At 71.6% G+C, this 112,100-nt stretch carries 110 protein-coding genes, 1 tRNA gene and 2 riboswitches (2 of these 113 only partly in view); of the genes, 41 read left to right on the forward strand and 70 right to left on the reverse strand.

From position 1 onward, the window contains the following. The 3 genes from O9K63_RS07950 to O9K63_RS07960 form a co-directional block, all read right to left on the reverse strand. Positions 1-538, reverse strand: the 5' portion of a protein-coding gene (locus O9K63_RS07950; protein ID WP_277242164.1) for a BMP family lipoprotein. The gene continues 485 nt to the left of window position 1, outside the view; only the first 538 of its 1,023 coding nucleotides appear in the window; its start codon is at positions 536-538; its stop codon lies beyond the left edge, outside the window. A 158-nt stretch (positions 539-696) separates the two neighbouring features. Beyond that, on the reverse strand, positions 697-1,896 hold the full coding sequence (locus tag O9K63_RS07955) for an amidohydrolase (protein WP_277242166.1): 1,200 nt from the start codon (positions 1,894-1,896) through the stop codon (positions 697-699). Positions 1,897-1,917: 21 nt separating this feature from the next. Further along, complete coding sequence (locus O9K63_RS07960; RefSeq protein WP_277242168.1) at positions 1,918-3,006, reverse strand: mannose-1-phosphate guanylyltransferase; 1,089 nt, start codon at positions 3,004-3,006, stop codon at positions 1,918-1,920. A 114-nt stretch (positions 3,007-3,120) separates the two neighbouring features. Between O9K63_RS07960 and O9K63_RS07965 the strand changes: the two genes are divergently transcribed. After that, a complete protein-coding gene (locus tag O9K63_RS07965) occupies positions 3,121-4,275 on the forward strand; it encodes a glycosyltransferase family 4 protein (RefSeq protein WP_277242170.1) in 1,155 nt (384 codons plus the stop codon). 63 nt (positions 4,276-4,338) lie between these two features. Further along, complete coding sequence (locus O9K63_RS07970) at positions 4,339-4,830, forward strand: MarR family winged helix-turn-helix transcriptional regulator (protein WP_277242172.1); 492 nt, start codon at positions 4,339-4,341, stop codon at positions 4,828-4,830. On the opposite strand, the gene O9K63_RS07975 is transcribed toward O9K63_RS07970, so the two are convergent. The 4 genes from O9K63_RS07975 to O9K63_RS07990 form a co-directional block, all read right to left on the reverse strand. Next, a complete protein-coding gene (locus O9K63_RS07975; RefSeq protein ID WP_277242174.1) occupies positions 4,799-5,317 on the reverse strand; it encodes a 2'-5' RNA ligase family protein in 519 nt (172 codons plus the stop codon). The two genes, O9K63_RS07970 and O9K63_RS07975, sit on opposite strands and share 32 nt — an antisense overlap. 17 nt (positions 5,318-5,334) lie before the next feature. Continuing rightward, positions 5,335-6,363 (reverse strand): tryptophan--tRNA ligase, encoded by a 1,029-nt coding sequence (gene trpS, locus O9K63_RS07980; RefSeq protein WP_277242177.1) that lies wholly within the window; start codon positions 6,361-6,363, stop codon positions 5,335-5,337. Positions 6,364-6,441: 78 nt separating this feature from the next. After that, positions 6,442-7,368, reverse strand: a complete 927-nt coding sequence (locus tag O9K63_RS07985) for a UDP-glucuronic acid decarboxylase family protein (RefSeq protein ID WP_277242179.1) — start codon at positions 7,366-7,368, stop codon at positions 6,442-6,444. Between the two features lie 144 nt (positions 7,369-7,512). After that, entirely contained in the window at positions 7,513-9,051 is a 1,539-nt protein-coding gene (locus tag O9K63_RS07990; RefSeq protein WP_277242180.1) for a sugar transferase, read from the reverse strand. A 435-nt stretch (positions 9,052-9,486) separates the two neighbouring features. On the opposite strand from O9K63_RS07990, the gene O9K63_RS07995 reads away from it, so the two are divergent. The 5 genes from O9K63_RS07995 (at position 9,487) to O9K63_RS08015 (ending at position 15,930) form a co-directional block, all read left to right on the forward strand. After that, positions 9,487-11,706, forward strand: coding sequence for an NADP-dependent isocitrate dehydrogenase (locus O9K63_RS07995; RefSeq protein WP_277242182.1), 2,220 nt, complete (start codon positions 9,487-9,489; stop codon positions 11,704-11,706). A 106-nt stretch (positions 11,707-11,812) separates the two neighbouring features. Next, positions 11,813-13,333: a molybdopterin-dependent oxidoreductase gene (locus tag O9K63_RS08000; RefSeq protein WP_277242184.1), complete on the forward strand. Its 1,521-nt coding sequence runs from the start codon at positions 11,813-11,815 to the stop codon at positions 13,331-13,333. 140 nt (positions 13,334-13,473) lie between these two features. Then, positions 13,474-14,112: an ECF RNA polymerase sigma factor SigK gene (gene sigK / locus O9K63_RS08005; RefSeq protein WP_431190387.1), complete on the forward strand. Its 639-nt coding sequence runs from the start codon at positions 13,474-13,476 to the stop codon at positions 14,110-14,112. After that, positions 14,109-14,846 (forward strand): anti-sigma factor, encoded by a 738-nt coding sequence (locus O9K63_RS08010; protein WP_277242186.1) that lies wholly within the window; start codon positions 14,109-14,111, stop codon positions 14,844-14,846. The genes sigK and O9K63_RS08010 overlap by 4 nt, the downstream gene beginning before the upstream one ends. Positions 14,847-14,934: 88 nt before the next feature. Next, on the forward strand, positions 14,935-15,930 hold the full coding sequence (locus tag O9K63_RS08015; RefSeq protein ID WP_277242188.1) for a malate dehydrogenase: 996 nt from the start codon (positions 14,935-14,937) through the stop codon (positions 15,928-15,930). A 67-nt stretch (positions 15,931-15,997) separates the two neighbouring features. On the opposite strand, the gene O9K63_RS08020 is transcribed toward O9K63_RS08015, so the two are convergent. The 6 genes from O9K63_RS08020 to O9K63_RS08045 form a co-directional block, all read right to left on the reverse strand. Further along, a complete protein-coding gene (locus O9K63_RS08020; RefSeq protein ID WP_277242190.1) occupies positions 15,998-16,966 on the reverse strand; it encodes a hypothetical protein in 969 nt (322 codons plus the stop codon). Positions 16,967-17,225: 259 nt separating this feature from the next. Continuing rightward, a complete protein-coding gene (locus O9K63_RS08025; protein WP_277242192.1) occupies positions 17,226-17,561 on the reverse strand; it encodes a DUF3017 domain-containing protein in 336 nt (111 codons plus the stop codon). Next, positions 17,558-18,415: a bifunctional methylenetetrahydrofolate dehydrogenase/methenyltetrahydrofolate cyclohydrolase gene (locus O9K63_RS08030; RefSeq protein ID WP_277242194.1), complete on the reverse strand. Its 858-nt coding sequence runs from the start codon at positions 18,413-18,415 to the stop codon at positions 17,558-17,560. The genes O9K63_RS08025 and O9K63_RS08030 overlap by 4 nt, the downstream gene beginning before the upstream one ends. Positions 18,416-18,444: 29 nt before the next feature. Then, positions 18,445-20,043: a bifunctional phosphoribosylaminoimidazolecarboxamide formyltransferase/IMP cyclohydrolase gene (gene purH / locus O9K63_RS08035; protein ID WP_277242196.1), complete on the reverse strand. Its 1,599-nt coding sequence runs from the start codon at positions 20,041-20,043 to the stop codon at positions 18,445-18,447. A 28-nt stretch (positions 20,044-20,071) separates the two neighbouring features. Next, positions 20,072-20,150, reverse strand: a riboswitch (ZMP/ZTP riboswitch). Positions 20,151-20,179: 29 nt separating this feature from the next. Beyond that, positions 20,180-20,785, reverse strand: coding sequence for a phosphoribosylglycinamide formyltransferase (gene purN / locus O9K63_RS08040; RefSeq protein ID WP_277242198.1), 606 nt, complete (start codon positions 20,783-20,785; stop codon positions 20,180-20,182). A 22-nt stretch (positions 20,786-20,807) separates the two neighbouring features. Next, positions 20,808-21,968, reverse strand: a complete 1,161-nt coding sequence (locus tag O9K63_RS08045; RefSeq protein ID WP_277242200.1) for a cell division protein PerM — start codon at positions 21,966-21,968, stop codon at positions 20,808-20,810. A 115-nt stretch (positions 21,969-22,083) separates the two neighbouring features. On the opposite strand from O9K63_RS08045, the gene O9K63_RS08050 reads away from it, so the two are divergent. Continuing rightward, complete coding sequence (locus tag O9K63_RS08050; protein WP_277242202.1) at positions 22,084-22,605, forward strand: RNA polymerase sigma factor; 522 nt, start codon at positions 22,084-22,086, stop codon at positions 22,603-22,605. Beyond that, positions 22,592-24,091: a hypothetical protein gene (locus tag O9K63_RS08055; RefSeq protein ID WP_277242204.1), complete on the forward strand. Its 1,500-nt coding sequence runs from the start codon at positions 22,592-22,594 to the stop codon at positions 24,089-24,091. Before O9K63_RS08050 ends, O9K63_RS08055 begins: the two co-directional genes overlap by 14 nt. 149 nt (positions 24,092-24,240) lie before the next feature. Here O9K63_RS08055 and ribH read toward each other — a convergent pair whose 3' ends face one another. The 6 genes from ribH to sucC all read right to left on the reverse strand — a co-directional run bounded on the left by ribH (position 24,241) and on the right by sucC (position 30,262). Further along, the gene (gene ribH, locus O9K63_RS08060) at positions 24,241-24,705 is read right to left on the reverse strand and encodes a 6,7-dimethyl-8-ribityllumazine synthase (RefSeq protein ID WP_277242206.1); all 465 of its coding nucleotides are present in this window, start codon (positions 24,703-24,705) and stop codon (positions 24,241-24,243) included. Then, positions 24,702-25,949: a bifunctional 3,4-dihydroxy-2-butanone-4-phosphate synthase/GTP cyclohydrolase II gene (locus tag O9K63_RS08065; protein ID WP_277242208.1), complete on the reverse strand. Its 1,248-nt coding sequence runs from the start codon at positions 25,947-25,949 to the stop codon at positions 24,702-24,704. Before O9K63_RS08065 ends, ribH begins: the two co-directional genes overlap by 4 nt. Beyond that, positions 25,946-26,557: a riboflavin synthase gene (locus tag O9K63_RS08070; RefSeq protein ID WP_277242210.1), complete on the reverse strand. Its 612-nt coding sequence runs from the start codon at positions 26,555-26,557 to the stop codon at positions 25,946-25,948. The genes O9K63_RS08065 and O9K63_RS08070 overlap by 4 nt, the downstream gene beginning before the upstream one ends. Continuing rightward, on the reverse strand, positions 26,557-27,720 hold the full coding sequence (ribD, locus tag O9K63_RS08075; RefSeq protein WP_277242212.1) for a bifunctional diaminohydroxyphosphoribosylaminopyrimidine deaminase/5-amino-6-(5-phosphoribosylamino)uracil reductase RibD: 1,164 nt from the start codon (positions 27,718-27,720) through the stop codon (positions 26,557-26,559). Before ribD ends, O9K63_RS08070 begins: the two co-directional genes overlap by 1 nt. A 133-nt stretch (positions 27,721-27,853) precedes the next feature. Then, a riboswitch (FMN riboswitch) is annotated at positions 27,854-27,986 on the reverse strand. A gap of 185 nt (positions 27,987-28,171) precedes the next feature. Further along, positions 28,172-29,062: a succinate--CoA ligase subunit alpha gene (gene sucD / locus O9K63_RS08080; protein WP_277242214.1), complete on the reverse strand. Its 891-nt coding sequence runs from the start codon at positions 29,060-29,062 to the stop codon at positions 28,172-28,174. Between the two features lie 18 nt (positions 29,063-29,080). Continuing rightward, entirely contained in the window at positions 29,081-30,262 is a 1,182-nt protein-coding gene (sucC, locus tag O9K63_RS08085; RefSeq protein ID WP_277242215.1) for an ADP-forming succinate--CoA ligase subunit beta, read from the reverse strand. Between the two features lie 165 nt (positions 30,263-30,427). Between sucC and O9K63_RS08090 the strand changes: the two genes are divergently transcribed. Together O9K63_RS08090 and O9K63_RS08095 are read left to right on the forward strand one after the other, a co-directional pair. After that, positions 30,428-31,354, forward strand: a complete 927-nt coding sequence (locus O9K63_RS08090; RefSeq protein ID WP_277242217.1) for an esterase/lipase family protein — start codon at positions 30,428-30,430, stop codon at positions 31,352-31,354. Positions 31,355-31,532: 178 nt separating this feature from the next. Beyond that, the gene (locus O9K63_RS08095; RefSeq protein WP_277242219.1) at positions 31,533-32,309 is read left to right on the forward strand and encodes a M23 family metallopeptidase; all 777 of its coding nucleotides are present in this window, start codon (positions 31,533-31,535) and stop codon (positions 32,307-32,309) included. A gap of 4 nt (positions 32,310-32,313) precedes the next feature. Here the strand turns inward: O9K63_RS08095 and pcrA are convergent, their stop codons facing one another. Both pcrA and O9K63_RS08105 read right to left on the reverse strand, forming a co-directional pair. Further along, a complete protein-coding gene (gene pcrA / locus O9K63_RS08100; RefSeq protein ID WP_277242221.1) occupies positions 32,314-34,782 on the reverse strand; it encodes a DNA helicase PcrA in 2,469 nt (822 codons plus the stop codon). Positions 34,783-34,911: 129 nt separating this feature from the next. Continuing rightward, positions 34,912-35,526: a class I SAM-dependent methyltransferase gene (locus O9K63_RS08105; protein ID WP_277242222.1), complete on the reverse strand. Its 615-nt coding sequence runs from the start codon at positions 35,524-35,526 to the stop codon at positions 34,912-34,914. Between the two features lie 65 nt (positions 35,527-35,591). Between O9K63_RS08105 and O9K63_RS08110 the strand changes: the two genes are divergently transcribed. The 4 genes from O9K63_RS08110 to O9K63_RS08125 are packed head-to-tail and all read left to right on the forward strand — an operon-like array spanning position 35,592 to position 38,462. After that, a complete protein-coding gene (locus O9K63_RS08110; protein WP_277242224.1) occupies positions 35,592-36,185 on the forward strand; it encodes a GNAT family N-acetyltransferase in 594 nt (197 codons plus the stop codon). Positions 36,186-36,205: 20 nt separating this feature from the next. Further along, positions 36,206-37,153 carry a non-homologous end-joining DNA ligase gene (gene ligD, locus O9K63_RS08115; RefSeq protein WP_277242226.1) on the forward strand — a complete coding sequence of 316 codons (948 nt, stop codon included), beginning with the start codon at positions 36,206-36,208 and terminating at the stop codon, positions 37,151-37,153. A 1-nt stretch (position 37,154) separates the two neighbouring features. Beyond that, positions 37,155-37,976, forward strand: coding sequence for an alpha/beta fold hydrolase (locus O9K63_RS08120; protein WP_277242227.1), 822 nt, complete (start codon positions 37,155-37,157; stop codon positions 37,974-37,976). Between the two features lie 9 nt (positions 37,977-37,985). After that, the gene (locus O9K63_RS08125) at positions 37,986-38,462 is read left to right on the forward strand and encodes a YbaK/EbsC family protein (protein WP_277236915.1); all 477 of its coding nucleotides are present in this window, start codon (positions 37,986-37,988) and stop codon (positions 38,460-38,462) included. Between the two features lie 2 nt (positions 38,463-38,464). Here the strand turns inward: O9K63_RS08125 and O9K63_RS08130 are convergent, their stop codons facing one another. Beyond that, positions 38,465-38,791 carry a TfoX/Sxy family protein gene (locus O9K63_RS08130; RefSeq protein ID WP_277236916.1) on the reverse strand — a complete coding sequence of 109 codons (327 nt, stop codon included), beginning with the start codon at positions 38,789-38,791 and terminating at the stop codon, positions 38,465-38,467. Between the two features lie 60 nt (positions 38,792-38,851). Next, positions 38,852-39,313 (reverse strand): SRPBCC domain-containing protein, encoded by a 462-nt coding sequence (locus O9K63_RS08135; protein ID WP_277236917.1) that lies wholly within the window; start codon positions 39,311-39,313, stop codon positions 38,852-38,854. 117 nt (positions 39,314-39,430) lie between these two features. Between O9K63_RS08135 and O9K63_RS08140 the strand changes: the two genes are divergently transcribed. Together O9K63_RS08140 and O9K63_RS08145 are read left to right on the forward strand one after the other, a co-directional pair. After that, positions 39,431-40,261, forward strand: coding sequence for a uracil-DNA glycosylase (locus tag O9K63_RS08140; RefSeq protein ID WP_277236918.1), 831 nt, complete (start codon positions 39,431-39,433; stop codon positions 40,259-40,261). Positions 40,262-40,284: 23 nt separating this feature from the next. Next, the gene (locus O9K63_RS08145; RefSeq protein WP_277236919.1) at positions 40,285-41,274 is read left to right on the forward strand and encodes a quinone oxidoreductase family protein; all 990 of its coding nucleotides are present in this window, start codon (positions 40,285-40,287) and stop codon (positions 41,272-41,274) included. Between the two features lie 68 nt (positions 41,275-41,342). Here the strand turns inward: O9K63_RS08145 and O9K63_RS08150 are convergent, their stop codons facing one another. Genes O9K63_RS08150 through O9K63_RS08160 form a run of 3 tightly spaced genes read right to left on the reverse strand, consistent with a single transcriptional unit; the run spans position 41,343 to position 43,472 of the window. Beyond that, the gene (locus O9K63_RS08150) at positions 41,343-41,678 is read right to left on the reverse strand and encodes a hypothetical protein (protein WP_277236921.1); all 336 of its coding nucleotides are present in this window, start codon (positions 41,676-41,678) and stop codon (positions 41,343-41,345) included. Between the two features lie 43 nt (positions 41,679-41,721). Next, complete coding sequence (locus O9K63_RS08155; protein WP_277236923.1) at positions 41,722-42,369, reverse strand: NUDIX hydrolase; 648 nt, start codon at positions 42,367-42,369, stop codon at positions 41,722-41,724. After that, on the reverse strand, positions 42,366-43,472 hold the full coding sequence (locus O9K63_RS08160; protein WP_277236925.1) for a glycosyltransferase family 4 protein: 1,107 nt from the start codon (positions 43,470-43,472) through the stop codon (positions 42,366-42,368). The genes O9K63_RS08155 and O9K63_RS08160 overlap by 4 nt, the downstream gene beginning before the upstream one ends. Before the next feature lie 44 nt (positions 43,473-43,516). On the opposite strand from O9K63_RS08160, the gene O9K63_RS08165 reads away from it, so the two are divergent. Next, positions 43,517-44,368, forward strand: coding sequence for a PIG-L deacetylase family protein (locus O9K63_RS08165; RefSeq protein ID WP_277236927.1), 852 nt, complete (start codon positions 43,517-43,519; stop codon positions 44,366-44,368). Next, positions 44,365-45,414, forward strand: coding sequence for a lysylphosphatidylglycerol synthase transmembrane domain-containing protein (locus O9K63_RS08170; RefSeq protein WP_277236929.1), 1,050 nt, complete (start codon positions 44,365-44,367; stop codon positions 45,412-45,414). Before O9K63_RS08165 ends, O9K63_RS08170 begins: the two co-directional genes overlap by 4 nt. A gap of 3 nt (positions 45,415-45,417) precedes the next feature. Here O9K63_RS08170 and O9K63_RS08175 read toward each other — a convergent pair whose 3' ends face one another. The 9 genes from O9K63_RS08175 to O9K63_RS08215 form a co-directional block, all read right to left on the reverse strand. After that, the gene (locus tag O9K63_RS08175) at positions 45,418-46,224 is read right to left on the reverse strand and encodes a type 1 glutamine amidotransferase (protein ID WP_277236931.1); all 807 of its coding nucleotides are present in this window, start codon (positions 46,222-46,224) and stop codon (positions 45,418-45,420) included. Continuing rightward, on the reverse strand, positions 46,221-47,564 hold the full coding sequence (locus tag O9K63_RS08180) for a Mur ligase family protein (protein ID WP_277236932.1): 1,344 nt from the start codon (positions 47,562-47,564) through the stop codon (positions 46,221-46,223). The genes O9K63_RS08175 and O9K63_RS08180 overlap by 4 nt, the downstream gene beginning before the upstream one ends. Positions 47,565-47,568: 4 nt before the next feature. After that, positions 47,569-48,261 (reverse strand): lysophospholipid acyltransferase family protein, encoded by a 693-nt coding sequence (locus O9K63_RS08185; protein WP_277236934.1) that lies wholly within the window; start codon positions 48,259-48,261, stop codon positions 47,569-47,571. A gap of 81 nt (positions 48,262-48,342) precedes the next feature. Next, entirely contained in the window at positions 48,343-49,917 is a 1,575-nt protein-coding gene (gene guaA, locus O9K63_RS08190; protein ID WP_277236935.1) for a glutamine-hydrolyzing GMP synthase, read from the reverse strand. Positions 49,918-49,958: 41 nt separating this feature from the next. Continuing rightward, a complete protein-coding gene (locus O9K63_RS08195; RefSeq protein ID WP_277236937.1) occupies positions 49,959-50,300 on the reverse strand; it encodes a DUF3817 domain-containing protein in 342 nt (113 codons plus the stop codon). Next, positions 50,297-51,049 (reverse strand): SURF1 family protein, encoded by a 753-nt coding sequence (locus O9K63_RS08200; RefSeq protein ID WP_277236939.1) that lies wholly within the window; start codon positions 51,047-51,049, stop codon positions 50,297-50,299. The genes O9K63_RS08195 and O9K63_RS08200 overlap by 4 nt, the downstream gene beginning before the upstream one ends. A 68-nt stretch (positions 51,050-51,117) precedes the next feature. Continuing rightward, a complete protein-coding gene (locus tag O9K63_RS08205; protein WP_277242290.1) occupies positions 51,118-52,884 on the reverse strand; it encodes a GMC family oxidoreductase N-terminal domain-containing protein in 1,767 nt (588 codons plus the stop codon). 62 nt (positions 52,885-52,946) lie between these two features. Further along, the gene (locus O9K63_RS08210) at positions 52,947-54,539 is read right to left on the reverse strand and encodes a succinic semialdehyde dehydrogenase (protein WP_277236940.1); all 1,593 of its coding nucleotides are present in this window, start codon (positions 54,537-54,539) and stop codon (positions 52,947-52,949) included. A gap of 132 nt (positions 54,540-54,671) precedes the next feature. Continuing rightward, positions 54,672-55,793, reverse strand: coding sequence for a GuaB3 family IMP dehydrogenase-related protein (locus O9K63_RS08215; protein ID WP_277236941.1), 1,122 nt, complete (start codon positions 55,791-55,793; stop codon positions 54,672-54,674). 176 nt (positions 55,794-55,969) lie between these two features. Here O9K63_RS08215 and O9K63_RS08220 point away from each other — a divergent pair, with 176 nt between their 5' ends. Beyond that, on the forward strand, positions 55,970-56,242 hold the full coding sequence (locus O9K63_RS08220; protein ID WP_277236943.1) for an antitoxin: 273 nt from the start codon (positions 55,970-55,972) through the stop codon (positions 56,240-56,242). Here the strand turns inward: O9K63_RS08220 and O9K63_RS08225 are convergent, their stop codons facing one another. Continuing rightward, positions 56,243-57,265, reverse strand: a complete 1,023-nt coding sequence (locus tag O9K63_RS08225) for a dipeptidase (RefSeq protein ID WP_277236944.1) — start codon at positions 57,263-57,265, stop codon at positions 56,243-56,245. Between the two features lie 100 nt (positions 57,266-57,365). On the opposite strand from O9K63_RS08225, the gene O9K63_RS08230 reads away from it, so the two are divergent. Together O9K63_RS08230 and O9K63_RS08235 are read left to right on the forward strand one after the other, a co-directional pair. Then, a complete protein-coding gene (locus tag O9K63_RS08230; RefSeq protein WP_277236945.1) occupies positions 57,366-58,448 on the forward strand; it encodes a YihY/virulence factor BrkB family protein in 1,083 nt (360 codons plus the stop codon). Positions 58,449-58,494: 46 nt separating this feature from the next. After that, complete coding sequence (locus tag O9K63_RS08235; RefSeq protein ID WP_277236946.1) at positions 58,495-59,520, forward strand: P1 family peptidase; 1,026 nt, start codon at positions 58,495-58,497, stop codon at positions 59,518-59,520. 43 nt (positions 59,521-59,563) lie between these two features. Here the strand turns inward: O9K63_RS08235 and guaB are convergent, their stop codons facing one another. Next, positions 59,564-61,102 (reverse strand): IMP dehydrogenase, encoded by a 1,539-nt coding sequence (gene guaB / locus O9K63_RS08240; RefSeq protein WP_277236947.1) that lies wholly within the window; start codon positions 61,100-61,102, stop codon positions 59,564-59,566. A gap of 197 nt (positions 61,103-61,299) precedes the next feature. Between guaB and O9K63_RS08245 the strand changes: the two genes are divergently transcribed. From O9K63_RS08245 to O9K63_RS08255, 3 genes are all read left to right on the forward strand, one after another. Then, positions 61,300-61,602: a WhiB family transcriptional regulator gene (locus tag O9K63_RS08245; RefSeq protein WP_277236948.1), complete on the forward strand. Its 303-nt coding sequence runs from the start codon at positions 61,300-61,302 to the stop codon at positions 61,600-61,602. Between the two features lie 116 nt (positions 61,603-61,718). Continuing rightward, positions 61,719-61,964 carry an RNA-binding S4 domain-containing protein gene (locus O9K63_RS08250; protein ID WP_277236951.1) on the forward strand — a complete coding sequence of 82 codons (246 nt, stop codon included), beginning with the start codon at positions 61,719-61,721 and terminating at the stop codon, positions 61,962-61,964. A gap of 173 nt (positions 61,965-62,137) precedes the next feature. Beyond that, entirely contained in the window at positions 62,138-64,606 is a 2,469-nt protein-coding gene (locus O9K63_RS08255; protein ID WP_277236953.1) for an ExeM/NucH family extracellular endonuclease, read from the forward strand. 9 nt (positions 64,607-64,615) lie between these two features. Here the strand turns inward: O9K63_RS08255 and O9K63_RS08260 are convergent, their stop codons facing one another. Then, positions 64,616-65,311, reverse strand: a complete 696-nt coding sequence (locus O9K63_RS08260; protein WP_277236954.1) for an aspartate/glutamate racemase family protein — start codon at positions 65,309-65,311, stop codon at positions 64,616-64,618. A gap of 98 nt (positions 65,312-65,409) precedes the next feature. Between O9K63_RS08260 and serA the strand changes: the two genes are divergently transcribed. Next, on the forward strand, positions 65,410-66,612 hold the full coding sequence (serA, locus tag O9K63_RS08265; protein ID WP_277236955.1) for a phosphoglycerate dehydrogenase: 1,203 nt from the start codon (positions 65,410-65,412) through the stop codon (positions 66,610-66,612). A gap of 143 nt (positions 66,613-66,755) precedes the next feature. Here the strand turns inward: serA and groL are convergent, their stop codons facing one another. After that, positions 66,756-68,363 (reverse strand): chaperonin GroEL, encoded by a 1,608-nt coding sequence (gene groL / locus O9K63_RS08270; protein ID WP_277236956.1) that lies wholly within the window; start codon positions 68,361-68,363, stop codon positions 66,756-66,758. Between the two features lie 123 nt (positions 68,364-68,486). Continuing rightward, positions 68,487-68,783: a co-chaperone GroES gene (gene groES / locus O9K63_RS08275; protein ID WP_277236958.1), complete on the reverse strand. Its 297-nt coding sequence runs from the start codon at positions 68,781-68,783 to the stop codon at positions 68,487-68,489. A 240-nt stretch (positions 68,784-69,023) separates the two neighbouring features. Between groES and O9K63_RS08280 the strand changes: the two genes are divergently transcribed. Together O9K63_RS08280 and O9K63_RS08285 are read left to right on the forward strand one after the other, a co-directional pair. Further along, the gene (locus O9K63_RS08280; RefSeq protein ID WP_277236960.1) at positions 69,024-70,265 is read left to right on the forward strand and encodes a class I SAM-dependent methyltransferase; all 1,242 of its coding nucleotides are present in this window, start codon (positions 69,024-69,026) and stop codon (positions 70,263-70,265) included. A gap of 33 nt (positions 70,266-70,298) precedes the next feature. After that, positions 70,299-71,522 carry a glycoside hydrolase family 3 N-terminal domain-containing protein gene (locus O9K63_RS08285; protein ID WP_277236962.1) on the forward strand — a complete coding sequence of 408 codons (1,224 nt, stop codon included), beginning with the start codon at positions 70,299-70,301 and terminating at the stop codon, positions 71,520-71,522. Positions 71,523-71,733: 211 nt separating this feature from the next. Here O9K63_RS08285 and O9K63_RS08290 read toward each other — a convergent pair whose 3' ends face one another. The 9 genes from O9K63_RS08290 to alr form a co-directional block, all read right to left on the reverse strand. Continuing rightward, on the reverse strand, positions 71,734-72,657 hold the full coding sequence (locus tag O9K63_RS08290; RefSeq protein ID WP_277236964.1) for a glycine betaine ABC transporter substrate-binding protein: 924 nt from the start codon (positions 72,655-72,657) through the stop codon (positions 71,734-71,736). Positions 72,658-72,727: 70 nt separating this feature from the next. Beyond that, the gene (locus O9K63_RS08295; RefSeq protein ID WP_277236965.1) at positions 72,728-73,618 is read right to left on the reverse strand and encodes an ABC transporter permease; all 891 of its coding nucleotides are present in this window, start codon (positions 73,616-73,618) and stop codon (positions 72,728-72,730) included. Further along, positions 73,618-74,877, reverse strand: coding sequence for a quaternary amine ABC transporter ATP-binding protein (locus tag O9K63_RS08300; RefSeq protein ID WP_277236966.1), 1,260 nt, complete (start codon positions 74,875-74,877; stop codon positions 73,618-73,620). The genes O9K63_RS08295 and O9K63_RS08300 overlap by 1 nt, the downstream gene beginning before the upstream one ends. A 141-nt stretch (positions 74,878-75,018) precedes the next feature. Continuing rightward, positions 75,019-76,104 carry a tRNA (adenosine(37)-N6)-threonylcarbamoyltransferase complex transferase subunit TsaD gene (gene tsaD, locus O9K63_RS08305; protein WP_277236967.1) on the reverse strand — a complete coding sequence of 362 codons (1,086 nt, stop codon included), beginning with the start codon at positions 76,102-76,104 and terminating at the stop codon, positions 75,019-75,021. Positions 76,105-76,113: 9 nt separating this feature from the next. After that, on the reverse strand, positions 76,114-76,569 hold the full coding sequence (gene rimI, locus O9K63_RS08310) for a ribosomal protein S18-alanine N-acetyltransferase (protein ID WP_277236969.1): 456 nt from the start codon (positions 76,567-76,569) through the stop codon (positions 76,114-76,116). A gap of 8 nt (positions 76,570-76,577) precedes the next feature. Beyond that, positions 76,578-77,300 (reverse strand): tRNA (adenosine(37)-N6)-threonylcarbamoyltransferase complex dimerization subunit type 1 TsaB, encoded by a 723-nt coding sequence (gene tsaB / locus O9K63_RS08315; protein ID WP_277236970.1) that lies wholly within the window; start codon positions 77,298-77,300, stop codon positions 76,578-76,580. Further along, a complete protein-coding gene (tsaE, locus tag O9K63_RS08320; protein ID WP_277236972.1) occupies positions 77,297-77,782 on the reverse strand; it encodes a tRNA (adenosine(37)-N6)-threonylcarbamoyltransferase complex ATPase subunit type 1 TsaE in 486 nt (161 codons plus the stop codon). Before tsaE ends, tsaB begins: the two co-directional genes overlap by 4 nt. After that, positions 77,779-78,948 carry an alpha/beta fold hydrolase gene (locus O9K63_RS08325; RefSeq protein WP_277236973.1) on the reverse strand — a complete coding sequence of 390 codons (1,170 nt, stop codon included), beginning with the start codon at positions 78,946-78,948 and terminating at the stop codon, positions 77,779-77,781. Before O9K63_RS08325 ends, tsaE begins: the two co-directional genes overlap by 4 nt. Next, entirely contained in the window at positions 78,948-80,156 is a 1,209-nt protein-coding gene (alr, locus tag O9K63_RS08330) for an alanine racemase (RefSeq protein WP_277236974.1), read from the reverse strand. The genes O9K63_RS08325 and alr overlap by 1 nt, the downstream gene beginning before the upstream one ends. A 48-nt stretch (positions 80,157-80,204) precedes the next feature. On the opposite strand from alr, the gene mgrA reads away from it, so the two are divergent. The 4 genes from mgrA to O9K63_RS08350 are packed head-to-tail and all read left to right on the forward strand — an operon-like array spanning position 80,205 to position 83,059. After that, a complete protein-coding gene (gene mgrA / locus O9K63_RS08335) occupies positions 80,205-81,248 on the forward strand; it encodes an L-glyceraldehyde 3-phosphate reductase (RefSeq protein ID WP_277236976.1) in 1,044 nt (347 codons plus the stop codon). A gap of 60 nt (positions 81,249-81,308) precedes the next feature. After that, complete coding sequence (locus O9K63_RS08340) at positions 81,309-81,929, forward strand: hypothetical protein (RefSeq protein WP_277236978.1); 621 nt, start codon at positions 81,309-81,311, stop codon at positions 81,927-81,929. Further along, positions 81,926-82,474, forward strand: coding sequence for an OmpA family protein (locus tag O9K63_RS08345; RefSeq protein ID WP_277236979.1), 549 nt, complete (start codon positions 81,926-81,928; stop codon positions 82,472-82,474). Before O9K63_RS08340 ends, O9K63_RS08345 begins: the two co-directional genes overlap by 4 nt. A gap of 24 nt (positions 82,475-82,498) precedes the next feature. Further along, a complete protein-coding gene (locus tag O9K63_RS08350; RefSeq protein WP_277236980.1) occupies positions 82,499-83,059 on the forward strand; it encodes a glycine cleavage system protein R in 561 nt (186 codons plus the stop codon). A 5-nt stretch (positions 83,060-83,064) separates the two neighbouring features. Here O9K63_RS08350 and O9K63_RS08355 read toward each other — a convergent pair whose 3' ends face one another. From O9K63_RS08355 to glmS, 3 genes are all read right to left on the reverse strand, one after another. Continuing rightward, positions 83,065-84,531 carry a bifunctional ADP-dependent NAD(P)H-hydrate dehydratase/NAD(P)H-hydrate epimerase gene (locus O9K63_RS08355; protein WP_277236982.1) on the reverse strand — a complete coding sequence of 489 codons (1,467 nt, stop codon included), beginning with the start codon at positions 84,529-84,531 and terminating at the stop codon, positions 83,065-83,067. Between the two features lie 113 nt (positions 84,532-84,644). Beyond that, positions 84,645-85,007 carry a holo-ACP synthase gene (locus tag O9K63_RS08360; protein WP_277236984.1) on the reverse strand — a complete coding sequence of 121 codons (363 nt, stop codon included), beginning with the start codon at positions 85,005-85,007 and terminating at the stop codon, positions 84,645-84,647. Between the two features lie 16 nt (positions 85,008-85,023). Beyond that, positions 85,024-86,883, reverse strand: coding sequence for a glutamine--fructose-6-phosphate transaminase (isomerizing) (gene glmS / locus O9K63_RS08365; protein WP_277236986.1), 1,860 nt, complete (start codon positions 86,881-86,883; stop codon positions 85,024-85,026). A gap of 85 nt (positions 86,884-86,968) precedes the next feature. On the opposite strand from glmS, the gene coaA reads away from it, so the two are divergent. Beyond that, positions 86,969-87,907: a type I pantothenate kinase gene (coaA, locus tag O9K63_RS08370; RefSeq protein WP_277242291.1), complete on the forward strand. Its 939-nt coding sequence runs from the start codon at positions 86,969-86,971 to the stop codon at positions 87,905-87,907. A 76-nt stretch (positions 87,908-87,983) separates the two neighbouring features. Here coaA and O9K63_RS08375 read toward each other — a convergent pair whose 3' ends face one another. The 3 genes from O9K63_RS08375 to O9K63_RS08385 all read right to left on the reverse strand — a co-directional run bounded on the left by O9K63_RS08375 (position 87,984) and on the right by O9K63_RS08385 (position 91,499). Beyond that, positions 87,984-88,778: a hypothetical protein gene (locus O9K63_RS08375; RefSeq protein WP_277236988.1), complete on the reverse strand. Its 795-nt coding sequence runs from the start codon at positions 88,776-88,778 to the stop codon at positions 87,984-87,986. 232 nt (positions 88,779-89,010) lie between these two features. Beyond that, complete coding sequence (locus O9K63_RS08380; protein ID WP_277236990.1) at positions 89,011-90,393, reverse strand: PhoH family protein; 1,383 nt, start codon at positions 90,391-90,393, stop codon at positions 89,011-89,013. Between the two features lie 350 nt (positions 90,394-90,743). Beyond that, entirely contained in the window at positions 90,744-91,499 is a 756-nt protein-coding gene (locus O9K63_RS08385) for an isoprenyl transferase (RefSeq protein ID WP_277236991.1), read from the reverse strand. A 125-nt stretch (positions 91,500-91,624) separates the two neighbouring features. Between O9K63_RS08385 and trhA the strand changes: the two genes are divergently transcribed. Then, a complete protein-coding gene (gene trhA / locus O9K63_RS08390; RefSeq protein ID WP_277236993.1) occupies positions 91,625-92,350 on the forward strand; it encodes a PAQR family membrane homeostasis protein TrhA in 726 nt (241 codons plus the stop codon). On the opposite strand, the gene O9K63_RS08395 is transcribed toward trhA, so the two are convergent. Beyond that, positions 92,297-92,581 (reverse strand): hypothetical protein, encoded by a 285-nt coding sequence (locus O9K63_RS08395; RefSeq protein ID WP_277236995.1) that lies wholly within the window; start codon positions 92,579-92,581, stop codon positions 92,297-92,299. The two genes, trhA and O9K63_RS08395, sit on opposite strands and share 54 nt — an antisense overlap. Continuing rightward, the gene (gene mca, locus O9K63_RS08400; protein WP_277242292.1) at positions 92,578-93,510 is read right to left on the reverse strand and encodes a mycothiol conjugate amidase Mca; all 933 of its coding nucleotides are present in this window, start codon (positions 93,508-93,510) and stop codon (positions 92,578-92,580) included. Before mca ends, O9K63_RS08395 begins: the two co-directional genes overlap by 4 nt. A gap of 163 nt (positions 93,511-93,673) precedes the next feature. Here mca and O9K63_RS08405 point away from each other — a divergent pair, with 163 nt between their 5' ends. The 3 genes from O9K63_RS08405 to msrA all read left to right on the forward strand — a co-directional run bounded on the left by O9K63_RS08405 (position 93,674) and on the right by msrA (position 95,589). Next, on the forward strand, positions 93,674-94,096 hold the full coding sequence (locus O9K63_RS08405) for a DUF4307 domain-containing protein (protein ID WP_277236996.1): 423 nt from the start codon (positions 93,674-93,676) through the stop codon (positions 94,094-94,096). A 175-nt stretch (positions 94,097-94,271) separates the two neighbouring features. Further along, positions 94,272-94,769: a transcription elongation factor GreA gene (gene greA / locus O9K63_RS08410; RefSeq protein WP_277236998.1), complete on the forward strand. Its 498-nt coding sequence runs from the start codon at positions 94,272-94,274 to the stop codon at positions 94,767-94,769. Positions 94,770-94,899: 130 nt separating this feature from the next. After that, a complete protein-coding gene (gene msrA, locus O9K63_RS08415) occupies positions 94,900-95,589 on the forward strand; it encodes a peptide-methionine (S)-S-oxide reductase MsrA (protein WP_277237000.1) in 690 nt (229 codons plus the stop codon). Positions 95,590-95,599: 10 nt separating this feature from the next. Here msrA and O9K63_RS08420 read toward each other — a convergent pair whose 3' ends face one another. Together O9K63_RS08420 and O9K63_RS08425 are read right to left on the reverse strand one after the other, a co-directional pair. Beyond that, complete coding sequence (locus O9K63_RS08420; protein ID WP_277237002.1) at positions 95,600-96,088, reverse strand: DUF1992 domain-containing protein; 489 nt, start codon at positions 96,086-96,088, stop codon at positions 95,600-95,602. A gap of 22 nt (positions 96,089-96,110) precedes the next feature. Beyond that, positions 96,111-98,123 (reverse strand): NADPH-dependent 2,4-dienoyl-CoA reductase, encoded by a 2,013-nt coding sequence (locus O9K63_RS08425; RefSeq protein WP_277237004.1) that lies wholly within the window; start codon positions 98,121-98,123, stop codon positions 96,111-96,113. Positions 98,124-98,255: 132 nt separating this feature from the next. On the opposite strand from O9K63_RS08425, the gene O9K63_RS08430 reads away from it, so the two are divergent. Beyond that, positions 98,256-99,251: an SGNH/GDSL hydrolase family protein gene (locus tag O9K63_RS08430; RefSeq protein ID WP_277237006.1), complete on the forward strand. Its 996-nt coding sequence runs from the start codon at positions 98,256-98,258 to the stop codon at positions 99,249-99,251. A gap of 54 nt (positions 99,252-99,305) precedes the next feature. On the opposite strand, the gene O9K63_RS08435 is transcribed toward O9K63_RS08430, so the two are convergent. The 5 genes from O9K63_RS08435 to O9K63_RS08455 form a co-directional block, all read right to left on the reverse strand. Beyond that, a complete protein-coding gene (locus O9K63_RS08435) occupies positions 99,306-101,090 on the reverse strand; it encodes an S-layer homology domain-containing protein (RefSeq protein ID WP_277237008.1) in 1,785 nt (594 codons plus the stop codon). 173 nt (positions 101,091-101,263) lie between these two features. Beyond that, a complete protein-coding gene (locus O9K63_RS08440) occupies positions 101,264-101,524 on the reverse strand; it encodes a hypothetical protein (RefSeq protein WP_277237009.1) in 261 nt (86 codons plus the stop codon). 5 nt (positions 101,525-101,529) lie between these two features. Further along, the gene (locus O9K63_RS08445) at positions 101,530-102,444 is read right to left on the reverse strand and encodes a Bax inhibitor-1/YccA family protein (RefSeq protein WP_277237011.1); all 915 of its coding nucleotides are present in this window, start codon (positions 102,442-102,444) and stop codon (positions 101,530-101,532) included. 121 nt (positions 102,445-102,565) lie between these two features. Next, positions 102,566-103,750: a cystathionine gamma-synthase gene (locus O9K63_RS08450; protein ID WP_277237012.1), complete on the reverse strand. Its 1,185-nt coding sequence runs from the start codon at positions 103,748-103,750 to the stop codon at positions 102,566-102,568. A gap of 2 nt (positions 103,751-103,752) precedes the next feature. Then, complete coding sequence (locus tag O9K63_RS08455; RefSeq protein ID WP_277237014.1) at positions 103,753-105,135, reverse strand: cystathionine beta-synthase; 1,383 nt, start codon at positions 105,133-105,135, stop codon at positions 103,753-103,755. 68 nt (positions 105,136-105,203) lie between these two features. Here O9K63_RS08455 and O9K63_RS16785 point away from each other — a divergent pair, with 68 nt between their 5' ends. The 3 genes from O9K63_RS16785 (at position 105,204) to O9K63_RS08465 (ending at position 106,404) form a co-directional block, all read left to right on the forward strand. Continuing rightward, the gene (locus tag O9K63_RS16785) at positions 105,204-105,491 is read left to right on the forward strand and encodes a siderophore-interacting protein (RefSeq protein ID WP_431190311.1); all 288 of its coding nucleotides are present in this window, start codon (positions 105,204-105,206) and stop codon (positions 105,489-105,491) included. Next, the gene (locus O9K63_RS16790) at positions 105,419-106,033 is read left to right on the forward strand and encodes a siderophore-interacting protein (protein WP_431190388.1); all 615 of its coding nucleotides are present in this window, start codon (positions 105,419-105,421) and stop codon (positions 106,031-106,033) included. Before O9K63_RS16785 ends, O9K63_RS16790 begins: the two co-directional genes overlap by 73 nt. Positions 106,034-106,324: 291 nt before the next feature. After that, positions 106,325-106,404 (forward strand) — tRNA-Leu (locus O9K63_RS08465). A 264-nt stretch (positions 106,405-106,668) separates the two neighbouring features. On the opposite strand, the gene O9K63_RS08470 is transcribed toward O9K63_RS08465, so the two are convergent. From O9K63_RS08470 to O9K63_RS08495, 6 genes are all read right to left on the reverse strand, one after another. Next, positions 106,669-107,661 carry a Ppx/GppA phosphatase family protein gene (locus O9K63_RS08470; protein WP_277237016.1) on the reverse strand — a complete coding sequence of 331 codons (993 nt, stop codon included), beginning with the start codon at positions 107,659-107,661 and terminating at the stop codon, positions 106,669-106,671. After that, on the reverse strand, positions 107,658-108,194 hold the full coding sequence (locus tag O9K63_RS08475; protein WP_277237017.1) for a DUF501 domain-containing protein: 537 nt from the start codon (positions 108,192-108,194) through the stop codon (positions 107,658-107,660). Before O9K63_RS08475 ends, O9K63_RS08470 begins: the two co-directional genes overlap by 4 nt. Next, a complete protein-coding gene (locus O9K63_RS08480; protein ID WP_277237019.1) occupies positions 108,191-108,574 on the reverse strand; it encodes an FtsB family cell division protein in 384 nt (127 codons plus the stop codon). Before O9K63_RS08480 ends, O9K63_RS08475 begins: the two co-directional genes overlap by 4 nt. 163 nt (positions 108,575-108,737) lie before the next feature. Beyond that, positions 108,738-110,018, reverse strand: a complete 1,281-nt coding sequence (gene eno / locus O9K63_RS08485; RefSeq protein ID WP_277237021.1) for a phosphopyruvate hydratase — start codon at positions 110,016-110,018, stop codon at positions 108,738-108,740. 109 nt (positions 110,019-110,127) lie between these two features. Continuing rightward, positions 110,128-111,753, reverse strand: a complete 1,626-nt coding sequence (locus O9K63_RS08490; protein WP_277237023.1) for a polysaccharide pyruvyl transferase family protein — start codon at positions 111,751-111,753, stop codon at positions 110,128-110,130. 49 nt (positions 111,754-111,802) lie between these two features. Continuing rightward, a protein-coding gene (locus tag O9K63_RS08495) for a GNAT family N-acetyltransferase (RefSeq protein ID WP_277237024.1) crosses the window boundary here: on the reverse strand, positions 111,803-112,100 show its end. The gene runs 830 nt beyond the window's last position; 298 of the gene's 1,128 nt are visible here — the last part of the coding sequence; the start codon falls outside the window, past its right edge; its stop codon occupies positions 111,803-111,805.

The following is a 112,100-nucleotide window of genomic DNA, read 5'->3' on the forward strand; positions in this document are numbered from 1 at the left end:
CCTCGAACTTGTTGATCAGCGGCACGTCGGTGCCACCGATGAAGCCGACCTTGCCGCTCTTGGACTTCAGCGCGGCGGCGGCACCGACGAGGAAGGACCCCTCGTGCTCGGCGAAGACCAGCTGCGCGATGTTGTCACCCTTGGAGGCGTCGGAGGCGTCGTCGATGATCGCGAAGTTGACGTCCGGGTTGTCCTTGGCCGCATTGCCGATGGCCTTGGCGTAGATGTAGCCGACACCGATGATGTTGGTGCAGCCGACGTCGACCAGCTGGTTGAGGCGGTCCTCACGAGCGGCGTCGTTCTCACCCTGGCTCGCCTCGACCTCCTCGGTCTCGATACCCAGCTCGTCCTTGGCCTGGTCCAGGCCCTTGGCGGCGGAGTCGTTGAACGACTGGTCGCCGCGCCCGCCGACGTCGTAGGCCAGGCAGGCCTTGACGTCCGAACCGGACTCCGATGCCGACGTCTCGTCCTGGGAGCTGCTGCCACCGCAGGCAGTCAGGGCCAGGGCGGCCACGGACATGATCGATGCAGCCTTCACGGTGTGACGCAAGGCGCTCTCCATTCTTCACAGGGGTACTCGGGCACGCGTGTGCCACCCGGGGATGCTACGTCCGGGTGGACCCCGGGCTCGCACCAGGTGGCCGTCGTCCACCCAACTGTTATGAGACCGCGATGCAACCGGGAGGCCGGGGGTCCTCAGTCATCCCGCTCGACGCGGGTCCACTCCCCCGCGGCGGCGAGGGTGAGCAGTGCGGTCCCGTTGCGGACCGCCTGCTCGTCGACGACGAGGTCGCCCTGGTGCAGGTCGAAGACCCGTCCCCCCGGAGCACGCGTGCCCAGTCGCGCCAGTGCCCCTTCCGACTCGTGGAGCATCCATGCGAAGTCCTCACCACCGAGGCTGTGCGGCGTGGGGACCGGGCGCATCCCCGCGGCCATCGTGGCGCGCCCCAGGGCCGCCACGGCCGAGGCGTCGTTGACGACCGGCGGGACCCCCCGGACGTGCTCCACGGTGGCGTCGACCCCGTAGGGCGCGACGACCCCGTCGATGACCTCGTGCAGCAGCGGACCGATCTCCTCCCACAGACCGACGTCGAGCATGCGCACGGTGCCCTGGACGACGCCCGTGGAGGGGATGACGTTGATCGCCTCACCGGAGGTGACCCGCCCCCAGACGACGACCAGTCCCGCACGGGGGTCGACCCGTCGGCTGAGCACGGCCGGGACATCGGTGATCACCTTGGCCAGTGCGTAGGTGAGGTCCTCGGTGAGGAAGGGACGGGAGGTGTGTCCTCCCCGGCCCCGGAGGGTGACGGTCAGCTGGTCGGCGGCCGCCGTGAGGGCGCCCTCGCGCAGCCCGATCTCCCCGACGTCCAGCGCGGGGTCGCAGTGCACCGCGTAGACCGTGTCGACACCTGACATCACCCCGGCCCGCACGTAGGCGAGGGCGCCGCCCGGCATGACCTCCTCCGCCGGCTGGAAGACCAAGCGCACCGCGACGTGCCGGGCGGCCAGCTCGTCGGCGACCTCCGAGAGCGCCAGACCGGCGCCGAGCAGGGCGGTCGTGTGCACGTCGTGACCGCAGGCATGGCAGACGCCGTCACGGGTGGAGCTCCAGTCCAGTCCGGTGCGCTCACGCACCGGGAGGGCGTCGATGTCACCGCGCAGCGCCACCCGCCGACGGGGCTGCCTGGCGCCCATGTCCACGACCAGCCCGGTCTCCCCGATCGCGCGTGGCTCCAGACCGGCCTGCTCGAGACGCTCGCGCAGCCGCGCCGTGGTGCGCACCTCCTGCCAGGAGAGCTCGGGGTTGGCGTGCAGGTCCCGCCGGAAGTCGATCAGCTCGGGCAGGAGCCTGTCGATGGCGCCGAGCAGCGGCGGGGCGAGGGGTGCAGTCATGGCGAGTAGGACTCTACTGCGTCAGACCAGATCGGCCCGGCCCTCCTCCTTGAGGGCCTGGACGACCAGCCTGACGTCCTGCGCGCGTTCCCGGCTCGTGACGAGCAGTGCGTCGGCGGTCTCGACGACGACGACGTCCTCGAGACCCACGACGGCAACCATCCGACCGGACTCGGTGACGACCAGCCCCCCGGAGTCGATGGCGCGGACGTTGCCGGCGTCCCCGACGACCGTCATGGACTCGTCCTCGTGCGCCAGCAGCCCGGACAGCGCCTTGAAGTCGCCGACGTCGTCCCAGTCGAAGGTTCCGGGCACCATCACCACGAGCCCCTCGTCGGCGGCGGGCTCGGCGACCGCGTGGTCGATGGCGATCTTCTCCAGGCCCTCCCACAGCTCCTCGAGCCGCTCGGGCTCGGCAGCGATCTGCCGCAGCCCGCCGGCGAGCTGCGGGTGCCAGCGATCGAGCAGATCGAGCAGGACCGTTGCCCGGACGACGAACATGCCGGCGTTCCACCGGAACTCCCCCGTGGCCAGGTAGGAGGCAGCGCGGCGGGCATCGGGCTTCTCGACGAACTGGCGCACCCGGGAGGCGGTCGGGAATCCCGCCAGCGGCGGGCCCTGCTGGATGTAGCCGAAGCCGGTCGAGGGGCGGGTCGGCTCGATGCCGATGGTGACCATCCGCTCGCCCCGCGCGGCGACCGCGACCGCTTCCACGACCGCGTCGGCGAAGGCGGGCAGGTCGCAGATCGCGTGGTCGGCGGCGAAGGACCCGATGATCGCCTCCGGGTCGCGGCGCTCGAGCACCGCGGCCGCGAGACCGATCGCGGCCATGGAGTCACGCGGTGAGGGCTCGGCGAGGACCTGGTCCTCGGACAGCTCCGGCACCTGCTCACGCACCGCGTCGACGTGGGCCGCGCCGGTGACGACGAGCACGCGGTCACCGACCAGCCCCTGCAGGCGGTCGACGGTCTCCTGGATCAGGGTGCGTCCGGTGCCCGTGAGGTCGTGCAGGAACTTCGGCGAGCTCGCGCGCGAGACCGGCCACAGTCGGGTGCCGGCTCCCCCCGCCGGGACCACGGCCCAGAACCGCTCCAGCTCCTCGCTCGTCATGGCCCGCACGCTACCCGCAGGGGGCGGGGCGCCGCGCGAAGTCGTCACCCGCCGCTCATCCGGTGCCCACACGGGCGTCACCCCCTGATCTCCCGGGCCCGCCACGGTGGAGTCGTGAGAGTGGCCATCACGACCGAGTCCTTCCTGCCGAGCCTCAACGGCGTCACGACGAGCGTCTGCCGGGTGGCCGAGTCCCTCCGGGACCAAGGGCACACCGTTCGGGTCATCGCTCCCGGACCCGCACCGAGCACCTTCGCCGGGCACGTGGTCACGGCTCTGCCCGGGGTGCCCGTGCGCGGCTTCCGGGCCGGCCTCCCGACAGCCGGCGTGCGCCGGGCGCTGCGGGACTTCCGCCCCGACGTGGTGCACGTGGCCTCCCCCTTCCTCGTGGGTGCTCGCGGGCTGCACGACGCCGAGCGGCTCGCCGTGCCGAGCGTGGCGATCTACCAGACGGACATGCCGAACTACGTCCGGCAGCACGGTCCCGGTGCCCTCGGCCGCGGCGCCTCGTCGGTGGCCTGGGAGTGGATACGCCGCCTGCACTCCCGGGCCGACCTCACCCTCGCGCCGAGTCGTCCCGCGCTCGAGGAGCTGCGGGCACACCACGTCCCCCGCGTGGACCTGTGGGGCCGGGGCGTCGACGCCCGACTATTCCGCCCCGAGTGGAGGGAGGACCCGACGACGCTGGCCCTCAAGCGCGCGTTGGCACCGAACGGCGAGACCGTCCTGGGCTACGTCGGCCGGCTCGCCCCGGAGAAGGAGCTCCACCGGCTCGTCGAGGTGGCCACGCTGCCGGGGACACGCCTGGTCCTCGTCGGCGAGGGCCCGAGCCGCAACGAGCTCGGTGCCCGCCTCGCCGAGGCGGTCGCGCGCGCTCCCGGTCGACCGAACCTCCCACCGGCCTTCCTCGGGCCCCTGACCGGTGACGATCTCGCCCGTGCCTATGCCACCTTCGACGTCTTCGTCCACACCGGGACGAAGGAGACCTTCGGCCAGACCCTCCAGGAGAGCGCTGCGGTCGGCCTGCCGGTCGTCGCACCGGCGGCCGGCGGCCCCCTCGACCTCGTCGACCACGGCCGCAGCGGATACCTCTTCGACCCGGACGTCCGCGGTGACCTGGCCCGGTGGGTCGGCGAGCTCGTCGCGTCACCGCGCCTGCGCGAGGCGATGGGCGCGGCCGGGCCGCAGCAGGTCGCCCATCGCTCGTGGGACTCCCTGACGACCCAGCTCGTCGGTCACTACGAGCGCGCGGTCGCCACCGCCGCCTGAGGACGAAGGGGGCGGCCCCGCGCATCTCGCACCGACGGCCGCGACTCTGGGAGACTCCGCCTCATGGAACCCCGGTGGCTCGACGACGCGGAGATGGTGACCTGGCTGCGCCTCATCGGGCTCGCCGAGGTCCTGCCGGCACGACTGGATGCGCAGTCACGGCGGGATGCCGGGCTCACCCACTTCGAGTACCAGGTGCTCGCGATGCTCTCCGAGGCGCCCGAACGCACCCTGCGCATGTCGTGGTTGGCCCGGCGCACCAACGCGACGCTGCCGCGACTGTCCCACGTGGTCAAGCGGCTCGAGGACCGGGGCCTCGTCGCCAGGGCGCGCAGCGCCACGGACGCCCGGGCCACGGATGCCGTGCTCACCGATGACGGGTGGACCACGATCCGGTCGGCCGCCCCGGGCCACGTGGCCTTCGTCCGGGAGCGGATCCTCGACCAGCTCACGCCGGAGCAGGTCGATCAGCTCGGCGAGATCGCCGGCTCGCTGCTGAGCAGCCTGGACCCCGAGGGCGACATCACGATGAGGGCTGCAGACGCTCGCCCGTGAGATCGAAGTCGACCATCGGCCGCCAGACGCCGTCCGGGCCGTGGTCGTAGAGGTGGAAGCGACTGACCTCGAAGCTCGCCTCGAACCCGGCGAAGTCGTCGAAGGCCCGGTCGAGCCCCGACTCGTCGATGTCGTGGGCGATCGTCACGTGCGGGTGGTAGGGGAACTCCAGGTCCCGTGAGACGGGGCCACGGCGCACCGCCTGCTCCAGCCGCTCGCACATCGGGATGCCCTCGGAGACCTGGACGAAGACCACGGGGCTGACCGGTCGGAAGCTCCCGGTACCCCGCAGGTGGATCGTGAAGGGCCCGTGGTGGGCGGCGACCATCTCGAGGTGGTCGACGAACCGGTCCATCTCCCGTGGGGCGATCTCCGTCGGCGGCATCAGCGTGATGTGCGGCGGGATCGCGTGGGCCATCGGGTCACCGACCTCCTCGCGCTCCTTCTGCAGCTGGCCGTCCCACGGCTCCGGGACCGCGATCGACACACCGTGCACCGCCACGCTCAGCCTCGCGCGGCGGGGAGGAGACCGACGCTGTCGAAGACCCGGTCACGGGTCGCGGAGGCGACCTCCCCGGCGCGGGCGGCCCCCTTCGCCAGGATCCGGTCGAGCTCGGCCGGGTCGTCCATCAGCTCGGCCATCCGCGTCTGGTACGGCTCCACCGCGGTGACGACGACGTCGGCGACCTCCTTCTTCAGGTCCCCGTAGCCCCGGCCCGCGAACTGCGACTCGAGGTCGGCGATCGTCGTGCCGGACAGGGCCGAGTGGATCGACAGCAGGTTGGACACGCCGGCCTTGTGGTCCGGGTCGTAGCGGACCTCGCCCTCCGTGTCGGTGACGGCCGAGCGGATCTTCTTGGCGATCCGCTTGGGCTCGTCGAGCAGCGAGATCAGGCCCTTGTCCGAGGAGGCCGACTTGCTCATCTTGCCGGTGGGGTCCTGCAGGTCCATGATCCGCGCCGACTCCTTGATGATGTGCGGCTCGGGGACGACGAGCGTGTCGCCGAAGCGGGCGTTGAACCGCAGCGCCAGGTCACGGGTGATCTCGAGGTGCTGGCGCTGGTCGTCACCGACGGGCACGCGCGCCGCGTCGTAGATCAGGATGTCCGCGGCCATGAGGATCGGGTAGGTGAAGAGGCCGACATTGGCGTTGCCGCCCTTGGCCGTCTTGTCCTTGAACTGGGTCATCCGGTTGGCCTCGCCGAAGGCGGTCTGGCAGGCGAGGATCCACATCAGCTCGGTGTGCTCGCGCACGTGGCTCTGGCAGAAGATCGCCGAGCGCTCGGGGTCGACCCCGGCCGCGATGTACTGCACGGCCGTGACGCGGCTGCGACGGGTGATGTCGGCCGGGTCCGTCGGCACCGTGAGCGCGTGCAGGTCGGCGACGAAGTAGTACGCGTCGAACTCCTCCTGCAGTCCCACCCAGTTGACCAGTGCCCCCAGGTAGTTGCCGAGGTGGAGGGAGTCGCTGGTGGGCTGCATCCCGGAGAGGATGCGGGGCCGCTGGTCGGCCGGGGTGTTCGACGTGGGCATGTGCGGCATTCTGTCAGCAGCAGGAACGGGTCCCGCACTCGACCTGTCGTGGCACGCGGGCCTCCCGCCCACTCCGGATCACCGTGGTGAGTGGTCCGTGAAGTAGGCGATCGTGCGCACGAGTCCGTCCCTCAGTCGCGCCCTCGGCTCCCAGCCGAGCACGTCGCGGGCTCGGCTGATGTCGGGCCGACGACGCGTCGGGTCGTCCTCGGGGAGGGGTCGGTGGTGGATCTGCGAGCTGCTCCCCGTCAGCTCGAGGACGAGCTCGGCCAGCTCGAGCATCGTGAACTCGACGGGGTTGCCCAGATTCATCGGCCCGGTCACCTCATGGGGAGAGGCCATCAGGGACATCAGGCCGTCCACGAGGTCGTCGACGTAGCAGAAGGACCTGGTCTGGCTCCCGTCGCCGTAGACGGTCAAGGGCTGGTCGGCCAGGGCCTGGCAGATGAAGTTGGATACGACACGGCCGTCATCCGGCTGCATCCGTGGGCCGTATGTGTTGAAGATCCGGGCCACCTTGGTGCCGAGGCCGTGCTGGCGCCGGTAGTCGAAGAAGAGCGTCTCCGCACACCGCTTGCCCTCGTCGTAGCAGGACCGGACTCCGATCGGGTTGACATTGCCCCAGTAGTCCTCCGTCTGGGGGTGCACCTGCGGGTCGCCGTACACCTCCGAGGTCGACGACAGCAGGATCTTCGCTCCGGTGCGCTTGGCCAGACCGAGCATGTTGATGGAGCCGTGCACGCTCGTCTTGGTCGTCTGCACCGGATCGCGCTGGTAGTAGATCGGGCTCGCCGGGCACGCGAGATGGTAGATCTCGTCGACCTCGACGTAGAGGGGGAAGGTCACGTCGTGGCGCATCAGCTCGAAGTTGGGACGGTCGAGCAGATGGACGAGGTTGCGTCGGGTACTCGAGTAGAAGTTGTCCACGACGAGCACCTCGTGCCCCTGCTCAAGCAGGCGCTCGGTGATGTGGGAGCCGATGAAGCCGGCGCCGCCGGTGACCATTACCCGGCGCGGCTGCACCCGCCGCTCCGACGCTGTGTCCACGCGGACGACCCCTCTCGACTCGGTAGCCCGGCACTCCGGGTTACCTCAGGGTAACCCGGAATGCCCGCGTCCGGGCACTCCTCCCCCTCCGGAGGTAGCACGTCAGTAGGCACCGTCCTTGCCGAACACCGCGGCAGAGGTTCGCCACAGGATGAGCATGTCGAGGGCCACGGACCAGTTCTCCACGTAGTACAGGTCCAGTCGCACCGACTCGTCCCAGGAGAGGTTGCTGCGTCCATTGACCTGCCACAGGCCGGTGAGCCCCGGCTTGACGAGAAGTCGGCGATGCACGTCGCACTCGTACTTCGAGACCTCGTCGGGCAGCGGGGGGCGTGGACCGACGAGACTCATCTTTCCGCTCAGCACATCGAAGAGCTGAGGCAGCTCGTCGATCGAGTACCGCCGGATGAAACGTCCGACGGGAGTGATCCGCGGATCGCGCTCCATCTTGAACAGGACCCCTCGGTCCACCTCCGTCCCCGCGGCCTCCTCGACCCCGCGTCCGGGAGCAACGCCATGCTGACGAGCCTCTTCGAGAACGGCCGACGCGCGCTCCTGCAGCTGTTGTCGCTTCAGCTCCTCCAGCTCGGCCTCTGCATCGACCCGCATGGAGCGGAGCTTGGTCATCTGGAATGCCTCCCCGTCGAGCCCGACCCGCTGCTGTCGGAAGAAGACAGGCCCCCCGTCCTGGATCTTGATGAGCGCGGCCACGATCAACATGAGGGGCGAGAGCGCGATCACCAACCCCAGCGCCACCAACCAGTCCAGTGTGGACTTGATGATCAGGGCCGGACCCGAGAACGTCGGGGTCTCCACGTGCAGGAGGGGGAGGCCGGCCACGGGTCGGGCGACCACGCGCGACCCGGCGATCTCGGTCAGGCCGGGTGACAGGAGGAGCTCGATCCCGCTTCCCTCGAGGGCCCAGCCCAGGCGCCGCAACCCGGATGAGCCGAGACGGTGCACGGCGCTGCAGGCGACGATGTCAACACCCAGCTCGATGGCCAGTTGTGCGGCCTGGTGCTCGCTACCGACGACCGGGACGCCCCCCACCCGCTCTGCCTCCGTCGTGGAGGTGCACACCCCGACCACCCCGTACCCTGCTTCCGGCACCCTGGCGAAGGCGTCGATCAGTCCTTGTGCGTGTCCCGCTTCACCGACGACGAGGACATCGTGGTTGAACTCTCCCGCCCGGCGTTCCGCACCCAGCCATCGCCGCCACACCTGGCGGGCGACGAAGAGCGCGATCAAGCCTGCCGGCAGTGCGAGCAGGACATACCCACGTGCCACCTCCACCTTGAATGCATAGGCGAGCAGAGCCACGCCGGCGAAGACCCGCAGAGTGGCATTCATCAGCAGGCGGTACTCGGTCGCGCCGCGACCGAGTATCTCGACCTCGTAGGCACCGTGCAGGCACAGGGAGAGCCACCAGACCAGGGCCAGCGCCGCGCTGAACGTGGGATATCCCAGCGAGAACTGGTCGGTGCTGGCCGCGATGTCCGAACCGGCTTCGACACCGAAACGCAGGATCAGGGCTCCGAAGACCGCCCACACGATCAGGACGAGGTCGGTCAGGGCGATCCGGGTGCGTACCTGCCGCAGAGTGGGGTGTTGATCGTCATCTGCCGCCGCTGGGGGCCCCATCGGCGCGACCGGAGCCATGTCAAGGCTGCCGGACCTCAGGAGCGGCCAGCGCGCCGGCGCCCTCGGCAAGCCGGAGGGCATCCGCCATCCGACCACGCGGAATCACGAGACCCTGGTCCCGCAGACGCCGCAGTTGCGCCAGCCGTTCCTCCGCATCGAGGACCGGCTGCCGCCTCCCTCTGCGCTCTGTCCTGACCAACGCCAGTCTCCCCCCGGCGTATGCGATCAGCGGCACAACGATCCACCCCACAAGAATCACGTCTTCCCCGTACACGAGAGCTCCCCTCCCCAGGATCAATCACTCGTTGACTCAGGACCTTACCAACCCTTTACTGTTCTTGACTAGAGCCTGACGATATTGGCGGCCACGTCGAGGGGTGCACGGGCGCGTGGGAAGATCGGTGCGACGAACCCCACACCCACGGAGGGACACCCATGACCGCGAAGATCATCTGGACCAAGATCGATGAAGCGCCGGCGCTCGCCACCCACTCGCTCCTGCCGATCGTCCAGGCCTTCACCTCGGGCACCGGTGTGGAGCTCGAGACGAGCGACATCTCGCTCGCCGGGCGCATCCTCGCCCAGTTCCCCGACCGCCTCACCGAGGAGCAGCGCGTCCCGAACAACCTCGCCGCGCTCGGCGAGCTGACGCAGTCGCCCGAGGCGAACATCATCAAGCTGCCGAACATCTCCGCCTCCGTGCCGCAGCTCAAGGCGGCCATCACCGAGCTGCAGGGCCAGGGGTACGACCTGCCCGACTTCCCGGACTCCCCCGGCACCGAGGAGGAGAAGAAGGTCGCCGCCGCCTACGCCAACGTGCTCGGCTCCGCGGTGAACCCCGTTTTGCGTGAGGGCAACTCCGACCGTCGCGCCCCGCAGGCGGTGAAGAACTTCACGAAGAAGCACCCGCACCGACTCGGTGAGTGGACCGCCGACAACAAGGCCCGCGTCGTCTCGATGTCCGGTGGCGACTTCTACGGCAACGAGAAGTCCGTCGTCATGCCCGACGACGACACCCTGCGGATCACGCTCACCACGAGCGGTGGTGACGAGGTCGTCCTCAAGGACTCCCTCGCCGTGACGAAGGGGGAGATCGTCGACGGGACCTTCATGTCGGCCTCCGCGCTCCGCGCGTTCTACCGCGAGCAGATCGAGGCAGCGCGCGAGGAGGGTCTGCTCCTCTCGCTGCACCTCAAGGCCACCATGATGAAGGTCTCCGACCCGATCCTCTTCGGCCACGCCGTCGCCGCCTGGCTCGGCTCGGTCGTCGACACCCACGCCGAGGCACTCGCCGAGGCCGGTGTCGACCTGCGCTACGGTCTCGCCTCGCTCTACAGCCAGCTCGAGAACCTCCCCGAGGAGACAGCCGCCGCGATCCGCGCCGACATCGACGCGCTGTCGACGGAGCGCCCGGGCCTGGCCATGGTCGACTCCAGCAAGGGCATCACCAACCTGCACGTGCCCAGCGACGTCATCATCGACGCCTCCATGCCGGTCGTCATCCGCGACTCCGGCCAGATGTGGAACGCCGACGACGGTCAGTCCGAGACGCTCGCGATGATCCCCGACCGCTCCTACGGCACCATGTACGCCGCCGTCATCGAGGAGCACAAGCAGCACGGCGCCCTCGACCCTGCGACGATCGGCACCGTGCCCAATGTCGGACTCATGGCGCAGAAGGCCGAGGAGTACGGCTCGCACCCCACGACCTTCGAGATCCCCGAGGCCGGCACCGTCACGGTGTCCAACGCCGCCGGCGAGACCCTCATGGAGCACTCGGTCGAGAAGGACGACATCTGGCGCATGAGCCGGGTCAAGGACATCCCCGTCCAGGACTGGGTCAAGCTCGCTGTCACCCGCGCCCGCGCCACCGGCGCGCCGGCGGTCTTCTTCCTCGACGAGCAGCGCGCGCACGACGCGCAGGTCATCGCCAAGGTCAACCAGTACCTCGGCGACCACGACACCGATGGTCTGGACATCCGCATCATGCCGCCGCAGGATGCGGTCGTCTTCTGCCTGGAGCAGATCCGCGCCGGCAAGGACGCCATCTCCGTCACCGGCAACGTGCTGCGCGACTACCTCACCGACCTCTTCCCGATCCTCGAGCTCGGGACCAGCGCGAAGATGCTCTCGATCGTCCCGCTGCTCAACGGCGGCGGCCTCTTCGAGACCGGCGCCGGTGGCTCCGCCCCGAAGCACGTCCAGCAGTTCGTCAAGGAGAACTACCTGCGCTGGGACTCCCTCGGCGAGTTCTCGGCCCTGGGCGCCTCCTTGGAGCACCTTGCGCAGAACTTCGACAACCCGAAGGCGCAGGTCCTGGCGGACACCCTCGACACCGCGATCGCGACCTTCCTCGAGGAGAACAAGTCGCCGGCTCGCAAGATCGGTCAGATCGACAACCGCGGCAGCCACTTCTACCTCGCCCTCTACTGGGCGCAGGCGCTGGCCGCCCAGGGCGAGGACGCCGAGCTGAAGGAGCGGTTCACCCCCGTCGCCGAGCGCCTCGCGGCCGACGAGGAGACGATCGTCGGTGAGCTCGTCGACGTCCAGGGCTCACCCGTCGACCTCGGCGGGTACTACAAGCCGGACGCCGAGAAGGCCTCGGCCGCGATGCGTCCGAGCGCCACCCTCAACGCAGTGCTCGACTCCATGTGAGACACCCCGGGAGGCGAAGGGGGTCGTGCCGGCTGCTGCTGCAGCCGGCGACCCCCTTCGTCGTGTCCGGCCAATCCGCCGACCCGGTCCGCGACGAATCCCTGCCATGAACGTCCGAGCTGCCACAGCGGCCGCGTGCGGGATCCTCGCGACCGCCCTCGGGGGCGCCGCCGCGCACGTCGTCGCGGCACTGGTCTCGCCGTCGGCCTCCCCGGTCCTCGCCGTCGGGGGCCAGGTCATCGACCTCACCCCCACGCCGGTCAAGGAGTGGGCGGTCGCGACCTTCGGCACGGCGGACAAGCCGGTCCTCATCGGTTCGGTCGTCGTCGTCACGCTCCTGCTGGCCGCACTGGCAGGACTCCTTCGTCCCCGCTCGCGTGCCGCGGCCGTCACCGTCCTGCTCGTGCTCACCGCCCTCGCCGGCGCCGCCGGGGTGCTGCGACCGCAGACCGGGTCCTTTGCCTGGTTGCCCGCCCTCGTGGCGGCCGTCGTCGGGGTGGCCGCCCTGGAGCTGCTCGTCTCCCGCACCGGGCTCCTCGGGCAGGGCCGGTCCGCGCCGGGTGAGCCGACCCGTCGTGGCCTCCTCGCGCTCGGTGGCGCCGGCCTCGGGGCGGCCGCGCTGGGCGCCGGCGGCCAGGCACTCGTCCACCGTCGGGCACCGGCCACCATCACCCTGCCCACGGCGGTCGACCCGCTGCCACCACTGGTGAAGGGGGTCGATCTCGGCAGAGCGGGCATCACCCCCTTCGTCACGCCGAACGAGGACTTCTACCGGATCGACACCGCCCTCCTCGTGCCGAAGGTCGACCCGCGGGACTGGTCGCTCACCATCGACGGCGACGTGCCCTCCCCCCTCACGATCGACCTCGACGAGCTGCTCGCGATGCCCGCCGTCGAGCGGGACATCACGCTCAACTGCGTCTCCAACCCGGTCGGCGGCCCCTACGTCGGCAATGCCCGCTGGCTGGGTGTCCTCACGCGCGAGCTCTTCGCCCGCGCCGGGATCGAGGAGGACCCGGGCAACCCGGACCTGCAGGTGCTGTCCACCTCGACGGACGGGATGACGATCTCCACACCCCTGAGCGCACTGCTCGACGACCGCGACGCCCTCGTCGCCGTCGGCATGAACGGCGAGCCACTGGCGGCCGAGAGGGGCTTCCCGGCCCGTCTCCTCACCCCCCGGCTGTACGGCTTCGTCGGCGCCACCAAGTGGCTGACCCGGATGACCGTGACCCGCTACGACGAGCACCCTGCGTACTGGACCGAGCGGGGCTGGGCCACGGACGGGACCGTCAGGACGCAGTCGCGCATCGACACCCCGACACCGTCGGCCGGCCTCGACCCTGGACGCGTGACGATCGGTGGGGTGGCCTGGGCCCAGGGTCGCGGGATCACGAAGGTCGAGGTGCGCGTCGACGACGGGCCGTGGCAGCGCGCCACCCTGGGCGCCGAGGCGGACATCGACTGCTGGCGGCAGTGGTTCCTGCCCTGGGAGGCCGGCGAGGGTCGGCACGAGCTCACCGTCCGCGCGACGGACGGCACCGGCGAGGTGCAGACGACCGACACCGCTGACCCCTTCCCCTCCGGCGCCACGGGGCTGCACTCGATCGCGGTGACCGTGACCTGACCAATCCGACCGGCAGGTGGCCACGAACCCCAGATGCACTCTCCCCCACGCCATTCGGAGGCAGACCATGAGCCACTCGACGACCGTCCGCCTCATCGACGGCCTGCTCCTGCCGGCTGCCGAGTGATCGATCACGCATGATGGGCTCCGTGACGCCATTCCCCGGCAAGGACGAGGGCGGAGGTGCCACCGGCGCCTCCTCCAGCGAGACGACGCTGCCCGCGGCCACGGAGTCCGACCGGCTCGCCGCGACCCTTCGCGACGTCGCGAAGGGGGACGACGCCGCCTTCGCCCGTGTCTACGACGCCACGTCCGCGCGAGTCCACGGCCTCGTGCTGCGTGTGCTGCGCAACCCGGCGCAGGCGGAGGAGGTCACCCAGGAGGTCTACCTCGAGGTCTGGCGCCGCGCCAGCTCCTTCGACGCGGCCAAGGGCTCGCCGTATGCATGGCTGATGACCCTGGCCCACCGTCGGGCCGTCGACCGGGTCCGCAGCAGCCAGTCGGCCACCGCGCGGGACGAGACCTGGGAGGCGCGCACCCGCGACATCCACTACGACACGACGGCCGAGAGAGCGACCGAGAGGATGGAGGCCCATCGGGTGCGCACGGCGCTCCACGGGCTGACCGACGCCCAGCGCGAGGCGGTGAGCCTGGCCTACCTCGGGGGATACACCCACCGCGAGGTCGCCGGTCTGCTCGACCTGCCCCTCGGCACCGCCAAGACCCGCATCCGTGACGGGTTGATCCGCCTACGAGACCAGTTGGGAGTGACCTCATGAGTGAGGACCTGCACAGCCTCTCCGGCGCCTACGTGCTCGACGCCCTCACCGAGCAGGAGCGCGTGGACTTCGAGATGCACCTGCGTCGCTGCCCGACCTGCCGCGACGAGGTCGCCTCGCTGCGCGAGGTGGCGCCCCTGCTCGCCGAGACGGTCGCGAGCGAGCCACCACCCTCGCTGCGGGAGAGCATCCTCGCCCAGGCGGCCCGGACCCGGCAGGACCCACCGGACGCCGTCCGGCAGGCGGAGGTGCCGCCCGAGCGCGAGCGCGATCGCCCTGCGCACGGCCGGGTCATCCCTCTTCGTCGTCGCCGGTGGGTGGCCGGCCTCGCCGCGGCGGCAGCCCTCGTCGTCGGCGGCGGCATCACGTGGCAGGTCGTCGAGCAGACGACCGCCGGTGTCACCGAGCAGGTCGCCTCGGCGCCGGACGCCCGCAGCTGGAAGGCGGAGACCACGGGCGGCGCCACGATCGTCGTCACCCGCAGCGAGCAGATGGGTGAGGCCGTGCTGCGCCTCGACGGCCTGGACGACCCCGGCGAGGGCCGCGTCTACCAAGCCTGGCTGCAGAACGAGGAGGGCAACATGGTCCCGGCCGGCCTGATGCGCGAGACCGACGGCGAGATGGTCCTCGACGGCGACGTCAACCAGGCGAAGGGGGTCGGCGTCACCGTGGAGCCGGCCGGCGGCTCGGACCAGCCGACGAGCGACCCGATCGCCCTCGTGGAGCTGTCCTGACGGACGGGATGACGCCCCGACCCCGCTGCGGAGTAGGGTCGGAACGTCAATTGCTCCCCAACACCCGCACGAAGGGGTACGAGTACTCGTGAGCACCACTCCCGTCAAGGTCGCCGTCACCGGCGCCGCAGGCCAGATCGGCTACAGCCTCCTCTTCCGCATCGCCAGCGGATCCCTCTTCGGTCCCGACACCCCCGTCGAGCTCCGACTGCTGGAGATCACCCCGGCCCTGAAGGCACTGGAGGGCGTCGTCATGGAGCTCGACGACTGCGCCTTCCCGACCCTCGCCGGCGTCGAGATCGGCGACGACCCGGAGAAGGTCTTCGAGGGCGTCAACCACGCCCTGCTCGTCGGCGCCCGCCCCCGCGGCCCCGGCATGGAGCGCGGGGACCTCCTGGAGGCCAACGGTGGCATCTTCGCCCCGCAGGGCGCTGCGCTGAACAAGGTCGCCGCGGACGACGTCCACGTGACGATCACCGGCAACCCGGCCAACACCAACGCGCTCATCGCGATGAACAACGCTCCGGACATCCCCAACGAGCAGTTCTCCGCGCTGACGCGCCTCGACCACAACCGCGCCATCAGCCAGCTCTCGAGCAAGTTGGACGTGCCGGTCACCGAGATCACGAAGATGACGATCTGGGGCAACCACTCCGCGACCCAGTACCCGGACCTCTTCCACGCCGAGGTCGGCGGGAAGAACGCCGCCGAGGCGGTCGGTGACCAGGACTGGCTGGAGAACACCTTCATCCCGACCGTCGCCAAGCGCGGCGCGGCGATCATCGAGGCCCGTGGCGCGTCCTCGGCGGCATCCGCCGCCTCCGCGACAGTCGACCACGCCCGCGACTGGTCCCTGGGCACCCCCGCGGGTGACTGGGTGTCGATGTCGGTCTGCTCCGACGGCTCGTACGGCGTGCCGGAGGGCCTGATCTCCTCCTTCCCCGTCACCGTCGAGGACGGCAAGTGGAAGATCGTCCAGGGCCTGGAGATCGACGAGTTCAGCCGCGGCCGGATCGACGCCTCGGTCGCCGAGCTCGCCGAGGAGCGCGACGCCGTCACCAAGCTCGGCCTCATCAAGGGCTGACCACCGGCCACGAGCACGACGCAGGGCCCCGCACCACCATCTGGTGCGGGGCCCTGCGCGTGGCGGCTCAGTCTCGACGCGTGGCGGTGCGGACACCGATCGTGACCGCGGCAGCACCGCCTCCCAGCAACGTGGCCACTCCGAGGGCAGTGAGCAGCGAGCCACCACCCGTGGTGAATCCGTCGGTATGGACGACCACCGGCCTCTGCGCGGTGCCGTGGGCCGGGGGCCCCTGGACCGGGGGCTGCTGGGCCGGCGGCCCCTGGGGCGGCGGCTCCTGGGCCGCCTTGACCTGGGCCGCCTTGACCTGGGCCGCCTTGACCGGGGGCTTCTCGCCCGGGGGCTTCTCGCCCGGGGGCTCCTTGACTGGGGGCTCCTTGACCGGGGGCTCCTTGACCGGGGGCTCCTTGACCGGGGGCTCCTTGACCGGGGGCTCCTTGACCGGGGGCTCCTTGACCGGGGGCTCCTTGACCGGGGGCTCCTTGACCGGGGGCTCCTTGACCGGGGGCTCCTTGACGGGGGGCTCCTTGACCGGGGGCGCCTTGACCGGGGGCTCCTTGACCGGGGGCTCCTTGACCGGGGGCTCCTTGACCGGGGGCTCCTTGACCGGGGGCTCCTTGACCGGGGGCTCCTTGACCGGGGGCTCCTTGACCGGGGGCTCCTTGACCGGCGGCTCCTCGACCGGCACTGCGCAGTCGTTGTCGTAGATGGCCTGCCCCTCGGCGTCCCAGTTCTGGCCCGGGAACGCGTGGTCGCCGTCCCGGTCGGTGTACGTGAACGGCGGGACGATGTCCTCAGCGTGGCCGTTGTCGGATGACGCGTGACTCTTGAAGTCCCAGTTGACGTGCCCTCTGACGGCACCGGTGGCCGAAGGAGGGATCCGGTCGTACCCCGTGCCGACACCGTCCTCGTGGCAGAAGGTGACGTGCTCTGCCCCGTCCTCCTTCGCCGCGGCCGTGCCCGCCAGTGCTCCGGCGACCACGAGGCCGGCGGCCGCCCCCGTCGTCGCCAGAATTCGACAGCTGTGATGTGCCATGTCGTGTTCCCCGTTCCCCGTTCCCCGGCTGACGGGCTCGGCCCGACAGCCTTCGAGGCGTCTCCCCACCCCCCGACCGCGCCGTGGCACAGCCGCGCTCCGCCCACTGTCCCGACGACGATGAGTCGAAGCAGTCATGAACTTACTCAGGGGTTACCAAATTTGGCAATACCCTTACCATTTGTTGGATGTCCACTGACCTTCGAGGGCGTGGTGGTGTCACCGTGTCAGCGGCAGGGAGCGGGTGGCTGCGGTGGGGTCAGCGGGGGGTCATGTCGAGGGTGAAGCCGGAGACGACGACCAGCGTCGCGAGGACGACGAGGGTGAGGGCGTCGAGGATCCGGCCGCGGACGATCAGGCCCCCCGCACGCTCCGGGGAGAGCGCGAGCCGCAGGACCGCAGCCAACACGAGCGTGGCCCCGATTGCCGCGGTCGCCCGCAGCACGTGGTCGGTGAGGACGAAGAGCAGACCCACGACGATCCCCGCGGCGATGACCCACCACGCCGCCAGCGGCGGCACGTCCAACGCGGGGCGACGCGGAACGGCGTCGTCCTCGCTGTCGCCGTCGGCCACGTCGTGCTCGTCGGTCGTCACAGGCTGCGCTCGGCCGCCTCGACGACATTGGCCAGGAGCATGGCGCGGGTCATCGGACCCACGCCTCCGGGATTGGGACTGATCCAGCCGGCGACCTCGGCGACGTCGTCGGCCACGTCGCCGGCGATCCGGCTCCTGCCGTCCTCGCCCTCGACCCGGCTGACCCCCACGTCGAGCACCGCGGCGCCCGGCTTGACCATGTCGGCGGTGATGATCCCGGGCACGCCGGCCGCCGCGACGACGATGTCCGCCGAACGCACCTCTGCCGCAAGGTGCCTCGTGCCCGTGTGGCACAGGACGGGCGTGGCGTTCTCGCTGCGCCGGGTGAGGATCAGGCCGAGCGGTCGACCGACGGTGATCCCGCGCCCGACGACCGCGACCTTGGCGCCCCTGATCGGTACCTCGTGGCGACGGAGCAGCTCGATGCAGCCCATCGGTGTGCACGGCAGCGGGCCCGGCTCGCCCAGCACCAGTCGGCCGAGGTTGACCGGGTGCAGGCCGTCGACGTCCTTGCCCGGGTCGACGGCCGAGAGGATCGCGTTCTCGTCGAGCCCCGTCGGCTGCTGCACGAGGAACCCGGTGCACTCCGGGTCCTCGTTGAGCTCGCGGACGACGGCGAGGACCTCCTCGAGCGTGGAGTCGGCCGGCAGGTCACGGCGGATGCTCGTGATCCCGATCTCGGCGCAGTCCTTGTGCTTGGCGCCGACGTACCAGCGGCTGCCGGGGTCGTCACCGACGAGGACGGTGCCCAGGCCGGGGGTGATGCCGCGCTCCTTGAGCGCGGCCACCCGGCCCTTGAGCTCCTCCTTGATCGAAGCGAGCGCCGCCTTGCCGTCGAGGATCTGTGCAGTCACGTGGTCATCCTTCCAGTGCGGGGCGCTGATCAGTGGGCGAAGTGCCGGGTACCGGTGAAGTACATCGTGATCCCGGCGGCCTCCGCCGCGGCGACGACCTCCTCGTCACGCACCGACCCTCCGGGCGCCACGACCGCGGAGACCCCGGCGTCGAGGAGGACCTGCAGGCCGTCCGCGAAGGGGAAGAACGCGTCGGAGGCCGCCACGGCCCCCTTCGCCCGCTCCGCGCCCGCGCGACCGACCGCGAGGTGGCAGGAGTCGACCCGGTTGACCTGGCCCATGCCGATGCCGACCGAGCCCTTGTCCTTGGCCAGCAGGATCGCGTTGGACTTCGTCGCGCGCACTGCGCGCCACGCGAAGGCGAGGTCCGCGAGGGTCGCCTCGTCCGCGGCCGGGCCCGTGACACGGGTCCAGGCCTCGGGGGCGTCACCGTGCCCCTGGGTCGGCTTCTCGTCGTCCTTCGCCCCGACGACCGCATCGATCGCGTCACGGTCCTGGACGAGCAGGCCACCGGAGACGGGACGCATCTCGACGCCACCGGGTGTCGGCGTGGCGACCTTGAGCAGGCGCCGGTTCTTCTTCTCCCTCAGGATCGTCAACGCGTCGGCGTCGAAGTCCGGCGCGAGGACGACCTCCGAGAAGGTGTCGTTCAGGGCGGTGGCCATGGCCGCGGTGACCGGGCGGTTGCTCGCGACGATGCCGCCGTAGGCCGAGACCGGGTCACACGCGTGGGCGCGCTCGTACGCGGCCTCGATGGTCTCCCCCACCGCGATGCCGCACGGGTTGGCGTGCTTGATGATCGCGACGGTCGGCAGGCCGGCGTGGTCGTGCGCGGCACGCAGGGCGGCGTCGGCGTCGACGTAGTTGTTGTAGGACATCTCCTTGCCGTGCAGCTGCTCGGCCTGCGCGAGCCCCTCGACGCCGTCGGCGACGTACAGGGCCGCACCCTGGTGCGGGTTCTCGCCGTAGCGCAGCCCGGACTTCTTCGCCCAGGTCCCGCCGAGCCATCCGGGGAAGCGGGTCTCGTCGCTCGGGCTGACGACCGAGCCCAGCCAGGAGGCGACCGCCACGTCGTAGGTCGCGGTGTGGATGAAGGCCTCGGTGGCGAGCCGCTCGCGCTGGGCCGGGGTGAAACCGCCGCCGCGCACCGACTCGAGGACCTCGCCGTAGCTGGTCGGGTCGGTGACGATCGCGACGGACGCGTGGTTCTTCGCGGCTGCACGCACCATCGTCGGGCCGCCGATGTCGATCTTCTCGATGCAGTCCTGCACGCCGGCCCCGGAGGCGACGGTGTCGGCGAAGGGGTAGAGGTTGACCACGACGAGGTCGAAGGGGGCGACCTCCAGCTCCTCGAGCTGACGCACGTGGTCGGGCAGACGGGTGTCGGCGAGGATGCCGGCGTGGACGCGCGGGTGCAGCGTCTTCACCCGCCCGTCGAGGCACTCGGGGAAGCCGGTGAGGTCCTCCACCTTGGTCACGGGCAGGCCGAGCTCATCGATCGCGGCGGCCGAACCACCGGTGGAGACGAGCTCGACGCCCGCGTCGGCGAGACCCCGGACGAGGTCCTCCAGACCGGTCTTGTCGAAGACGGAGACGAGGGCGCGGCGGACGGGACGGCGATCGGACACGGATGCTCCTGGTGGGTCGGCTTCGCGGTGGGCGCACCCAGGCGGGCGATGCACCCCGACTTCCACTCCCCGGTGGTGATCCACCTTCGCCAGTCGTGTGGGGCCACTCTACGGCGGCGCGGTCGGGGCCAGCCAATCAGCCGACGAGGCAGCGACGCCCCTCGACCCGCCAGCCACCCGTGGCCATGCGCGTGACGACGTCGACGAGCATGGTGCGCTCGACGACCTTGATCCGCTCGTGGAGCGTCTCCTCGGTGTCCTCGTCGGTGATCTCGACGACGCGCTGCTCGATGATCGGCCCCGTGTCGACCCCCGCGTCGACAAGGTGAGCGGTCGAGCCGGTGACGCGCACCCCGTGGGCGAGGGCGTCACGCACACCGTGCGCACCGGGGAAGGAGGGCAGCAGCGCCGGGTGGGTGTTGAGGAAGGTGGCGCACGAGAGCGTGGCCGGGCCCAGGATCTTCATGAACCCCGCGGTGACGACGAGGTCCGGGGCGTACTCGCGCACCCGCTCGGCCAGGGCGGCGTCCCAGGTGGCCCGGTCGGGGTGGGCGGAGACGGCTTCGACGAAGGTCGGGAGACCCGCCGACTCGGCCCGCTCGAGGCCGGTGCACCCCGGCCGGTCGGCACCGACGGCGACGACCTCCGCGGGGAACGTGCCGGTCGCCTGCGCGTCCAGGAGGGCCTGCAGCAGGGAGCCGGATCCGGAGACGAGGACGAGGAGACGAAGGGGGCCGCGCACCCGGGGAGTCTATCCGCGCCGGTCAGCGGCGCAGGACCCACCACTCGCGGGCGAAGACCACCAGGGCGCCCAGCCCGAGCTCGAGCGCGAGCGCGGGGCCGAGCAGCTCGGCGGGTGCGCCGACGTGGGAGAGGTGCTCGGCGCCGAGCGAGCCACCGCCGAGCACATCGAGGGCGACGACCCCGATCGCCGCGACGGCGACGGAGACGGCGATGACCGCGAGCTTGGTCTGGGTCGCGGCGAGCCGGGGCACCCAGACGAGCGTCTCGCGGCCCAGCCACGCGCCGACGAGCACCGGCAGCAGGACGAGCAGGCTCATGGCCCACGGCAGGTCCCCCGGCTGCGGCTGCGCCGCGAGCACCGGGACCATCGGCAGCAGCCCGGAGTCGGCCGTGGCCCACGTGGTGGTGGCTCCCCCGGCGGCGAAGCCGGGCCCGGCGGCGAAGCTGGCTCCCCAGATGCCCAGGTTGGGCAACGCGCCGACCTGCAGCAGCACGAGCAGCAGCCCACCGAAGAAGCCCGCCCCGAGGTCGGCGTGGACCTGCAGCACGCGCGCGACGTTGATCCCGGTGGCCACGAGCACGAGCACTGAACCGACCACGAGGGTGACCAGCGCCCCCTTCGCCCCCGGGACGAGCCCGCGGTGCACGGCGACGGGGGCACGCTCCCACACGCCGAGCACGCGGTCGGGCAGCCCGTGCGCCCAGACCAGCGCCACTGCAGGCAGGACCACGAGCGGGAGGAGGAGGGAGAGCGGGTCCGGGCCCACCGGCGCGAGCAGGCCCAGCAGGGCCACGACCCCACCGACCCCGGCGTACCCGCCGAGCCAGGACCCCTGCAGGCGCAGGTCGGGCGCCCGCGGGAGGCCCCGGCGCGCGCCGCACCGACCGAGCGCGAGGAGGGCGAGGGTCCACAGCAGCGGGGTGAACGCCAGGGTGCCTCCCTCGAGGTCGAGCCGGGCACCGCCGAGGACGAGCCACAGCAGCGCCCCGGCCCCGATCGACTCCCCCACGCCGGCAGCGGCACGAGGAACGGCGAGCGCCGCCAGCAGGACGAGCACCACGGGTGCACACAGCCCGGCAAGGGCGGTCAACGCCCCCGTCCCGGCGGCCCGCAGCTCGGGTCGCCGGCGGAGGTCCTGGTCGACGGTCGTCGCGGACCTGATGAGCTCCAGCACGGTCACGCCCCCCATCGTCGCCCACGAACCCGCACGCAGGGCGCAGACAAGCCGTAGCGTCGGAGGTGAATTGTCGGGACAGATGCAACCGCGTCACCGACTCGCGCGTCTGGAGGGGTGAATGAAGGGAGGGGTGGTGTCGGCGGCGGCCGAGTTCGACGAGTTCTACCGAGCCTCCGCGCAACGAGTCGTGCATGTCGTCTACGCGTCGACGGGTGACCTCGAGCTGGCCAGGGACGCCACTCAGGAGGCGTTCGCCCGGGCGTGGCAACGCTGGGACCAGGTGAGCGCAGCCGATGAGCCGCTGGCATGGGTGCGCACCGTCGCGCGGCGCATCGCCATCTCCGCATGGCGCAAGGACACGAACCGGACCAAGGCGATGGAACGACACGGAGAGCAGAGCGGACCCGCTGGCCCGAGCGAGGACCGCGTGGCTGTGGTGACCGCCCTGCGGACCCTCGGACCGGAGTTGCGCGAGACCGTGGCCCTGCACTATCTGGCCGACATGTCGGTCGACGAGATCTCCCGGCAGACCGGCTCCCCACCGGGCACCATCAAGGCCAGGCTGCACCGCGGCCGTGCCCAGCTCGCCCGGACCCTGACCGCACCCGACACCGAAGGAGGCCCCGATGGCCAGGCATGACGACCCGTCGTGGGGGCCCGAGGACGACGAGCTCGTCCGGGCGGCACTGATGTCGCTCATGGACGACGTGTCGGCGCGACCCCTCCCGGAGCCGGAGTCCGTCCGGGCCCGCGCGGAGGGCAGGGGTACGGGCGACGGGTCCTCCGTCACCGACCTGGCCGTGCACCGCAGCCGTCGGCGCTCCTTCGCCGTCATCGCGGGGGCGGCCGCCGCAGCCGTCGTCGCCACCACCGCCGGCCTCTACGTGGCCAACCAGTCGCCCGACCGTCCGGTCGCGACGTCGACCACGCAGCAGGAGACCACGAGCAGCTCCGGCTCCGCCTCGCGCCTGACCATGCTCGGTGCCGGCAGCTGGGCCGCGGTCCTCGACCGCCCCGTCGAGGCGACGACCACGGACGCTCCCGACGGGACCACCTGCTTCGAGCCCACCGACGACGCCTCGTGGTCCCGGGGTGCCCCCCGGCTCGCCGACGGGGGCGTCCCCGCCGGCCAGTGGATCGGCGTGCCCCGTCCCGGCTCGGAGCCGCTGGCGCAGGCCGTCGAGACCGCCCTCGAGCGCTGCAGCGACCTCACGACCACCGACCGGACACGCGGCACCCTGACCGGCGGCGCGTCCTACCGCGCCTGGTTGATGGAGGAGGCCGACGGCACCCGCACCTGGCGGATCGAGGTCACCGACGGTGACGGGCTGTCCTTCCTCCGGGTCCCCGCACGAGGGGACGGCGAACTCGCTCCCGAGGACATCCGGCAGCTGGCCCTGGCCGTCATCGGGGAGGCCGACCTCACGCGGGAGACCTCGACGTCGGAGGCGACTGCCACCGCCACCGACACGGCAACCGACACGACGACCACCCCCTCACCGGAGACCACGCTCATCCCGCCGCTCCCGGAGGACACCGGCACCGGTGACGACCCCAGCACCGGCGAGACCGTCACCGGCACGACCGGCGCACCCTCGTCGAGCGTGCCGTCGTCGAGCACACCCGACGGGACCATCGACAGCTCACGCTTCCTCCCCGCCGACCAGTGGGCCTCCCCGGCCCTCACCGGAGGTGCGGCGACGACGGCCGGGCCGCTCCACCTCGAGGGGGCGCCGCCGTACATCGAGTCGTGCATCACGAGCGAGCTCGACGCCCCGGTGGCGGCGACGGGCATCCGCTCCGGCCCGGGCGAGGCCAACTACTTCGGCCGGCAGTACATCGCCGTCTCCGCCGACGCGGACGCGGTGCGCTCGGAGCTGCTCGCCGGGTACGGCAGCGGCACCTGCCCCGGTCCGGCGATCGGCGGCTCGACCACCCAGCTCGCCCCGGGCATCTTCAGGCTGCAGCAGGTCGAGCTGACCACGTACATCGCGGTGGTGCGGATGCAGGGTCAGGGCGTCTCCGTGCTGCACCTGACCGAGGCGAAGACGGCACCGGAGCCGCTGACCGACTCGGTCGCCGTCTCGGAGCTGACGAGGATCTCGGAGCTGGCCGCCGCGCGCTGAGACCGGGACGGTCCTCCGCACGCCGGCAAGACAGCGCCGACCCGGGAGCAGGGGGGATCGACCGGGTCGGCGCTGCTGTCACAGGCTAATCCCCGCGCCCACGCGGAGACCACCCTCTGAGGCGCGGGTCACGGCGTCGGCGGGGTCCGTCAGGAGCGGCGCAGCAGCAGTGCCGTCGCCACGGCCGCCTCGGCGGCCTCGCGTCCCTTGTCCTCCGTCGAGTCGGGCAGGCCCGCGCGCGCGAGGGCCTGCGCCTCGTCGTCGCAGGTGAGCAGCCCGAAGCCGACGGGGGTGCCGGTCTCCACCGCCACGCGGGAGAGTCCGTCGGTCGCCGCGGCACACACGTAGTCGAAGTGCGGTGTGCCACCGCGGATCACGACCCCGAGGGCGACGACGGCGTCGTGCGTGGCGGCCAGTGCCGACGCGACGACGGGCAGCTCGAAGCTGCCCGGGACGCGCACGAGCTCGGCCGTGATGCCTGCGTCGCCGAGGGCCGACTGCGCCCCCGCGACGAGACCGTCCATGACGACGGTGTGCCAGCTCGAGGCGACGATGGCGACCTTCAGGTCCCCCGCGTCGGTGATGTCGATGCTCGGTGCGCCGTGCCCACTCATGTCGTGCTCCTGTCCTGGTTGTCGGCCGGCAGCCACGGCAGGTCGTGGCCCATCCGGTCCCTCTTGGTGCGCAGGTAGCGCAGGTTGTCGTCGGTGATCCCGGCCGGCAGCGAGGTGCGGCCGACGACCTCGATGCCGAGGGCGCCGAGCGCCTGGACCTTGGCCGGGTTGTTGCTCAGCAGCTGCAGCCGCGTGACGCCGAGCTCGCGCAGGACCTGCGCCGCGTGGGTGTAGTCCCGGGCGTCGACCGGCAGCCCCAGGTCGGAGTTGGCGTCGACGGTGTCGGCGCCCGCGTCCTGCGCGGCGTACGCGCGCAGCTTGTCGACGAGGCCGATGCCCCGCCCCTCGTGACCGCGCACGTAGACGATGACGCCGGCACCCGCCTCGACGATGACGCGCTGGGAGGCCTCGAGCTGGGGGCCGCAGTCGCAACGCAGGGATCCGAAGACGTCCCCGGTGAGGCACTCGCTGTGCACGCGCACCAGCGGGGTCCCGGTCGTGATGTCGCCGTGGACGAGCGCGATGTGCTCGCTGCCGTCGATCCCCGAGCGGAAGCCGTGCGCGGTGAACTCGCCGTTGGCCGTGGGCAGCCGGGTCGTCACGACCGGCTCGATGAGGGCCTCGGTGCGACGACGGTGCTCGACGAGGTCGGCGATGCTGACCAGCGGCCAGCCGCGCTCGTCGGCGAGGCGGCGCAGGGAGGGCAGCCGGGCCATCGACCCGTCCTCCTCGACCACCTCGCAGATGACGCCGGCCGGGGCGCGCCCGCCGAGGCGGCACAGGTCGACCGCCGCCTCGGTGTGTCCGCGTCGCACGAGCACGCCACCGTTGCGGGAGCGAAGGGGGAAGACGTGACCCGGTCGGGCGAGGTCGCTGCGCACCGTGGTCGGGTCGGCGAGCAGCTGCGCGGTACGGGCCCGGTCGGCGGCGCTGATGCCGGTCGTCACGCCCCGGGCGGCATCGACGGAGACGGAGTAGGCGGTGCCCTTGGAGTCCTCGTTGATCGCCGTCATCGGGGGCAGCGCGAGCCGGTCGAGCTCCTCGCCGGTCATCGCCACGCAGATCACGCCGCTGCCGAGGCGCACGGTCAGCCCCATCAGCTCGGGGGTCGCGGCGTCGGCGGCGAAGATGATGTCGCCCTCGTTCTCCCGGTCGGCGTCGTCGACGACGAGCACCGGCTCGCCCGCCGCGATCGCCTCGATCGCGGTCTCGACGTCGTCGAGCAGGTCGTCACGCCGGTTCATCGGTTCTCTCCCGTGTCGAGTGCGAGCATGCGGTTCACGTACTTGCCGAGGACGTCGACCTCGACGTTGACCCGGTCGCCGATCCCCTTGCGGCCCAACGTGGTCAGCTCGAGGGTGGTGGGGATCAGGGCGACCTCGACGTAGTCCTCCCCGACCGCCGAGAGGGTCAGGCTGACGCCGTCGAGGCAGATCGATCCCTTCTCCACGACGAAGGGGGCGAGCTGCGGGTCGAGGGAGACCCGCACCTCCTCCCAGCGGTCGCCGGGACGGCGCTCGAGGATGGTCGCGGTCCCGTCGACGTGACCCTGGACGAGGTGGCCGTCCAGCCGGGCGCCGAGGACCATCGCCCGCTCGAGGTTGACGGCGTCACCGACGGCGAGGTCGCCGAGGCCGGTGCGGCGCAGGCTCTCGGCCATGACGTCGAAGGTGACCTCGCCCCCCTTCGCCTCCGTGTCGGTGACGGTGAGGCAGGCGCCGTTGACGGCGATCGAGGCCCCGTGGGCCGGGTCGCTCGTGGTGACATCGCCGCGGACGGTGATCCGGCTGGAGTCGGTGCCCTGCTCGATGGCGACCACCTCCCCGAGCTCCTCGATGATCCCGGTGAACATCAGTGGTCCCTTCTCACGGTGGCGGTGATGGCGACGTCGTCGCCGAGGCGGGTGACGTCGGTGGTGGTGAGGCGCAACGCCTCGGTGATGGTCGTGATGTCCGCGTCCTGCAGGACGGGGCTCCCGTTGCCGAGCAGCACCGGGGCGACGTGCGCGACGACCTCGTCGACGAGGTCGGCCGCGACGAAGGAGCCCGCGAGGTGGGCTCCGCCCTCGAGCAGGACGGACCGGATGCCGCGCCCGTGCAGGGCGGCCAGCACCGCGGCGAGGTCGAGGCCGCCCACCCCCGCAGGGTCTCCGAGAGCCCCGGTGCGCGCGGAGCGGGAGCCGTGCGCGGGGAGCGTGGCTCGGCGCACGGCGAGCACGTCGACGCCGGCGGCGACGAGGTGGTCGGTGTCCGCGCCCTCGGCCACGACGACGAGGGTCGGCGCCGCGTCGTCGAGGACCCGGGCGCTCAGGGGGATCCCGGCCGTGGAGTCGAGCACCACCCGGAGCGGCTGGACGGCGTCGGTGACCTCCCGGACGGCCAGGTGCGGGTCGTCCGCACGCAGCGTCCCGCCACCGACGAGGACCGCGTCGCTGCGGGCTCGCAGCCGGTGGACCTCGGCGCGGGCCTCGGGACCGGTGATCCACCGGCTCGTGCCGTCCGCGGCGGCAGTGCGCCCGTCGAGGGTGGCGGCGAGCTTCCACGTGACGTGGGGGCGCGCGAGTGCCATCGCGTGCAGCCAGGCCCGGTTGACGTGCTCGGCCGCCTCACGACCGGTGCCGACCAGCACCTCGACACCGGCGTCGCGCAGCTCCTGCGCTCCGCCACCGGCGGGGCCGGTGGGGTCGGGCACGGCGATGACGACGCGGGCGACGCCGGCATCGAGCAGCGCCTGCGTGCAGGGGCCGGTGCGGCCGGTGTGTCGGCACGGCTCGAGGGTGACGACGGCGGTGCCGCCGCGGGCCCGCTCCCCCGCCTCACGCAGGGCATTGACCTCGGCGTGCGGTCCCCCGGCGAACTCGTGCAGGCCCTCCCCGGCGACCCGGCCGTCGGCGTCGAGGACGACGCACCCGACGACGGGGTTGGGGCTGGTGCGGCCGAGGGCACGGGCGGCCAGGTCGACGGCACGCGACATGGCGGCGTCGACCCCGGCTGCGTGGCCGAGCGGCTGGCTCATGGGGCCCTCTCGTGCTCTGACGCGAGCCACGAGGGCGAGGGAGACACGTCGTGCGACGTGACGGTGTGCACCGGGAGGTCGACTGTCGACCTCGACCGCACCGGTGGGAGGACCACGCAGCACGGCGGCGCCACCGCGTGCTGCCTCCCATCCGGACTTTCACCGTCGGTGCTGGAGTTCCACCAGCTCGGCTCCCCTCCGTGAGGACGAGGAGTTCGCGGACTGTCACCGCCGGCTCGGATTTTCACCGACCCCGGAGCACGCGTACGACGTTCGTTCGTACGCGCTCAGGATACTCGACCCCCGTCGCCGACCGCACGTGGGTCCGCTCACAGCGGTCGTCGGGCCGCAGCCGGGGTAGGAGCCCTCGGCATCCGCGCCCGTGCCCACGCACGACGAAGGGGGCCGACGACCGCGTGGTCGTCGGCCCCCCTCGTCAGGAGCGCAGGTCCTACTTGCTCAGGCCCTGCATGATCTCGCGCATGAGGTCGGCGGTCGCGGACGGCGTCTTGCCGACCTTGACTCCGGCGGCCTCGAGGGCCTCCTTCTTGGCGGCCGCCGTGCCCGAGGACCCGGAGACGATGGCGCCGGCGTGGCCCATCGTCTTGCCCTCGGGAGCGGTGAAGCCCGCGACGTAGCCGACGACCGGCTTGGTCACGTGGTCCTTGATGTAGTCGGCTGCGCGCTCCTCGGCGTCGCCACCGATCTCGCCGATCATGACGATCGCGTCGGTCTCGGGGTCGTTCTCGAAGGCCTCGAGGCAGTCGATGTGCGTGGTGCCGATGACCGGGTCGCCACCGATGCCGACGGCCGTGGAGAAGCCGAACTCACGCAGCTCGTACATCATCTGGTACGTGAGCGTCCCCGACTTCGACACCAGGCCGATGCGGCCGGCGCCGGCGATGCTCGCCGGGATGATGCCGGCGTTGGACTGACCGGGGCTGATCAGGCCGGGGCAGTTCGGGCCGATGATCCGGGTGGCCTTGCCCTTGCTGTAGTTGTAGAACTCCGCGGAGTCCTTGACCGCGATGCCCTCGGTGATGACGACCGCGAGGCCGATCTCGGCATCGATGGCCTCGACGACGGCGGACTTGGCGAAGGCCGGCGGCACGAAGATGACCGACACGTCGGCGCCGGTCTCCTTCATCGCATCGGCGACGGAGCCGAAGACGGGGACGGACTGTCCGTTGGGGAAGTCGACGCTCTGGCCGGCCTTCTTGGGGTTGACGCCGCCCACGACGTTGGTGCCGGCGGCGAGCATGAGCGTGGTGTGCTTCATGCCCTCGGAGCCGGTCATGCCCTGGACGATGACCTTGGAGTCAGCGGTGAGGAAGATTGCCATGTCTGTTCTCTACGTCCTTTACTTCGCGGCCAGCTCGGCGGCCTTGCGGGCAGCGCCGTCCATGGTGTCCGCGATGGACACCAGCGGGTGGTTGAACTCGGCGAGGATGCGCCGGCCCTCTTCGACGTTGTTGCCGTCGAGACGGACGACGAGGGGCTTGCTGGCGCTGTCGCCGAGGGTCTTCAGGGCACCGACGATGCCGTTGGCCACCGCGTCGCACGCGGTGATGCCACCGAAGACGTTGACGAAGACGGACTTGACCTGCTCGTCGCCCAGGATGACGTCCAGGCCGTTGGCCATGACCTCGGCCGAGGCACCGCCACCGATGTCGAGGAAGTTCGCCGGCTCGGCCGCGCCGCCGGTGTGGTCCTCGCCCGCGTAGGCGACGACGTCCAGGGTGCTCATGACCAGGCCGGCGCCGTTGCCGATGATGCCGACGTTGCCGTCGAGCTTGACGTAGTTCAGCCCCAGCTCCCCGGCCTTGGCCTCGAGCGGGTCGGTCGAGGCGGTGTCCTCGAGGGCGGCGTGGTCGGGCTGGCGGAAGTCGGCGTTGCCGTCGAGGGTGACCTTGCCGTCGAGCGCGATGATCTCGCCCTGCTCGGTCTTCACCAGCGGGTTGACCTCGACGAGGGTGGCGTCCTCGTCGCGGTAGACGACCCACAGCTTCTTGATCGCGTCGGCGATCTTGGGCTGGTCGGCCGCCTCGAAGCCGGCCGCCTCGACGATCTCCTTCGCCTTGGCGTCGTCGATGCCGACGTTCGGGTCGACGGCGATGCGGGCGAGCGCCTCCGGGCGCTCCACGGCGAGCTGCTCGATCTCCATGCCGCCCTCGACGGAGCACATGGCGAGGTAGGTGCGGTTGGCCCGGTCGAGCAGGATGGAGAAGTAGTACTCCTCGGCGATCTGCGCGCCCTGGGCGATCATGACCTTGTGGACCGTGTGGCCCTTGATGTCCATGCCCAGGATGGCCTCGGCGTGCGCCTCGGCCTCGTCCACGGTCTTGGCGACCTTGACGCCGCCGGCCTTGCCGCGGCCTCCGGTCTTGACCTGGGCCTTGACGACGGTGACGCCGCCACTCTTCTGGCCGATGGTCTCGGCGGCGGCTCGCGCCTCCTGCGGGGTGGTGGCGACGGCGCCGGCAAGAACCGGGACGCCGTGCTTCTCGAACACGTCGCGTGCTTGGTACTCGAAGAGATCCACGAGGGTGATTCCGTCCTCTGCTGTGGTAACGGGGTGCGGGTCGAGACTAGCGCCCGGGGAGAGACCACGGCACGTCCGGTCCATCCGGGGGGCCCGAACCATCCATCACGGACCGGTCTCAGCTGTTGCGCGCGGGGGTGAACACAGGGTTACCTAGCGGTCACCATGGCTCTGCAGCAGGCATCGACGAAGAACGCCGAGGAGAGCAGCGAAGCGGCACCGGCGCCGTACTCGCTGCGCACCGGCGTGTGCCAGCAGCTGCGGCAGATGGCCACCGTGCAGGCGGCGGTCTTCGCCGCGGTCGAGCTCGTCTGGGCCTCGACGCACCTCTCGCTCTACCCCTTCGGCGCCCGGCGCCCGCGCCACGGCCCGGTCGGTCAGGGCTACCGCATCGAGCACCTCTCACCCATGCAGCGGGGGATGTACGTCTCCGGCGTCGCCGAGCTCGGGACACCGATCCTGCTGCTGCACGGACTGGCCGACAACCACTCGATCTTCACGCTGCTGCGGCGCGGGCTGCTGCGCCGCGGGTTCTCCCAGGTCTTCGCGATGAACTACTCGTTCCGCACCAAGGACGTGCGCACGCTCGCCGTGCAGCTGGCCGAGGAGATCGAGGCGATCGTCGAGGAGACCGGGTACGAGCGCATCCACGTCGTGGCACACAGCCTCGGCGGAGTGATCGCCCGTTACTACGTCACCCGCCTCGGCGGCGACGAGCGCGTGCACACCCTGGTCACACTGGGTTCCCCGCACTCCGGCACCCTCCTGGCGCACGTCGCCCCGACCCCGCTGGGGCGCCAGCTGCGGCCGGCCAGCCCGCTGATGCGGGAGCTGAACCAACCGGCCCCGGGGTGCCGGACCCGCGTGGTCGCCTTCTGGTCCGACACCGACGAGGCGGTCGTCCCCGCCGTCAACGCCTCCCTGGCGCAGGAGGGCGTCACGACGACGAACATCCGGCTGCGCGGGGTGGGCCACGTGTCGCTGCCGATCCTGCCGAGTGTCGTCCACCGCATCGCCCGCAGCCTGACCCAGCTGGACAGCGACGGGGACCCGACCGCGTCGGTGACGCACATCTCACCGCACCCGGCCTGATTCGCCGGCGATCGTCCGGCGCATCCGGGCAGAGAACGCAGGCCCGATTTTGCGTAACGAAATGGTCACGCTAGGGTTTCGGAGGTTTGTCCGCGATTCCCCTGCCGAGGACGGCGTCTTTTGCATGAATGAGTACACAGGTCGACACCGTCCTCCCACACGCGCCGAGCGGCGTGCGATGCAGCGCCGCTCCCGCCTGCCCAAGAGCTTCTCCCCCGCCTACGCGCTGCCGACCGCTGCGGCCGTGACCCTGGCGCTCACCGCCGTCGGAGCCACCGCCGCCCAGTCCTCCCCGTTCTCGGGTGAGGTCACCCAGCAGGCAGGCGCCGCCCTCGGCGCGACCACGATGCTCGAGGACCCGCAGCTGACCAGGGCCGTGCAGACCGAGGTGGCCGCCGCCTCCCGTGACACCTCCGGGCTGTCCGAGCGCCGCCGCGCGGTCTCGGACGACGTCGTCGCCAGCCAGGTCAGGGCCGAAGAGGCCCAGGAGCGCGCCGACCGGGACAAGGAGCGCAAGGAGCTCGCCGAGAAGAAGAAGGCCGAGAAGAAGGAGGCCAGGGAGGCCGCGAACGCCTGGGCGCGCCCCCTGGCCAGCGGATCGATCAGCTCCGGCTACGGCTTCCGGTGGGGTCGGATGCACAGCGGTCTCGACTACGGCGCGGGCGTGGGCACGCCGCTGCGCGCGATGGGCGCCGGTACGGTCATCGGCGCCGGTCCGATGGGCGGCTACGGCATCTACATCGACGTCGAGTACGCCGACGGGACCGTCTCCCGCTACGGGCACCTCTCCTCGATCGCCGCATCGGTCGGCCAGCAGGTCGCGCCGGGCGAGACCGTCGCCTACTCCGGCAACACCGGTCGCTCGACCGGTCCGCACCTCCACCTGGAGATCCGCCCCGGCGGCGGCGAGCCGGTCGACCCGACCGGCTGGCTGGCCGAGCGCGGGATCCTCTGACGCCTCAGACCTTCTCGAGCGGGGCGTAGCGCAGCAGCAGGCGCTTGACCCCCTCCTCTCCCCCGAAGTCGACGTGTGCCATCGCCTTGTCGCCGGCACCCTCGACGCGCACGACCGTCCCGAGACCGAAGCTGTCGTGGGTGACCTTGTCGCCGTCGGTCAGCGCGATGATCGGGCGGTTGCCCGGTGAGCGCACGCCGGGCCGGGCCGCCAGCCGGGCCACGGCGGGCTCGCGCCCGGGACCGCGCGAGCCACCCAGACCACCGAGCGGCGGACCGGTGCGCTCCCACCGCACCAGCTGCTCCGGGATCTCGTCGAGGAATCGCGAGGGCGGGTTGTACTGGGGTGCGCCGAAGGCGCTGCGCACCGCGGCCCGCGACAGGTGCAGCCGCTCGCGGGCGCGGGTGATCCCGACGTAGGCGAGCCGGCGCTCCTCCTCCAGCTCCTTGGTGTCGCCGAGGCTGCGGCTGTGTGGGAAGGTGCCGTCCTCCATGCCGGTGAGGAAGACGACGGGGAACTCCAGGCCCTTGGCGGTGTGGAGCGTCATCAGGGTGACCACCCCCTGGTCGGCCCGGGCGTCGGCACCGTCCCCGTCTGCGGGCTCGTCGGGGATCTCGTCGGCATCGGCGACGAGGCTCACCTGCTCGAGGAAGTCGTCCAGGCTGACCACCTCGCCGGTCGCCTCTCGGGTCGCGTCGAACTCGCGCGCGACCCCGATGAGCTCGGCGAGGTTCTCCAGCCGCGTCTCGTCCTGCGGGTCCCGGCTGGCCTGCAGCTCGGCGACGTAGCCGGTGCGCTCGAGGACCGACTCGAGGAGGTCACCGATCCCCCCTTCGCTCTCGTGCTGCTCCCGCAGGCCCTCGAGGAGCGAGGTGAAGCCAGCGATCGACTTCACCGACCGGGTGGCGATGCCCGGCGCGTCCTCGGCGCGGCCGAGGGCGGCGATGAAGGGGATGCGCTCGCGCTCGGCGAGCTGTCCGATCGCGAGCAGCGCGCGGTCGCCGATGCCTCGCTTGGGGACGTTGACGATCCGGCGCAGGTTGACCGTGTCGGCGGGGTTGGCGAGGACGTGGAGGTAGGCCAGGGCGTCCTTGATCTCGCGCCGCTCGTAGAAGCGGGTGCCGCCGACGACCTTGTACGGCAGGCCGACGCGGACGAAGACCTCCTCGATGGCCCGCGACTGCGCGTTGGTCCGGTAGAAGACGGCGACGTCGCCCGGACGGACGCCGTGCTCGTCGTGCAGCTCGTCGATGGTCTTGGCGATGAAGGAGGCCTCGTCGTGCTCGTTGTCCCCGACGTAGCCCACGACCTGCTCCCCCGGGCCCGCCTGCGTCCACAGGTCCTTCTTGCGGCGGGACTCGTTGCGCTCGATGACGGCGTTGGCCGCGGTGAGGATCGTCTGGGTCGAGCGGTAGTTCTGCTCGAGCATGATCGTGCGGGCGTCCGGGTAGTCCTGCTCGAACTCGATGATGTTGCGGATCGAGGCGCCGCGGAAGGCGTAGATCGACTGGTCCGCGTCACCGACGACGACGAGGTCGCTCGGCTCGACCGCCTTGGGGTCGCGCCCCGCCGGGTCGTCATGGCCCCCCACGAGCTCGCGCACCAGCTGGTACTGCGCGTGGTTGGTGTCCTGGTACTCGTCGACGAGCACGTAGCGGAAGCGGCGGCGGTAGTGCTCCGCGACGTCGGGGAAGGCCTGCAGGATGTTGACCGTCGTCATGATGATGTCGTCGAAGTCCAGGGCGTTGGCTTGGCGCAGCCGGCGCTGGTACTCGCTGTAGACCTGCGCGAGGGTGCGGTCCTGGGGGGTCCCGCCGGTCCCGGCGTCCTCGTCGATGGAGACGCTGCGGGCGAACTCCTCCTCGTCGACCAGCTCGTTCTTCAGGTTGCTGATCCGGTGGCCGAAGGACCTCGGCGGGAAGCGCTTGGGGTCCAGGTCGAGGTCGCGCATGACGAGCGCGACGAGCCGCTGGCTGTCGGCGGCGTCGTAGATGGAGAAGTTGCTCTTCATCCCCACCTTGGTCGCCTCGCGGCGCAGGATGCGCACGCAGGCGGAGTGGAAGGTCATCACCCACATCGCCCGCGCCCGCGGGCCGACGAGCTCCTCGACCCGCTCGCGCATCTCGGCGGCGGCCTTGTTGGTGAAGGTGATCGCCAGCACCTGGCCCGGCTGGGCGCCGCGGGTCGCGAGCAGGTGGGCGATGCGGTGGGTGAGCACGCGGGTCTTGCCGGAGCCGGCGCCGGCGATGATCAGCAGCGGGCCGCCCTCGTGGACGACGGCCTCGCGCTGGGCGTCGTTGAGGCCGGCCAGGAGCTCCTCGTGGTCGACCTCGTGGGGCGTGCGGTGGTGGGCGTGGGCGGCGCGGGTGGGACCCTCGTCGGACATCGCCCAGGTGGGCACTCCGGAGTCGGTCACCTCCCGGGTCCAGTCGCCGGGCAGGGCATCGGGGAGGTCGTCGAAAAGGCTGCTCATGTCGCCCTCCAGCCTACGTCGGGGGGCCGACACCCCCTTCGCTCAGTCCCCCCGCCGACCTCCGCTCGACGTCCACCGACCCCGCCGCGCGCACGGCGGGGTTCCGAGCACAGTGATCCCCCGCCGGGGTCAGGCGCGCGCGGTCCCGAGCGAGAGCGCACCCAGGGGGCGCGGCGCGTCCTGCATGTAGAAGTGGTCGAGCTCGGCGCCGGTGAACCCGGCCGCCTCGAGCATCACCCCCGGCTGCCGCGTGAGGTGGCACCCGCCGGCCACCCGCTTCTGGATCGGCTCCAGCCGGCGCTGCCACCGGCGCACGCCCGCGTCGGGGGCGAGACCGTGCTCGAGGACGTGCAGCGTGCCCCCGGGCCGGAGCACGCGCCGCACCTCCTCCAGGGCCGCGACCGGGTCCGGGATCGTGCACAGGGACCACGTCACGAGCGCCGAGTCGACGGTGTCGTCCGCCAGCGGCAGGTGCTGCCCGTCCAGCCCGGTCCGCTCCACCGGGAGACCGCTGGCCGCCACCCGGTCGGCGGACAGGCGCCAGGCCAGGTCGCTCGGCTCGACCGCGTGCACCCGGGTGACTGCCGGTGGGTAGAACGGCACGTTGAGCCCCGACCCGAAGCCGATCTCGAGCAGCTCGCCGTGCAGGCCGGCGCACACCCGGCGCCGGTGCGGCTGCGTCGCCGCGAGGCCGCACGACGTGTCGACCAGCCGTGGCAGGACGTGGTCACGGTAGAGGCCCACGGGCCACACCCCCTTCGCTCAAAACCCCAGTGTGGCACCGCACCGGCGCGACATACGATCGGCGGATGGCCCAGATCGTTCGCCCCGACGCCCGCTACCAGCGCTCCTACCTCGCCGCCCACGACGAGTTCGACGGAGCGCACCGCGACGGTGACGGCGACTGGGAGCAGCCGGCCGACCCGGCCACGGGGTTCGCGGGGTTCGCCTTCACGCGCGAGGGACTCGAGGAGGCGGACGAGTTCCGGCGCTTCGTGCGCGAGCGACGTGCCGCCGAGCTGCCGGAGACACCGCGGCCGAGCGGCCACGTCCCGTGCACCTTCCTGTGGATCGTCGGCGATGACGACGAGTACCTCGGCTCGATCTCGTTGCGGCACGAGCTGACCGACGTCCTGCTCGAGGAGGGCGGCCACATCGGCTACTCGATCCGTCCCTCGGCCCGCCGCCGGGGCCACGCGACCACGGCCCTGCGCCAGACCCTCGAGCTGGCCGGCGAGATGGGGATGGACCGGGTGCTCGTCACCTGCGACGAGGACAACGCCGCCTCGTCCGCGACGATCGAGCGCGTCGGGGGCGAGTACGAGGACTCCCGTGCCGGCAAGCGCCGCTACTGGGTCCCGACGATCGCGACCGACCGTCCCGCAGGCGCCGTCATCGGGTGAGTCGGGCATACGCTCGGTCCATGGCGAAGGAGCACGGCGAGGACGTCCACCTGAGCGTGGGTGAGCGCGAGGTGCGCATCTCCAGCCCGGACCGGGTGTACTTCCCGGCCCGCGGGGAGACCAAGCTCGACCTGGCGCAGTACTACATCGCCGTCGGCGACGGGATCCTGCGGGCGCTGCGCGACCGGCCGACGATGCTGCACCGCTACCCCAAGGGTGTCGCGGGCGCCAAGGTGCACCAGAAGCGACTGCCGAAGGGGGCCCCGGACTGGGTCTCGACGGTGCGCCTGCACTTCCCCCGCTACGACCTGCACGCCGACGAGCTGTGCCCCACCGAGTTGGCCGAGATCATCTGGGCGGTGCAGATGAGCACCGTGGAGCTGCACCCCTGGAACGTCCGGCGCGACGACGTCGACCGGCCCGACGAGTGGCGGATCGACCTCGACCCCATGCCGGACGCCCCCTTCGCCCGGGTCCGGCGGGTGGCCGGGGCGTGCCGCGAGGTCCTCGACGAGCTCGGGATGGTGGGCTATCCCAAGACCTCCGGCGGCGGTGGGCTGCACGTGTACGTACGGGTCGAGCCGCGGTGGGAGTTCGCGCAGGTGCGAAGGGCGGCGCTCGCCTTCGCCCACGAGGTGCAGCGGCGGGCGCCGGAGGACGTGACCACGCAGTGGTGGCGCAAGGACCGCGACCCGGCGGCGGTCTTCGTCGACTACAACCAGAACGCACGCGACCACACGATCGCGGCGGCGTACTCGGTGCGCGGCAACCCGGAGGGGACGGTCTCGACGCCGATCACGTGGGACGAGGTCGAGGACGTCGAGCCGGCCGACTGCACGATCGCGACGGTGCCGGAGCGTTTCGCGCGGCTGGGCGACCTGCACGCGTCGATCGACGACGAGGCGCACGACCTGACCCCGCTGCTCGAGTGGGCCGACCGGGACGAGATCGACGAGGACGGGCCGTGAGATGGCCCCCGGATGGGCCCGGCACGACATCGGGCAGGCCCGGCTGGAGGTCGGGGAGTGGGGGGACGGCGAACCGCTCGTCCTCGTCCAGACCGCACTGACGGCCGACGAGCTCGTCCCCGTGGCCGAGTCCTCCGCGCTGGAGGGGTGGCACCGGATCGCCTACCACCGCCGCGGGTACTGCGGCAGCAGCCCTGCCCACCCCGCCGCGTCCATCCGGGCCGACGCGATCGACTGCGCCCGGCTGCTCGACGTCCTGCACGTCGACGGCGCGCACGTGGTCGGGGCGTCGTACGCCGGGGCCGTCGCGATGGAGCTCGCGGCCACGGAGCCACGACGCGTGCGCAGCCTCGTCCTCATCGAGCCACCGCCGGTGCACACGAGCGCGGCGGCGCAGTTCCGGGGCGCGGCCCACGAGCTGGTGGCGGTCCGGCGCAGGCACGGCACCGACGTCGCCCTCGAGCAGTTCATGACCGGGCTGGTGGGGCCGGCCTGGGCGGACGAGATGGACCGTGTGCTTCCGGGCGCCGCACGGCAGGTGCGCGCGGACGCGGCCACGTTCTTCGACGTCGACGTCCCGGCACTCCTGCGCTGGGACTTCTCGTCGACGGAGGCCGCGCGGATCACCTGCCCGGTCCTGCACATCGGTGGCAGCGACAGCGGCCCCTGGTTCGCCCTCGTCCGGGAGCAGGTGCTCGAGTGGTTCCCGCAGGCCCGGGGCGTGGTCGTCGACGGTGCCGGTCACGACCTCTCGCTGACGCACGCCGAGCCGGTCGCCGCAGCCATCCGCTCCTTCCTCGAGCAGGTCGACGGGGGCTCATAGGATCAGCCCATGAGCACGCCGTCGCACCCCGCGGTCGACCGGGTCGTCGCCGCGCTCGCCGAGCACGACCTGCACCCCGAGGTCGTCTGGCTCGACGACGCCGTCACCACCGCACCGCTCGCGGCCGCCGCCCTCGGCGTGGAGGTCGGGCAGATCGCGAACTCCCTCGTCTTCACCCTCGACGCGGAGCCGCTCCTCGTCCTCACCTCCGGGGCGCACCGCGTCGACACCGAGTGGCTCGGCGCCCGCCTGGGCGGCACCATCGCCCGCGCGTCCAAGGAGACCGTCCGTGCCGCGACCGGCCAGGTCATCGGTGGTGTCGCTCCCCTCGGTCACCCTGCTCCCGTGCGTACCGTCGTCGACACCGAGCTCGACCGCTACGAGCAGGTGTGGGCTGCAGCGGGGCACGCCCGGACGGTCTACCCCACGAGCTTCGCCCAGCTGGTCAGGGTCACCGGAGGCGAGCCGAGCCCGGTCGCCCCCTGAGGTCAGCGCCGCAGCGCCGCGTCGACCCAGTGCGCCAGACCGGCGTCGTCGGCCACCGCGTCCGGCGAGACGTCGATCCAGCTGTCGCTCATCTCCCGCCTGCCCATCCGCGCCGGCTGGGCGTACCAGCGCCCCGCCGCGGCCAGCAGCGCCTCGGTCTCCGCGGGGTCGCACCGCACGAGCAGCCCACCGCCGTCACGGGCCCCGAGGACGATGGCCTCGCCGACGAGGAAGACGAGCGAGCCGAACATCTGCTGCTCCTCCCACGCGATGCCACGGTCGTGGAGCGCGGTGCGCACCCGCTCCGCCAGCTGCTCGTCGATGGCCATGGGCCCCAGCGTGCCACTACCCCACGGCCCCTGCCGGCCACGACGGCGACCTTCGGCCGCTCACGGGGTTGATCCAGCACCCCCGGGTGTCATCGCTTCAGCGCGGGCCTTGAGGGCGACGTTCATCGCCTGGAACCCGGCGCGGGTGCCCGCGTCGAGGCTCTTCCGCAACAACGGCACCAGGATTCCGGTGAAGCTCTCGGACTGGATCAGGCGAGTGCCGTCGCCGTGAGGGACGAGCACGAAGCGGTGGCGCCCGTCGAACAGGCCGGGCAGGCCGAGCCTCCCGAGCCACTCGAAGGCGCGGCCCTCGTCGACCTCGGTGACCGTCGGCCGGAAGGTCATCGCCTTGCCGCCGGGCGGCTCGAGCCGGTTGACCAACCGCTCACCTGTGGCGACGGTCCCCGTCGCGGAGGTGATGAAGGGATTCCACTCGGAGTAGCCGGCGAGATCGGTGAGGATGCCCCACACTCTCGCCGGCGGGGCGTCGATCTCGATCTCCGTGTACAGGTGGTGTGCCATGACGGTCCTCCGGGTTGGTCGACGCCCCCGCTGTCCAACCATTCTGCCCCCGGCCACGCCGCGGGCGCCCTCCCAGGAGTGTCCGACGCTCCTGCGATCGCTGGTTATCGTGAGCAGGTGCCCGAACCCGTCCACCTCCCCCACCCGGTGACGGGTGCCCCCTTCGCCTCGCCGGTGGAGCCGGGGACCGGGTGGCCGGACGACCCCGCCACCGCGGAGACCCCCGTGGCCCGTACCCCCGCGCAGGTGCGCCGGCTGGCGAAGGGAGCGCTCGGCGACGCGGAGCTCGGCGCCCGCATCTCGGTGTGCCGCGCGTGCCCGCGCCTGGTGGCCTGGCGGGAGGAGGTCGCGCTGACCAAGCGCGCGGCCTTCAGCGACGAGCCGTACTGGGGCCGACCGGTGCCCGCGGTCGGGCCGGTCGACGCACCGGTCGTCATCGTCGGGCTCGCGCCCGCGGCGCACGGCGCCAACCGCACCGGCCGCAACTTCACCGGTGACCGCTCCGGCGAGTGGCTCTACGGTGCGCTGCACCGCGCCGGCTACGCGAGCCGGCCCGAGTCGTGGGCCGCCGGCGACGGACTCGAGCTGGACGGGGTGCGCATCATCGCTCCCGTGCGCTGCGCGCCTCCGCAGAACAAGCCGACGACGCAGGAGAAGCGCACCTGCGCCCCGTGGCTGGACGCCGACCTCGCGCTGAGTGCCCCGCACGTCCGCTCGATCCTCTGCCTCGGGTCGATCGGGTGGGACACGACGATCGCCGGGGTGCGCCACGCCGGCTGGGAGGTCCCGCGGCCGAAGCCGAAGTTCGGGCACGGCGCCCGCGCCACCCTGCGCACCCCCGAGGGCCGCGAGGTCGCGCTCGTCGGGAGCTACCACGTCAGCCAGCAGAACACCTTCACCGGCAAGCTCACCCGGGCGATGCTCGACGAGGTCATCGCCTCCCTGTGACGCGCGTCTCCTATCGTGAGGGCATGACCACCACCACTGCACTCGTCGTCACCCGCCACGGAGGACCGGAGGTCCTCGAGGTCCAGGAGCGGGAGGTGCCCGTACCGGGCCACGGCGAGGCGCTCGTCGAGGTCGCCGCAGGCGGGGTCAACTTCATCGACGCCTACCAGCGCGAGGGCATCTACCCGACCGATCCGCCGTACGTGCAGGGCTTCGAGGCCGCCGGGACCGTGCGGGCCGTCGGCGAGGGTGCCGCCGTCGCCGTCGGGGACCGGGTCGCGTGGTCGATGACCATCGGCCTGCACGCCGGCACGGTGCTCGCCGACTCGGAGAAGCTGCTGCCCGTCCCCGACGGCGTCGAGCTCGAGACGGCCGCCGCGGCGACGCTGCAGGGCATGACGGCGCACGCGCTCGTGACCGACGTCCACCGCGTCGAGGAGGGCACGGTCGCCCTCGTGCACGCCGCCGCCGGCGGGGTCGGGCAGCTGCTGACCCAGATGATCGTCAACCGCGGTGGCCACGTCATCGCCACCGCCGGGTCCGCGGCCAAGCTGGAGATCGCCCGCTCGCGCGGGGCCCTCGAGACGATCGACTACTCCGAGGTCGAGGACCTCTCGGGAGCGGTCCGGGAGGCGGCCGACCGCCTCGGTGCGACGAAGGGGGTCCACGTCGCCTACGACGGGGTCGGCAAAGCGACCTTCGACGACTCGCTGGCGTCGCTGCGCCCCCGCGGGACCATGGTCCTCTTCGGTGGCGCGTCCGGTCAGGTGCCCCCCTTCGACCTGCAGCGGCTCAACGCCGGCGGGTCGCTCTACGTCACCCGCCCGAGCCTGGCGCACTTCATCGCCGACCGGGAGGAGCTGATGACGCGCGGGCGCGAGCTCTTCGAGGAGATCGACTCCGGCAGGCTCGACATCGCCATCGGTGGGCGCTACCCCTTCGCCGAGGCGGCCGAGGCCTACCGCGCGCTGGAGGGCCGGGCGACCACCGGGAAGCTGCTGCTCATCCCCTAGACCCGTGCGCGGGTGCGCGAAGGGCCGGCCCCGAGTGGGACCGGCCCTTCGGGCGTGACCGCCTCAGGTCACCACAGGAAGGCGATGAGCGCGTTGACCACCGCGAGCCCGGCCGCGACGAGCGCGAGGGTGCGGCCGTTCTCGCCGCGCTTGCTCTTGCCGTTGCCGATCTCGGCGCAGGCCAGGACGGCGATCATGACGACGAGCTTGGTACCGATCTTGGCGTGATCGACCGGGCCGTCACCCGCCTCCGCGATCCCGGTGAGCCCGAGCCCGAGGAGCAGCTGGATGCGCGCGCCCCAGGTCTGGATGACGTGCACGCGACCGGCGACGAAGGGGGCGACCACGATGGCCAGCATCGCGAGCATGTGGAGGACGTAGAGGACGAGACGCAGGGCTTCCATGCCCCACACCCTAAGTGGGCCGAGGAGGTTCCCCGAATCCCGCTCAGCGCCCCGCGTCGACCCGCACGTGCGGCCGTGCCATCCCGATCATCCACGTCTGCGGCAGGGCCTCGAGCCCGTCGATCGGCACCCACGCCGCGTCCCCCGTCGAGCCGTCGACCTCGACGACCCTGGCCGGCGTCGGTTGCGGGCATGTGGCCCGGTAGATCAGCCGCACGGCGTGGAAGTCCTCGTCCGCGTCCGCGCCGGCTCCGTACCAGTGCTGGGACTGGACCTGCACGAGCTCGTCCACGACGACGCGCTGCCCGGTCTCCTCGTGGCACTCGCGCGCGACCGCGTCCAGCGGCTCCTCCCCCGGCTCGACACCGCCGCCGGGCAGCGTCCACAGCCCGGCCGCGCCACGGACCCAATCGGCGAGGCGGGACATGAGCAATCGGTCCTCGTCGACGACGACCGCGTAGGCGGCCACGCGCTGGTGGACCCGTGTCGCGTGCTGCCCCTGCCCGATCGGCACCGGCGCGCTCGGCTCGTCGAGCGCCACGCCGTCGTAGTGCACCTCGATCCGGCCGTCCTCACCGAGGGCCGCGTGCACGGGATCGCCGGACCAGCCGTTCTCGGCGAGCAGGTCCACCGGGTCCTGGCCGTGGCGCAGCGGCCAGCGACCGTCCCCGGCCACGATGACGACGCTCACGCGCCCGCCCGCCGGTACTCACCGAGGACCAGGTCCACGACGTGCTCCCACGTCTGGCTCGGCGGGGTCCTCGTGTTGTGCCCCGCGATGCGGGTGCGCAGGGTCGCGTCCGCGCCGAGCCGCACGAGCGCGTCGGTGAGCCCGGCGTCGTCGGCGGCGAGCAGACCGCTGACCCCGTCGGTGACGACCTCGCCCACCCCGGAGTCGGCGCGCGCGATGACGGGCAGCCCGGCGGTCCGCGCCTCCAGCGCCGCGATGCCGAAGGCCTCCAGGCGCGTCGGGGAGAGGTAGACGTCCGCGTCCCGGTAGTGGCGCGCGAGCTCGGCGCGGGGGACCGTGCCCCGCCACCGGACGACCTCCTCGAGCCCGAGCGCGGCGCTGCGCGACTCCAGCAGCGTGCCCATCGGGCCGTCACCGAAGACGTCGAGCACCACACCCCCCGCCCCGAGCCGGGCGTGCGCGTCGGCCACGACCCGCAGCAGCGCCCCCACCCGCTTGCGCCGGGCCAGCCGGGTCGCGGTGACGACACGCAGCGGCCTTGTCGTGTGCCGCACGGGCCCGACCGGCCAGGCCAGGGGGTCGATGCCGTTGGGCACGACGCCCACGGGCACGCCCGGGATCGCCTGGTGGACCCCCTTCGCCGCGAGCTCGGAGACCGCGGACAGCACGGCGCCCTGCCCCGTCCACGTCCGCAGTGCCGGCCGCAGCACCGCCGCCCCCTTGTCGAGCACGCAGTGGAAGGTCAGGGCCGTGGGCATCCCCAGCCCCGTCGCCACCCGGGCCATGTCCCAGCCGAAGGGGGACACCACCCCCAGGTGCACGTGCGCCACGTCGAATCCGTTGTCCTCCAGTCGTGCCCGCACCACCGGTGGTGCCATCGGGTTGACCGGCAGGTCACCCGGCAGGTGGAGGGCCATCCGGTGCACCGGCACGCCGGCGACCACCTCGACGACCCCGCCGCGCTCCCCCTTCGCCCCGCGGGTCGCCGTGAAGACCTCGACCTCGTGCCCGGCGGCCCGCAGCCGCACGGCCAGGTCGCTGACCTGCGACTCGATCCCGCCGGTGCGCGGGAGGTAGCAGTCCGAGAGCAGGGCGATCTTCACGCTCCCCAGAGTGCCACGCGGGGCGTGTGGGACAGTTCTTCTCGATGGACCCACCAGTCGCGCGCCGCACCCTCGTGGTCTTCCACGCGCACCCCGACGACGAGGCCCTGCTGACCGCCGGCACGATGGCCCGGGCCGCGGCGGAGGGCCACCGCGTCGTCCTCGTGGTCGCCACGGACGGGGCGCTCGGGCTGACCGACGAGGCCACCTACGGGGCGAAGGGGGAAGCCCTCGCCTCGACCCGTGGCCGCGAGCTGGCGGCGAGCGCCGACGTGCTCGGGGTCGCCCGCACCGTGGCTCTCGGTCACGCCGACAGCGGCAGCGGCGCGGAGGTGCTGCCCGACCCGCCGGGGGGCCGCCGCTTCGTGCGGGTGCCCCTGGACGAGGCGGCGGACGCAGTCGCCGCGGTCCTGCTGGAGGAGCGGGCCGATGTGCTCACCACCTACGACCCCAGCGGCGGGTACGGCCACCGTGACCACGTGCGCGTGCACGAGGTCGGGGCCCGGGCCGCCGAGCTCGCCCGCGAGCACGGCCTGCCGGTGACGGTGCTCTGGGCGACCGTCCCGCGCGACCTGCTCTGCCGCGCCATCGACCTCGTCGCCATGGTCTACCGCTTCCCGCCCGAGTTCGATCGCGCGAGCTTCGACCGGGCCTTCAGCGCCACGGCCGAGATCACCCACCGCATCCCCGTGCGCCGCCACGCGAGGGCCAAGCGGGCCGCGATGCGCGCCCACGCCAGCCAGGCCGCCGACACCGGCGGCGGCGACCGCACCCTCGGGATGCTCGCGCGCATCCCCCGCCCCCTCTACGACCTCGTCTTCCGGCAGGAGTGGTTCGTCGACCCGGCGGCACCGGCGGGGGCGACCCGCACCGATGTCTTCGAGGGGCTGGCATGAGCGCGACCAGCGACAGCCGGCGCACGGTCCGCCGCGTCGTCCAGGTCGTCCTCGGTCTCGGGCTCGCGGTGGCCCTGCTGTGGTGGGGGCTGCCCTTCTTCGCGCAGACCACCTGGGGCGAGGTCGGCGACGTGCTCGCGGGGATCTCACCGTGGAAGGCGGTGCTCTACACCGGCTTCATCGTCGCCGGCCTGTACTGCTACACCTTCGTGATGACCGGGGCCATGCCCGGGCTGAGCCACCCGCGGGCCCTGATCCTCAACGTCTGCGGCTCCTCCGTGTCGAACCTGCTGCCCGGCGGAGGCGCCGTGGGGCTGGCCGCCACCTACTACATCGCCAGGTCGTGGGGGTTCACCGTCACGAGCGTGACGACGATGGCGGTCGTCACCGGGGTGTGGAACGTCCTCGCCCGCGCCGCGCTGCCGGTGATCGCGATCATCGGCCTGTCCTGGGGCGCGGCGGACCTCCCGCCCTCGATGCGGGAGGCGGCCTGGGCCGCGATCGTCACCGGCGCCGTCGTGCTGGCGCTCTTCGTCATCGCGGTCGTCACCGATGCAGGTGCCCGGAGCGTCGGGCGGGGACTGGACCGACTGGTGCGCCTCGTCCGGCGCGGGCACACCGACGCGGCCGAGCGCGGCCTGACCGGGCTGCGGGCGCAGGTCGCGGAGACGGTGCGCACCGGGTGGTTGTCGATGACCCTGGGCATGGTCGGTTTCTTCGGTCTGTACTACGTGCTCTTCCTGCTGTGCATGTCCGCCACGGGGGTCGAGCTGCCCTTCGGACAGCTCTTCGCGGCGTACGCCATCGGGCGGCTGCTCACCGCGGTCGGGGTCACGCCGGGCGGGCTCGGGGTCACCGAGGCCGGCACCGTGGCGGCGCTCGTCGCCTGGGGCGCCGACTCGGCCGCGTCCATGGCAGGGGTGGTGATCTTCTCGATCTTCACCCACCTGCTCGAGGTCCCGCTCGGGGCGATCGGGTGGGTCGCGTGGAGCGTCATGCCCCGCGCCAGCCGGGAGGAGATCGCCCAGGCCGCGGCCGGGAGCTGACCCTCAGCCCAGCAGGCGGGCCACCTGGCGGGCGTGCGCCTGGTCGGCCACCGCGTCGTCGAGCTCCTCGGGCTCGAAGGGCCGACCGGTCGCCACCTCCGCGGCCCACCCGATGAGGGCGTCCGCGAGGCGCGGGTTGGCCGGCAGGATCGGGCCGTGGAGGTAGGAGCCGACGACGTGCCCGGTGACGGCACCCTCGGTGCCGTCGGAGCCGTTGTTGCCCTGCCCGTGCCTGACCCGGCCGAAGGGGTCCTGGCCCGCCCCGAGCACGGTCGAGCCCGAGTGGTTCTCGTAGCCGACGACGTCACCGAACTCCGTGGACAGCACGACCGGCCCGATCATCCGCACCTCGTTGCCCTGCGTGGTCGCGTCCAGGATCCCCAGACCGGGCACGCGCCTGCCGTCGACGGTGACGAAGGACTGGCCGAAGAGCTGGTACATCCCGCAGATCATGAGCATGGGCACGCCCTCGGTGACCAGGCCACGGAGCCGGTCGGCGTGGCGCTCGAGGTCCGCCTCGACGGTGACCTGCCCGGAGTCCTGGCCGCCGCCACCGACCATGAGGTGCACGGTCTCCGGCAGCGACTGCCCGGGGTGGTGCTGGTGCACGACGGGGACGTACCCGTGCCGTCGGATGCGCGCGGCGAGGCAGCGGGTGTTGCCCAGGTCCCCGTAGATGCTCATCTCGCGGGGGTACATGTGCACGAGGTGGATCTCGCCCTTGCCCTCGTGCCCGGGGTCGGCGGGACGGTCGGAGCCGGCGGGCTCGCCGAGGATCGTGACGTCGCGGGGGCTGTCGGGGCCGCTCATGCCGGTCCTCCATCGGTCTCGGGGGCGTCGACGCCCATCTCGGGCAGGTCGTAGCGCTCACCGAGCATGCGGCGCAGCGCGAGCATCGCCGTGTAGGTGGTGAAGATGCGCTTCGGTTCGCCCTCGTGGTCGGCGAGGAAGGTGGTCAGGGCCTTCGACAGGTCCGTCTCGGTGGCGGCGACGGGCACGTCGTCGTACTGCAGGCGCAGCGCCATGTCCCAGCCGCGCACACCGGAGGTGAGGGCCACCCCCTTCGCCCGCAGGGACTCGAAGCTGACGTCGTAGAGCCACGAGACGTCCCGGCCGTCCGCGTAGTCGTCGTTGATGGCGACCATCGTCGCGGCCGGGGCGCCGGCGTAGGTGCTCAGCGCGACGGTGAAGCCCGCGGGGTTCTTGACCAGGACGAGCTCGAGCGGGCTGCCGTCGACGTCGATGACCTCACCGCGGCCGAAGGGGGGCGCCACCGTCCGCAGCGCCCGCTCGGTGGCCTCGTGGCGGAACGCGGCGCCGAGCAGGTGCTTGGCCGTCGACGTCGCCGCGGTGGCGTTGATCATCGCGGCCAGACCACGCTGGCGCAGGGTCACGGGGCCCAGGGAACCCCCTTCGCCGTGGGCGCCGAAGGTGATGCGCAGCGACTCCTCGTCGACCGGCGTCAGCAGGCCGTCGCGCTCACCGGCAACCGGCGGCGCGAAGTCCTCCTGCTCCCGGGAGTCGTGCTCGGACAGCTCGCCGACGCGGTCGGCGACCGACGCGTCAAGGCCGAACCAGGTGACGTCGACGCCCGGCGAGAGCGTGGTGGCGATGCGGTTGACGAAGGGGTCGTCCCGGTTGAGCACGACCCCCTGCGTCGTCATCGCGGCCAGCCGGGTGAGCAACCCCGCGGTGTGGTCGATCTCAGCGAAGCGGTCGAGCTGGTCGCGGGCGACGTTGAGCAGGAGGGCATGCGTGGGGGCGACGGCCCGGCCGAAGTGGAGGGCGTGCGCCTCGTCGAGCTCGAGGACGGCGATGTCGGCCTCGAGCCCGCCGCGCAACGGCATCTCGGCGAGCATCGCGGAGATGACGCCGCGGGTGAAGTTGCTGCCCGTGGGGTTGGTGAAGACCCGCTGGCCGTGGGCGCGCAGGATCGCGACGAGCATCTTGGTGGTCGTCGTCTTGCCGTTCGTCCCGGAGACCACGACGATGCCGCCCGGCACGTCGGCGAGGGTGTGGGCGAGGAAGGCGGGGTCGACCTTCTCCGCGACGAGGCCGGGCAGGGCAGAGCCTCCCGAGCCCCCGCCCCTCAGACGGGCTGCGTGGCGGGCGGCCTTGCCGGCGAGGGTTGCGATCGTCGTTCTCAGCACCGGATCACCCTAACGGGGCACCGGGCCCCGGGCGGTCCGCGTAGTCGGCGCTGCGGGGTTGGTCGCAGCGCTCGGCGATGCCGTCCATCACCTCGTCGGTGATCGCGCGGAAGAGCCTGCTCTTGACGTGCTGCTCGCGCAGGGAGTCGACGTCCACCGGCGGGCCGAACCGGACGGTCACCCGGTGCGGGCGAAATCCCGAGGCCCCGACCGGCTGGACCTTGTCGGTCCCGGTGAGCCCACAGGGGATGACCACCGCCCCGGTGGCCGCGGCCAGTCGTCCGACCCCGGTGCGACCCTTGTGGAGCATGCCGTCGCGGCTGCGGGTGCCCTCGGGGTAGATGCCGAAGGCGCCCCCCTTCGCCAGGTGTTCCTGCGCGAGCTCCAGCGCACGGGCCGCGGCCCGCGCGTCGGAGCGGTCGACCGGGATCATCCCGCCGAACTCGCCGAACCACAGGCGCTTGATCCAGCCGACGAGCCCGGTCCCCTGCAGGTACTCTGCCTTGCCGAGGAAGCCGACCTTGCGGCCGGCCGCCAGCGGGATGACCATCGAGTCGACGAAGCTGAGGTGGTTGCTGGCGATGATCACCGGACCGGTCGCCGGGACGTGCTCCGCACCCTCGACGCGCAGCCGCAGGTACGCCCGCAGGGGCGGACCGACGATCACCCGGCGCAGGATCCATTCGCTGACCTGCATCGCACCACTTCCCTCCACGTCGCGCTCTCCTCCGCCCCTGTGACTTCGCAACTGCTTAGGCTCTTGCGACATCGGGCGCGCTCACTCCCACTCGATGGTGCCCGGCGGCTTGCTCGTGACGTCCAGCACGACGCGGTTGACCTCGGGGACCTCGTTGGTGATCCGGGTGGAGATCTGGGCCAGCACGTCGCCGGGGACGCGGGTCCAGTCGGCCGTCATCGCGTCCTCGGAGGAGACGGGGCGCAGGACGATCGGGTGACCGTAGGTGCGGCCGTCACCCTGGACACCGACAGAGCGGACGTCGGCGAGGAGGACGACGGGACACTGCCAGATCTCCTGGTCGAGCCCGGCCGCCGACAGCTCCTCGCGGGCGATGGCGTCCGCGCGGCGGAGGATGTCGAGGTTGTGCTCGCTGACCTCGCCGATGATCCGGATCCCCAGACCCGGCCCGGGGAAGGGCTGCCGGTCGACGATCTCGTCGGGGACGCCGAGCTCGCGGCCGACCTGTCGCACCTCGTCCTTGAAGAGGGCCCGCAGCGGCTCGATGAGCTTGAACTGCAGGTCGTCGGGCAGCCCGCCGACGTTGTGGTGGGACTTGATGTTGGCCGCGCCCGAGCCACCGCCGGACTCGACGACGTCCGGGTAGAGCGTGCCCTGCACGAGCCACTTGACCGGGTGCTCGTCGTCGCCGCTGCCGACGACGTCGCGTGCGGCCTGCTCGAAGACGCGGATGAACTCGCGACCGATGATCTTGCGCTTCTCCTCGGGGTCGCTGACGCCCGCGAGCGCCTCGAGGAACTGCCTCCTCGCGTCGACCACGACGAGCTTGACGCCGGTGGCCGCGACGAAGTCCTCCTCGACCTGCTCCGCCTCGCCCTGCCGCAGCAGGCCGTGGTCGACGAAGACGCAGGTGAGCTGCTCCCCCACGGCGCGCTGCACGAGTGCCGCGGCCACGGACGAGTCGACGCCGCCGGACAGCCCGCACAGCACGCGGTCCTCCCCGACGGTCTCGCGGATGACCTCGACCTGCTCCTCGATGACGTTGTCCGAGGTCCACTCCGCCTCGAGGCCGGCGCCGCGGCGCAGGAAGTTCTCCAGGGTGCTCTGGCCGAAGGTGGAGTGCATGACCTCGGGGTGCCACTGCACGCCGTACAGCCGGCGGTCGTCGTCCTCGAAGGCGGCCACGGGCGCACCGGACGTGCTCGCCGTGACGCGCATCCCCTCGGGGGCCTCGGTCACGGAGTCACCGTGGCTCATCCACACCGACTGCTCGGCGGGCTGACCGGTGAAGAGGGTCGAGTCCTGCTCCGCGATCTCCGCGCGGGTCGAGCCGTACTCGCTCAGCCCGGTCCGCTCGACCGTCCCGCCGAGGGCCTTGACCATGGCCTGGAAGCCGTAGCACATGCCGAAGACCGGGACGCCGGCCTCGAGGAGAGCCGGGTCCAGGCCCGGGGCGTCGTCGGCGTAGACCGAGGAGGGTCCGCCCGAGAGGACGACGGCGGCCGGCTCCTTCGCGAGGATCTCGGCGACCGGCGTCGTGTGGGGCACGACCTCGCTGTAGATCTTGGCCTCACGCACCCGGCGGGCGATGAGCTGGGCGTACTGGGCGCCGTAGTCGACGACGAGGACCGGGGAGGTCTTGAGCGAATCCGTCACGCGGACAGGTTACCGGGGTGGTGCAGCCGCTCCCGGTCCGGTCACTGCGTGAGCGGGGTGACCTCGCGGACGACGCGACGCTCCTCGACGAAGGCGACGAAGGGGATGCACGCCAGCAGCAGGATCGCGATCATCCGCCCGACCGACCACCCGACCTTGAAGCCGAGGTTGGCGGTGGCGACGGCGAAGACCATGAAGATCAGGCCGTGCACGGGCGACCACCAGGTGAGCGCGTCGTTGCCGAAGCCGTACTTGAGGACCATCTCGACGATGAGGACGAACATCGCCAGTCCGGCGACGATCGCGCTCACCCGGAAGGCGGTCAACCCGCTCGCGATCGCCCTCGGGTCGGCGGTGGCCACAGCCTGCTCGTCCGTGCTCATGACACGTGCTCCTTGATCTCCTCGGCCTGTGCGGCCTCGTCCCGGCGCGCCGCCTGGCGCACCATCTTCGTCCACATCCACAGCGGGAACGCCGCGAACACCCACCACTGGAATGCGTACATGACGTTGCGCCACTGCAACGAGGTGTCCGGCAGGGGCGGAGGCACCCGCTCCAGGCCCGGCGCCTGCTCCCGGCCGTCCTCACTCATGGCGAACGCGAACCCGTTGTAGATCTCGCCCGGCCAGACGTTGACCAGCTTGGCGATGTCCACCGACGTCATCTCGCCGTCGGCGAGGCCGACGCCCTCGTCGGGGGCCTCCTTCGGGGCCAACGACCCGAGCAGCTCGATGGTGCCCGTCGGTGCAGGCGGTGGGGTCTCCCCCTTCGGGATCCACCCGCGCACCACGGCGAGGTTGGCCCCGGTCTCGGCGACGACGAAACGGTCGACGACCCACGCGCCGAGCTCGTCGTCGAGCAGGCGGTCGACCACGAGCACCTGGTCGCCGGTGTACTCGCCGGTCGTCGTCACCCGCTGGCCGGACCCGCCGTCGGGGAATTCCTCGAGCGGCTGCACGAAGTCGTCCAGCGCCACGACCGGGCGGTCCTGGATCTCCCGGACCGTCTCCGCCCGCGCCTCGTCGTGCGCCACCGACCACTGCCACCGGCCGGCGATGACACAGACCACGCCGATGACCAGCGCGAGCGCGAGCAGCCCCAGGTAACGGGGGCGGAGGACGGTCCGGAGCACGTGCCCAAGGCTACGTGGGGGATCTGGGTGCCCTGGATCACGCCCGGACGCTCCCCCGCGCGGAACCCTCAGCCGGCGGCGGGCTGCGGCATACCGAGGTTCACCTTCGCGCTGGCGTGCGTGAACTCCTGCACCGCCCGGGTGCCCGGCACGACCGGCTGGAGACGCTGGTAGGGCTCGCCCTGCGCCGGACGCGGGTCGGTCTCACCGGCGTTCGGCCACAGCGAGAAGGCCCGCTCGGCCTGCGCGGTGATCGTCAGCGAGGGGTTGACGCCGAGGTTCGCCGAGACGGCCGACCCGTCGCTGATCGTGATCCCGGGGTGGCCCCACACCCGGTGGTACGGGTCGATGACGCCGTGGTCCGGCGAGTCGCTGATCGCGGCGCCGCCGAGGAAGTGCGCGGTCAGCGGGATGTCGAAGGCTTCGCTCCACGTGCCGCCCGCGAAGGTGCGCATGCCGAGCCGTTCGGCCAACCGTTCGGTGATGACCCTGATGCCCTTGTGCCCGGACTCGATGTAGGTCGGGTTCTTCTCCCCGTGGCCCTGCTGCGAGGTCAGGCGACGGCCCCCGAGCACACCCCGGCGGAGGGAGGTCGTCAGCGAGTTGTCGAGGCTCTGCATGACCAGCCCGATGACGGTGCTGTCGGCGAAGTGGGTCCCCGGCGGGAACCACGCCTTCAACGCCGGGAGCTGCGTCGGCAGCGCCGCGAGCAGCTTGGCCAGGCGCGGGGTGCGGCCGGTCCTCGGCGGGGCGAGGAGCGTGGTGAGCAGGCCCATCGCGTCCGAGCCCTTGCCGTAACGCACGTTCTCGATGTGGGTGTCCTCGTCCGGGTGGAAGGAGGAGGTGATCGCCACCCCCTTCGTCAGGTCGTCCGCGCCGGTCGGGGGACGCTCGGTCAGGGCGCCGAGGAGGGCCTCGGAGTTGGTGCGGGTCAGCGCGCCGAGGGTGTCGCTGATGCGCGGCAGCTCGCCGTCGTCCTTCATCCGGTGCAGGAGGTTCTGGGTACCCCAGGTGCCGGCCGCGACGACGACGTGGCGTGCGGTGGTGACCCGGGCGCCCTTGTCACCGGGCTTGTCGGTGGCCTCGTGGCGCACCCGGTAGACCTCCCTGCCCGGGGCGTCGGTGCCCGGCACGATCCCGACCCGGGTGACGGTGCGCATCGGCACGATCTGCGTCCCGAGCCGCTCGGCGAGCGCGAGGTAGTTCTTCATCAGGGTGTTCTTGGCGCCGACGCGGCAACCGACCATGCAGTTGCCGCACTCGGTGCACGTGCTCCGCGACGGTCCGGCACCGCCGAAGTACGGGTCCGGCACGGTGCTCCCCTGCTCGTGGGCACCCTCCTCGGTGTCGAAGAAGACCCCGACCGGGGTCTTCACGAAGGTCTCCGGCACACCCATGTCCGCGGCGGCCGCACGCATGACGTCCTCGACCGGCCCCTCGCAGGGGTTGGTCACGACGCCGAGCATCGAGCTGGCCATGTCGTAGTGCGGCTTCAGCTCGGACTGCCAGTCGGTGATGTGACCCCACTGGCGGTCCTCGAAGAAGACGGTCGGCGGCACGTAGAGGGTGTTGGCGTAGTTGAGCGACCCGCCACCGACACCCGCGCCGGCGAGGATCATCACGTCCTTGAGCATGTGGATGCGCTGGATCCCGTAGCAGCCGGCCCTGGGGGCCCACAGGAAGTTCTTCAGGTCCCAGCTGGTCTCGGCGAAGTCCTCGTCCTCGAACCGGCGGCCGGCCTCGAGGACCGTGACCCGGTATCCCTTCTCGGAGAGGCGAAGGGCGGCGACGGAGCCCCCGAAGCCGGAGCCGATGACGAGCACGTCCGTGTCCACGGTGCCCTCGAGGCCCTCGAGGCCCTCGAGGCCCTCGTCGCGTGTCGTGGTGGTGCTGCTGCTCACTTCATCCCCGTCATCTTCATGGCGCGCAGGCCGGCGGTCAGTGCCTTGGCATAGGTCTGGTGGCTGATGCCGAAGGCGGGTGCGATCGGCATCACGTGCTGGGAGCTGACGGTCTGCGCCTCGGTGTACTTCAGGATCCCCTCGGCCCCGTGCCGCCGGCCCGTGCCCGAGTCCTTCATCCCGCCCATGGGCGCTCCCATGGAGGCCCACGCCGCGGCGTAGGACTCGTTGATGTTGACCGTGCCCGTGCGGATCCGCTCGGCGATGCGGCGACCCCGTCGCACGTCCGTGGTCCACACGGAGGAGTTGAGGCCGTACTCGGTGTCGTTGGCCAGGGCGATCGCGGCCTCGTCGTCGGCGACGCGGTAGATCGAGACGAGCGGACCGAAGGTCTCCTCGTCGCGGCAGGTCATGGCCGACGTCACCCCCTCGAGGACGGTGGGCTCGAAGACGTAGGGACCGACGTCGGGACGGTGCTTGCCGCCGGTGAGGACGCTCGCTCCCTTGGCCACCGCGTCCTCGAGGTGCTCGGTGACCGTGTCGAGCTGGCTCTGGTTGACCAGCGAGCCCATGTCGTGGCCGTACTCGAGCGCGGTGCTCAGGGTCATCGCCCGGACGGCGGCGACGAAGCGCGGGACGAACTCCTCGGCGATGGCCTCGTGGACGAGGACCCGCTCGGTGGAGATGCACAGCTGGCCGGCGCTGGAGAAACAGCCCCGCACGGCACCCTCGACGGCCTTGTCCAGGTCGGCGTCGTCAGCGACGTAGACGGAGTTCTTGCCGCCGAGCTCCATGCTGAAGGAGACGAGCCGCGCCGCCGCGGACTGCGCGACCCTGCGCCCCGTCGGGGTGGAGCCGGTGTAGCAGACGTAGTCGGCAGAGTCGACGATCGCCTGACCGGCCTCGGAGCCACGACCGAGGACCACCTGGAAGAGGCCCTCGGGCAGACCGGCCCGCACGAGCATCTCGACGGCCGCCAGCGCGGTGACCGAGCCCTGCTGGTCCGGGCGCAGCACGACGGCGTTGCCGGCCATGAGGGCGGGCAGTGCGTCGGTGATCGCCAGGCTCAGCGGGTAGTTCCACGGCGAGACGACGCCGACGACGCCCTTGGGGTGGTGCAGCACGCGGGTGCGGGTCAGCAGCGGCAGGGCGCCCTGGACCCGCTGCGGCCGCAGGTGGGCCTGCGCGGTGCGCGCGTAGTAGCGCGCTGCCATGGCGGTGTCGGCGACCTCCTCGAAGGCCTGGTGCCGCGTCTTGCCCGACTCGAGCTGGACGAGGTCGAGCAGCTCGACCTGCTTGTCGAGGACGAGGTCGTGGAACCGCAGCAGGATGCGCGCCCGGTCGGCGAAGGAGGTGGTGGCCCACCGGGTCTGCGCGGCCCGGGCGGCGGCCACGGCACGGGCGACGTCCTGCGCGGTGGACATCGGCAGCGTCGCGATGGGACCACCGGTCATCGGCGAGGTCCTGGTGAAGGTCTGCGCCGTCGGCGACGCCACGACCCGGCTCGCGAGGCGGCGGGCCCGGCTCGGGTCGACCGCGTAGGTCGCGGTGGGGTCCAGCTCTGGGTCAGCGATGGTCTCCGAGGTCATTACCCGAGGGTAGATCCAAGCGTCGGGGAAGACCACAGGTCGGCGCACACTGTGAGATGGTCCACCCGCTCACACCCCTCGAGGTGGCCGGGCCCGGCGCCCCGGGTGCGTGGGCACGGGCCCCGAAGGGGGTCAGCTCGGCTGGTGCGGCGCGACGACGACCTCGATGCGCTGCAGCTCCTTGACCTCGGTGTAGCCGGTCGTGGCCATGGCGCGGCGCAGGGCGCCGACGAGGTTGGTGGTGCCGTCGGCCGAGCGGCTGGGCCCGAAGAGGACCTCCTCCATGGGGGCGACGGACCCGACCTCCACGCGTGCCCCGCGCGGCAGCTCGGGGTGGTGTGCCTCGGCTCCCCAGTGGAAGCCCCGGCCCGGGGCCTCTGCGGAGCGCGCGAGCGCGGCGCCGAGCATCACCGCGTCGGCACCGCAGGCGATGGCCTTGACGATGTCACCGCTCGTGCCCAGACCGCCGTCGGCGATGACGTGGACGTAGCGGCCCCCGGACTCGTCGAGGTAGTCCCGGCGGGCGGCGGCGACGTCGGCGATGGAGGTGGCCATCGGGGCCTGGATGCCCAGGGCCTGGCGGGTGGTCGAGGCGGCCCCGCCACCGAAGCCGACGAGCACGCCGGCGGCACCGGTGCGCATCAGGTGCAGCGCGGCGGTGTAGGTCGCCGCGCCGCCGACGATGACCGGCACGTCGAGCTCGTAGATGAAGCGCTTGAGGTTCAGCGGCTCGCTGCGGCTGCTCACGTGCTCGGCGGAGACCGTGGTGCCGCGGATGACGAAGAGGTCGACGCCGGCGTCGACCACGGTCTTCCAGTACTGCTGGGTGTTCTGCGGGCTGAGGGCCCCGGCGACGGTGACACCCGCCTGCCGGATCTCGTGCAGCCGCTCGGTGATCAGCTCCGGCACGATCGGCGCGGAGTAGATCTCCTGCATGCGGGCCGTCGCCCGGGCCGGGTCGAGCGCGGCGATCTCCGCCAGCAGCGGCTCCGGGTCCGCGTAGCGCGTCCACAGGCCCTCGAGGTCGAGGACCGGCAGCCCCCCGGCCTCACCGAAGGCGATCGCCGTGGTCGGGGACATCACGGAGTCCATCGGAGCGGCGATGACGGGCATCTCGAAGTGGTAGGCGTCGATCTGCCAGTCGAGGGAGACCTCCTGCGGATCGCGCGTGCGCCGGCTCGGCAGCACCGCGATGTCGTCGAAGGAGTAGGCCCTGCGGCCCCGCTTGGCTCGGCCGATCTCGATCTCGTTCACCCTGCCACCCTAGATGGGGGTCGGTGACGACGCGGACGAGGGCGCGGACGGGGTGCCGCTGCACACCCCGGTCGTGCCGGTGGTGTCGGGGGGTCCGGCCGCCACACCCCGGAATCGTCGGCCGCGCCCGGTCGTTGTCATCATGGAGGACGACCATCACCACGGAAGGACCAGGCATGCCGAAGTTCAAGCGGGCGGCCGTCGTACTGACCGCCGTCGAGTCCGCGCGCCAGTGGGCGCACCAGAACCCCGACAAGGCCACCGGCTACATCGACAGGGCCACCGGCTTCATCGACAAGCGCACCCACGGCAGGTACCACCGCCAGATCGGTGGCATCTCGAGCCAGGCGAAGAAGGCCCTGACCGGCCGGCAGGGTGTCTCCGGGCCGACCGTGCCCGGCGAGACCACGAGCCGCACGGACCGCCCGTACCCGGACATGCGCGCCTGATCAGACCTCGGTCGCCTCGAGGACGCGCAGCGCGTTGCCGTGCGCGAGGGCCGTGAGGTCGGCGCGGGACCAGCCGCGCTCGCCCAGCGCGGCGAGGAGCGCCGGGTAGGTCGAGACGTCCTCGAGGCCGACGGGCGTCTCGTCCACCCCGTCGTAGTCCGCACCGATGCCCACATGCTCGATGCCGACGACCTCACGCAGGTGCTCGAAGTGGGCGACGACGTGCTCGGTCGTGGCCACCGGGTCGGGCACGACGTCGGTGCGGCCCAGGTCCAGGTCGGCGCGCGCCTGGTTGACGAACTTCGGCACGACGTTGGCCATGACGATCCCGCCGTTGGCCGGGATCCGCTCGAGCACGTCGTCGGGGACGTTGCGCGGGTGGTCGCAGACCGCCCGGGCGCCGGAGTGGCTGAACATCACCGGCAGCCGCGTGGTGTCGAGGGCGTCGTGCATCGTCTCGGCGCTGACGTGGGAGAGGTCGACGACCATGCCGAGGTCGTTCATCGACCGCACGACCTCCCGACCGAAGTCGGTCAGGCCGCCGTGGACCCGCTCGTCCGTCGCCGAGTCCGCCCACTCGGTGTTGTCGTTGTGCGTCAGCGTCATGTAGCGGGCGCCCCTGTCCGCGAACGCGGCCAGCGTCTCCAGCGAGCCCGCGATCGAGTGCCCGCCCTCCATGCCGATCAGCGCGGCGTGCCGACCCTCGCCCCACGCCGAGCGGACGTCAGCGGCCCTGCGCGCCGGGACCATCTGCTCGTAGCGGGCGCACAGCGCCTCCACGAAGTCGATCTGCTCGTGGGTGGCGGCCACCGCCGCCTCCCCGGTGAACGAGCACGGCACCCACACCGACCACAGCTGGGCGGCCAGGCCCCCTTCCCGCATCCGCGGCAGGTCGGTGTGCAGCTGAGGCTGGGGGTGGGCGATGTCGCAGGCGTCGAGATCGTAGGCGGCGAGCTCCCGGTGGTGCCAGGGCAGGTCGTTGTGGCCGTCGAGGACGCGGATGGGGGCGCTGCTCGTGCTCATCGCCCCAGTCAATCACCGGCCGGACGGAGGCGATCTCCTGAGGTGCGACGGGGGCGCCTCGAAGGGAGGCTGCCGCCCGGTGCGCGCGTACCGTGGCGTCATGAGGGCGGACGGCGCAGGGGACGCACAGGGCCGCACCGCTTCGTGGGGCCGGCCACGGCGCATCGCGTGGCAGCTGTTCACCTCGACCGTGGCCGCGTCGTTCCGCCACCGGCTCATGGGACTCGCGGCCGAGGCAGCCTTCTTCGCGATCCTGTCCCTCCCACCGCTGATCTTCGCACTCGCCGGCAGCATCGGGTTCTTCGTCAGCGCGCTCGAGGTGGCCCAGGTCGAGACGCTGCGCGACACCACCCTGAGCCTGGCCGGGCGGGTCCTGACCGACGAGAGCATCGAGACCGTGATCCGACCGACCATGGACGAGGTGCTCGAGGGTGGGCGCGTCGACGTCGTCTCCATCGGTTTCCTGCTCGCGCTGTGGTCCGGCTCGCGGGCCCTCAACGTCTTCGTGGACACGATCACGATCCTCTACGGACTCGCCGGACGACGTGGCGTCATCCGCACCCGCGCGCTCTCGTTCGGGTTGTACGTCGTCGGTCTCGTGGTCGGCGTGATCGTGCTCCCGCTGGTCCTCGTCGGACCACGGATCATCGACTCGGTGCTCCCGGACCAGCTGCAGGTGGTGGCCACCCTCTACTGGCCCACCGTGATCGTGCTCAGCGTCGCGTTCCTCACCTCGCTCTACCACCTGTCCGTCCCCGTGCGGACCTCGTGGCGCCACGACGTCCCGGGAGCGAGTCTCGCCCTGCTGGTGTGGATCCTGGGCAGCTTCCTGCTGCGATGGGCCCTGCAGGGGGTCATCGGGGGCACCTCGATCTACGGCCCCCTGGCCGCGCCCATCGCGGTTCTCCTGTGGCTGTACCTCACCGCCGTGGCGATCCTGATCGGCGCGGCACTGAATGCGGCGTGTGACCGCGTCTGGCCGGACTCCGAGACCGCCCGGGCGCGCGTGGAGCTCGTCCGCCGGCTACGCAGCGACGCCACCTCCCAACGGCTGCGCGACACCGTCAGCGCGGAGGACAGGCAGCAGCTCGAGCACCCCGACGACGTCGGTCCTGTCGGGGAGACGCCACAGCACGCTCCGCACACGACCCGCCCTGACGACCGGCGCCACGGCGACGGGTGAGGACGGGGCTGCTGCATCCCGGGACCCGCGCGGGCATGCTGGGAGCATGCGTCCCGGACCCCACAACGCGATCACCGACGTCCCGGGGGTGCGGGTCGGCCACGCCACCCGTGACGAGCCCGGCTGGCTGACCGGCACGACGGTCGTCGCTCCCCCGCCCGGTACGTGCGCGGGCGTGGACGTGCGCGGGGGTGGTCCCGGGACCCGCGAGACGGACGCCCTCGCCCCGAGCAACCTCGTCGACGCGGTCGACGCGATCGTCCTCTCCGGCGGCAGCGCCTTCGGGCTGTCCACCGCGGACGGTGTCGTGCAGGCACTCGCCGACGAGGGACGGGGCTGGGCCGTCGGCGGCCCCGGGCAGGTCGTGCCGATCGTGCCTGCTGCCATCCTCTTCGACCTCGGGCGAGCCGGTGCGTGGCGCCACCACCCCGACGCGGCGGACGGCCGCGCGGCCTACCTCGCCGCCGCCCCCGGCCCCGTGGACGAAGGGGGCGTGGGCGCCGGCACGGGAGCCCGCGCCGGCGGCCTGCACGGGGGCATCGGCACCGCGAGCCTCGTCCTCGACTCGGGGGTGAGCGTCGGCGCCCTCGTGGCGGTCAACGCCGTGGGGTCCCCCCTTCGCCCCGACGGCCGGCTGCTCGGCGAGCCCCTCCTCGTCCCCGGCGAGGTGGACGTCCCGGACCCCGATCCCGCTGCCGTGCAACGCCACTGGGCTGCACGTCAGGCCGAGATGGAGGCCCTGCGGGCCGGGAGGGCGACGACCCTGGCCGTCGTCGCCACCGACGCCACGCTCGACAAGGCCGGGTGCACCGGTCTCGCCCGCGTCAGCCACGACGGCTTCGCCCGGGCACTCGCCCCCGTCCACACGGCCTTCGACGGGGACACGGTCTTCGCGCTGTCGACGCGGGAGCGGCCGGCCCCCACTCCCCCGGACCTCGTGGCGCTGCAGTCCGCTGCGGCCGACTGCGTCAGCCGGGCGATCGTGCGGGCGGTCCTGGCGTCCGGCACCGTCGACCGCACCTCCGACTGCGGCGCCGCCCTGCCCGGGTACCGGGACGCGATCGGGGCGTGACCACCGTGCGGTGACCACGCCCCGATCGCGGGCGGGCGGTGCCTCAGACGGAGTAGTTCGGCGCCTCGACCATGCCCTGCAGGTGGTGCGGGTGGCTCTCCTTGAGGGAGGCGGAGGTGATCCGGACGAACTGTCCCTTCGACTGCAGCTCCGGGATCGTCCCTGCCCCGACGTAGAACATCGACTGCCGCAGTCCGCCGACCATCTGGTGGGCGACCTGGGAGAGCGTGCCGCGGTAGGCGACCCGGCCCTCGACACCCTCGGGCACGAGCTGGTCGTCGCTGGTGACCTCGGCCTGGAAGTACCGGTCCTTGGAGAAGGACTTCTTGCCGCGGGAGCTCATCGCGCCGAGGCTGCCCATGCCGCGGTAGGCCTTGAACTGCTTGCCGTTGACGAAGATCAGCTCACCGGGGCTCTCCTCGCACCCGGCGAGCAGCGAGCCGACCATGACGCACTCGGCACCGGCGACCATCGCCTTGGCGATGTCCCCGGAGTGCTGCAGGCCGCCGTCGGCGATGACCGGGACGCCGGCCGGACGCGCGGCGAGCGACGCATCGTGGACCGCGGTGATCTGGGGGGCACCGACCCCGGTGACGATGCGGGTCGTGCAGATCGAGCCCGGCCCGACGCCGACCTTGATCGCGTCGACGCCCGTGTCGACGAAGGCCTGGGCGCCCTCGCGGGTCGCGACGTTGCCGCCGATGACCTGCACGTGCTTGGTCGCGGGGTCCTTCTTCAGGCGTGCGCACATCTCGAGGAGGAGCTTGACGTGCCCGTGCGCGGTGTCGGCGACGAGGACGTCGACTCCGGCGTCGATGAGGGTGGTGGCCCGCTCCCAGGCGTCACCGAAGTACCCGATCGCCGCACCGACGAGCAGCCGACCCTGCGCGTCCTTGCTCGCGTCGGGGAACTGCTCGCTCTTGACGAAGTCCTTGACCGTGATCAGTCCGGCCAGACGGCCGGCCCCGTCGACGATGGGCAGCCGCTCGCGCTTGTGCTGGCGCAGCAGGAGCGTCGCGTCCTCGTGGGAGATGCCGACCGGGGCGGTGATCAGCGGCATCGGGGTCATGACCTCGTGGACCTTGGTCGTCGCCCACTCCGCCACGGGGGTGAAGCGCAGGTCGCGGTTGGTGCAGATGCCGATGAGGACGCCGTCCTCGTCGATCACCGGGAGGCCGGAGACGCGGTACTCCCCGCAGATCGTGTCGAGCTCCTCGAGGGTGGCGCCCGGCCCGATGGTGATCGGGTTGGTGATCATGCCGGTCTGGGTCCGCTTGACGAGGTCGACCTGGTAGGCCTGGTCCTCGATCGAGAGGTTGCGGTGCAGCACGCCGATGCCGCCCTGGCGCGCCATCGCGATGGCCATCCGGGACTCGGTCACCGTGTCCATCGCCGCCGAGACCAACGGCGTGCGCAGGCTGATCCCGCGCGTCAAGCGGCTCGTGGTGTCGAGATCGCCCGGGGCCAGCTCGCTGTAGCCCGGGAGGAGCAGCACGTCGTCGTAGGTGAGTCCGACCTTCGCGAAGGGGTCGTGGCCCGAGGCTCCGGAGTGGTCACGGTCGGTCGAGTCGCGCACGTCCATCGCCCTATCGTATGGCACCGCAGGTGCGCCTCCTGACGTGACCATTCCCTGACCATCACCCGGCCGATCCGGGAGGAACCCTTACCTTGCCGTCGCCCCTCGTTGGCCGAAATCTCCTTAGATTTGAGGTCAGTTAGTCGTCCAGGACGCGCGATGGGCGTGCGTCCTCGCACCGTCGTCAAGGGGAACCACGAGCCATGGCACTTCACACGAATCCACGAGGTCCGGTCGCCGACCTGTGGGAGTGGCAGTACGAGGGCGTGTGCCGAGAGACCGGCAGCGAGTCCTTCTACCACCCCGACGGCGAGCGCGGAGCGGCTCGTCGCCTGCGCGACGCGGCAGCCAAGGAGATCTGCAGCACCTGCCCCGTCATCGACGCCTGCCGCGAGCACGCCCTGGCCATCCGCGAGCCCTTCGGGGTCTGGGGTGGCATGTCCGAGGACGAGCGCGCCGCCCTCCTCGCCGAGCGGGACGTGCGGCGGGCCGGGCTCGCCGGCTGACCTGCACCGCCTGATCGCGCACCCCCGGGAGACACCGCATCCTCCCGGGGGTGCGTCATGTCGGGGCGCTCCCGCACGGTGGTCGCCCCGGTCACCACGGGACCTACGCTGGTGGGGTGACTTCCGCCGAGCCCGTCCACATCCGCGACGAGTCGATCCGCCTGGGCCAGCTCCTCAAGCTCGCCGGGCTGGTCGAGGACGGTGCGATGGCCCGTGCGGTCATCGCCAACGGGGAGGTGACCGTGGACGGTGAGGTCGAGACCCGCCGGGGCGCTCAGGTGAGCGCGGGCAGCGTCGTCGCCCACGCCGGTCAGCAGATCGAGGTCGTCACCGGGGAGCCGGAGGTCGACGTCCCCTGGTGAGCCGATGGCGAAGGGGGGGACCCCCCTTCGCCGTGTGCGTGCAGCCGTCGGGGGTGAACGTCCGGCGACGGCGCCGCGAACTCCTCGCCCTCCGGTGGCGAGATCACCACGGACGTGGTGGAGTCGCCCGGGGAGCGCGCCACGGGGGCCGGTCCCGCCGTCGAGGAGGGCATGTGCGCAGCACGATCCTGACCATGGTGACCGGCGTGCTGGTCGCGGGTTCCGTCACCGTCGTGACACCGCCGGGCAGCGCAGCGACCGGGGACCCGGTGCTGCTGGACGAGGTCCTGGCCTCGACCACGAGCAGCGACGCGGAGTACGTCGAGCTCCACGGCACGCCGGGGACGAGCCTGGACGGGCTGAGCCTCATCGCGGTCGAGAGCGACGACCAGAGCTCCAACGGCACGATCGACACCCGGGTGGACCTCGGTCCCGACGACGCGCTCGGCGAGAACGGCTTCTTCCTCGCGGCCAACCAGGTCGCGGAGACGGTCTACTCGCTCGACGCCGACCGCACGCTGGAGGACAGCCTGGAGAACTCCTCGACGACCTTCGCCCTGGTCGAGACCGCGTCCCTGACCGGGTCGAGTGTCGACGGCGGCATCGTCGTACGCGACGCGGTGGCCTCCACGGACGGCGAGGACGCCGCGCACTTCTTCTTCGACGCCCCGCTCGTCGGCCCGGACGGGTCCTACCTGCCGGCCGGGGTCGGCCGCGTGGACGACGGCGTGGACACCGACACAACCGCGGACTGGCGGATCCTCTCCTTCGGCAACGACCCGTCGGTCAACACCCCCACCGCCGGCTCGGGAGGGGGCCCCGGTGGCGGTGGCACCGCCCGGGAGCGACGGATCCACGAGGTGCAGGGAGCCGGGGACAGCTCGCCCCTCGTGGGCGAGCTGGTCGTGGTCCACGGTGTCGTCGTCGACGACCAGGAGGGGCCCGGCCCGATGCTGGGCGGTCTCTTCGTGCAGGAGGAGGACTCGGACACCGATGGTGACCCGGGGACCTCGGAGGGGGTCTTCGTCCACACCGGCGGGGCCGACACCGCCTCCGTCGGCGACGAGGTGCGGGTGACGGGCGTCGTCGAGGAGCGCTACGGCAACACCCAGCTCGGTGACACCGAGGTGGAGGTGCTCGGCACCGCCCCGACCCCGTCCCCGACGTCGCTGTCCTTTCCGCTGGCGGACGAGTCCGACCTCGAGGCGGTCGAGGGCATGACGGCCTCCTTCGGGCAGGAGCTCGTGGTCACCGAGTACTTCGACTACGACCGGTACGGCGAGACGGTGGTCGCGCTGCCCTACGAGGGCGAGGAGCGCCCCTTCACCCCGACCGCGGTCGCCGACCCCGGGTCCCAGGAGGCCGAGGCCCGTCGCGCGTGGAACGAGCTGAGCCGGATCACCATCGACGACGGCCTCACCTCGCAGAACCCCGAGGAGGTGATCCACCCGATCACCCGGGACGAGCTCACCCCGACCAACGCCTTCCGGGGTGGCGACACCGTCACCGGGCTGACCGGCGCGGTCTACTACTCCTACGACGTGTATCGCCTGCTGCCCACCGGCCACGACGCCTACGAGCGCACCGAGCGCCCGGCGCGGCCGCAGGACGTCGGCGGCGACGTGCAGGTCGCCGCGATGAACGCGCTCAACCACTTCCGCACGCTCGACGACGGCTCGGCGCGCTGCGGACCCCACCGGGACATGGACTGCCGCGGCGCCGACACGCAGGCCGAGCTCGACCGCCAGCGGGCCAAGCTGCTCAGCGCGCTCGACGGCCTCGATGCCGACGTCATCGCGCTCAACGAGGTGGAGAACACCCCCGGCGTCGAGGTCCTCGCGGACCTCGCCGAGGGACTGCAGGAGCGCACCGGCGAGGAGTGGGCGCACGTGCGCACCGGCGGGACCGTGGTCGGCACGGACGCGATCAAGGTCGGCATCCTCTACCGCGCCGACGAGGTGACGCCGATCGGCGAGAGCGCCGTGCTCGACACCCCGCAGTTCCTCGACCCGGCGGGCACCGGGCAGAGCAAGAACCGCGCCGCCCTGGCGGCCTCCTTCTGGCGCAACGGCACCGACGAGGTCTTCTCCGTCGCGACCAACCACCTGAAGTCCAAGGGGTCCTCCTGCGGGGCCGGCGACGACGACGAGTGGGCCGGCAGCTGCAACCGCACCCGCACCCTGGCCGCGCAGGAGCTCGCCGCCTGGATCGAGACCGACCCGACCGGCATCGAGGACGAGGACTGGATGATCCTCGGCGACCTCAACTCCTACGACCACGAGGACCCCATCGACGCTCTCCGCTCGGCCGGGTACTCCGACCTCGTGCGCGAGCACGTGGGTGACTTCGGCTTCAGCTACGTCTTCGACGGCCAGTGGGGGTACCTCGACTACGCGATGTCCTCGCCGACCCTCGGCGAGCAGGTCACCGGGGTCACCGAGTGGCACATCAACTCACCCGAGCCCGACGTCCTCGACTACGACCAGAGCCACAAGAGCGCGGCGCAGGCCGGGCTCTTCGACGGGTCCACCCCCTACCGCAGCTCCGACCACGACCCGGTGCTGGTCGGACTCTCCCTCGACGACGGGAACGAGGGCTGGGGAGTCGACCTCGCGCCGGGCACCCGCCGCACGACCGAGTGAGACGGGTGCTCAGGACCCGCTGAGCATCCAGTCCAGGGCCTGCTCGACGTGGATCTCGGTGGTGTCGTGCATCGGTACCCGTGAGTCGTCCTCGTCGACGAGCAGACCGATCTCGGTCCCGGCGAGGACGATGCCCTCGGCGCCGCGGTCGGCCATGCTGTGCAGGATCTGGCGGAGGGTCTTGCGGGAGCTGTCCTTGATGATGCCGTGGACGAGCTCCTCGTAGATCATCCGGTCGACCTCGGGGCGCTCCTCCTCCAGCGGCAGGATCACCTCGATGCCGCGCTCCTCGAAGGGCTTGGTGTAGAAGTCGCCCGCCATCGTCGTCGCCGTGGCGACGAGCCCGACCTTGCGCTGGCGGGCACCCTGCACCGCGGTGGCGGTCGCCTCGGCGATGTGCAGGAAGGGGACGTCGACGCTGGCACTGACCTGGTCGGCGACGGCGTGCATGGTGTTGGCGGCGATGAGGACGGCCTCGGCCCCGCCCTCCTCCAGGCTCTGGGCACCCTCGATGAGGATGCGGGCCATGCCGTCCCAGTCGCCGGCGTTCTCCGCGTCGTCGACGGGCTGGAAGTCGACGCTGTTGATGAGCACCCGGGCGCTGTGCAGGCCACCGAGTCGGGCCTCGACCCCCTCGTTCAGACGGCGGTAGTACTCCGCCGTCGCCGACCAACCCATCCCGCCGAGAACTCCCAGAAGACGCATGACCCAAGAGTAGGTCAGCCGGGCGCGCAGCGGCGTGCTCGGTTCCGCATGCCGAACCGGTGCCAGGTCCCCGCGGTGTCCGGCATACCCTGCACAGCGTGAAGGTGCTGCTGCTGGAAAACATCCATGACGTCGCCCGGGAGGCCCTGACCGACGCCGGCTTCGACGTCGAGACGCGCTCGGGTGCGCTCGACGAGCCCGAGCTGGTCGCCGCCCTCGAGGGCGTCGACATGCTGGGCATCCGCTCCAAGACGCACGTGACGCGCGCCGTCCTCGAGGCCCGACCGGAGCTGAAGGTCATCGGTGCGTTCTGCATCGGGACCAACCAGATCGACCTCGACGCCGCGTCGCAGGCCGGCACGGTCGTCTTCAACGCGCCCTTCTCCAACACCCGCAGCGTGGTCGAGCTGGCGATGGCCGAGATCATCTCGATGGCCCGCCACCTGACCGACAAGAACGCTGCACTCCACGCCGGCGTGTGGGACAAGTCCGCCAAGGGCGCCCACGAGGTGCGCGGCCGGACCCTGGGCATCATCGGCTACGGCAACATCGGCAGCCAGCTGTCGGTCGTCGCCGAGGCCTTCGGCATGCACGTGTACTACTACGACCTCGAGGACAAGCTGCCGCTCGGCAACGCCAAGCGCTGCGGGTCGCTCGAGGAGCTGCTCACCACGTGCGAGACGATCACGCTCCACGTCGACGGCCGCTCCGGCAACGCCGGCAACTTCGGGGCGGCGGAGTTCGCCCGGATGCGGCCGCGCAGCCTCTTCCTCAACCTCTCGCGCGGCTTCGTCGTCGACGTGGAGTCCCTGCGCGACAACATCGTCTCCGGCCACATCGCCGGTGCCGCGGTCGACGTCTTCCCGACGGAGCCGAAGAAGGCGGGCGACCCCTTCGAGTCGGTCCTGCAGGGCCTGCCCAATGTCATCCTCACCCCGCACGTCGGCGGCTCCACGGAGGAGGCGCAGCTGGACATCGGCCGCTACGTCTCCGGCAAGCTGCGCGACTGGGCCGGCTCCGGCGCGACGACCATGTCGGTCAACCTGCCCGGTGTCGCCGCCCCGCAGACCGCCGGTGACACGCGGATCCTGCACCTGCACAGGAACGTCCCCGGCGTCCTCGCCCGCGTCAACGCGATCCTCGCCGAGGGCGGCGCCAACATCGACAGCCAGCAGCTGAGCACCAAGGGCGAGTACGGCTATGCCGTCACCGACCTCGCCGGCTCGCTGCCAGCGGACACCGAGCAGCGCCTGCGCGAGCTCGAGGAGACCGTCGAGGTCCGCGTCATCGTCGCCGACTGATCGCGACCTCCCCCATCCCGTCGGTCGAGGTGGTCCCGCGCCGCCGGGCCCACCTGACCACCTCGGCCCGGCACCAGCGGGCACGACGAAGGGGGGTCGCCCACCTCGCGGTGAGCGACCCCCCTTCGAGGTGTGTCAGGAGATCAGTGGGAGTGACCGTGGCCGGCGGCCTCGGGCTCCTCCTCCTTCTTGTCCACCACGAGGGTCTCGGTGGTCAGGACCATCGACGCGATCGACGCGGCGTTGACCAGCGCGGAGCGGGTCACCTTGACCGGGTCGATGACACCGGCGCCGACGAGGTCGCCGTACTCACCGGAGGCGGCGTTGAGGCCGTTGCCCGGGGTGAGCTCCTGGACCTTCGCCACGGCGACGTAGCCCTCGAGACCGGCGTTCTCGGCGATCCAGCGCAGGGGCTCGACCGCGGCCTTGCGCACGATGCTGGCGCCGACGGCCTCATCACCCTCGAGGTCCAACCCGTCGAGGACCGACACGGCGTGGGCGAGCGCGGAGCCGCCACCGGCGATGATGCCCTCCTCGATCGCGGCACGCGTCGCGGAGATCGCGTCCTCGATGCGGTGCTTCTTCTCCTTCAGCTCCACCTCGGTGTGGGCACCGACGGAGATGACGCAGACGCCACCGGCCAGCTTCGCGAGGCGCTCCTGGAGCTTCTCGCGGTCCCAGTCGGAGTCGGTGCGCTCGATCTCGGCCTTGATCTGGGCCACGCGGCCGTTGACCTCGTCGGCGCTGCCCTGGCCGTCGATGATCGTCGTGTTGTCCTTGGTGACGACGACGCGACGGGCCTGGCCGAGGTCCTCGAGACCGACCTGGTCGAGCTTGAGACCGACCTCCTCGGCGACGACCTGGCCACCGGTGAGGATGGCCATGTCCTGCAGCATCGCCTTGCGGCGGTCACCGAAGCCGGGAGCCTTGACGGCCACGACGTTGAAGACGCCCTTGAGCTTGTTGACCACGAGGGTGGACAGCGCCTCGCCGTCGACGTCCTCGGCGATGATCATCAGCGGCTTGCCGGACTGGACGACCTTCTCCAGCACCGGGAGGATCTCCTGGATGTTGGAGATCTTGCCCTGGTTGATCAGCACGTAGGCGTCCTCGAGGACGGCCTCCATGCGCTCCGGGTCGGTGACGAAGTACGGGCTGATGTAGCCCTTGTCGAACTGCATGCCCTCGGTGAAGTCGAGAGCGGTCTCGGCGGTCGAGGACTCCTCGACGGTGATGACGCCGTCCTTGCCGACCTTGTCGAAGGCGTCGGCGATCGTCGAGCCGATGACGTGGTCCTGCGCGGAGAGGGCGGCGACCTGGGCGATCTCCTCCTTGCCCTTGAGCTCGAAGGCGTTCTCCAGCAGGCGGTCGGACACGGCCTGGACGGCCTTGTCGATCCCGCGCTTGAGGCCGGACGGGGCAGCGCCCGCCGCGACGTTGCGCAGGCCCTCGCGGACCATCGCCTGGGCGAGAACCGTGGCGGTCGTCGTGCCGTCACCGGCGACGTCGTTGGTCTTGGTCGCGACCTCCTTCGCCAGCTGCGCGCCGAGGTTCTCGTAGGAGTCCTCGAGCTCGATCTCGCGGGCGATGGTCACGCCGTCGTTGGTGATGGTCGGGGCGCCCCACGCCTTGTCGATGACGACGTTGCGGCCCCTAGGGCCGAGCGTCACCTTGACGGCGTTGGCGAGCTGGTCGACGCCACGCAGGAGGGCGTCACGGGCGGAGTCGTTGAACTCCAGTTCCTTGGCCATGGGTGTCCTTTGGTCTCAGGTGAGAAGAGGGGAAACGGCGACGCCCCGGTGGGACCCGGGAGGGCCCGCACCCGGGGCGTCAGCAGTTGCGGCCGGTGCCCGGCCGCGGGGTCTCGGGGATCGTCAGCCGACGATCGCGAGGACGTCGCGCGCGGAGAGGATGAGGTACTCCTCGCCGGCGTGCTTGACCTCGGTGCCCCCGTACTTGGAGTAGATGACACGGTCGCCGACGGAGATGTCCATCGGGACGCGCTCGTCACCGTCGTCGTTGAAGCGGCCCGGGCCGACGGCGACGACCTGACCCTCCTGCGGCTTCTCCTTGGCGGTGTCCGGGATGACGAGTCCGGACGCGGTGGTCTGCTCGGCCTCGACGGACTGGACGACGATGCGGTCCTCGAGCGGCTTGATGGAAACCGACACGCTGACTCCTTCTGTGAGGGTCGTGAATGATGAGTTGTCGTAAGTGCCGGGCCGGACGCCGTCGCGGGGATCGACCAGCCTTGGCGTTGGCACTCGCCAGTGGTGAGTGCCAAGTCCAAATCTATGCGGCCGCTGGCACTCGGTCAACCTGAGTGCCAACCGCCCATGACGGTGGTCTCGATGCGGTCACCTCCGGCCCGTCCTCCCCGCCACACCCGCGGAGAGGGGACAATGCCCCGTGTGGATCTGACGACCGTGCGCTGGCTGGCCTCCCCCGAGGGTCATGCCGCCCTGCACGACCTCCCCGAGTACCGGGAGGCCGACGCCGTGGCACAGGTGAGCGCACTGCGGGCCGAGGGTCGCAGCGCCGAGCAGGCCGCGGCGCTGATGACCCAGAAGCGCCTGCGGGCACGCGCACAGGACAAGTTCGGCGAGTTCGCGCAGGGCATGCTCTTCACCCCCGACGGGCTCGAGCAGGCCAGTCGTCTCGAGGTCGCCGCGACCCACGCCGGTCGGTACGCCGCCGCCAGCCTGGCCACCGTCCACGACCTGGGTTGCGGCATCGGCTCCGACGCGATGGCCATGAGCGCCCTGGGCGTCACCGTCCAGGCCATCGACGCCGACCCGCTGACGGCGGCCCTGGCCGACATCAACCTGCGGCCGTGGCCGGACAGCCGGGCCCGCACGGGGCTGGCCGAGGACTTCGACCCCCCGCTCGACCCCCTGCACGCCCGCGCCGGCGTCTGGCTGGACCCGGCCCGTCGCACGCCCGGCGTCGCCGACCGCTCCGGACGCACCCGCCGCGTCTTCCGGCTGGACGAGATCTCCCCGTCGTGGGACTTCGTCCTCTCCGTCGCCCGGGACGTGCCCGCGACCGGCGCCAAGCTGAGCCCCTCCCTTCCCCACGACATCCCGCCGCTCGGGACCGAGGCGCAGTGGCTCTCCTGGCAGGGCACCGTCCTGGAGTGCACCGTCTGGTGGGGACCCCTGGTCAAGGAGACCGGCCGCAGCGCCCGCGTGCTGCGCCGCGACCGTCCGCCGGTCGAGGTCGACGAGCGCAGCTGCGAGGACGACCCCCGTCGGGCCGCCGCGCTGGCCGACACCGGCCGGTGGCTCTACGAGGCCGACCGGGCCGTCGTGCGCGCCGGACTCATCGGGACCGTCACCGGCGCCGTCTCCGGTGCCGAGCTGGAGCCGGGCCTCGGGTACGTCACGAGCGACCTCGAGATCGATCTCGGGCACGCCCGCCGCTTCGAGGTGCTGGAGGCCATGCCCTTCTCGGTCAAGGCCCTGCGTGCCTGGCTGCGTGAGCACGGCATCACCGGGCTGACGATCAAGAAGCGCGGCATCCGCCTCGACGAGGACCAGCTGCGGCGCCAGCTGAAGATCGGGCGCGGCGCCGGGGACGGCGCGAGCGCCACCATCGTGCTGACCCGGGTCGCCGGCGCCCAGAGCGTGCTCGTCGTCTCCCCCTGCGACTGAGCCGCACCCAGTCCCCACGGGTACCCTCCACCCATGTCGCGCCACCCCCACGCCCTGCCCCGGATCGCCGCCGGCGCAGCCGTGCTCGCCCTCGTCGGATGCGGCGGCTCCGGCAGCCCCGAGCCGAGCAGCACGGGCGGCTCCTCGACGTCCTCGACCTCGGCCGGCCCGTCCGGGTCCCCGGACGAGGACTCGACCACCCGGGCGCAGGCCGACTCCTGCGTCACCGACGTGCGTGAGGCGATGACGCCGACGCAGCAGGCCGGCCAGCTGCTCATGGCCGCCATGAACCCCGGCCCCGTGACGAGCCTCGACGAGGTCGTCAAGAACCAGGGCCTGGGCTCGATGCTCTACCTCGGCGGGTGGCAGGGCTCGCAGACCGTCGCCGCCGCGAGCGAGCACCTCCAGCAGGTGGCGCCGACCGTCGACGGCACGAAGGTCGGCATGATCGTCTCCGCCGACCAGGAGGGCGGAGAGGTCCAGCAGCTGACCGGTGCCGGCTTCTCCGCCATGCCCTCCGGCCTGCAGCAGGCGCAGCTGCCCGACCTGCGATCGGCGGCGAAGGGGTGGGGAGGCGAGCTGGCCGCGGCCGGCGTCAACGTCAACCTCGCCCCCGTGGCCGACACCGTCCCCACCTCCATCGGGCAGGCCAACGACCCGATCGGCCAGTGGGGCCGCCAGTACGGCTCGACCCCCGAGGCCGCCGGCGCCGGCGCGCTCGCCTTCGCCCGGGGCATGCAGGACGCCGGCGTGGAGCCGACCGTCAAGCACTTCCCCGGCATCGGCCGGATCACCGGCAACACCGACCTGACGACCGAGGGCATCACCGACACCGAGATGACCACGGACGACCCCCACCTGCAGGCCTTCGAGACCGTCATCGACGGCGGCACCAGGATCGTCATGATCGGGTCGGCCCGCTACGCGCAGATCGACCCGGGTACCCCGGCCGTCTTCTCCGACCGGATCATCGAGGGGATGCTGCGCCAGGATCTCGGCTTCGACGGCGTGGTGATCACCGACGACGTCGGCAGCGCGGCCGCGGTCCAGGCCACACCCGTCGAGGAGCGCGCGACGAAGTTCATCGCCGCGGGCGGTGACATCGTGCTCACCGTCGAGCCGCAGCAGGTACCGCCCATGACCTCCGCCATCGTCGAGCGGGCGAAGGGGGACGAGGCCTTCGCGGAGAACGTCGAGGAGTCCGTGACTCGGGTGCTCACCCTCAAGGAGAAGATGGGGCTGCTCGACTGCGGCTGACCCCGAGCTGGTGGTGGTTCTCGGGTCGAGAGGCGCGGCGGCCCTTGGCGCGGAGACCGGACGCCTTGGTCACGTGCCATGCCTAGTCTTCAGGTCCGGTCTCCGGCCTGAGTCGGGCCACCACCCCTCTCGACCCGCTCACCGCTTCCCGCGGACCACGACGAGCCCCTGGCGCCGGGGACGCCAGGGGCTCGTTCGTTGCGGAGGACGCCTACTGCTTCTCGGTCAGCTCGGTCTCGAACGCCTCGGGGTTCTCCTCGATCCAGGCGTCGATGGCCTCGGCTTCCTTGCCCTCGCCGTACTCGTTGACGACCATGTCCTCGAGCGAGCCGTACTCCTCGTCATCGAGCTTGATGCCCTCGATGAGGTCGGCCGCCTCGGAGTACTCGTCGGAGAAGCCCTTGGTGCCCAGGAAGTGCAGGGCCTCGGACTCACCGAGCGCACCCTTGGGGTCCTTCAGGTCACGCACCGGGAAGGCGCTGTTGGCCCAGAAGGGACGCCACAGGGTGACGACGATCTCCTCCTTGGCGTCCGTCGCCTTCTTCAGCTCGGCGAGCATGCCGGTCGTCGACGAGGTGACGAGCTCGAAGTCCTGCCCGAGGCCGTACTCCGGGATGACGCTCTCCTTGGTCGCCTTCGTCAGGCCCGCGCCCGGCTCGATGCCGATGATCTTGCCGTCGAGCTCCTTGGCGTGCTTCGGCAGGTCGGCGATGGACTGCATCTTGCTGTACTTCGGCACCGCCAGGGTCAGCTTCGCGTTGTCGTAGTACGCGCCGACGTCCTCGATGTCCTCGCCGTACTCCTCCATGTACGCCGCGTGCGTCACCTCCGGCCACGCTGACGGGTACATGTCGACGTCACCCTTGGCCAGGGCGGTGTACAGCGGCCCGGCCTCGGTCAGGGTCTGCATCTCCACCTCGTAACCGGCCTTGGTCAGCTGGTCCTCGAGGAGGTACGCGGTCGACAACCCGTCGGTCCAGGACGGGATGAAGCCCAGCTTGATGGTGCCCTTGCTCTCGCCTTCACCCCCGGATCCGGAGTCCCCACCGCCACTGTCCCCGCACGCGGCGAGCGTGAGGGCCAGCGTCGAGGCGGCTGTCGCCGCGAGCGCCTTGCGGCTGAGTCGCTTGTTCATTTCTTGTCCTTTCCTGTGACGTCACCGCCGGAGCGGTGGTGTCGGTGGTCACCGGCCGAAGCCGGTCTGGTCACGAACGGTTGGTGGCCCGCCGCAGGACGCGCCGGAGGGAACCGGGGTACTCACCGGGGCTGCCCAGGGCGGCGGTCGTGCGGTCGAGGAAGATGGCGAGGATGACCACGCCGAGGCCGGCCTCGACGCCCAGCGGGATGTTCAGGGTGGAGATCGCCGAGACGACCTCCTTGCCGAGCCCGTCGGCGCCGACCATGCCGGCGATGACGACCATCGACAGCGCGAGCATGATCACCTGGTTGATGCCGGCCATGATCGTCGGCGTGGCCAGGGGCAGCTGGATCCCTCGCAGGATCTGGCGTGGTGTGGCACCGAAGGCTGCTCCAGCCTCGACCGTCTCGGAGTCGACCTGGCGGATCCCCAGCTCGGTCAGGCGCACTCCCGGCGGGAGCGAGAAGATCACCGTGGCCACGACACCCGGGACGGCGCCGACGCTGAAGAAGATGATCGCGGGGATGAGGTAGACGAAGGCGGGCATCGTCTGCATGAAGTCCAGCAACGGCCGGACCGCACCGCTCACCCACGCGTTGCGTGCGGCGGCGATGCCGATGGGGACCGCGATGATGACGGCGACGATGGTGGCGATGATGACCAACGACAGGGTGAGCATCGCGTTCTCCCACTGCCCCATCCCGGCCACCAGAGCGAAGCCGATCGGCGTGGCGACGGCGAACTCCCACGAGCGCACCAGCCACGCGATGAGGGTCAGCACCAAGATGATCACGATGGACGGCGGTGACAGCAGGGCCGTGTTCAGCGTCTCCACGAGCCATCCGACCGTGAGGTCGATGAAGTCGAAGAGCGCGGAGACGTTGGTGGTCAGCCAGTCGATGATCGACTCGGCCCAGTCACCGACGGGAACCCTGGGGAAGATCGGGTCCTCCTCCATCACTGCACCTCCCCCGTCATCGCCGGCTCACCGTCGTGGTCACCGGGTGGTGGGACGACGTGGTCGGGTGGCGGGGGCACGTCCTGCCCGCTCGACGCCGCCGCCAGCAGGGTCACGTGCGGGACGGTGCCGAGGACCCGGTCCTCCTCGTCGACGACGACGACGGGGCTGTTGGCGTCGGAGGCGTCGCGGAACATGTCCGCGAGCAGGGTGTCGGTGGTGGCCGTGGGCACCCGATCGCGCGGGATGACCGGCAGCAGGTCGCTGCGCTCGCGCACCGCCCTGGCCACGTCGCCCTCTTGGACCAGACCGACGAGGGTGCGGTCGCGGCCGACCACGACGAGCCAGGAGGTCTGGGTCTCGCGCATGAGCTTCTGTGCGGCGAGGGGGCCCTGCTCCGGCCCGACGACCACCGGCGGGGTCTCCATGATCCCGTCGGCCGTGATGACCCGGCTGCGGTCGACGTCCTGGACGAACTGCGCGACGTAGTTGTTGGCCGGGTCGTTGAGGATCTGCTCGGCCGTGCCGATCTGCTCGATCCGCCCGGCGCGCATCATCGCGATCCGGTCGCCCAGGCGCATCGCCTCGTTGAGGTCGTGGGTGATGAAGAGGACCGTCTTGTCGAGCTGGTTCTGCAGCTCGACGAGCTTGTCCTGCATCTCCCGGCGGATCAGCGGGTCGAGGGCGCTGAAGGCCTCGTCCATGAGCATGATGTCGGTCTCCGCGGCCAGGGCGCGGGCGAGGCCGACGCGCTGGCGCATGCCGCCGGACATCTCGTCCGGCCGGTAGCCGCCCCAGCCGCCGAGGTCGACCATCTTCAGGGCCTCCTCAGCCCGGCGCTCGCGGTCGGCGCGGTTGACGCCCTGGACCTCCAGCGCGTACGCGGCGTTCTCCCCGACGGTGCGGTGCGGCAGCAGCGCGAAGTGCTGGAAGACCATGCTCACGTGCTCCCGTCGCACCCGGCGCAGGCTCTCCCCCTTCGCCCGGGTGACGTTGGTGTCACCGATGTGGACATCGCCCGAGGTCGGCTGCAGCAGTCCGTTGACCATCCGGATGAGCGTCGACTTGCCCGAGCCGGACAGGCCCATGACGACGAAGATCTCTCCCGGCTCGACCGAGAAGGAGGCATCGATGACCGCGGGAGTCAGGCCCATCGGGCGCAGCTCGTCGCGGTCGGCGCCCTGCTTGAGGGCTTCGACCCCTCTCTCTGGTCGTCGGCCGAATACCTTGTACAGATGGCTCGCGGTGATCGCAGTCACACGTCTCCTCAGTGTTCGTCTTCACCCCCGGGGCAGGGGCTGCCGTTCCCTGACCGCGGGATGACTTTTTCCTTACGGAATCATCCTTACGCGGCCAGAACCACATCGACGCGCCCTTCGTGACCCGAATGGAACGCGACCTCAGTGGTCGTGGTCGACCTCCACGGGCAGCCCGGTGCGCACGTCGGTGACGGGTAGCGAGCTGTCCGCGGGCAACGACGGGTCGCTCGCCGGGCGGCCCTTGAGCATCAGCTGGGCCCCGAGACTGGCGACCATGGCGCCGTTGTCGGTGCACAGGCTACGGCGTGGGACGCGCAGGGCGACCCCCGCCTCCTCGCACCGTTGCCGGGCCATCTCGCGCAACCGGCTGTTGGCGGCGACGCCGCCGCCGATCTGCAGGGCGGCGACGTCGTGCTCGCGGCAGGCGAGCACGGCCTTGCGGGTCAACACGTCGGTGACCGCCTCCTGGAAGGACGCCGCGACGTCGCCGACGGGCACGTCACGCCCGGCTGCCCGCTCGGCCTCCACCCAGCGGGTCACGGCCGTCTTCAGCCCGGAGAAGGAGAAGTCGAAGCGGTGACGCTCCATGTCCCTGCGGCTGGAGAGACCCCGGGGGAAGTCGATGGTGATCTGGCCGTCGCTCGCGGCGCGGTCGATGTGCGGCCCACCGGGGAAGGGCAGGCCGAGCACCCTGGCGACCTTGTCGAAGGCCTCCCCCGCCGCGTCGTCGATCGTCGCGCCGAGGCTGCGGATGTCGTGGGTGACGTCCGGGACGAGCAGGAGGGAGGAGTGCCCGCCGCTGACGAGCATGGCCATCGTCGGCTCCGGCAGCGGCCCGTGCTCGACGATGTCCACGGCCACGTGGCTGGCGAGGTGGTTGACCCCGTAGAGCGGGACGCCCAGGGCGACCGACAGCGCCTTGGCGGAGGCGACCCCGACCATGAGCGCACCCGCCAGACCGGGACCGGCGGTCACGGCGATGCCGTCGAGGTCCGTCAGCGCGACGCCCGACTCGCGGCAGGCCTTCTCGATCATCGGGACCATGGCCTCGAGGTGGGCGCGGGAGGCCACCTCCGGCACGACCCCGCCGAAGCGCGCGTGCTCGTCGACGCTCGAGGCGATGGCGTCCACGAGCAGCTCGGTACCGCGGACGATGCCGACACCGGTCTCGTCGCACGAGGTCTCGATGCCCAGCACGAGGGGCTGCTCGGTCACGGCGTCGCTCATGACATCTCCTCAGGTCAGGTCGAGGGCGAGGACGAGGGCGTCCACCCCACCCGGGTAGTACCGGGCTCTGGTCTGCAGCAGCTCGAAGCCGCGGGCCGCGTACAGCGCCCGGGCGGCCGTGTTGTCCTCGCGGACCTCGAGCAGGAGCCGCTGGGCGCCGGCGCGGACGGAGCGGTCGACGAGCTCCTCCAGGAGGCGGCGACCGAGGCCCGTGCGGCGGGCCCTGGGCAGGACGGCGATGGTCATGATGTCGCTGACCTCGCCGCCGTGGTCGAGTCCGGCGTAGCCGGCCACGCCCCCTTCGTCCTCCGCGAGGAGATACTCGCGACGGGGACGGCCGGCCAGCTCACCCCACCACGAGGCAAGGCTCCAGGCCTCGACGCCGAAGAGCTCGGTCTCCAGGCCCGCGAGCTGCTCGAGGTCCTGCCAGCGGACCTCGCGCACGGTGGCCGTCCCTGGGGTCACCGCCGCGCTCACTGCTGGGCCTGCTCTGCCCGCCGGTCGGGACGGCGTCGCTGCTGCTGCTGGCGCGGGGCGGTGGCCGGCTTCGGCGCGGACGGGACCACCGCGTCGGGACGGCGCAGGTAGAGCGGCTCGACCGGCATCGCCTCGCCCGCCGTGATGCGCTGGGCCGCGAGCGTGGCCAGGGCACCGGCGTCGACGTCGAGGAGGTCGGTGCCGTGCGGCAGCAGCTCCGGGTAGAGAAGGGGGCCGCGGCCGGCGGTGGGCAGGGCGCGGACGGCGTCGGGCAGCTCGGCGGGCTTGTCCACGGCCGGGTCGTCCAGTCGCTGGATGGCGCCGTCGGTGCAGCGGTAGCGGGCCCAGTAGAGCTCCTTGCGCCGGGCGTCCGTGGCGACGAGCAGCTCGCCCTCGTGGCCCCCGGCCGCCGCCGCACCCGCCAGGGCGTCGAGCGAGCACACGCCGTGCACGGTGATCCCCCGGGCGTGGGCGAAGGTCTGCGCGGTGACGAGCCCGACGCGCAGGCCGGTGAAGGGGCCCGGACCGGTGCCGACGGCCACGTGGGTGACCTCCTCGGGGGCGGTGCCGGCGGCCGCCATGACCTCGATGAGCAGCGGCGCGAGGAGCTCGGTGTGCCGGCGCGCGTCGACCGTGCTGCGGGCGGCGAGGACCTGCTCGCCGTCGTGCACCGCCACGGTGATGGCCGAGGTGGCCGTGTCCATCCCGAGGATCCTCATCGCTCGCTCCCTTCGCCGCGCGCCAGCAGCGCCTCGATCGCGATGCCGTCCCACCGGGGGCCGGCGGCCTGCACGTCCATGGTGCGCTCCTCGGTCGCGGGGTCGGCGACGAGGGTGATCTCGAGGCGGTCCTCGGCCAGTCCCTCCGCCAGGCCGGCACCCCACTCGACGACCGTCACGGCGTCGTCGAGGTCCGCGTCGAGGTCGAGGTCGTCCAGCTCCGCGATACCGCCGAGCCGGTAGGCGTCCGCGTGGACCAGCTCGGGCCCACCGACGAGCGAGGGATGGATCCGGGCGATGACGAAGGTCGGCGAGGTCACCGGCCCACGCACGCCCAGGCCCTCCCCCAGGCCGCGGGTGAGGGTGGTCTTGCCGGCGCCGAGACCCCCGGTGAGCACGACGAGGTCACCCGCGCGCAGCAGACCGGCGAGTCGGCGACCGAGGTCGAGGGTCGCATCGGCGTCGGGCAGCACCAGCGTCATGCCGTATCCTCCCGGACGGCTCCCTTCGCCCGCTTCGCGTCCCGCGCGGCGTCCTCGCCGTGGGGCCGCTCGAGCAGGCCGAAGATCGCGTCGGTGACGGCCCCGGGGCGCTCCAGCTGGAGGACGTGGCCGACCCCGGGGACGACGACGAGCTCAGCGGCCGGCAGCGCCTCCGCGAGCCGGTCACTGTGCGCCGGCGGGGTCAGGACGTCGCGGGACCCGGCGACGATGAGCACGGGTGTCTCCACCAGCGCCGGCAGCGCGTCGCGGATGTCGAGGGTGTCCAGCTCGGGCAGGAAGGCGCCGATGGCGTCCAGCCGGGTGCCGAAGACCATCGTCGCGACCTGCCGCAGCAGGTCCTTGGGCATCTCGGTGCCGAAGGCGTACTTCTGCACCGCCCAGGACTCGATGCCCCGACCGGCTGCCCGGGCGCCGCCCCACAGGCCGTCGCGGTTGGAGAGGTTGGCCAGGACGCCGGGACCGATCGCAGCGATGATGCGGTCGAAGCGCTGCCCGAGGCCGAGCTGGACGAGGCTGTCCCCACCGGCACTCGTCGCGATGAGCGCCGCGCCGACGACCCGGTCGCGGGTGAGCTGCGGGTACCGCCCGGCGAAGCTCATGATCGTCATGCCACCCATGGAGTGGCCCACGAGGACGAGGTCCCCCTCCGGGGTCGTCGCGTCGATGACGGCCCGCAGGTCCTGGCCGAGCTGGTCGATGACGCAGGAGGCGAGGTCGCCGTACTCGGAGCGGCCGTGGTTGCGCTGGTCGTAGCTGACCACGCGGTACCCGGCGTCGACGAGCTCGCGGCGCTGGTGGATCCAGGAGCTGAGGTTGAGCACGAAGCCGTGGACGAGGACGACGGTCGGACGGCCGCTGTCGGCCCACCCCTTCGGCTCGTCGACCTCGACGTGCAGCACGACCCCGTCGCTGGCGGGCACCGCGAGGATCTTGTCGGCCTCGAAGGGGAAGACGTGCACCTTGTCGGGGGCGGTGACCGCGTGCGCTCGAGAGCGGCGCGCCGCCGTGCGCCCCGCGAGCCCCGCGCCGGCGATCGCGGCCCCACCCACGAGCGCGGCGGCGAGCCCGACACCGGTGGCGGCGGCGTGGCCGGCGTGCCTGCTCGTCGGCTCCGTGCCGTTCGGGTCCTTCACGCGGCCGGCCATCAGCGTGCTCCCAGGTACCGCCGCGGGACGCGGGCCCCGAGGCGGGTGACGATCTCGTAGTTGATCGTGTCGATGGCCGCTGCCCAGTCCTGGGCCGTCGGCTCCCCGTCGGCCTCCCGGCCGAAGACGACCACCTCGTCGCCCGCGGCAGCGGTGCTGCCCGGCCCGAGGTCGAGGACGAACTGGTCCATGCAGACCCGGCCGGCCACCGTGAGCCGCTGCCCGTCCGCCTGCACCGGCCCCACGTTGCCCGCGTGGCGCGGGATACCGTCCGCGTAGCCGAGCGGGACGAGACCCAGCCGGGTCTCCCCCTTCGTCGTGTACTGGTGGCCGTAGGAGATGCCCTGCCCGGCTCCCGCGGTCTTGACGTTGATCAGGCGGGCGGTCACCCGCATCGCCTCGCGCAGCCCGAAGTGGGTCGGGCCGCCCAGGTCGGGCACCGGCGAGAGCCCGTAGATCGAGACCCCCGGTCGCACCATGTCGAACTGCGCGGACGGGTTGGTCAGTGTCGCCGCGGAGTTGGCCAGGTGCCGGATACGGGGACGCAGCCCGGCTCGCTCCGCGTCGGCGAGGATCGCGACGAAGGTCTCCTGCTGGGCCCTCACGGTGGGGTGCCTCGGCGCGTCCGCGTACGCGAAGTGGGAGAAGATCCCCTCGACGTCGACGACGCCCTCGGCCTCGAGGCGCGCGGCCTCGACGAGCATCCCGGCGAGGTCGTCGGCCCAGGCGCCCCCGCGGCCCAGGCCGGTGTCGGCCTTGATGTGGATGCGGGCCGTGGTGCCGAGCCCGCGCGCGGCCGCGGCGATCTCGCCCAGTGCCCAGGGGGCGCCCGCGGAGAGGGTCAGGTCGGCACGGATCGCTGCGGCCAGGTCGGCCCCCGGCGGGAAGAGCCAGGTGAGCACGGGTGCGGTGATCCCCGCCGCGCGGGCGGCCATCGCCTCGGACAGCTGGGCGATCGCGAGGTACGTGGCACCACCGGCGAGCGCCGCGTGGGCCACGGGCACGAGGCCGTGGCCGTAGGCGTCGCCCTTGATCACGGCCATGACGTCCGCGTCACCGGCGAGGCGGCCCAGCTGGGCGACGTTGTCGCTGATGGCGCCGAGGTCGATGTCGGCCCAAGCGGTCAGGCCGTCCGTCGACGCCGTGGGCGGGAGCGTCGCGGAGGTGGCGGTGGTCGGTGACTCGGGGCGGGGTGCTGTGGTGTCCATGGGTATCCGCCCGAGTGTATGCCTGCCACGACGGTGCACCATGGGGGTATGACCTACCACGTGGACGACTACCAGGCCGATCCGACCCGCTACGACGGCGTCGACTACCGCCGCTGCGGCCGCTCCGGGCTGCAGCTGCCGCCGATCTCGCTGGGCCTGTGGCACAACTTCGGCGACCACGAGCCCCTCGCGACCCAGCGGGCGGTGCTGCGCCGGGCCTTCGACCTGGGCGTGACCCACTTCGACCTGGCGAACAACTACGGACCCCCTTACGGCAGCGCCGAGCGCAACTTCGGCACCGTGCTTGCCGAGGACCTGCGCCGGTACCGGGACGAGCTGGTCATCTCCACCAAGGCCGGCTGGGACATGTGGCCGGGGCCGTACGGGCAGATCGGCGGTTCACGCAAGTACCTGCTCGCCTCGCTCGACCAGTCCCTGCAGCGGATGGGTCTGGACTACGTGGACATCTTCTACAGCCACCGTTTCGACCCGGACACACCGCTCGAGGAGACGATGGGGGCGCTGGACTCCGCGGTCCGTCAGGGCAAGGCGCTCTACGTGGGCATCTCCTCCTACGGGCCGGAGCGCACGCGGGAGGCCTACGCGATCCTGCGCGAGATGGGCACCCCGCTGCTGATCCACCAGCCCTCCTACTCGATGCTCAACCGCTGGGTCGAGGCCGAGCTGCTCGACACGATCGAGGACCTGGGCGTGGGGGCGATCGCCTTCTCCCCCCTTGCCCAGGGGCTGCTGACCGACAAGTACCTCGGCGGGATCCCCGAGGACTCCCGCGCCGGCCGCGAGGGCACCGGTGTCGCGGGACAGCTGACCGAGGACAACCTCGCGCGCATCCGCGCCCTCAACGACATCGCCGGCGAGCGCGGACAGACCCTCGCCCAGATGGCGCTGGCGTGGGCGCTGCGCGACCGGCGCATCACCTCGGTGCTGGTCGGGGCCCGCACCGTCTCCCAGCTGGAGAACAGCCTCGGCGCGCTGGACTCGCCCGGCTTCACCGACGAGGAGCTGGCCCGGATCGACGAGCACGCCGTCGAGGGCGGTATCAACTGGTGGGCGGAGTCGGCGCAGGGCTGAGGTCGAGGAGTGGTCCCACCTCGCTACTCTTCTCCCGACACCACCGGGAGGACACAGGGCATGGGGACGACCATTCGCACGATGCTGGCCGCGCTCACCGCTGCCACGATGCTCACCGCCTGCGCGGGCAACGAGGACGAAGGGGGCGGGGAGTCAGCGTCGTCGACGTCGAGCACGTCGGCCGAGGCCTCGCCGGCCTCCTCGCCGGGCGACTCGGAAACGAGTTCCGAGCTCGATGAGGCCGCCAAGCAGGCCGGTGTCGACCCGGCCGACCCACCGGAGCCGATCGCCAGCGTCACGATGCCGGGGGCGGGCGGCGGCGCGAACAACGCGCCCACCGAGATCACCCTGGATCTGCTCTCGTTGCGACGCGACGGCGACCTGCTCGTGCTCAACCTCGGCTTCACGCCGAAGAAGGGCGAGCCCACGAGCTACTACGGGTGGACCACCACCCGATGGGCACCCCAGATCATCGATACGACGAACCTCACGGTCCACGACGTCGTCGACTCCGAGTCCGGTTCCGTCTCGACCGGGACCGGACCGCTGGGCACCAAGGTCGGCGGCGGCCAGACCCTCCACCTCTACGCCGTCTTCGCGGCGCCCCCGCAGGACGTGGAGACCGTGACGGTCAAGCCGGCGGACGGGGCTCCGGCCTTCACCGGGGTGACCATCCAGTGAGCCGGCGGTCGCGGGCGACCACCGGGGCCCTCGCGGCCGTGCTCGTCCTGCCCCTGGCCGCCGTCCCGGCGCACGGCGACGGGGTCGACGACCTGCCGGAGATCACGCCCGCCCAGCTGGCGGCCTCGGTGCACGACCTCCAGCCCAACACCAGCGACATCCGGCCGCAGGTCACCCCGCTCGAGCGGAAGGTCTCCTCGGAGGCGATCGCCCTCAACAGCGACGTCCTCTTCGCCTTCGACGAGGCGAGGATCAGCTCCCGTGCGCAGCGGGCCATCGGTGACGTGGTCGAGGAGATCCCGCAGGGCGCGTCGGTGACGATCACCGGCTACACCGATGACGTCGGCGAGGAGGACTACAACCAACGGCTGTCGACCGAGCGGGCCCGGGCCGTGGAGGAGGCCGTGACCACGGCCCGCCCCGACCTGGACACCACCGCACGAGGACGAGGCAGCGCCGATCCCGTCGAGCCCAACAACACGGGCGGGGAGGACAACCCCCGCGGCCGCGCCAAGAACAGACGCGTCGAGATCAGGTACGGGTGACCCGACGGCGCTAGCCTGACAGGCATGCGCACCGTCGTCGTCAGCCTCATCGCCGAGGATCGCCCCGGACTGGTCACCGAGCTCGCGGCGGTCGTCGCCGAGCACGGCGGCAACTGGCTGGAGAGCCAGATGGGCCGGTTGGGCGGCACCTTCGCCGGGGCGGTCCTGGTCCAGCTCGAGGACGAGCGGGTCGAGGACCTGTCGGCCGCCGTGCGCGACCTGCGCGACGTCGACGTCGTCGAGGTGACGGCAGCGACCACCGCCGCGACCGCGGACCCGGGTGACGCACCGGTCCGAGTGGTCGCCATCGGCCAGGACCAGCCCGGCATCGTGCGCGAAGTGACCCGGGCGCTGGCCGACCGGGGGCTGGGCATCCGGGAGTTCCACTCCGCCACGAGCGATGCCCCGATGAGCGGTGAGCGGCTCTTCGAGGCGACGGCGGTCGTCGGTGCGGCCGAGGACGTCGACCTCACCGACCTGCGCACCGCGCTGGACGAGGTCTCGGAGCAGCTCAGGCTGGACATCCGGATCGACGACGGCGAGGACGACAACCCGGCCTGGGGCGAGGTCCCCGAGCTGGGTTAGTCCGCCTACCGCAGGAGGGCCGCGATCGTCGGCCCGATCGCGTGCGCCACGGCCAGTGCCCGCACCGGGCCCCCGGGGTTGGCGTGCTCGGCAGCCCGTCCGTGGACGAGCACCCCGAGTGATGCCGCCGTCGTCGGGTCCAGGCCGGCGGCGAGCAGCGTCCCCACGAGACCCGCGAGGACGTCCCCCGACCCGGCCGTGGCGAGCCACGCGGGCGCGTCGTCGTGCACGTGGACCGGCCCGTCGGCGTCGACGACGTGGGTGACCGCACCCTTGAGCAGGACGGTCGCACCGGTGAGCCGGGCGAGCATCCTGGCGTGCTCGAGTGGGTCGGCCTCGACCTCGGCCCGGGTCAGGGCGGTCGCGCGGCCACGCAGTCGGGTCAGCGCGCGGGCGCACTCCCCCGCGTGCGGGGTCAGGAGGGTCGGCGCCTCGCGGGGCCCGTCGAGGAGGTCGAGGCCGCCCGCGTCGAGGACGACCGGCACGTCGGAGGCGAGGGCCTTGCGCGCGGCGGCCAACTGCTCCGCCGCCCCTTCGCCGGTGGCCTCCGGGTCGAGGCCGGAGCCGATGCACCAGGCCTGGACCCTCCCTTCGCCCGGCACCACCTCGGGGGCCGCCTGTCGGACGAGGTCGGTCGGTGCCTGCGGGCCGACGTAGCGGACCATCCCGGCCCCCGCCGTCACCGCCGCGGTACTCGCGAGCACCGCGGCCCCCGTGTACCGCTCGCCTCCGGCGATGAGACCGAGCACGCCGCGCGAGTACTTGTCGTCCGCCGTGGTCGGGACGGGCCAGAGGAGGGGCACGTCGTCCGGGGTCAGCCGCACGACGATCGGGGTGGCGTCCGTGAGGTCCAGACCGATGTCCAGGACGGTGAGGATCCCGCAGGTCGGCTCGGTCGACGGCATCAGGTGGACGGCCTTGGGCGCCCCGAAGGTCACCGTCTCGTCCGCGAAGACCGCGTCCGCGACGAGCGGCCCACCGTCGACGGGCTGCCCGCTCGGGGTGTCGACGGCGATCACCCAGGTGCGGTCCCGGATCGCATCCACCCACGGCCGGGCGAAGGGGGGCAGTCCCGGCCGTCCGCCGATGCCGGTGATGCCGTCGAGGACCACCTCGGCCCGGGCGATCGCGGTGAGCGCCTCGGCACCGTCACCGGTGAGGACACGGGCACCCCGGGAGCGGGCACGCTCGGCGGCCGCCGACACCGTGGGTGAGGACTCGGGGTCCACGCACACGGCGGTGGCCTCGAAGCCGCGCCGGGCCAGCCGCGCGAGCGCGTAGAGGGTGTCGGCACCGTTGTTGCCCGGGCCCACCAACCCCGTGACCCGCCGGAAGCCACGGTCGCGCATGCGACCGCTCGTCAGCCGGGCGACCCCCCTGGCGGCCCGGCTCATCAGCTCCCCGCTCTCGAGGAGGTCGGGGAGGGCCTGCTCGGCCCGACGGATCGTCTCGACTGAGTACCCGGTGATCACGCCGCTGACGTTACCCCCGCCGTACGAACTACTGCAGGCAGCACTTCGTATCGTCGGCCGCATCTCGAGCTGCTGCAGGCGATACCAGCTACTGCCTGCAGTAGTTCGTGTGGTCAGGGCGAGTCGGCGGACTCGGCGATGACGATCGCGGTGGCGATGCCGCCGTCGTGACTGAGGGAGATGTGCAGGCGGGTGACGCCGAGCAGCTCGGCACGGGCCGCGACCGCCCCGGTGACCACGAGGACCGGTTCGCCGTGCTCCCCCTTCGTCACCTCCGCCTCCTGCCACGGCAGGTCGCCCGGTGTGCACAGCGCCTTGCCGGTCGCCTCCTTGGCGGCGAACCGCGCCGCGAGGGAGCGCAGCGGCAGGTCGCGCTCACGCTCGGTGAAGACACGCTCGCGCAGGCCCGGCGTCCGCTCGAGACGGGCGCCGAGACGCACCATGTCGACGACGTCGATCCCCACCCCGACGATCACCGCGCTCCCCCGACCTTCACTCGACGGTGACGGACTTGGCGAGGTTGCGCGGCTGGTCGACGTCGAGACCCTTCGCCGTGGACAGGTGCAGGGCGAAGACCTGCAGCGGCACGACGGTCAGGAGCGGCTGGAGCAGCGGCGAGGTGTGCGGCACCCGGATCACCTCGTCGGCGAAGGGGGTGACCTCCTCGTCGCCCTCCTGGGCGATGACGATGGTGCGGGCGCCGCGGGCGCGGATCTCCTGGATGTTGGAGACGACCTTCTTGTGCAGGTCGTTCGGCGTGTCCGGCCCGGGCACGATGATGAAGACCGGCTGGCCGGGCTCGATGAGCGCGATGGGACCGTGCTTGAGCTCGCCGGCGGCGAAGCCCTCGGCGTGGATGTAGGCGAGCTCCTTGAGCTTCAGGGCTCCCTCCATCGCGATCGGGAAGCCGACGTGGCGCCCGAGGAAGAGCACCGCGCGGGTGTCGGACATGAAGCGGGCGATCTCCTCGACCCGGTCCATCGTCGTCAGCAGCTCGGCGATCTTGTCCGGGACCGTGTGCAGCTCCGCCATGACCGACCTGGCGTCGTCGGCGAAGGTCTCGCCGCGCAGCTGCGCGAGGTAGAGGCCCAGCACGTAGCAGGCGGTGATCTGCGCGAGGAAGGCCTTGGTCGAGGCGACCGCGATCTCCGGCCCCGCGTGGGTGTAGAGGACGGCGTCCGACTCGCGCGGGATCGTCGCACCGTGGGTGTTGCAGACCGAGACCGTGAGCGCACCGAGGGAGCGGGCGTGGCGCACCGCCATCGCGGTGTCGGCGGTCTCACCGGACTGGCTGATCGAGACCACGAGGGTGCGCTCGTCGACGATCGGGTCGCAGTAGCGGAACTCGTGCGCGAGGGCGACCTCGACCGGGATCCGGGTCCAGTGCTCGATGGCGTACTTGGCGACCGTGCCTGCGTAGGCGGCCGTCCCGCAGGCGACGATCGTGATGCGGTCGATCGCCCGGAGCTTCTCCTCGTCGATGCGCACCTCGTCGAGAACGAGCCGGCCCTCGGCGTCGGTGCGACCGAGCAGCGTGTCCCCGACCGCCTTCGGCTGGTCGTGGATCTCCTTCTCCATGAAGGTGTCGAAGCCGTCCTTCTCCGCAGCGGCTGCATCCCAGGTCACCTCGTAGGGGCGTCCCGCGCCGTCGGTCCCGTCGAAGTTGATCACCGAGTAGTCGTCCGGGGTGATCGTGACGATCTGGTCCTGCTCCAGCTCGACGGCCTGCTTGGTGTAGCCGATGAAGGCCGCCACGTCGGAGCCGAGGAAGTTCTCCCCCTCACCGAGGCCGACGACGAGCGGGCTGTTGCGACGGGCCGCCACGACGACGTCGGGCTGGTCGGCGTGCACCGCCAGGAGGGTGAAGGCACCCTCGAGTCGGTTGACCACCCGGCGCATCGCCTCGGTGAGGTCACCGGTCTCGGTGAACGCGGCCGCCAGCATGTGGGCGGCGACCTCGGTGTCGGTCTCGGAGGTGAAGGACACGCCCTGCTCGAGCAGCTCGCCCTTGAGCGCGTGGAAGTTCTCGACGATGCCGTTGTGGACGACCGCGATCTTCCCGTCCTGCCCGCCGCGGTGCGGGTGGGCGTTCTCGTCCGTCGGACCACCGTGGGTGGCCCAGCGGGTGTGACCGATGGCCGTCGCGGACACCGGGATCGCCTCCGACTCCAGGGCCGCGCGCAGGTTGGCGAGCTTGCCGGCGCGCTTCTCCGCGAAGACCGTGTCCCCCGTGACCAGGGCGATGCCTGCGGAGTCGTACCCGCGGTACTCGAGCCGCGAGAGGCCCTCCATCACGACGTCCAGGGAGCGGGCCCCCGCGTCCGGGCCGACGTATCCAACGATTCCACACATGCGGGACAGGCTAACCGTCCCTGCGGCGGGTCCGGAGCACGTGGGACACAATGAGGCCGTGCCCTCCGCGTCCTCCGCCAGCACGATGACCGTGCCGTCCCCCTTCGTCGAGCTCGACCGCGATGCCTGGGCCCGGCTGCGTGAGAACCACCCCCTCAACCTCGACGAGGGCGATCTGGCGCGTCTGCGCGGCCTCAGCGACCCCATCGACCTCGAGGAGGTCCAGGAGGTCTACCTCCCGCTCTCCCGGCTGCTGACCTTCTACGTCTCGGCCACGACACGGCTGCACCGGACCACCTCCACCTTCCTCGGGGAGCGGCCACCGAAGGCTCCCTTCGTCATCGGCGTCGCCGGGTCGGTCGCGGTGGGCAAGTCCACGACCGCCCGCATCCTGCGCGAGCTGATGCTGCGCTGGCCGGACACGCCCCAGGTCGACCTGGTGACCACCGACGGCTTCCTGCTGCCGAACGCCGAGCTGGAGCGGCGCGGCCTGCTGCAGCGCAAAGGCTTCCCCGAGTCCTACGACCGTCGGGCGCTGCTGCGCTTCATGTCGGCCGTCAAGGCCGGTCAGCCCGAGGTCCACGCGCCGGTCTACTCGCACCTGACCTACGACATCGTCCCGGAGGAGCAGACCGTCGTGCGCCAGCCGGACGTGCTCATCGTCGAGGGACTCAACGTCCTGCAGCCTCCCGGCGCCCGCCAGGACGGACGGACCGGGCTCGCCGTCAGCGACTTCTTCGACTTCTCCGTCTACGTCGACGCCAAGGTCGACGACATCCGACGGTGGTACGTCGAGCGCTTCCTGCGGCTGCGGCAGACCTCCTTCGCCGACCCGCAGTCCTACTTCCACCGCTACGCGCAGCTGAGCGACGAGCAGGCCGAGGCCCGCGCGCTGCACATCTTCGAGACGATCAACCAGCCCAACCTCGTCGACAACGTCCTGCCGACACGGGGTCGGGCGAGCCTCGTGCTGACGAAGGGGGCGGACCACCAGGTCCGCAGGATCCGGCTGCGCAAGCTCTGACCCGCTTCTGCGCCCCACCGACCCCTCGCGCTCGTCGGGATGCTGCCGGGCGGGCGCGTGAGCGGGTCGTGCTCGGTCAGTACCAGTGCGGGTTCTGGTTGTTCCAGAAGTTCAGCGCGCCGCAGGGGCTGCCGTAGCTGAGCTTGATGTAGTTCAGACCCCAGTCGATCTGGGTGATCGGGTTGGTTTTCCAGTCGCCACCGGCGGACGCCATCTTGTTGGCGGGCAGGGACTGCGGGATGCCGTAGGCACCGGAGGAGGAGTTGGTCGCGTCCCACTCCCAGTCGCTCTCGCCGATCCACAGCTGCTCGAGGCAGCTCCACTGGCCGTCGTCCCAGCCGTACTCACGCATCAGCTCGATGGCGTAGGGCTTGGGGTCGGCCTGGATCCGGGCGATCTGGGCGTTGGTGAAGTCGCGCTCACTGACCGGCTTGGCGGCCTCCCTCTTCTCTCGCGCGGCCTTCTTCTTCGCCTTGGCGGCCCTCGCGGCCTTCCTCTCCTTGGCCTCCCTCTCCTCCTCGGCCAGGCGGGCCTTCTCGCGGGAGGCACTCCGGGAGACATTGGCCGAGCGACGGTCCTCGGCGAGGCGGGCGGCGTCCCGGGCGGCGGTGTCGTTCGACCCCGCACGCTCGGAGCCACTGCCGGCGGCATCCTGCTGGGGAGCGGAGAGCGCGGCCGACGCCACGTCCCGGGCGTCGGGCGGGTCGCCGATGGCGACGGTGGCGCCGAGCGAACCCAGCATGGCGATCGCGACCGCACCGCCGATGACGGGTCGACGGACTGCGGTTCGGATGGCCGCTGCTCCCCGGCGCGGGCGCGGTGGAGCCGTGCGCCGTGATCCGTGCCGTGGCGTGTAGCTCGTCGAGCCCACGTCACCAGCTCCTTTCATGACGACAGCCACTCCGAGGGAGTGGCTGTTGATGCGGGGCCAGCATGGCGCGCTGCCCCGCCGTTACCAAGTCGAGACCTTAGCCGACCCTTGGCCTCGGCGCCAACCCCCGGGTAACCACGGACGAAGGGAGCGTCCCACCACCGTGGTGGGACGCCCCCTTCGAGGCTCCGTCGTCGCGCCTCAGGACACCGCCTTCGTCATGGGACCGAGGTCACATGTCGCTGCCCTCGAGCAGATCGGTCACCAGCGCCGCGATGGGGCTGCGCTCGCTGCGGGTGAGCGTGACGTGCGAGAAGAGCGGGTGGCCCTTCAGGGTCTCGATGACCGCCGCGACGCCGTCATGGCGCCCGACGCGCAGATTGTCACGCTGGGCCACGTCGTGGGTGAGCACGATCTTGGAGTTCTGCCCGATGCGGGACATCACGGTGAGCAGGACGTTGCGCTCCAGGCTCTGCGCCTCGTCGACGATGACGAAGGCGTCGTGGAGGCTGCGGCCGCGGATGTGGGTCAGTGGCAGCACCTCGAGCATGTCGCGGTCGAGGATCTCCTCGACGACCTCCGTGGACACGACCGCGCCGAGGGTGTCGTGGACCGCCTGCGCCCACGGCCCCATCTTCTCCTGCTCGCTCCCGGGCAGGTAGCCCAGCTCCTGGCCGCCCACCGCGTACAGCGGGCGGAAGACGACGACCTTGCGGTGCTGCCTGCGCTCCATGACCGCCTCGAGGCCGGCACACATCGCCAGCGCGCTCTTGCCCGTGCCGGCACGGCCACCGAGGCTGACGATGCCGACGTCGGGGTCGAGGAGGAGGTCCAGGGCAATGCGTTGCTCGGCGGAGCGCCCGTGCAGGCCGAAGGCGTCGCGGTCGCCGCGCACGAGCCGCACCTGCTTGTCCGCACCCACACGGCCGAGGGCGTTGCCCCGCTCGGAGATGATCTTCAGCCCCGTGTGGCAGGGCATCTCGGCGGCGGCGAGGTTCTCCACGCGCCCGGTCGCGTAGAGGTGGTCGACCTCCTCGCCACTCAGCTCGAGCTCGGCCATCCCGGTCCACCCGGAGTCGGCGCGCGTCTGCTCGTGGCGGTACTCCTGCGCGTCCAGCCCGACGGCGGAGGCCTTGACCCGCATCGGCAGGTCCTTGGAGACGATCGTGACGTCGGCGCCCTCGAGGGAGAGGTTCTTGGCCACCGCGAGGATGCGGGTGTCGTTGTCCCCGAGCTGGAACCCCGACGGGAGCGAGGCGGGATCGGTGTGGTTGAGCTCGACGCGCAGCGTCCCGCCGTCCGCCCCGACATCCACCGGTGCGTCGAGGCGGCCGGCCTGCACGCGCAGGTCGTCGAGGAGGCGCAGCGCGGTGCGGGCGAAGTATCCCAGCTCCGGGTGGTGCCGCTTGCCCTCCAGCTCGGTCACGACGACGACCGGCAGGACCACCTCGTGCTCCTTGAAGCGCAGCACCGCCCGCGGGTCCGAGAGCAGGACCGAGGTGTCGATGACGTAGGTGCGTCGGCCTTCGTCCTGGGGCGGGAGGGTCACCGGATCAGGCGCTCCGTCGGGCTGCGTGCCTGAGGGGGTGACGGTCTGGGTCATCAGGTCGTCCACGTCGGTCTCCTCGTCGGCGCCGCGCCCCGAAGGCGCGTGTGCGCCTACTCTCGGTGCTGGTGCCGGGATGGGATCCGAGGCACGGGCAGGGGCCGTGAACGGCTCCTCCTGCTGGTCAGCAGCCCCATGTCGGCCTTCCCGTCAGGGCCGCGGGGTGCGACCCGTCAGGCATCACGCTAGGCCGACGCACCGCCGGGCGTCGGACGCGCTGCGGCGTGTTCCCAACGTTCACGGACCGGCCACCCCCCAGACGTCACAGGAGCCTCGGCAGCCACTCGGGTCCCTGCCGCCACACGCGGTCTCACTGGGTGACCGGGTCGCGCGCGAGTCCCTCGACCGGGACGAAGGGGTCAGCCGCCGAATCGTCGGTGCCGGTCGGCGTAGGCACGCAGGGCCCGCAGGAAGTCCACCCGACGGAACTCGGGCCAGTAGGCCTCGCAGAAGTAGTACTCGCTGTGCGCCGACTGCCACAGCAGGAAGCCGGAGAGCCGCTGCTCCCCCGACGTGCGGATGACGAGGTCCGGGTCGGGCTGTCCCTTGGTGTAGAGGTGGGCCCCGATGTCCTCGGCGGTCAGCTCCGCCGCGACCTCGTCGAGGCTGGCGCCCTCCGCGGCGCGGGTGCGCAGCAGGGACCGGACGGCGTCGGAGATCTCCTGACGCCCCCCGTAGCCGACGGCGACGTTGACGACGAGCCCGTCGACCCCGGCCGTCTCCTCCTCCGCCCGGCGCAGGGCCGCCGCGGTCTGCACAGGGAGCAGCTCCAGGGCGCCGGCGGAGTGCAGCTGCCAGCGGGCGGCCGAGGCCAGGTCGGCCACGAGGCCCTCGATGATCCGCAGCAGGTGGTCGAGCTCCTCGGGGGGGCGGGTCAGGTTGTCCGTCGAGAGCAGCCACAGGGTGACGACCTCGACGCCCGCGTCCTCGCACCACTCCAGGAAGCTGGCGATGTTGGCCGCCCCCGCGCGGTGCCCGTCGTCGGCATTGCGTCCACGCGCCTTCGCGAACCGTCGGTTGCCGTCCACGATCATCCCCACGTGCCGTGGAACGGCATCGCGGTTGAGCTGCCGGACGAGACGTCGCTCGTAGGCGCTGTAGAGCGGGTTGCGCACTCGCTGTCCTTCCTTGGCGCGATCTCGACCCGAGACAACCTACCGCCGCATCCGGTGTCCGATCCCACACGGGGACCCCCGGCCGAACATGGCGAACCTACGCTGCCGTAAGTTACCGTGGACCGATGGAGTCCCCTCGCACCGTGCACTCGTCACGCGCCAAGGAGCTCGCCTCGGACGTCGGCGAGCACGTTGACGCCTTCGTCGAAGCGGTCAAGCCCCACCTGCGCGGCTGGCTCCACCTCGTCATGGCCCCCCTGGCGCTCATCGGCGGACTCGTCCTGACCTCGACGGCCCCGACGCAGGGCGGTCGGATCGCGGCCATGGTCTTCACCGTCACCGCCGGCCTGCTCTTCGCCACCTCGGCGCTCTACCACCGCGGCAGCTGGGGGGAGAAGATGGGCGCGGCGCTGCGCCGGTGGGACCACGCGAACATCTTCCTCATCATCGCCGGCAGCTACACCCCCTTCGCCCTGATGCTCCCGCGCTCCCAGGCGGTGACGCTCCTGGCGACCGTCTGGACCGGCGCGATCCTCGGTGTGATCTTCCGCGTCTTCTGGGTCGACGCCCCGCGCTGGCTCTACGTCCCCGTCTACGTGGCCCTCGGCTTCGTCGCGGTCTTCTACATCAAGCCGCTGCTGACCCACGGCGGATGGACGATCCTCGGTTTCGTCCTCGCCGGCGGAGCGCTCTACACGGCGGGGGCCATCGTCTACGGGCTCAAGCGACCCAACCCGTCACCGCGCTGGTTCGGCTTCCACGAGATCTTCCACGCGCTGACGGTGCTGGCCTTCATCTCACACTTCGTCGCCGCGACGCTGGCCCTCTTCGGCCCCATCGCCCAGAGCTGAGTCCCGCTCCCCCGCCGGCCGCTCGTCGGCCGCGTCCGCTGAGGTCGGCGTGCCCGCCCCACGGGCCGCCTCCTGCTCCTGCTCCTGCTGCTCCTGCGCCCGCTGGGCGAGGTTCATCCGACGTACCCGCGTGAACATGCTGCGCATCAGCAGCCACAGCACGACCGCGAGGAAGAAGAAGACGACGAAGGCCAGGAAGCCCGGGCCGACCTCGGTGCTGGGTGCGCTCATGTCCATTCCTTCACGGTCGGGGCGACACGGTCGTCGCGCACCAGCTCCAGATCGGTCCGTCGGCCGAGCGCGTCCGCCTCGACCAGCGAGCCCGGGATGCCCGCGAAGAGGTCATCCTCGTCGTCGTCGGTCTCGACGTGGCTCATCGCGAGCTCGTACTCCTCGGTCGGCCAGATCTCGGCCTGCAGGGAGTTGGGCACGGCGAAGAAGAACCCGTCCGGGTCGACCTGCGTCGCGTGCGCCCGCAGGGCGTCGTCGCGCACGTCGAAGTAGTCCGCCGTGTGCACCCTCGTGGTCACCTTGCGCTGGGGCCGCTGGCCGGCGCGCTCGATCCAGTCGACGAAGGGGGACTCCTGGCCACGGGCGACGAGCGCGTCGTGGAAGGCCTGGATGCGCGCGAGGCTGAAGCCCCCGTTGTAGTAGAGCTTCAGCGGCTGCCAGGGCTCACCCGCGCGCGGGAAGCGGTCCGGGTCGCCCGCCGCCTCGAAGGCGGCGACGGAGACCTGGTTGGTCATGACGTGGTCCGGGTGCGGGTAGCCGCCGTTCTCGTCGTACGTGGTGACCACGTGCGGCCGGAAGCGGCGGATCTCGCGCACGAGGGCCTCGGTGGCGACGTCCAACGGCTCGAGGTAGAAGCACCCGCGCGGCAACGGCGGCAGCGGGTCCCCCTCGGGCAGGCCCGAGTCGACGAAGCCGAGCCACGACTGCTGGACGCCGAGGATCCGGCGGGCCTCCTCCATCTCGTCACGGCGCACCTGCGAGATGTCGCGCAGGATGTGCGGGTCGTCCTTCAGCTTGGGGTTGAGGACGTCACCCCGTTCGCCGCCGGTGCACGTGACGACGAGGACCTCGGCGCCCTCACGGACGTATTTGGCGGTCGTCGCCGCCCCCTTGCTCGACTCGTCGTCGGGGTGGGCGTGCACGGCCATGAGCCTGAGTGCTTCCACGGGTGGTGTCCTCCCGGACAGGTGTCTGCCGCGCGGGCCGGTGTGCCGCCGCGGTCTGGTGTCACGGACAATGGAGGCATTGTCTCACCGAGCACCGGGAGCCCTCGACGTGACCGGTGGCACCCCCTTCGCCCGCAGGAGAACCATGAGCACCGACGCGCAGGAACCCCACTACTGGGACCCCGAGCGCGAGGAGGCCGCCGCCGAGGCCGCCCCCGACCGGGGCAGCCGACGCTGGTGGGTCGCCGGCGGGCTCTTCGTCGCGTTCGCGTCGGCATTGGTGGTGTGGTTCGCCATCGCGAGCACGCAGGGCGCGGTGAAGGCGACCGACATCGGCTACGAGCACACGGGCGAGCGCGAGATCACGATGATCTTCGACGTGACCCGGGAGCCCGGCACGGCGGTCTCCTGCACGGTCACGGCGATGGACGGGGACTACGGACGGGTCGGCACCGCACAGCACGAGGTCCCGGCGAGCGAGGAGCGCACCACCCGTGTCCGGGCCGCCGTGCGCACGACCACACAGGCCGTCACGGCGACCGTGAAGCAGTGCTCGGCCCTCGAGTGACACCTGCATCCCGCGGTCTTTGGCGTTAGACTGGGTCTTTACACGCAACCGTGGGTCTGGGCCGTTCGGTCCAGACCTTTGTGCATCACCGTCCGAGTCGATGGATGGTGCGCCACGGTGACCACCCGCGGGACGTGCCACCAACGCCGCCGCGGCCCAAGGCAAGGAGTATCCCGTGACCCAGACCGCGTCCAACGCGACCTACCTGACCCAGGAGGCGTACGACCGACTGCAGGCCGAGCTGCGCGAGCTCTCCGGTCCCGGCCGGGTCGAGATCGCCAAGCGCATCGAGGCCGCTCGCGAGGAGGGCGATCTCAAGGAGAACGGCGGGTACCACGCGGCCAAGGAGGAGCAGGGCAAGATGGAGGCCCGCATCCGCCAGCTGACCCAGATCCTCCAGAACGCCTCCGTCGGCGAGGCCCCGCCGGACGACGGTGTCGTCGAGCCGGGCATGGTCGTGACCGTCGAGCTCTTCGGCGAGGAGGAGACCTTCCTCCTCGGCTCGCGCGAGATCGCCGACGGCGACGAGTCGATCGACGTCTACTCGGAGCAGTCCCCCATGGGCAAGGCCATCAACGGCCAGATGGTGGGCGGGACCCACACCTACCTCGCCCCCACCGGCAAGACGATCGAGGTCAAGATCCTCGAGGCGAAGCCCTACTCGGCGTCCTGATCGGACCCCACGTGTCCCCCGATTATCGGGTGACCCGATGAACCCCGGCTCTGCAACGGTTCCAGACCCTTGCGAAGCCGGGGTTTCTCTTGCTGTGTCCTCGCCGGAGTGGTCCTGAGACAATGGCGGCATGTTCGGTCGTCAGCTCCCGCCCATGCCCACCGCCGAGACCGCCCTGCCCGGGCGTGATGAGAGGCCCTTCGACGTCCCGGCCACGCACGCGGTCCTCGGGACCCCGCTCGAGGGCCCGTGGCCGGAGGGCACCCAGGTGCTGCACGTGGCGATGGGCTGCTACTGGGGTGTGGAGCGGATCTTCTGGCAGCTGCCCGGCGTGGTCACCACGGCAGCGGGCTACATGGGGGGCTTCACCCCCAACCCCACCTACGAGGAGGTCTGCACCGGCCTCACCGGCCACGCCGAGAGCGTGCTGATCGCCTACGACCCGGCGGTGATCCACCCCGAGCAGCTGCTCAAGGCCTTCTGGGAGAACCACGACCCGACGACGGCCAACCGGCAGGGCAACGACGTCGGCACCCAGTACCGCTCGGCGATCTTCTGGGACACCCCGGAGCAGCGGGCCGCGGCCGAGGCGACCGCGGCGGCCTTCGGGCGAGAGCTGGCGAAGCGGGACCTCCCGCCGGCGGCCACCGAGATCGTCTCGACGCAGGAGTCGGGGCCGTTCTGGTACGCCGAGGCGGTCCACCAGCAGTACCTGCACCACAACCCCGGCGGGTACTGCAACCACGGCCCCAACGGGCTGACCTGCCCGGTCGGTGTGGCCGACCTGCCCGCGCAGACCGACATCATGCCCCCGAGCTGATCCGGTCGGGTCAGCGGCGTCGCAGGCGGCGCCACCACGACCGCCGGTGCGACGGGGGCGAAGGGGGCTCCGGCGCCCCTTCGTCGGCGGGGGCCTCGGCGCGCTGCGCACGCAGCCGCCGCCACTGCTCGACCAGCACCTCGACGTCGGCCCTCGGTGCGATCGGCGGCGAGGCCGGGCCGAAGGTGGGTCGGCGCAGCTCCGCCAGGACCCGCTCGTTGTAGTCCCGCAGGATCTCGCGCACGCCCTCCTCCGTGGCGACGTCCGCCAGCGAGTCCGGGAAGGTGGCGTGCTCGCGCCGCAGCTGGAAGACCGGTGGCAGCGCGTCCGAGGAGTCCAGCCCCTCACGCTCCATCATCCGCTTGACCCACCAGTCCGGGTCACGGTCGTCGAGCCCGCGCAGCGGCTTCCCGGCGCCGGGCAGGTCGTCGAACTCGCCGCGCTCGATCGCCTCACGGATCTGGCGGTCGATCCAGCCTTCGTGGCAGGGCACGCTCATGACCCCTCCAGTGTGGCAGCGGTCAGAGGGCCGCTGCGAGCTCCGTGCCCTGACGGATCGCACGCTTCGCGTCCAGCTCAGCGGCGACGTCGGCGCCGCCGATGACGTGGGTGTCGACCCCCTTCGCCCGCAGCGGCTCGACGAGGTCACGCACGGACTCCTGCCCGGTGCACACGACCACGGTGTCGACCTCGAGGGTGCGCGGCTTGCCGTCCACGGTGAGGTGCAACCCGGCGTCGTCGATCCGCTCGTACGTCGCACCGGTGATCTGGTGGACGCCCTTGGCCCTGATCGCCAGGCGGTGCACCCAGCCGGTCGTCTTGCCCAGGCCGGCACCGATCTTCGTCTCCTTGCGCTGGACGAGGTAGACGGTGCGCGGCGATGCCTGGGGGTGCGCCTCCTTGAGGCCACCCCGCTCCGCGGACGTCGGGTCCACGCCCCACTCGTCCTGCCACTCCTTGATGTCGAGCGTCGGCGACTCCACGGTCGTCAGCAGCTCGGTGACGTCGACGCCGATGCCCCCGGCTCCGATGACCGCGACGCGCTCCCCCACCTCGCGGGTGCCGAGGACGGCCTCGGGGTAGCTGACGACCATCGGGTGGTCGATCCCCTCGATCTGCGGGATGCGCGGGGTGACGCCGGTGGCGACGATGACCTCGTCGAAGTCCTCGAGGTCGGCGATGTCGGCCCGACGCCCCAGGTGGACGGCAACCCCACGGCGGTCCAGCTCGCCCTTGAAGTAGCGGATGGTCTCGGCGAACTCCTCCTTGCCGGGGATGCGCATCGCCAGCGCGAACTGCCCGCCGATCTCCTCCCCCGCCTCGAAGAGCTCGACGTCGTGGCCGCGCTCGGCCGCGGAGACGGCCGCCGAGAGTCCGGCGGGGCCGCCACCGACCACGGCGACGCGCTTGCGTCGTGCCGTCGGGGAGAGCACCAGCTCGGTCTCGTGGCCCGCACGCGGGTTGACCAGGCAGGAGGCGACCGTGCGCTGGAAGGTGTGGTCGAGGCAGGCCTGGTTGCAGGCGATGCAGGTGTTGATCTCCCCACCGCGACCGTCCTGCGCCTTCACGGCCCACTGCGGGTCGGCGAGCCACGGGCGCGCCATCTGCACCAGGTCGGCCTGCCCGGCCGCGAGCGCCCGCTCGGCCTGGTCGGGCATGTTGATGCGGTTGCTCGTCACGACGGGGATGCCCACGTGGGGGCGCAGCCTCTCGGCGACCTCGGTGAAGGCCATCCGCGGCACCGAGGTGACGATCGTGGGCACGCGCGCCTCGTGCCAGCCGATGCCCGTGGAGAGGATCGTCGCGCCGGCGGCCTCGATCTCGGTGGCCAGCGCCTGGATCTCCTCCCAGGTCTGCCCGCCCTCGACGAGGTCGAGCACGGACAGGCGGTAGACGATGATGAAGTCCTCGCCGACGGCGGCCCGGACGGCACGCACGATCTCGGTGGCGACCCGTCGCCGGTTGGCCGGCGTCCCGCCCCAGCCGTCGGCGCGCTGGTTGGTGCGCGGCGCGAGGAACTGGTTGATGAAGTAACCCTCGGAGCCCATGACCTCGACCCCGTCGTAGCCCGCCTCACGCGCCAGCTGGGCGGCCCGGGCGAAGGCGCGGATCTGGCGACGGACCCCCTTCTCGCTCAGCGCACGCGCGGTGAACGGGTTGATCGGGGCCTTCGTCCGGGACGCCGAGACCGACCAGGGGTGGTAGCTGTAGCGACCGGCGTGCAGCAGCTGCAGGGCGATCTTGCCGCCCTCGCGGTGCACGGCGTCGGTGACCTGCCGGTGCCGGCGCGCCTCGCGGCTCGTGGTCATCTTGGAGGCGAAGGGGTAGAGGGTCCCCTCGATGTTCGGCGCGAAGCCACCGGTGACGATCAGCCCGGCGCCCCCCTTCGCCCGCTCGGCGTAGAACGCCGCGAGTCGCTCGAAGTCCTTGGCCTTGTCCTCCAGCCCGGTGTGCATCGACCCCATGATCGTGCGGTTGCGCAGGGTGGTGAAGCCCAGGTCGAGCGGGGTGAAGAGGGTGGGGTACTCGGTCATGACGTCCTCGGGTCCGGCATCAGGTCTGCGTCGAAGGATGCCAGATGCACGCATTCCTGCCGCCATTCGTTGGCAATGTCACGTGGGGATGACAAGGTTGGCTCCGGGACATCCGTGACGACGAGGAGAGCGATGCCGCAGCTGCGCAGGACGGCCGGTCGGGTGCTCGTCGCTGCCCTGGGCACTGTCGTCGTCGGGGCCGGCGTGGCAGGCATGGCCTACGGCCTGATCCAGGCCGAGGCGAAGATCACCCGCCGCATCGTCGGCAACCCCTTCGACGGCGCACCCGACGACGACGGCGTCTACGGCGCCGCCCCCGGCGAGCCGGTGCGCCTGCTCGTCCTCGGGGACTCCACCGCAGCCGGGATGGGCGCGGACCACGCCTACCAGACGATCGGCGCGATCCTGGCGACCGGGCTCGCGGCGATCATGGGCCGTCCGGTCGAGCTGACCAACGAGGCGGTCGTCGGTGCGCAGTCCTCGGACCTGAGTGCCCAGCTCTCCCACGGCCTGGCCCGCATCGACCACGCGGACGTCGCGGTCGTCCTCGTCGGCGCCAACGACGTCACCCACCGCATCGACCGGGCGGTGTCCGTGCAGCACCTGAAGCGCACGGTGCGCTACCTGCGCACGCTCGACATCCCCGTCGTCGTCGGGACCTGCCCGGACCTGGGCACCGTCGAGCCGGTCCCCTTCCCCTTGAACAGGCTGCTGCGCCAGTGGAGCCGCGACCTCGCCGCCGCGCAGACGGTCGCCGCGGTCGAGGCCGGCGCCCGCTCGGTGTCGCTGGCCGACCTGCTCGGCCCGGAGTTCGAGTCGAGCCCGTCGGTGATGTTCAGCCAGGACCGCTTCCACCCCTCGGCCGCAGGCTACGCACGCGTCGCCTCGGCACTGCTACCGACCGTCGCCGCCGCGGTCGATGCCTGGCCGGAGGACGCCCTGGGCGACACCGAGCCGGAGCCGAGCCGCGGCGAGGGCATCGGGGCCCTCGACGACGCAGCCGAGCGCGCCGCCTCCTCCCCCGGCACCGAGGTGGGGCCCGCGGAGTTCAAGGGCCACCGAGCCGGTCCGCGTGGCCCGTGGGCGATGCTGCGCCGGCGCGGCGGCCACGAGGTCACCGACCTCTAGGGACGCCGACCGCAGCCGGGGGGGCGGGCACGCACCCGCCCCCCGCGAGGCGGCTCAGGAGGCCGTCAGGGCCTGCGAGCGGTACAGGAAGGCTGCCACCGCCTCGCGGGTGATCCTGTTGCGCGGGCGGAAGGTCCCGTCGGAGTGACCGGTCGTGATGCCCTGGTCCGCGAGCCAGGCGATGTGGTCGACGAACGGGGTCCCCTCGATGTCGGTGAACGCGTAGGGGGTACTGCTCTTGGGGGGCTGGCCATCGAGAACGAACCGCGTCATGAACGCAGCCATCGCCTCACGCGAGATCCGCTCCTTCGGGCCGAAACTCCCGTCGGGGTGGCCCGTGGTGATGCCCTCGTCCTGCAGCCAGGCGATCTCGTCGGCGAACTTGCTCGACGCGTCCACATCGGTGAAGTCGGGGTCACTCGTGACCTCGGGCTCACCGGCGATCCGGTAGAAGAACGCCGCCATGGCCTCACGGGAGATCCGGTCCTTCGGGCCGAAGGTCCCGTCGGGATATCCGGTGGTGATCCCCTCGTCCTTGAGCCAGGTGATCTCCGTCGTGAAATCGGTCGTGTACGGGGTCACGTCCGGGAACGGCGGCGGGTCCTGCTCGGGCACGAGGGCCGCCGTCTTCGTGCGGATCTTCGGTAGCTGGGCGTAGAGGGCGCCCCCCGGGCAGGCCGTCGCGTAGCCGTCGCGGTGCCCGCTGATCGCGTCGTGCTTGTGGCCGCTCATGGTCACCGTCGAGGTGGGGTCCACCCGGTGCCGACCCAGCTTCCACGCGAACAGCTCCGCGTAGGCGTCCAGCACCGCGGCGTTCGCCGACGTGCTCTGGTAGTTCCCGAGGACGCTCATGGCGAACGACTCGGAGTTGTAGCCGAGGGTGTGGGCACCGATGACGGGCTCGGCGACCCCGCCGTAGCGCCCCTCGAAGATGCGGCCGAACTTGTCGACGAGGAAGTTGTAGCCGATGTCGTTCCAGCCACGACCCTCGACGTGGAAGGTGTAGATCGCGCGGACGATCCCCGCGGACTGGCTCCGGGTGTAGTAGTTCGTCCCGTCCGTGTGGTGGACGAACCCGCCGTTGATCTCGCCGTACGACGGCTCCCCCCGACGGATGGACTCGTCCGCTCCCCACTGCGCGCGGGTGATGATGTCCGGCTTGGTTCCAGCGGCGGCCGCGCTGCCCGCGGGGAGCGCGTCCTGCCCCACCCGCGCGTCCTGATCGGCCGTCTTCGGGTCGATGAGGTTGACCTTCATCCCCCGCGGGGCCGTGCCGTCCTCCGCCTCGACCCGCACCTGCACGCCGTCCGACTCGGGGACGATCAACGGGTCCGTACCGGCCTTGGTCTCGCTCGTCGCCTCGCTGGTGCCGGCGTCCGGCCCGTGGCCGTCGGAGGAGGGCACGTACTCCCAGTCCGACCACTTCGTGCCTGCGGTCTTCGTGCGCACCCACACGGTGACCGGCTCCTGCTCGCTCTCCCAGGTCAGTCCGAGCGCGGAGAAGTCCCGGGTGCTGCGCTTCTTCGTCAGCGCGACGACCTCGTCGTCCTGCGGCTCGACCGGACCGTGACCGCGCTCGGACCGGGGGGTGCGGGTCTGCGGGTCCTGCGCCGTGTCCGGGAGGTTGAACTCGACGTCGGCCGTGTTCCTGGCGGCCTCCTCGCTGACGCCGTCGACCGCCACCTTCTCCATCGCGGTGTCGATCGGATCGGCCTCGTCACCAGTGGCGTCCACGATGGCCGTCGGGCCGATGACGAGGGCCGCAGCGACGGCAGCAGCCAGGGGGAGTCGGAGGGCGAGGACACGGGCGACATGCGGGCGCGTGCGTGTATTGCTCATGAGGGGACGAACTTTCGAAAGGGGGACGGTCCCCCGAAGATTACCCTGACGGCAAACTTTTGTGCAGTGCGGCCACGGCGTGGCGCCACGAGGTCCGACCTACCGGCCCTCTCCCGGGATGTCGGCGGACCACATCGCACACGCGCGGGTGCACGACGGGTCGTCGTCTGCGGTCAACCGCTCCAGCCGAGGCGAAGGGAGGCCAGCCGCTCCGCGAGCCCGGCACCGCCCCCTTCGCTCGCGCAGGCGTCGTAGACCACGACACGCAGCTGGTCCATGACCACGGCCGGGCCGAGATCCGGCAGCTCCTCCCCCGCGATCTCCGCGAGGAGAGCGTGCACCCCCGGGAGCGCCGCGGCCGCGCGGTCCAGCGGCAGCTGACGCCACCTACGGACCGCGCGGCCGAGCTCGCTCTCGATCTCCGGCGGGATCACGCGCCCTACTCGGAGCGCAGGCGACCCAGCAGGCGCAGGATCTCCAGGTACAGCCACACCAGGGTGATGACCAGACCGATGGCCAACGTCCAGGCGAAGGTGGCCGGGAGGCCGGCGCTGATCGCCTTGTCGATGTTGTCGAAGTCCAGGGTCAGCATGACGGCGGCCAGGCCGATCGCGAAGAGCGAGATGCCGATGCCCATCCAGCCGGTGCCGCCGAAGCCGAACGGGGAGCCGTCGAAGAAGAGCATGTAGCCGAGGTTGATCATCGAGAAGACGAAGTAGCCCATGACCATCATGGAGACGATCGAGCGGAACTTGTCGGTCACCTTGATCACGCCGGTCTTGTACAGCAGCAGCATCGAGCCGAAGACGCACAGGGTCGCCAGGACCGCCTGCGTGACGATCGACTCGAAGACGCTGCCACCCGTGGCGTCGAACATCACGTGGTAGGTCTGGCTGATCGCGCCGACGAAGACGCCCTCGACGACCGCGTAGACCATCGCGAGGGTGGGGCCGACCGGCTTGCGCCGGAAGGCGATGTACAGGCCCAGGCCCAGCGTGCCCACCAGGCCGACCATGAAGAGGATGCCGCCGAGGGCGGGCGAGACGGCAGAGGCGACCCACGCGGCCGCGGCCACGGCCACCAGGACCGCGAAGAGCGCGCCGGTGCGCATGATCACGTCGTCGAGCGTGATGGCCCGACCGCCGCCACCATCGCCCCCGAGCCCGGGAGCGGACCCGGGCTCGCCGAAGCCCGGCTGCGGCCGGCCGTAGCCCTGCTGACCGTACGGGCCCGGCTGCTGGGGCGCGTAGCCCTGCGCTCCGTAGCCCTGCTGGGTGCGCACGCCGGACTCGCGGAAGCCCGCGTAGCCGCGCTGCGCGTCGTTGGTGACCCGGTTGAGAAGCGGGTTGCTCATGGGGTTGGGCCCTCCTGGGGACTCTGCGCGACCGGCGGCCGCGGTGTCTGTCAGGACCAGCCTACGGTGCCGCCGGCGCGGCACGGTAAGGACTGTCCACAGGTTCGGGCGCGCACCGCTGTCAGGAGCGCATCCCGTCGAGCGCCTGCTCGAGGTCGGCGAGCAGGTCGCCGGCGTCCTCGATGCCGACGGACAGTCGCACGAGGTCGTCGGGGACCTCGAGCATCGAGCCGGCCGTCGAGGCGTGGGTCATCGCGCCGGGATGCTCGATGAGCGACTCGATGCCGCCCAGCGACTCCGCGAGGGTGAAGACCTCCACCCGCGAGCAGAGCTGCTTGGCCGCCTCGACGCCCCCGGCCATGCGCACCGAGAGCATCCCGCCGAAACGGCTCATCTGCTTCTTGGCCGCCTCGTGGCCCGGGTGCCCGGGCAGGCCCGGGTAGAGCACGGACGTGATCTCGGGGCGGGCGGAGAGCATGTCCACCACCGCCTCGGCGTTGTCGCAGTGTCGTTCCATGCGCACGCCGAGCGTCTTGATGCCGCGCATCGTCAGGTACGCGTCGAACGGACCGGGGACGCCCCCGGAGCCGTTCTGCAGGAAGGCGATCGCGGCGTCCGTCTCCTCGTCGTCGGTGACGAGGAGGCCACCGACGACGTCGCTGTGGCCGCCGAGGTACTTCGTGCTCGAGTGCAGCACCACGTCCGCGCCGAGGGCGAGCGGTCGCTGCAGGTAGGGGCTGGCGAAGGTGTTGTCGACGACGAGCTTCGCGCCCGCGGCGTGGGCGACCTCGGCGATGGCACCGATGTCGCCGATGTTCAGCAGCGGGTTGGTCGGCGTCTCCAGCCACACGAGCTTGGTGTTGGGCCGGATCGCCGCGCGGATGGCGTCGACGTCGACGACCGGGGCCGGTGTGTACTCGATCCCCCAGTGGGTGAAGACCTTGTCGATGAGGCGGTAGGTGCCGCCGTAGGCGTCGTCCGGGATCACGAGGTGGTCACCGGGGCGAAGGGCGGCGCGCAGCATCGCGTCCGTCGCCGCCATGCCGGAGGCGAACGCCCGACCGTACGACCCCCCTTCGATGGAGGCGGCGTTGGCCTCGAGGGCCTGCCGGGTCGGGTTGCCGGTGCGGGCGTACTCGAACCCACCACGCATCCCGCCGACGCCGTCCTGGGCGAAGGTCGAGCTGGCGTAGATCGGGACGTTGACCGCACCCGTCAGCGGGTCCGGCTCGTAGCCGGCGTGGATGGCCCGGGTGGAGAACCCCTGGCTCGCGCGTGCGTCCGCAGCGCTCTTCTGCTCGCCCATGATCAGCCCTTCGCTCGGTGGGACAGGTGGCCCAGCAGGTCGTGCCGGGTGATGACGCCGGCCGGGTTGCCGCCCTCGACGACGAGCAGCGCGTCGGACTGCTCGAGCGCCTCGGTCGCGGCGGAGACCGGCTCGTTGGCGCCGATCTGCGGGAGCTTGGCCCCCATGTGCTTGCTCACCGGGTCCGCGAGCGAGGCATGCCCCTCGAAGACGGCGGTGAGCAGGTCGCGCTCGGTGACGGCTCCGGCGACCTCACCGATGACGACGGGCGGCTCGGCGCCGACGACCGGCATCTGGGACACGCCGTACTCGCGCAGGATGTCGATCGCCTCGCGGATCGTCTCGTTGGGGTGCGTGTGGACCAGGGCCGGCAGCTCGCCGCTCTTGCCGCGGAGGACGTCACCGACGCTGGCCGCGCCGGCGTCATCGCTCGGCAGGAAGCCGTAGGAGGCCATCCACTCGTCGTCGAAGATCTTGGCGAGGTAGCCGCGGCCACCGTCGGGCAGGAGGACGACGATCTTCGCGTCCGGGCCCTCGCGCTCGGCGACCCGCAACGCCGCGACGACGGCCATTCCGCAGGAGCCCCCGACGAGCAGGCCCTCCTCCAGCGCCAGGCGGCGGGTCATGGCGAAGGACTCCTGGTCCGTGACGGCGATGACCTCGTCCGGCACGGACGGGTCGTAGGCGCCGGGCCACATGTCCTCGCCGACGCCCTCGACGAGGTAGGGCCGGCCGGACCCGCCGGAGTAGACCGAGCCCTCCGGGTCGGCGCCCACGATCTTGACGCGGCCCTCGGAGACCTCCTTGAGGTAGCGGCCGGTGCCGGTGATCGTGCCGCCGGTGCCGATCCCCGCCACGAGGTGGGTGATCTCGCCGTCGGTCTGCTCCCAGATCTCCGGGCCGGTCGTCTCGTAGTGGCTGAGCGGGCCGTTCTGGTTGAAGTACTGGTTGGGCTTCCACCCGCCGGGCAGCTCCTCGGCGAGCCGGTCGGAGACCGAGTAGTAGCTGTCGGGGTGCTCCGGGGGCACCGACGTCGGGGTGACCACGACCTCCGCGCCGTAGGCCTTGAGGACGTCGATCTTGTCCTTGCCGACCTTGTCCGGGCAGACGAAGACGCAGCGGTAGCCCTTGCGCTGGGCGAAGAGGGCGAGGCCGACGCCGGTGTTGCCGGAGGTCGGCTCGACGATCGTGCCACCCGGCTTGAGCTCGCCGGACTCCTCGGCCGCCTCGATCATCTTCTTCGCGATGCGGTCCTTGATGCTGCCGCCGGGGTTGAGGTACTCGACCTTGGCCGCCACGAGACCCGATCCGGGTGGGACGACGGAGGAGAGCTTGACCAGGGGGGTGTGACCGATGAGGTCGGAGATGTGGTCTGCGATCTGCATGTCCAGCATCGTGGCACGGATCACCGGGATGGCGACACCAACCCTCGAGGTAAGGGTACCCTCAGTACATGGCTCTCCCCGCCCGAAGGCCCAGGCCCCAGCACGTCCTCACCGTCGAGTCGACCGATCGGCTCGGACCGCACCTGGTCCGCATCGTCTTCACCGGAGACTCCCTCGCCGACTTCGGTGCCGCCGAGTTCACCGACGCCTACGTCAAGCTGATCTTCGTCGACCCGGCACTCGGGCTCGAGCCCCCTACGACCTGGCTGCGCTGCGCGAGAGTCTGCCCGCGGACCAGCAGCCGGTCACCCGGACGTACACGGTCCGCGCGATCGATCGTGCGGCCGGCCAGCTGACCCTCGACTTCGTCACCCACGGAGACACCGGGTACGCAGGTCCATGGGCAATGGCAGCGCAGCCCGGTGACGTTGCCGTCATCAGGGGCCCGGGCGGGGCCTACGCCCCTGCCGCCGACGTGGACTGGCACCTGCTGGCGGGTGATCTCTCGGCGATGCCGGCCATCGCCGCCGCCCTGGAGGCCCTCCCCTCGTCGGCGAAGGGGGTAGCCCTGCTCGAGGTGGAGTCGGAGGCGGACGTCCTCGACCTCACCGCCCCGGAGGGCGTCGAGGTCTCGTGGCTGGTCAACCCCGATACCGACGATGTCGCCTTCCTCGCCCGCGCAGTGGACGCGGCCGCGTGGCCGACGGAGGCGGCGAAGGGGGCGGTGCAGGTCTTTGCCCACGGCGAGCGCGAGTCGATCAAGGCGGTGCGGAAGGTGCTCAAGCAGCGCGAGGTCCCGCGTGAAGCGATCTCGATCTCGGGCTACTGGGCGCGTGGACGCACCGAGGATGCCTTCCAGGCCGAGAAGAGGACGCCGGTGGGGAAGATTGAGGACTAAACACTCCACATCCCACATCACCAAGCGACTGTCATGCACAGGTGATTCAGGACGACTACCTGTCCAACCGATCTCCCATCCAGTCATATTGTCTCAAGCGCCGTCTGTTGCGCGAAGGCATCTTCGAGCCACGCTGCAAAGGTGCAGGGGGACGGAGTGGTTGGGCGAGCCCATCCCGCTCGAGCTCGAGCACCGTGATGGGAACCCCAGGAACAATCAGCTCAGCAACCTGGAGCTACTCTGTCCCAACTGCCATGCTCAGACTCCGACGTATCGCAGTCGCAATCGCAAGCGGGCGTAGGCCAACTGGCGAGCCGGGGAACTTAAAATTCCTGTCGAACGTGTGGGTTCGAATCCCACCGCCCGCACCAATGTCCTGAGTCGCGTCATCGCTGACACGGTGACGCGGCTCAGGACCTTTTTGTGCAGGTTGACGGGACGGTCGTGGATGAGCATCAGGTCGGGGACGTGGCCCTGTCGGGAGGCGTCCAAACGGGCTGCTGTCGGTCGCGATGCTCAGCCACACTGCAAAGCCTCAGGTGAGATCTGTCAACGATGTCGTGAACCCGGACACCACCGCCCACACCAACAGGCAAGTGATCATCAAACCGCCTGTTGAATCGCTACACATCAGCCTAGCCAGCCGGCTGCTGCAGCTCGTCCTCCGGCTCGTCCGGCACCACGATCGACAGGGCGATCCCGTCGAGGATGTCGCGCTCGGAGGTCGTGACGACCAGGTCGGGGCCGTTGGCTCCGCGCGCCCGGTCGAGGATCTCGTACCAGATCAGCGCCCCGGCGCCGATGACGTCGACGCGGCCGGGGTGCATGAATGGCTGCGCGGCGCGCTCGGCCCGGGTGCTGAGGATGAGGCGCTCGCAGGCCTCCATGTACTCCTCGACCGTCAGGTCGGCCAGGTGGATGGCCGCGGGGTCGTAGGAGGTCAGGCCGAGTGCCTGCGCGGTGACGGTCGTGACCGAGCCGGCCAGCCCGATGACCGTCTTGATACCCCCGAGCCCGACCTCGGCCTCGGCCGTGTCGAGGGCCTCGGCGATGTCGAATCGCGCCGCGTCGATGATCTCCTGGGTCGGCGGGTCGGTGCGGTGGTGGCGCTCGGTCAGGCGCACGCTGCCGATGTCCAGCGAGGTGCAGGCGACCACCTCACGGGTGCCGCGCACGACCTCGGTGGAGCCGCCTCCGATGTCGACGACGAGGTACGGCCCCTCGAAGCCCTCCTCGGCCAGCGAGCCGGTCGCGCCGATGAAGCCCAGCCGCGCCTCCTCGTCCCCGTCGACGACCTCGGGAGTCACGTCAAGCTCGCCGAAGGCCTCGCGCACCCCCTGGACGAACTCCTCGGAGTTGCTCGCGTCGCGGCTGGCGGAGGTGGCGACGAAGCGCACATTGCCCGGCGGGACCTGCTCGTGGCGGCACTGCTCCGCGTACTCGCGGCACATGTCGAGGGTGCGGCGCAGGGCCTCGTCGTCGAGCCGGCCGGTCGTGTCGACCCCCTGCCCGAGGCGCACGACCTCCACCCGCCGGGTCACGTCGGTGAGGACATTGCGTCCCGGGTCGTGGTCTGCGATCAGCAGGCGGATCGAGTTCGTCCCGCAATCGATTGCTGCGACTCTCATCGGTCGCTCCCTTCGTCCGTGCTCACGCACGGGCTGGTGCGCCACCACTCGGGCAGCAGGTCAAGTGCCTCGTCCCCCAGGGGGTTGACCCCGGGACCGGCAGCCAAGGAGTGTGCCACGAGAACATGGAGGCACTTCACACGCGTGGGCATGCCGCCGGCGGAGATCCCTTCGATCTCCGGGACGTCGCCGAGCTCCCCGCGACGCGCGAGGTAGTCCTCATGGGCGGCGCGGTACCGCACCGCCAGGTCCTCGTCCTCGAGCAGACGCTGCGACATCTGGGCCATCAGCCCGCTGGACTCGAGCGTCGAGATGGCGCCGGTCAGCCGTGGGCACGTGGCGTAGTAGCTCGTGGGGAAGGGGGTGCCTCCCGGGAGGCGCGGAGCCGTGCGGACCACGGTGGGACCACCGCAGGGACACCGGTGGGCGATGTCGACGGCACTGCGGGCGGGCCGGCCGAGCTGCTCGTGGATGGTCGCCAGGTCCTCGGGGGCGACCCGGTCCAGGTCGTTGCCGCGCTCGTCGATCGTCACTGCTGCTTCTCCGCAGTGTCGGCCGTGGTCACCGAGTCGGCCATCTTCTCGTACCAGGGCTGGGTGTTGGACGACGTGACCGTCCCCGTCTCGGGGTCGACGTCCGCGATCGTCTCGTCCGGGTCGACCACGGTGTAGGTCTTCTCCCCCGGTCGCACGAACTTCAGTCGCTTGCGGGCCTGGGCCTCGACGTACTCCTCCGTCTGCCACAGCTCGCGCTCCCGCTGGAGGTCGTCGACGGCGGCCTCCTGCGCCGCGACCTGCGACTGCAGCTCGTCCAGACGCTGCTGCTGGTCGTACCAGGACTTGCCGGTGGGCACGAGCATGAGCGCCAGCAGGGTCATCAGTGATCCGAGGACCACCCACCGACGGGTGGTCATCACGGCCCTGCGCCGGGGGTCCCGGCCGGGCCTCGGTGCCGCCCCGCCGATGGGCCCTCTGGAGGTGTACCGGCGCGGACGGTCGCGTGCCGGGGGTCGCCGCGTCGCGCCCTTCACGCCGAGGCGTGAAGGGCGGCGTCGCGGGGACCCGGCCATCCGTGGATCAGCCCGTGAAGCGCGGGAAGGCACCCGCGCCCGCGTAGACGGCAGCGTCGTCGAGCTCTTCCTCGATGCGCAGGAGCTGGTTGTACTTGGCGACGCGCTCGGAGCGGGCCGGGGCGCCGGTCTTGATCTGGCCGCAGTTGGTGGCGACCGCGAGGTCAGCGATCGTCACGTCCTCGGTCTCGCCGGAGCGGTGGCTCATCATCGAGCGGAAGCCGTTGCGGTGGGCCAGGTCGACCGCGTCCATCGTCTCCGTGAGCGAGCCGATCTGGTTGACCTTGACCAGCAGCGCGTTGCCCGCGCCGTCGGCGATGCCGCGGGCGAGCCGCTGGGGGTTGGTGACGAAGAGGTCGTCGCCCACGAGCTGGACCTTCTCGCCGAGCTTGCCGGTGATCTCCTGCCACCCCTTCCAGTCGTCCTCGTCCAGCGGGTCCTCGATGGACACCAGCGGGTAGGCGTCGACGAGGCCGGCGTAGTAGTCGACCATCTGCTTGGCGTTCTTCTTCTTGCCCTCGAAGGTGTACTTCCCGGAGGCGTGGAACTCGCTGGCGGCCACGTCGAGGGCGAGCGCGATGTCCGTGCCGGGCTTGTAGCCGGCCTTCTTGATGGCAGCGATGATCAGGTCGAGCGCCTCGCGGTTGCTGCCGAGGTTCGGCGCGAAGCCGCCCTCGTCACCGAGCCCGGTCGAGAGGCCCTTGTCCTTCAGGACGGCCTTGAGCGAGTGGTAGACCTCGGTCCCCCAGCGCAGCGCCTCACGGAAGGAGGGCGCGCCGATCGGGGCGATCATGAACTCCTGGATGTCGACGTTGGAGTCCGCGTGCGAGCCGCCGTTGAGGATGTTCATCATCGGCACCGGCAGGACGTGGGCGTTGGGACCGCCGACGTAGCGGAAGAGCGGCAGGCCGGCGGACTCGGCAGCTGCCTTGGCGACCGCGAGGGACACGCCGAGGATGGCGTTCGCGCCGATCGAGCCCTTGTTGTCGGTGCCGTCGGCGGCGATCATCTCGGCGTCGACGAGGCGCTGCTCGCTGGCCTCGAAACCGAGGATGCGCGGCATCAGGTCGTCCTCGACGGCCCGGACGGCGTCCTCGACCCCCTTGCCCAGATAGCGCTTCTTGTCGCCGTCGCGCCGCTCCACGGCCTCGAAGGCACCGGTGGAGGCGCCGCTGGGGACCGCGGCACGGGCGATGGTGCCGTCGTCGAGGGCGACCTCGACCTCGACCGTCGGGTTGCCGCGGGAGTCGAGGATCTCGCGCGCGCCTACTGCCTCGATGCTGGCCACTACCGGCTCCTTGATTGGTGCGTGATGACTGGTCCCCCGAGGGTATCGGCTCCGCGGCGACGCTCGGTCGAGCGACCCACCGGCTCCTGCTTCGCTCATTCGTGGACGGCTAACCGCGACTGCGCCACCGACGCAGTCGGCGCCGCACCCCGTCCCTCAGGGCCGCCCCGGGCGGTCGCTGCTTGGAGCGGATCTCGTCGATCTGTCGTTGCAGGGCCCTTTGGGACGTCGCCGCCTTCTCGGAGGTACTGGCCAGCTCCTGTCTCAGCTGCTCACTCTCCGTCCGGAGCTGCTGGCAGTCGTCCTCGAGTCGCTGACCCTCCCGGGTCAGCTGACGGATCTGCTGCTTCAGCTCCTTCTCCTGCCGCCGCTGCTCCTTGGCCTCGAGGGAGATGCGGTCCCTGGTCCTGTTGACCATCTCGTAGAGGCTCGTGAACACGGCGAAGGACTCCCGGTCCCGCGGCGCGCCCCACTCGTACGACCGGTGCGTCGGCAGATCGACCCGCATCACGTCGCCCTCGCCGCGGATGCTGGCAGCGATGCCGTCCCACCAGTCGAGCTGGTATCGGGTCGCCACCGCGCCCGCCGCCTCCAGGTGTGCCGTCAGCTCGGCGCGGTCGCGCGAGAGGGCGCTGACGACCGTGGTGCCGAAGAGTCCGTTCCACGCCTCGTAGGGCACGGCGAGAGCGCTCATTCCCACGTGCTCCAAGGCGCCGTGCATGCGGATCATCGCGTAGTGGCTCGTCACGAGGCCGATCGCCGGGACGCCGACCGCAGGACCGAAGACGACCGGGTGGTAGCGGGTGGAGATCGTGAACTCGGCTCCGGAGGTCACCGTGAGGGCCTGGGCAGCGGAGATCACCGGCAGCTGGTGCACGCGCGGACTCGTCATGAGCTCAGCGATGCGCGCATGGGCCATGCAGTCCCGGTCGTCCTCGTCGCCGACGCCGAGGACTCCCATGTGCGGCACCAGCACGATGTCGACGTCACAGGTGGCCACGATCTCGTCCAGGGCCGTGGCGATCGTGCGGTGGTACTCGGCGGTCGACATCTCGGGCACTCCCGGGTCGTGGGCGAAGCTGCCCACGACGAAGGTGCCTGGCAGGGTCAGCTCCACCTCCGGCACGCTCGAGCCCTCCATCTGCGGGATGAGGAGTGCGTCGTCGAAGGTCAGCACGACCTTGTCGGGCTCCGCGCACAGGGACCTCACCAGGTGGGCGGATGACCGCTCCCGCACACCGAACACCGTCGCGTAGTCAGCGATCTCCCTGACGATCTCCTCGTCGTCCTCCGACAGGTGGGGACCGACCGACTGGCTGGAGACGAAGAGGGGGACCTCGAAGAACTCGGCGATCCGCGTCAGGGCCAGCCGCTCGAAGAGGTGGTGCTCACCGTTCGCGTTGAGATTTCCGCCGCCGGCGATGACGACCGCGTCGGCCCGGCGCACCGCCTCGACGGCCGGTGCCATGGCTTCGGGGAACTTCGCCTCACCGGCGAAGGCCGACTCGAGCGCGGACAGCAGCGTGACCTTCTTCGGCCGCGGCACGCCCCGGAAGCCGAGCCTGCGGATGGTGTCCACCCGGTAGTGCGCGGCCGACAGCTCCGGGTCGCCGGCGACGAGGGTGACGTCGGCCCCGTGCCGCTTCAGCTGGGCGATGGCGGCCTCGGTCATGGCCTCGTCACCCAGGTGGTACTGCCCCGCCCAGCTGACATCCCCGATGACTACGACCTTCATGCGCAAGAACCCCTGACGTCAGGACACTGGTTGGACTGGTCCCGGGAGCCTAACCGGCCTCGGCGACCAGGTCCGCCAGTCGCCGTCGTTGGACGCCCGCGTCGAAGTTGTCCGGAGCGAGCCACGCCTCGTGGCCGGCCCGGATCCGCGGCCAGTCGTCGACCACCATCGCGAACCACGCGGTGTCGCGCGCCCTCCCCTTCGTCACCACGTGCCGACGGAAGGTGCCCTCGTAGGCGAACCCGAGGCGCTCGGCGGCCCGGCGGGAGGCGGCGTTGAGCGCATCGCACTTCCACTCGTACCGGCGGTAGCCGAGCTCGAAGACGTGCCGGGCGAGCAGCACCATC

Source organism: Janibacter cremeus (assembly GCF_029395675.1).
Lineage (GTDB): Bacteria > Actinomycetota > Actinomycetes > Actinomycetales > Dermatophilaceae > Janibacter > Janibacter cremeus_A.

What these genes read in the sequence shown, in the direction of transcription:
- O9K63_RS07970 (WP_277242172.1), top strand. Translation starts at nt 4,339, where the DNA reads ATGGAACCCCGGTGGCTCGACGACGCGGAGATGGTGACCTGGCTGCGC.
- O9K63_RS08175 (WP_277236931.1), bottom strand. Translation starts at nt 46,224, where the DNA reads ATGAGCGGCCCCGACAGCCCCCGCGACGTCACGATCCTCGGCGAGCCC.
- O9K63_RS08165 (WP_277236927.1), top strand. Translation starts at nt 43,517, where the DNA reads ATGGACCCACCAGTCGCGCGCCGCACCCTCGTGGTCTTCCACGCGCAC.
- ribH (WP_277242206.1), bottom strand. Translation starts at nt 24,705, where the DNA reads ATGAGTGGGCACGGCGCACCGAGCATCGACATCACCGACGCGGGGGAC.
- O9K63_RS08490 (WP_277237023.1), bottom strand. Translation starts at nt 111,753, where the DNA reads ATGAAGGTCGTAGTCATCGGGGATGTCAGCTGGGCGGGGCAGTACCAC.
- guaB (WP_277236947.1), bottom strand. Translation starts at nt 61,102, where the DNA reads ATGGACGTGCGCGACTCGACCGACCGTGACCACTCCGGAGCCTCGGGC.
- O9K63_RS08455 (WP_277237014.1), bottom strand. Translation starts at nt 105,135, where the DNA reads ATGCAGATCGCAGACCACATCTCCGACCTCATCGGTCACACCCCCCTG.
- O9K63_RS08260 (WP_277236954.1), bottom strand. Translation starts at nt 65,311, where the DNA reads ATGCGTCTTCTGGGAGTTCTCGGCGGGATGGGTTGGTCGGCGACGGCG.
- pcrA (WP_277242221.1), bottom strand. Translation starts at nt 34,782, where the DNA reads ATGAGCAGCCTTTTCGACGACCTCCCCGATGCCCTGCCCGGCGACTGG.
- ribD (WP_277242212.1), bottom strand. Translation starts at nt 27,720, where the DNA reads ATGAGCCAGCCGCTCGGCCACGCAGCCGGGGTCGACGCCGCCATGTCG.
- O9K63_RS08090 (WP_277242217.1), top strand. Translation starts at nt 30,428, where the DNA reads ATGGCTCTGCAGCAGGCATCGACGAAGAACGCCGAGGAGAGCAGCGAA.
- O9K63_RS08010 (WP_277242186.1), top strand. Translation starts at nt 14,109, where the DNA reads ATGAGTGAGGACCTGCACAGCCTCTCCGGCGCCTACGTGCTCGACGCC.
- O9K63_RS08235 (WP_277236946.1), top strand. Translation starts at nt 58,495, where the DNA reads ATGCGTCCCGGACCCCACAACGCGATCACCGACGTCCCGGGGGTGCGG.
- tsaE (WP_277236972.1), bottom strand. Translation starts at nt 77,782, where the DNA reads ATGACGCTGGTGCTGCCCGACGCCGATGCGACCCTCGACCTCGGTCGC.
- O9K63_RS16785 (WP_431190311.1), top strand. Translation starts at nt 105,204, where the DNA reads ATGGCTCTCCCCGCCCGAAGGCCCAGGCCCCAGCACGTCCTCACCGTC.
- O9K63_RS08130 (WP_277236916.1), bottom strand. Translation starts at nt 38,791, where the DNA reads ATGGCCATCGACGAGCAGCTGGCGGAGCGGGTGCGCACCGCGCTCCAC.
- O9K63_RS08070 (WP_277242210.1), bottom strand. Translation starts at nt 26,557, where the DNA reads ATGTTCACCGGGATCATCGAGGAGCTCGGGGAGGTGGTCGCCATCGAG.
- O9K63_RS08125 (WP_277236915.1), top strand. Translation starts at nt 37,986, where the DNA reads ATGAGCACGCCGTCGCACCCCGCGGTCGACCGGGTCGTCGCCGCGCTC.
- O9K63_RS08420 (WP_277237002.1), bottom strand. Translation starts at nt 96,088, where the DNA reads ATGAGCGTGCCCTGCCACGAAGGCTGGATCGACCGCCAGATCCGTGAG.
- O9K63_RS08145 (WP_277236919.1), top strand. Translation starts at nt 40,285, where the DNA reads ATGACCACCACCACTGCACTCGTCGTCACCCGCCACGGAGGACCGGAG.
- O9K63_RS08350 (WP_277236980.1), top strand. Translation starts at nt 82,499, where the DNA reads ATGCGCACCGTCGTCGTCAGCCTCATCGCCGAGGATCGCCCCGGACTG.
- O9K63_RS08285 (WP_277236962.1), top strand. Translation starts at nt 70,299, where the DNA reads ATGTCGCGCCACCCCCACGCCCTGCCCCGGATCGCCGCCGGCGCAGCC.
- groL (WP_277236956.1), bottom strand. Translation starts at nt 68,363, where the DNA reads ATGGCCAAGGAACTGGAGTTCAACGACTCCGCCCGTGACGCCCTCCTG.
- O9K63_RS08210 (WP_277236940.1), bottom strand. Translation starts at nt 54,539, where the DNA reads ATGACCTCGGAGACCATCGCTGACCCAGAGCTGGACCCCACCGCGACC.
- O9K63_RS08065 (WP_277242208.1), bottom strand. Translation starts at nt 25,949, where the DNA reads ATGAACCGGCGTGACGACCTGCTCGACGACGTCGAGACCGCGATCGAG.
- O9K63_RS08450 (WP_277237012.1), bottom strand. Translation starts at nt 103,750, where the DNA reads ATGGGCGAGCAGAAGAGCGCTGCGGACGCACGCGCGAGCCAGGGGTTC.
- O9K63_RS08405 (WP_277236996.1), top strand. Translation starts at nt 93,674, where the DNA reads ATGAGCACCGACGCGCAGGAACCCCACTACTGGGACCCCGAGCGCGAG.
- O9K63_RS08395 (WP_277236995.1), bottom strand. Translation starts at nt 92,581, where the DNA reads ATGAGCGCACCCAGCACCGAGGTCGGCCCGGGCTTCCTGGCCTTCGTC.
- O9K63_RS08340 (WP_277236978.1), top strand. Translation starts at nt 81,309, where the DNA reads ATGGGGACGACCATTCGCACGATGCTGGCCGCGCTCACCGCTGCCACG.
- trpS (WP_277242177.1), bottom strand. Translation starts at nt 6,363, where the DNA reads ATGCCCACGTCGAACACCCCGGCCGACCAGCGGCCCCGCATCCTCTCC.
- O9K63_RS08095 (WP_277242219.1), top strand. Translation starts at nt 31,533, where the DNA reads ATGCAGCGCCGCTCCCGCCTGCCCAAGAGCTTCTCCCCCGCCTACGCG.
- O9K63_RS08425 (WP_277237004.1), bottom strand. Translation starts at nt 98,123, where the DNA reads ATGACCGAGTACCCCACCCTCTTCACCCCGCTCGACCTGGGCTTCACC.
- O9K63_RS08110 (WP_277242224.1), top strand. Translation starts at nt 35,592, where the DNA reads ATGGCCCAGATCGTTCGCCCCGACGCCCGCTACCAGCGCTCCTACCTC.
- glmS (WP_277236986.1), bottom strand. Translation starts at nt 86,883, where the DNA reads ATGTGTGGAATCGTTGGATACGTCGGCCCGGACGCGGGGGCCCGCTCC.
- O9K63_RS08230 (WP_277236945.1), top strand. Translation starts at nt 57,366, where the DNA reads ATGAGGGCGGACGGCGCAGGGGACGCACAGGGCCGCACCGCTTCGTGG.
- O9K63_RS07990 (WP_277242180.1), bottom strand. Translation starts at nt 9,051, where the DNA reads ATGGGGCCCCCAGCGGCGGCAGATGACGATCAACACCCCACTCTGCGG.
- sucD (WP_277242214.1), bottom strand. Translation starts at nt 29,062, where the DNA reads ATGGCAATCTTCCTCACCGCTGACTCCAAGGTCATCGTCCAGGGCATG.
- coaA (WP_277242291.1), top strand. Translation starts at nt 86,969, where the DNA reads ATGACCGTGCCGTCCCCCTTCGTCGAGCTCGACCGCGATGCCTGGGCC.
- O9K63_RS08435 (WP_277237008.1), bottom strand. Translation starts at nt 101,090, where the DNA reads ATGAGCAATACACGCACGCGCCCGCATGTCGCCCGTGTCCTCGCCCTC.
- O9K63_RS08480 (WP_277237019.1), bottom strand. Translation starts at nt 108,574, where the DNA reads ATGACCACCCGTCGGTGGGTGGTCCTCGGATCACTGATGACCCTGCTG.
- O9K63_RS08185 (WP_277236934.1), bottom strand. Translation starts at nt 48,261, where the DNA reads ATGCAGGTCAGCGAATGGATCCTGCGCCGGGTGATCGTCGGTCCGCCC.
- O9K63_RS08195 (WP_277236937.1), bottom strand. Translation starts at nt 50,300, where the DNA reads ATGAGCACGGACGAGCAGGCTGTGGCCACCGCCGACCCGAGGGCGATC.
- trhA (WP_277236993.1), top strand. Translation starts at nt 91,625, where the DNA reads ATGGAGTCCCCTCGCACCGTGCACTCGTCACGCGCCAAGGAGCTCGCC.
- ligD (WP_277242226.1), top strand. Translation starts at nt 36,206, where the DNA reads ATGGCGAAGGAGCACGGCGAGGACGTCCACCTGAGCGTGGGTGAGCGC.
- tsaB (WP_277236970.1), bottom strand. Translation starts at nt 77,300, where the DNA reads ATGAGGATCCTCGGGATGGACACGGCCACCTCGGCCATCACCGTGGCG.
- O9K63_RS08150 (WP_277236921.1), bottom strand. Translation starts at nt 41,678, where the DNA reads ATGGAAGCCCTGCGTCTCGTCCTCTACGTCCTCCACATGCTCGCGATG.
- O9K63_RS08020 (WP_277242190.1), bottom strand. Translation starts at nt 16,966, where the DNA reads ATGGCACATCACAGCTGTCGAATTCTGGCGACGACGGGGGCGGCCGCC.
- O9K63_RS07995 (WP_277242182.1), top strand. Translation starts at nt 9,487, where the DNA reads ATGACCGCGAAGATCATCTGGACCAAGATCGATGAAGCGCCGGCGCTC.
- msrA (WP_277237000.1), top strand. Translation starts at nt 94,900, where the DNA reads ATGTTCGGTCGTCAGCTCCCGCCCATGCCCACCGCCGAGACCGCCCTG.
- O9K63_RS08290 (WP_277236964.1), bottom strand. Translation starts at nt 72,657, where the DNA reads ATGAACAAGCGACTCAGCCGCAAGGCGCTCGCGGCGACAGCCGCCTCG.
- O9K63_RS08170 (WP_277236929.1), top strand. Translation starts at nt 44,365, where the DNA reads ATGAGCGCGACCAGCGACAGCCGGCGCACGGTCCGCCGCGTCGTCCAG.
- mgrA (WP_277236976.1), top strand. Translation starts at nt 80,205, where the DNA reads ATGACCTACCACGTGGACGACTACCAGGCCGATCCGACCCGCTACGAC.
- O9K63_RS08135 (WP_277236917.1), bottom strand. Translation starts at nt 39,313, where the DNA reads ATGGCACACCACCTGTACACGGAGATCGAGATCGACGCCCCGCCGGCG.
- O9K63_RS08050 (WP_277242202.1), top strand. Translation starts at nt 22,084, where the DNA reads ATGAAGGGAGGGGTGGTGTCGGCGGCGGCCGAGTTCGACGAGTTCTAC.
- O9K63_RS08055 (WP_277242204.1), top strand. Translation starts at nt 22,592, where the DNA reads ATGGCCAGGCATGACGACCCGTCGTGGGGGCCCGAGGACGACGAGCTC.
- O9K63_RS08430 (WP_277237006.1), top strand. Translation starts at nt 98,256, where the DNA reads ATGCCGCAGCTGCGCAGGACGGCCGGTCGGGTGCTCGTCGCTGCCCTG.
- O9K63_RS07955 (WP_277242166.1), bottom strand. Translation starts at nt 1,896, where the DNA reads ATGACTGCACCCCTCGCCCCGCCGCTGCTCGGCGCCATCGACAGGCTC.
- sigK (WP_431190387.1), top strand. Translation starts at nt 13,474, where the DNA reads ATGGGCTCCGTGACGCCATTCCCCGGCAAGGACGAGGGCGGAGGTGCC.
- O9K63_RS07985 (WP_277242179.1), bottom strand. Translation starts at nt 7,368, where the DNA reads ATGGTCACCGGCGGCGCCGGCTTCATCGGCTCCCACATCACCGAGCGC.
- O9K63_RS08445 (WP_277237011.1), bottom strand. Translation starts at nt 102,444, where the DNA reads ATGAGCAACCCGCTTCTCAACCGGGTCACCAACGACGCGCAGCGCGGC.
- tsaD (WP_277236967.1), bottom strand. Translation starts at nt 76,104, where the DNA reads ATGAGCGACGCCGTGACCGAGCAGCCCCTCGTGCTGGGCATCGAGACC.
- O9K63_RS08470 (WP_277237016.1), bottom strand. Translation starts at nt 107,661, where the DNA reads ATGAGAGTCGCAGCAATCGATTGCGGGACGAACTCGATCCGCCTGCTG.
- O9K63_RS07960 (WP_277242168.1), bottom strand. Translation starts at nt 3,006, where the DNA reads ATGACGAGCGAGGAGCTGGAGCGGTTCTGGGCCGTGGTCCCGGCGGGG.
- O9K63_RS08325 (WP_277236973.1), bottom strand. Translation starts at nt 78,948, where the DNA reads ATGGCCGGCCGCGTGAAGGACCCGAACGGCACGGAGCCGACGAGCAGG.
- O9K63_RS08120 (WP_277242227.1), top strand. Translation starts at nt 37,155, where the DNA reads ATGGCCCCCGGATGGGCCCGGCACGACATCGGGCAGGCCCGGCTGGAG.
- O9K63_RS08295 (WP_277236965.1), bottom strand. Translation starts at nt 73,618, where the DNA reads ATGGAGGAGGACCCGATCTTCCCCAGGGTTCCCGTCGGTGACTGGGCC.
- O9K63_RS08000 (WP_277242184.1), top strand. Translation starts at nt 11,813, where the DNA reads ATGAACGTCCGAGCTGCCACAGCGGCCGCGTGCGGGATCCTCGCGACC.
- alr (WP_277236974.1), bottom strand. Translation starts at nt 80,156, where the DNA reads ATGGACACCACAGCACCCCGCCCCGAGTCACCGACCACCGCCACCTCC.
- O9K63_RS08220 (WP_277236943.1), top strand. Translation starts at nt 55,970, where the DNA reads ATGCCGAAGTTCAAGCGGGCGGCCGTCGTACTGACCGCCGTCGAGTCC.
- O9K63_RS08245 (WP_277236948.1), top strand. Translation starts at nt 61,300, where the DNA reads ATGGCACTTCACACGAATCCACGAGGTCCGGTCGCCGACCTGTGGGAG.
- O9K63_RS08225 (WP_277236944.1), bottom strand. Translation starts at nt 57,265, where the DNA reads ATGAGCACGAGCAGCGCCCCCATCCGCGTCCTCGACGGCCACAACGAC.
- mca (WP_277242292.1), bottom strand. Translation starts at nt 93,510, where the DNA reads ATGGCCGTGCACGCCCACCCCGACGACGAGTCGAGCAAGGGGGCGGCG.